The organism is Kribbella sindirgiensis, assembly GCF_004331435.1.
GTDB classification, from domain to species: domain Bacteria; phylum Actinomycetota; class Actinomycetes; order Propionibacteriales; family Kribbellaceae; genus Kribbella; species Kribbella sindirgiensis.
In genome coordinates this window covers 55688-168269 of record NZ_SJKA01000003.1, presented here as the reverse complement: position 1 = coordinate 168269, position 112582 = coordinate 55688, and the positions used below count along the sequence as shown (strand labels likewise).

Sequence of the window (112582 nt, the reverse complement as noted above, 5' to 3'; positions counted from 1 at the left end):
GATCTCCGGCGAGATCCCGCGGCTACGGGACGGCCGGCCGATCAGCAGGCTCTTCTCGGTCAGCGGGATCACGGTCGGCAGCCCCGGTGACGGACACGGGTCGTCGCTCTGCTGTACGGCGTACCAGTCCGGGTCGACCCAGCGCTCGACGACCCACTCGGCCAACGCGGCCGGTGCCGACGGGGTCGGTGGTGGCGTCGCGGGAGCGGGACCGGAGGACAGGTCGAGTGACGAGGCCGGCCGCGGCATGGTGCCGGTGGTGAAGTCGTAGCCGCAGCTCTCGCAGAACAGCGCGTCGGGGGCGGCAGGCTCCGAGCAGTTCGGGCACGTTTGCACCGACGGTGCAGCGGGCGCCGCAGGGTCTGACGTGCCTGCGGAGGAGCCGGCAGAGCCGGCGCCCGGCCCAGGACCCGGCGTAGCGCCGGCCGCGGGAGCAGCTGCGCCGGCGGCAGCGCCGGCGTCTGCGGGGATCGGGAGGCCGCAGACGTCGCAGTAGTCGGTGGAGGTGGAGGGGTGTCCGCTGGGACAGTTCACGGTCATTTCCGCACCCGGGTGGTCTTGGTGGAGGCCGTGTCGAGGGCCATCTCGTCGGCTTTCTCGACCGTCCGCTTCAGCCGCACCGTACCCGTATCCTGGTCGTCGATCTCGACAACCTTCCGCAGCCGCGTGGTCGCCTCTTCGTTGCCGGTCTGCGCGGCGAGCTGCACCGCGCGGCCGAGCTTCGTGGTCGCGGTCGCCGTGTCGCCGACCGCCTTGGCGGCCAGACCGTCCTGGATCGCCTGCGCCAGCTCGGTCTGCCCGGTGTAGTGCGCGACCTCCGGGTTGATCCGGGTGGTGAGCGCCTCGTCCGCGGACCACAGCGCCTTTACCAGGCCCTGCGCGACCGTGTCGGCGCCGATCACCAGCTGCACCCGCGCAGCGAGCTGCTCCTGCCCGACCGCCTTCGCGGCCAGCCGGATCGCCACGTGGTAGTCGCGGGACTCGTCGCCCCAGGAGCCGGTCGGGTACGACCCCGTCAACGGGTTGATCGCCGTACGCCGCGACGTCAGGTCCTCGACCGTCGGCGCGACCTGCCGGACGAACAGCACCTCGGCGCCCTGCGGTGCCCAGACGCGCAGATCGGCCTGCGCGACACCACGGCTCATCGCGTTCTGGATGATCTTGGCGAACTCCTCGGCCAGCTGGTTCGGTGCCGGGATGATGTCGACGGTGCCGAGCAGCGCCTGCGCGATCCGCCGTACCTCGTCGACCTGCCAGGCCACGCCGACGCCACGGGCATCGCACTGGAACTGGCCGGTGACCGCCTCGATCGTCTGTGTCAGCACCTCGGGAGTCTCGTGCTGGTTCTCGCCGTCGGTCAGCAGGAGCGCGTGCTTCTGCGTCAGCGACGGCACGGTGGCGAAGACCCGCGACGCGAGCCGCAGCCAGGTGCCCATCGCGGTCCCGCCGTCGGCGTAGAACCGGGACACGGCGTCCTTGGCGGCCTGCCGGGTGTACGGGTCCATCTTGACCATCACCGGCTCCGCGGACGGCGGGAACGCCAGCTGCGCGCGGTCGTTGCCGGAGATCACCGCGAACCAGACACCGTCGAGGATCTGGTCGAGTGCGGTCTGCGCGGCGTACGCCGCCGCCTGGACACCGTCGCGACCCATCGAGCCGGAGGTGTCGACGATGATGATCTCGCCCGCGTCGCCGCTGCCGGACTGTCCTGCGGCGCCGGCACCGGTGCAGTTCACCGTGACGATGGCGTGCACGTCGGTCCCGCCGTCCGGCAGGAACTCGTTCTGGTAAACGGAGGCGGTGAAGTCGGCCATCTCGGGTCCCTCTCCCTTAAATGCGTGCGAGCGCGACGGTGATGTTGTCCTGACCGCCCTGGGCGTTGGCCCAGTCAACCAGGGCGGACGCGGTGGCCAGCGGTTCGCCGCCCTTGTCCGCAGCTGTCTGACGTACGAGGTCGGCCAGCGGTGCCGCCTCGGAGCAGTAGTTCCAGAGGCCGTCCGAGCAGACCAGCAGCCAGCCCGGACCGCTCACCTGCTGCGTGGTGGTCCGTGGCGTGTGGTCCGGCGCGTCCTTACCCAGCCAGCGGGTGATCGCGTGTGCGTGCGGACCGGACTCGGCCTCCTCGCGTGAGACCCCGGTGGCGATCAGCTCGGCGGCCCACGAGTCGTCGACGGTCAGTGCGACCGGCTCGCCTGCGTCCGGGAACCAGTACGCGCGGCTGTCGCCGACACTGCCCGCCACCAGCAGACCGTCCTCCAGGACGGCCGCGACGAACGTGCAGGACGCCGGGTTCGGGCTGTCCGGACTGGTGTTGTCGAGTACGGCGTCACTCGCCGCGTCGGCCGCCGCCTTGAGCCGGGCCGCGGTCGCGCTCGCCCGTGACGAGTCGGTGCCGAGGCCCTGCGCGCGACCGGCCTCGAGTACCTCACGCGCTGCCCGGGCGGCTGCCAGCGAGGCGACGTCGGAGTCGAGTGACGAGCTGACGCCGTCGCACACCACCAGCAGCGCCCGGCTGCCCGGCTCGGCGTCGGCGGCGATGGCCATCGCGTCCTCGTTCCGGCTGTGCCGGATGCCGCGGTCGCACACCCCGGCCACCCACGGAGCGGGCTGCTCCTCGAAGTGGTCGCGCGGCTTGGCAGCCTTGGTGCCGCAGGTCTCGCAGTACCCGTCCGCGCCGACGGTGCCGCCGCACGACCTGCACGGGCCGGCAGGAGCAGCCTCCGGACCGGGCACTGCGCCGATCTCCACGGTCGGCTCGGTGTCGGTGTCCAGCGCCGGTGAGGTCGGGGCGGTCCCCGGCTTCAGCTCGGCGCCGCAGGCCTCGCAGAACAGGTCCGCCTGGGACACCGCCCCGCCGCAGCTGGGGCAGACCGTGTCGGTCGTACTCGTCATCGCAACGTCCATCCTCGAACCTCGTTGGCCTGGTCGACCAGGGCGATCCGTTCCGGCCGGGTCTGCGCCTGGTCGGCCAGCAGCCGGTAGGTGGCCTCGAGCCCGTCCCGCAGGGAGGTCTCGGTGGCTGCCCGTCCGTCGATCCGCAGAGCTTCCTGCGGACCGGACTGCTGGACCTCGGCGAGCGCGGTCCGGAACACGTTCGCGGCCAGGTTGGCCCGGTCGACCGGGTCGATGGTCAGCGTCGCGATGCTGTCCATCGCCTGGGCGAGCGCGGGAAGGCCACGCCCCGATCCTGCCAGCACACCGGCTCGCTGGCGACGAGCCCGCACGTACGCGCCGCTGGTCGGCGGTACGAGTTCGAGTGCGTTGAGTGCGCCGTCCAGGTCGTTGCGCGAGGTCCTGATGTTGGTCAGGCCGAACGCCGACGGGGCGATGTAGTTGGCGTCGGTGCGCGCGCAGGTGAGGTAGAGGCCCTCGGCAACGTCGAACTCGCCGCTGTGCTCGCAGGAGATCGCCAGCGCGAGCTTGGGCGCCAGCTCACCCGGCACCTGGCCGTAGACGGCGTTGAACGCGGACTGCGCGGCCTTGGAGTCGCCACGCGCCAGGGCGACCAGTCCGGCCATCCAGACGGCTCGCCACTCCCACGGGTCCGCGTTGAGCAGGTCAGCGACAGCGGTGTCGACCATGTCGTAGCGCTCCGGTCCGACCTCAAGTGCAGCCTCAGCGACCTCGAGCAGGGTCTGCGGCGACTGCTCCGGCGCGTTGACCAGCAGGTCCAGACGCTCGGCCGGGTCCGGCACACTGACCGTCTTGAGCCAGCCGGCCATCTTGTCGCTGTCGTCCGGCGCCAGCGACGGCAGCTGCTGCCACGGCAGGGCCGCCTCGCCCAGACCGGCGGACCTGTCGCCCGGCGTACCGAACAGGAGCGACGACGCCGAGTGCTGGGCCGCCTTGACGCCCTGCTTGTCCGCCACGACCTCCCGCAGTACGCCGAGGAGCTGCACGCGGAACTCGTCCGCGGACTGGAACCGGTCCGCGGGGTCCTTAGCGCACGCCTTGGCCAGCAGACGGTACACCGAGTCGTACTTCTGGAAGAGCGGTACGTCGGCCACCGGCGGCAGCGCGTCGACGTACCGGCTCTGGTAGCCGCGGAACTCCATCGCCAGCACGCACAGCGTCCGGCCGAGGGTGTAGATGTCGGAGGCGATCGACGGGCCGACCTCGGCCACCTCGGGCGCCTGGAAGCCGACTGTGCCGTAGATCGCCGAGTCCAGGTCGTCGATCCGCCGGACACCGCCGAGGTCGATCAGCTTGACCGCGTCACCGACCTGGATGATGTTGTCCGGCTTGAAGTCGCAGTACACCAGCCCGAGGTCGTGCAGGTACGAGAACGCCGGCAGGATCTCCAGCAGGTACGCGATCGCCTGGTCGATCGGCAGCGCGTCGTACTGGCCGTTGTTGGCGGCCATCCGCTGCTTGAGCAGGGTCTTCAGCGAGGTGCCGCCGACGTACTCCATGACGATGTAGCCGGCGCCGTCGTGGGTGACGAAGTTGTAGATCTCGACGATCAGCGGGTGCTCGACCCGGGCCAGGAACTGCTGCTCGGCGATCGCGGCCGCGACCGCGTCCGGGTCCTCGGAGTTCAGCAGGCCCTTCAGGACCACCCAGCGGTTGGACACGTTCTGGTCCTGGGCCAGGTAGATCCAGCCGAAGCCGCCGTGCGCCAGGCAGCCGCGGACCAGGTACTGCCCGCCGACCAGGTCACCGTCCTGCAGCTTCGGCGAGAACGAGAACCGGTTGCGGCAGTTCGGGCAGAACCCCTCGGTCCGGCCCGGCTGACCGTTGCGGGCGCGCCCGACCGCGTGGCCGCAGTTCGGGCAGTTCCGGCGCTCCTCCGGGACCATCGGGTTGGCCAGGATCGCCTTGCTCGCGTCGATCGCCGGGATCGTCGGCACATGGGTCAGCCCGGCACCGAGCCGCGCGCCGCGCAGCCGGGTCGACGACGTACCGAGCTTGCGGGTCAGCTTCGAGCCGGCCTGTTGCGCCCGCGCCGAGCCGAGCGGCGTGGAGGCCAGCCGGTTGGAGGCGCGGGAGACGGTCGACACCGTACTGAGCGCGTCCGGCTCGCCACTGGCCGCCGTACCGCCGTCCGGGGCGGGCGAGCCGCACACGTCGCAGTACCCGTCGACATACGTCCCGGTGCAGCCCGGCTGGGTGCACTTGCCGGTGGCCGGGGCCGCGGTGGATGGTTGGGCGCTCGGCGCGGCGGGGGAGCCGCAGACGTCGCAGTACCCGTCCACGATGGAGCCGGTACAGCCCGGCTGGGTGCAGGCGGTGTTGGTCGTCATTTCGTCCCTTCCAGGTAGGCCTGGTAGGCCGCTACCAGTGCGCCGAGACGAGCCAGTTCCACCGGCTCGGTCTCGATCACCGCTCGGCCGCGCCGGTACAGCTCGGCGAGATCTTCGTTGCCCGGGGCAACACTTGCCGCCTTCACCTGATAGGCGTCCAGCAGCTGGGCCAGCTCGTCACGTCGTTGCAGAGCAGCGCCGTACGCCGCCTGCGCCTGACCGAGCGCCCGCCGTACGGCGTCCAGCCGGGTCAGGTACTTCGCCAGCTCGGCCGGGGTGTTCGGCACCGCCCCGAGCGCAGTCACATCCGGTACGGCGAGATGCGGCGCCGGACTGACCGTCGCGACCGCCTTGTCCGCCAACGCGCGCACAGCCGTGCCTTGTGCTTCGAGCTCGCTGCGTACTGTGCGGGCCCGGGCGACGTCGGCAGCGCGCTCCTTGCGGGTAGCGGCGCCGACGATCAGGTCCCGTTCGACCTTCGCGGCATCCTGGTCGAGCGGGCCGATCAGGCCGCCGATGTCGGCGCCACGCTTGTTGCGGTCGGTCAGGTCGACGAGCCGGCGATCGAGGTCGTGGTGCTTGGCGAGCGCGTCGTTGCGGACGTTCGCCGGTTCCTGCTTCACCAGGTCGCTGATCCGCTCCACCTGCGCACGCAGTTGCCGCAGGCGGGCGGCGAGATCGGCGTCACCGGGCTGAAGCGCGAGCTTCGCCCGCAGGCTGGACGCCAGCGCATCCGACAACTTGCAGGCCTCGGGCAACGAAACGGCCAGCGAACCGCCGGCACCGCCGGCGTCCAGGCCGCCCCAGATCAGCGTGGAGATCCGCTCGGTCTCCTGCTGCCCGACCCGGCCCGAGTCCCAGGTGACCAGGATCAACTCGTACCGGTCCGAGACCGCCTTCCAGACCGTCATGCTGAGCACGATGTCGGCACTCAACGCGTCCCCGTCGGGCGAGTGCAGGGCGGCCTGATCCAGCTCGTCCAGCTCCGCCTTCCGCCGATCCCGCCACTCCCCGAGCGCACCAAGATAAGAGAGCAGCTCCGTAGCAGGAACACTGCTCCCCATCCGCCCCGGCGGCGCAGGAGCCGAAACAATCGGCGTACGAACGGTCATCCGTGCACCGGAACGCGGCCATAGACCGCCACCGGCGGCACCGGCGCCTTACCGAGCGCGAGGGCGAACCACTTGTCGTACGACGTCTTCCACCGACCGTCGTCCTTCATCTGCTGCAGGACCACGTTCACGAACTTGACGAACTCCGGGTGCGTCAGCGAGATGCCCAGACCGTACGGCTCGTCGCTGAACCTTTCCGGAAGGACCTTGGCGTACGGATCCTGGGCGACGTCGCCGGCCAGTACCGTGTCGTCACCGCTGATACCCTGCGCCTTGCCCTGCTGGAACATCACCAGACAGCCCGTGTCGGTGTCGGCCGTGACCGCCTTGACCTTCGGGTTCTTCTCCTTGAGGTTCGTCAAGCTGGTGGAGCCTGCCGGTGCGCAGACCGTCTGACCGGACAGGTCCGCCGTGCTCTTGGCCGGGTTGTCGCTCTGGACGAGCGTCTTCTGGCCGGAGCGGTAGTACTCGGCGGAGAACGCGATGTCGTTCCAGCGGTCGCAGTTGATGGTCATGTTGCGCGCGACGATGTCGACTGGGTTCTTCGTGTCGCGCAGCGACGGGATCCGGGCAGGGCTGGAGATCACCCGCAGCTCGACCCGGTTCGGGTTCGTGTCGGCGTCGGGGAAGATGCCTTTGGCAACGGCCTGGATCATGTCGATGTCGAAACCCTGGATCTTTCCGGTGATCGGGTCGCGATAGCCCAGGTTGAAGCTGTCCGCGGACACGCCTGCGATCAGCCGGCCGCGTTCCTTGATCTTCGCCATCCACGAGCCAGCCGGCATCGCGCCGCCCGGTGCAGGGGTCTCGGCGTCCGGTGCGTACGACGCCAGAGCACTCTGGCCGTCCGCGCACGGCCTGGGCGCCGCGGGAGTCGTCGACGTGGTCGGCGGCGTTTCCTTCGCCGGGATCTGGGTGGCGGCGTAGTTGCCGTTGCCGCAGGCGGTGAGGAGGAGGGCGGTGGCGGCGGCCAGTGGGATCAGTTTCTTCATCGGTACTCCTCCAGACGCTGCGACATGCCCCAGGCGACCAGTAGCGCGGCCAGGATGCCGATCGGTATGCCGAGCCAGCCGATCGGCGGGAGGCCGTCGCGCGCATCCTTCAGTTCGCTCTGCACGGCGGTACTCGTCCGCGTCAGCTGCTGGTTGGACGAGGCGTCGAAGGCGCTGAACGTCGCGACCGAGTTGTCGGCCGTGTTCTTGCCGACGGCCATCGCGACGGCGCCGTCCCAGTTGCCCTCCGTGCCGTCGGCCGTCCGCACCTTGGTGTGCACGTTCTTGTACGCGGTCCACAGCCGCTGCAGGTTGCCGCCGCTGCCCCCGACCTTGCCCAGCTGCTCGTCCACCTGGGCGGCCGCCGCCGTGTACGCCTTGTCGAACGCGTCGCCGGAGCCCCGCGCGATCAAGGTCAGGCTCTCGTTCGAGCGTGCGTCGTACGCCGCGATCCGGGCCCGGGACAGCGCCAGGGTGCGGTCGTACTCGGCACTGCGCGTGTCCTTCGCGGAGCTCGACGCGCCGGCCAGTGCGACCCCGCCGATGACGGTGGTCAGCAGGACGATGGCGGCGCCGGCGGCGATCGGGACGTTGAGGTAGCGGTGCGTACGGCGGGCCAGCCAGCGGAGCGTGATCGCGAAGATCACCAGGCTCAGCAGGCCGCCGGCGAGGACCCAGATGGTGCCCTTGCCGATGCCGTCGAACTCGGTGTCGACCCGCTTCTCGTTCGCCTCGACCAGTGCTTTCACCAGCGGCAGCGAGTCGTCCTGCAGCACCGAGTTCGCGTCCTTCAGGTACTGCGAACCGATCGGGAGGCCCTGGCGGTTGTTGGCGCGGGCCTGCTCGATGAGGCCGCCGTACGTGATCAGCGTCTTGTTCAGCGCGCCCAGTACGTCGCGGTCCGCGGGCTGCGCGGTCGCGGCCTCGGCGATCAGCCCGGCGGCCGCGGCGAGCGAGTTGACGAAGTGCGCGCGCTGGTCGGGCGGTTCGAGACCGCCGACCAGGAACGCGTTGGTGGCATCGGCGTTCGCGCTCACCAGGTTGGTGTGGATCGCCTGGATGCGGACCAGTTGGGCGGTGTTCGCCTGGGCGCGGTCGAGGGCGCCTTCGGACTGGCTGAAGCCTTGCGCGGCGGCGAGCCCGAACACCACGCTCATCGCGGCGGCCAGGATCAGGAACGCGCGCATCCGGCCCGGCGTACCTTCGAACCACTGCGCGACGGCGCCGCGCGGATTGGCGGTCCTGGCGTTCGGCGCCGGCTGCGACGCGCCCGGCGGCGGGGCCGCCGGCACGGTCGCGGGCGGCGCACTCTGCGTCTGGGTCACGCCTGTTCTCCTTGCTCGATCTCCGTTGCGTCCGAAGAAGTGGCGAGAGGTGCCACCGCTTCTTCGGACGTAACGGGGGCTTCGGTCAGATCTTCGGCGAGGATCTGACGCAGTTGGTCCGTCGTGGGTGCCGGTACGTCGCGGAGCCGCCACGCGTGCCGGCCGATCGCGGCCTCCAGCACGTTGCGCGCGAACCGGCCGTTGCCGAACGAGCTGTCCCGCGCGGTCGTCGCAAGCACCTCGCGGAACTTGTCCACCGCCTCCGGGACCAGCTCGTAGTCCGCGGCCTCGGCGAGCCCGGTGAGGATGTCGGTGAGTTCGTCGTCGCTGTAGTTCTCGAACTCGATCGTGGTCCGGAACCGGCTGGCCAGCCCGGGGTTCGCGGCGATGAACGCCTCCATCGGCTCGGGGTATCCGGCAACGATCACGACCAGGTCGTCGCGCCGGTCCTCCATCTCCTTGACCAGCGTGTCGACGGCTTCCCGCCCGTACTGGTCGGCGCCCAGGTCGCCCGCGGTCAGGCTGTACGCCTCGTCGATGAACAGCACGCCGCCCGCCGCGGAAGCGACCACCTCGGCGGTCTTCGTCGCGGTCTGCCCGAGGTATCCGGCGACGAGCTCGGAGCGGTCGACCTCGACCAGCTGCCCCTTCGACAGCAGGCCGAGCGCCTTGTAGATCCCGCTCACCAGCCGCGCGACGGTCGTCTTCCCGGTGCCCGGATTCCCCACGAACACCAGGTGCCGCGTGATCGTTGGGCTCTTCAGACCGGCCTCGGTCCGCAGCTTCTCGACCCGCAGTACGGCGACCTGCCGGTGCACCTCCCGCTTGACCCGAGCCAGCCCTGTCAGCTCATCCAGCTCAGCCAGCAGCTCCTCAACCGTCTTCGCAGGCTCTTCCTCTACCGCTGCTTCTTCTTGTGGTGCTTCCTGCGTCTTCGGCTGCGGGGTCGAAGCAACCTGGAGCGGACGGGCACCTGCAGCTTGGAGCTGGGCTGCGGCTGCCACCGACGCGTTGCCTACTACCCGCATGGTGGGTTCGCCCAGCGTGCAAGCCGCGGACGCGACCTCCGCGAGCGCCTCGGCGTACGCCGCCTTCTCCGCGGAACCGTTGGCGATCAGCTCGGTGAGGACAGCCGTCGGAGCGCCCCGCCAGCGACGGCCACGGACCGCGGCGTCGAAGAAGGCCTGTGTCGTCGCGCCCTCGAACGCCTTGCCCCAGTCGGCGGGTGCACCGGGTGCCGACTCGGCCAGTGCCGCCGCCAGGGCGAGCGCCTCCGACCGGGCTCGGTCGTCCGCGACACCGGCGCGGCCGGCGACCACGAGCAGCTCGGACAACGCCTGCTGCAGAGACTTGCCCCCCGCGCCGCTCATGACCCTCCTCGTCCAGGTGGTGGTGCCAGTGGTCCCGCCGGTCCCAGGTCGGGCGGCGGGGTCGACCCGGTCGGGCCGAGTGCCAAGCCTCCGCCGGTGGAGCCGGTGCCGAACTTCTCCTGCAGGAACCTGCCGTGGGCGATCAGCGCCGCCGCGTCGGCGCGGTTCACCGCGTCGAAGACTTTGTCCATCGTCGCGGCCAAAAGGTCCAACTGGTCGATCAGGATCATCAGCGACGTCTTGCCGCGGTCCACCGGACGCGTGTCGGCCCACTGCCGCGGCAGCCGCAGGTACCCGCCGATCGCCTCCGGCAGGTAGTCGGTCGCCGTCGCCATCACGGAGTACGCCTGCAGGCTGCCGCCCAGGTTCCCGAGCCGCGGGATGGTCTCCCGAACGACGCGGACCACCCGGGCGACCCGCGACGCGACGACGGCCGGTACGGCGCCGCCGGCGACCAGCTGCTCGACGCGAACCAGCGCCGCCAGCAGGTCGTCGTTCGTCGGCGGCCTGGGGACCGGGGCAGGCTCGGGCTCCTCCTTGCGACCGGTCAGCCGCGCGAAGAAGTCACCTAGCGCCAATGCCGTCCCCTAGCCTTCCGTGGTTCCCTGCGGTTCAGCGACCGAGGTTGAGGTCGAGGCTGCCGTGGACGACCTGCTGGTTCTGGTTCGCGACCCGCTCCAGGTACGAGCGGGACTTGGTCACCTCGTTCTCCAGCGTGCCGATCGTGGCGGCCATGTTGTCCAGCGCTTCGCCCTTGAACGTGTCGATCGCGTCCATGGTCGCGTAGATGTTCGCGAACGCGGCCTGCAGCTGCGGCAGCCCGATCGTCGCGGACGCGGCCTGCTGCTGGATCGCCACCGAGTTGTCCTTGAGCATCTGCGAGGTGCGCTCGATCATGCCGCTGGTGGTGGTGTTCAGCGCGGTGATCTGGTCCAGGACGAGCTTCTGGTTGCCGAGCGCCTGCGCGACGATGACCGCCGTCCGCAGCGCCGACACCGTGGTCGTCGACGCCCGGTCGACGCCCTTGATCAGCTCGATGTTGTTCTTGATCACGATGTCGATGGCCAGGTAGTTCTGGATCGACACGGCCAGCTGGGTGAGCAGGTCCTGGTGCTTCTGCCGGACGTAGAACAGCACGTCCTCGCGGAACGCCTTCGCCTTGTCCGGGTTGGTCGTCTCCAGCTCCGCGATCGCCGCGGACAGCCGCGCGTCGAGGCGCTCGGCGACGTACACGTACTGGTTCAGCCGCGTCATCGCGTCCCAGAGCTGCTGCTTCTCCAGGTTCAGCGCGGCGTTGTCCTTGCCGAGCTCGTCCTGGCCGTTGCGGAGGCTGTGCAGGATGCCTTCGAGGTGGCTCTGCGCGGTCTGGTACTTGCGGAAGTAGTCCTCGAGCTTGTCCCCGAACGGGATCATCCCGAGGAGCTTCTTCACCCCGGTGGCTTCCTTCGGGTCCAGGTCCTCGACCGTTCTGCGCAGCTCGAGCAGCGTCTTGCCGACAGTCGAGCCCTCCGACAGGCCGCCTTCCTGGAGCGCGCGCACCGGCGACTGGAGCAGCCGGTTCGAGCTCTCGGCCGCGGCGCGGATGTCGAGGTCGCCCATGCTCCGCACGTCACTCGCCTTCGACGCGAACTCCGGCGAGCGCGGCTCGGCCGCCATCAGCGCGGTCAGGAACGTGTCCACCTTGGTGTCCAGGCCTGGCAACGCGGCCGGGTCGACGGCCGGCGCCATACTCGGCGCAGCGGTCTCGGCCACCGGCTGTGACGGCGCCGGCGCGGTCAGTATCAGCCCCGGTGCCGTGGCCGTCGGCGGCTGCAACGGCGCCGCGGCGGCGGCCTGAGCAGCGGTGTTGTCGGCTTCAGTCATCGTGTTCCCCTCCGAGAGGTGCCCCTGGATACCTCCGTGACGCGCACACAATCTACGCGGTTCCAGGTCTTCCTGGTGACCCCGTTGCCTACTCGTTGTTAGCTGCGGCGATAACTAACAAAGGTGAAGCCGTCGTGGGGGTCGCGGGCGGTCTCGCTCCAGTGTGCCGGGTCGATTTCCGGAAACGTGACGTCGCCGTCGGGGGACTGGTCGACCTCGGTGAGTTCGAGGGTGTCGGCGTACGGGAGGGCCTGGCGGTAGATCTCGCCGCCGCCGGCGACGTACAGCGTGCCGTCGTACTTCAGGGCCTCTTCGAGGGAGTGCGTGACGTCGACGCCGTCCGCCGACCAGTCGGGTTGCCGGGTGACGACGACGGTACGGCGTCCCGGGAGCGGCCGGCCGATCGAGTCGTACGTCTTGCGGCCCATCACGAGGGTGTGGCCGAGGGTGAGCTGCTTGAACCGTTGCAGGTCCTCGCGGATCCGCCAGGGCAGGTCGTTGTCCCGCCCGATCACACCGTTCCGTCCGACCGCGGCGATGAGGATGACCGTCATACGGCGATGGGGGCCTTGATCCCCGGGTGCGGGTCGTAGCCGACCAGCTCGACGTCGGCGATCTCGTAGCCGTCGATCGAGTCGCGCTTGGTCAGGTTGAGCGTCGGCAGCGGACGCGGCTCGCGGGTGAGTTGCAGGCGGGCCTGGTCCAGGTGGTTCAGGTACAGGTGCGCGTCGCCGAGCGTGTGCACGAAGTCACCGACCTCGAGCCCGGTCTGCTGCGCGACCATGTGGGTGAGCAGCGCGTACGACGCGATGTTGAACGGCACGCCCAGGAAGATGTCGGCCGACCGCTGGTACAGCTGGCAGGACAGGCGGCCGTCCGCGACATAGAACTGGAACATGGTGTGACACGGCGGCAACGCCATGTCGTCCACGTCGGCCACGTTCCACGCGTTCACGATGTGCCGGCGGGAGTCCGGGTTGTTCTTGATCGACGCGATCAGGTTGGCGATCTGGTCCACGTGCCGCCCGTCGGGCGTCGGCCAGGACCGCCACTGGTACCCGTACACCGGACCGAGCTCACCGTCGGCGTCGGCCCACTCGTCCCAGATCGAGATGTTGTTCTCGTGCAGCCACTTGACGTTCGTCGAGCCGCTGAGGAACCAGATCAGCTCCCCGATCACCGACCGCAGATGCAGCTTCTTCGTCGTCACCGCGGGGAAGCCCTGGGTGAGGTCGTACCGCGACTGGTACCCGAACACGCTCAGCGTGCCCGTCCCGGTCCGGTCCCCCTTCTCGGTCCCGTTGTCCAGCACGTGCCTCAACAGATCCAGGTACTGCTGCATGCCCTCACGCTACAACCTGCCGTACGGAGTCGACGTGGCAGACTCGCGGCGTGGAACAGGTGTTGACGCTGGTGGTCCGGGTCGAGAAGAACGCGCGGCCGAGTCAGACGGACGCGTTGGAGACCGCGGCGCGGGCGGTGCTCGCGATCCTGGCCGACGAGCGATCGTACGGCGAGGGCGAGTGGGCCGAGGCGATGACCGCCTGGCAGGACAACCACATCCGCAAGATCACCAAGCGAGCCCGCGGCATCGAGTGGCGCCGCGCCGAGGCCCTACCGGGCATCACAGTGCACGGAACCGGAGCTGAGGTTCGGGTGTTTCCGCCGACGGGCGTGGACGACGTACCGCCGGACCTGTTCAAGCTCCAGGTCTCAGGCACCGACTTCGAGGACACCGCAGACCTCCCGCCCCTCGAACCCGGCGTACCGGTCCTCTGGCTCAACCCCGCCCTGCACATGTCCAGCGGCAAGGCCATGGCCCAGTGCGGCCACGCGGCCCAGCTCGCGTGGTGGGAGCTGTCGGAGCAAGCGCGGAAGGAGTGGCAGCAGACGGACTTCGCGCTCGCGGTCCGTACGGCCACCCCCGCGCGCTGGCAGACGCTCCTCACCAGCAACCTCCCGGTGGTCCAGGACGCCGGCTTCACCGAGATCGCCCCGGGCTCCCGCACCGTGATCGCGGATCACCCTTTGCTGACGCGGTAATGCAGGTGGGTGACGCGGTCGCCTTCGACGACGCGGGGGTTGTCCAGGAGGAGTTCGGGGCCCACGTAGTCGCCGAAGAAGCGGCGGCCGGCGCCGAGGAGGGCCGGGGCCAGGTTGTAGGCGATCTCGTCGACCAGGCCGGCGGCGAGTGCTTGGCCGGTGAGGTTGCCGCCGGTGATGCTGACGTCGGCGTCGCCCGCGTACTCCTTGGCCTGGGCGACCGCTTGCTCGATGCCGTTGACGAAGGTGAACGGGGCGTCGGGGAAGGGCCAGTCGATCGGCGGTTCGTGGGTGACGACGAAGACGTGCTCGCCGACCGCGGGGACGCCGTTCCACCCGTTCGTGATGTCGAACAGCCGCCGGCCGATGATGCACGACCGCACGTTCGGCCAGGTGGAACCGATGTACTCCGCGCTCGCCGGGCTGACGTGGAACGGCCGGCCCGGGTCCGTCCCGTAGATCTCGACCGGACCGTTGTTGTACCAGTCGAACAGCGGCCCGACCCCGTCCTCGGTGTCGGCGACGAAACCGTCCAGTGACACGACGGCAGTTGCGATGACGTTGCCCATGACTACTTCACCACCTTGTAGGTCAGATGCTGTGCCGCGGGAGTCGACACGGCGTCGATGAGTTCGAGTGCGTACCCCGGCGCGGCCTCGGCCGGGAACAGCCGGGTCCCGCCTCCGAGTACGACGGGAGCTACGTGCAACCGCAGTACGTCGGCCAGCCCTTCGGCGAGCACCGCCTGGCAGATCTGTCCACCGCCCATCACGTAGACATCCTTGCTACCGGCAACTTCTACGGCCTGGGTGATCGCTTCGGCCGGACTGCCGACGAAGCGGAACCGGTCGCCCAGGCGTGTCTTGGTGGGCGGTGTGTGGGTGACCACGAAGACCGGTGGGTTGACCTCGCCGGTCGGCTTCGCGCCGTACCCCATCTCGTCGCTCCACCCGTCCGGGGCGTCGATCACGTCGAAGAGGTTCCGGCCCTGGACGACCGCACCGCTCGCTGCGAACGCGGCGTCGAGGACGGCGCGGTCCGCGTCGGTGCCGTGGAACACCCAGTCGTGGATGGTGTCGCCGCCGTCACCGAGCCCGTTGCCGATCCCGGCGTTGGGCCCGGTGACGTAGCCGTCCAGCGACACCGAGATGTCGACGACGACCTGGCTCATGATCAGCTCTCCTTGGCGAGCAGTTCGGCCAGGCGGTCCATCGAGTCGTTGATGCCGCTCTCCATCCCGTACTCGATCGACTGGTCGCGGGCCTCGACGGACGGGAACACGGACTGCTGGTGCAGCCGGACGCCCTTCTCGGTCGGCTCCAGCGTCATCTTCTCGATGCAGACCTGGCCCGGCGCGCCTTCCCACTCGAAGGTCTGGATGATCAGCCGGTCCTGCTCCACGGTGTGGAAGACACCGCGGAACGCGTACTCACCGGAGTCGTCGCGGTGCACGTACCGGTACTTGCCGCCGGTGCGTACGTCGTACTCCTCGATGGTCGCGTCGAGCTCGCGCGGGCCGAGCCACTCGGCCACCAGGTCGCGGTCGGACATGACCCGGAACAGCTGGGTCGGCGAGGCGGCGAACTCCCGCGTCACCTCGACGAACGGGGTGCCGGCCGGGGTGTTGATGGTGGTACCGCTCATGATTCCTGCTCCTTCAGTAGTGCTTCCATCCGGCGGAAGCGGCGTTCGGTTTCGAGCCGGTACTCGTCGATCCAGCTCGTCAGTGCCTCGAGGGCGGCCGGCACCAGGTGGCAGGGACGGCGCTGGCCGTCCCGGGTCCGGGTGATCAGCCCGGCGGCCTCGAGCACTTGGATGTGCCGCGACACCGCCTGCTTGGTGATCGGGAACGGGTCGGCCAGTTCGTTCACGGTGGCCGGGCCGCGGGACAGCCGCGCGATCATCGCTCGCCGGACCGGGTCGGCCAGTGCCGCGAACGACCGGTCGAGCTGACCATCGTCAACCATCATCTTTATCAACCGTTCCCTTGATCAACTGATGTGTTGAATATAGACAGAGGTGACGCCGGCCGTCAACCTGTCGGTTTTAGCAACTTGGGTTGACAAACCGGGGTTGTCAACCTAGGTTGCTTACATGACCGATCTGGTGGACCCCGAGGACCCCGCGGCGGGGCTGGCCGCGGTGGTGGCGCTGCGCCGGCTGGCCGACCGGCTGGAAGACAGCCAGGTGGAGCGGGCGATGCGGGCCGGCTGGAGCTGGTCCGAGGTCGCCGAGGTGCTGGGGGTCACCCGGCAGGCCGTGCACAAGAAACACGCCCGGCGGCTGGTGGCCGCCGGAGTTGCCCTGAGGAGGCGCTGATGCCGGACCACAAGGATGTACGCGCGATCCTGGTACGCGCGGCCCGCGCCGAGGCTCGCCGGGACGGCTCCCGGACGATCGAGGCCGAGCACGTGCTGCTCGCCGTCGCCGCGCTCGAGGACTCGGCGGCCGCGCGGCTGCTGGCCGACGCCGGGCTGACCGAGGATGCGATCCGAGCCGCACTGGACCGCGAATGGGAGCAGAGCCTGGCCGTGGCCGGGATCGCCGTCCGGATGGGATTGTTGCCGGAGGCAACGCCGGACGGGGACCGTGACCCGCAGATCGGCGAGTCGACGAAGCTGCTGTTGCGCCGCGGAATGGATGCTTCGCCCAAGGGCGCGCGCTTCGGCTCGATGCGCATCCTGTTCGGTCTGCTCGACTCCGAGCGTGGCCGAGTGGCCCGTGCGCTACAGACCGCCGGCGTCGACCGCATCGCTCTCCGCGCCAAGGCCGCGGAAGCCCTCGCCGCAGGCACCCGCTAGATCGTCTCGAAGGCGGCCATCATGGCCATGTCCTCGTGTTCGAGGTTGTGGCAGTGGATCAGGTACTTGCCCTTGTGGGCGGTGAACTTGACCAGGACCTCGACGACCTCGGCGGGGCGGATGTCGACGGTGTCCTTCCAGCCGTGGTCGTACGCCGACAGCTTGCTGCTCCCGCCCCGGGTCAGGACCTGGAACGGCGCGAGGTGGACGTGCACCGGGTGATGGACGTCGGTGACGAACGACCAGACCTCGTACTGATCCAGCTTCACCTGCGCCTGCATCACCGCGGGATCGAACGCCTTCCCGTTGATCGTCCAGCCGCGGTGGCCCCCGGCGTCACCGCGCCGGAACTGCCACTCCCGCCGTACGACACCGCTCGGCCGGGGAGTCACGGCGTACGACGAGAGCGTCGCCGGGATGCTCGTGTCGTCGACTGCCTTGCGGGCGATCTTGAAGCGCAGTACGCCGGCGTTCTTGTCGAGCTTGTTGACGATCGTGACCTCGTCGCCGGGCTGGTACTGCGAGAAGTCCACGACCACGTCGAACCGCTCGGCCGGCGCGATCACCAGCGTCCTGTGCTCGACCGGCTTGTCGAGGAGTCCACCGTCACTGCCGATCTGCACGAACGTCGCCGGACCCTTGTCGAAGGCGAGCTCGTACCGGCGAGCGTTGCTGGCGTTGAGAATGCGGAAGCGGTACCGGACCGCGTCCACCTCGTGCACCGGCCACGGTGCGCCGTTCACCAGCGTGACGTCGGCGACGACACCCTCCATGTACGCCGACTCGACGCCGGGACCGTCCTTCGCGGCGGGGTACAGGAACGCCCCGTCCGCGTCGAACGCACGGTCCGCGATCACCAGCGGGATCTCCCGATCGCCCTTCGGTAGCGGGAGGTTCTCCTCCTCGTCGTCCCGGATGATGTGCAGGCCGAACAGTCCGCGATACACCTGTGGTGCGGTGTAGTCCATCGTGTGGTCGTGGTACCAGAGGGTCGCGGCGCGCTGCCTGTTCGGGTACGTGTACGTGCGCTTGCCCATGGTCATGTCGCCGCCGGACATGTGGTGGCCGGCGTGCTGTCCGTTCGTGGGCATGATGAGGTCGAGCGGCCAGCCGTCACTCGGGGCGGGCGTGTGGCCGCCGTGCAGGTGGACCACGGTCGACACGTCGAGCTCGTTCACCTGCTCGACCACGGTGGTACGTCCGCTGCGTACGTCGAACGTGGGGCCCGGGAGCAGGCCGTCGTACCCCATGACCTCCGTCTTGAGACCGGGGAGGATCTCCAGGCTCGCCTTGCGCTGGACGACCTGGTAGTAGTCGGCCTTCGCGTCGGAGCGGGTCGGCTTCTTGACCGGTGGGATCGGCAGCGGCACCTGGAACGGTGTGGGCAGTTTCGCCTTGCTGCGCAGGAGTTCTCCGGCCTGTGCGGGCTTGGCCTCTGCGCCACAACCGGCCAAGGTCGCGACGGCGCCGGCGGCCAGGAACCCGCGGCGGGACAGCCTCATCATTTCGCCTCCCGGCGGTTCAGGCGTGCGGTGCGGCGGAACGACCAGACCGCCATCCAGCAGACGGTGCCGACGATCGCGGTCCCGAGCGGGACGTGTACGGCGAAGTTCTGCAGGTAACCGAACGTGAGCTGCACGAACTCCGCGACGACGAGGATCGGGGAGACCAGCGCCGGCCAGATCCGGCCGCGACCGACGAGGGTGTAGCAGGCGGCCGCGACGGTCTGGAGGAACGCGATCATCCAGATGGTGCCGCCGACCGTGCTGTGCACGTCGGTCATCGCGTCGACGTTGCCGGACAGGAAGTAGCCCGCCGCGATCGGCTGTGCGATCACGAACGCGGCGTGCAGAACCAGCGTGATCCGCAGGACGTGCAGGCTGACGCGCGGCCGGCGTACCTTGGCCGCCGGTTGCGGTTCGAGGGTGATCATGCCGCGACCACCTGGCGCTTGTTGACCCAGAACGCGAAGACGACCGTGGCAGTGACAAGCGCGATGCCCAGCGGGACGTGGACCGCCAACTGGCGGCTGTACCCCATGGCGATCTGGACGACCTCACCGGCGAGGATCAGCAGACTCGCCGCGGGCGCGGTCCAGCGGCCGCCGGTCCACCACCAGATCGTTGCCAGTAGCAACTGGGCGAGTCCGAGGAAGGCCAGGGCCAGCCCGATCGGTTCGTGCATCCGCACGCCACCGGGGGAGCCGTCGAGGTACACCCCGGCGGCCACCGGCTGCAGGCAGATCGCCAGCGCATGGACCCCGGCCGTCAGCCGGAGCACGTTCAGGACCTTCATGTAGACAGACAATAGTAGTCTGGCTACATGTAGAGCAATCAGGTATTACCCGGAGGGGTCAGGTGAGGTGCCCCAGGGGTGCGACGGAGATGCCAGCGCGTTCGCAGACCCACTGCGGGTCAGGGCCGAGCTCCGGCTCGATGCGGAGCTCGTGGTCGTGCAGGTCGTCGCAGGCGGTGCAGCGCGGCCAGCGGACCCCGGAGTCGACCAGGCGGTCCTGCACGTCCTGCGCGACCAGGCCGGCGATGTGTTCGGCGCCGTCCGGCCACTGGTCCAGCCACCACTGACGACCGGCGACGGCGTCCTCCAGCAAGGACACCATCACCGCGTCGTCGAAGCCCCGCGCGGCGAGGTCGTGCAACACCATCGCCCGCGCGCTCAACAACACCCCTGGCTCGTTCATCGCCCTTCAGAGTGCCAGACCCCTCCGACAAATCCACGCGGCGACCACCTCCCGGCCTCGGCACATTTGCCTGGTGGGCCAGGCGGGTCGGGGGTTCCTGACCCAATCTCCGGGTCAGGAACCCCCGATTTCGCTGGTCTGCCAGGCAAATTGGGTGGTCAGCCAGGCAAATGGAGCGGGGTTAGTTGGCGGGGGTGGGGCAGGTGGGGGCGGGGTCGATGCGGTTGGCGAGGCGGAGCTCGTGGGCGGCGACGGTGCGCAGTACGGCGCTCAACCGCGAGCGGATCGCCCGGTTGCGGGGCTCGTCGTACGGCTGCTGGGGAGCGTTGGGGAGCGCCGACTGAGCGAGGGCGCTGGCGTTCTCGACGGCGGTGTTGCCGGCAATGAAGTGCGTCATGATTCTGCTCCCTCCTGAGAGCGTGATTGATCGGCCCGGGAACCGGGTGGTTCCAGGGAGGTTGTGTGGAGTTGTCAGTGCTTCGGCGCCGGTCCGCTGCTCGAGCGGACGATCAGCTGCGTCGGCATCAGGAGCTGGCGTTCGGTCGTGGCCGGGTCGAGCAGGATGCGGCCGACCGCACGTCCCTTGTCCTTGATCGGCTGCCGGACCGTCGTCAGCCCGGCCGTCGATGCGGCGGGAATGTCGTCGAATCCGGCCAGCGTCAGATCGCGACCCGGGGTCAGTCCCCGGACCTTCATCGCCTCCAGCGCACCGAGCGCCAGGATGTCGCTCAGTCCGACGATCGCCGTCGGCCGGTCCTGCGAGTCGAGCACGAACTCGGCGCCCTTCAGTCCGGACGCAATCGCGTTGTGGCCGCCGGAGACGATCCGCAGCCGGGCGTCCGGCATCGCCTTCTGCAGGCCCTGGATCCGCAGCTCGCAGTCGGTGTACCCGACCTCGTCGAGCGTCAGCTCCACCGGCCGCCCGCCGGCTGCCTGCGCGTTGTCGACCAGTACGACGACCTCGCGGTGACCGAGCCGGGCCAGGTGCTCGCCCAGCTGTGCGGCCGCCTCGACCTCGTCGATCGCCACCCAGGAAAGGTCCGGGTGATCGCCCCGATCGGTCGACACCGCGGGGATCCCGCGGTTGGCGAGGATCTCGAGCGCCGGATGACCGCCCGGTACGCAGAAGATCGCCGCCGCGTCGATCGCGGCCTGCTGGACGGCGTTGCTACCGCCGGCGATGTCCGTGGAACTGAGCGGCATCAGCAGCAGGCTGGTGGCGAACTCCTCGGCGACCTCCGCGAGGCCGGCCAGGAAGCCGACCGCGTACGGGTCCGAGAAGGCGTAGGCCAGTTTGTCCGTGAAGAGCACCCCGACCGCGCCGGCCTTCCCGCTGCGCAGGGCGCGCGCGGAGGCGTCCGGTCCGGCGTACCCGAGCTCCTGGGCGGTGGCCAGGATCCGCTCGCGCAGTGCGGTGGAGAGCTGATCGGGCTTGTTGTAGGCGTTCGAGACGGTCGACGGCGACACGCCCACGGCCTTCGCCACGGTCTTCAGCGTCACGCCCGGCATCTCGATCACCTCTTCTGTATCGTTCTTCTAAATCGTTCTAGAAAAACGATACAGAAGACACTGCGGGAGTGCAACCGCAAGATGGGAGATGATGGCGCGCATGGGTTCGTTGCTGGAGATCATCGCGCTGCACCCGGCGGACGCTGAGGCGGCACAGGAGGGTGGGGCGGACCGGCTGGAGCTGTGCGCCTCGATGGAGGCGGACGGGTTGTGCCCGTCGGTGTCGACCGTCAGCGCGATCCGGCGGGTCACCGACCTGCCGTTACGGGTGATGCTGCGCCTGGAGAACTCGTTCACCGCGACCGGCGCCGACCTGAACCGGCTGACCGCGATGGCACAGTCGTTCCTGTCCGCGGGTGCGGACGGCTTCGTCCTCGGGTTCCTGACCCCGGACAACCAGGTGGACGTCGAGTCGGTGTCCGCGCTGGTCAGCACGTTCGCCGGTACGCCGTGGACGTTCCACCGCGCGATCGACGCCGTACTCGACCAGCAACCGGCCTGGCGTGCCCTGCGCACCCTGCCCGGGCTGGACTGCGTACTGACGGCCGGATCGTCCATCGGGGTCAGCCACGGTCTCGACGACCTGTGCAAGCTCGCCAAGGAGGACCCGGCGGTCGCCGGCGTGATGATGGCAGGCGGCGGTCTCCAGCCCGAACACGTGCCGTGGCTGTACCAGAGCGGCGTACGGCGTTTCCACGTCGGTACGTCGGTCCGCCAGGACGGCTCGTGGACGAAGGCGTACGTGAACTCCCGTTTCGTCCGCTCCTGGCGCAACCTGCTCGACGCCCAGGACGCCCGCGAATGATCCTGATCGATCCGCCGGCCTGGCCGGCCTGGAACCGTGTCTGGTCGCACCTGGTCAGCGACGAGTCCTACGAGGAACTGCACGCCTTCGCGAAGGCAGCCGGCATCCCGGCCCGCGGCTTCGACCGCGACCACTACGACGTACCCAGCGACCGCTACGACGACCTGATCGCCGCCGGTGCCGTACCGGTCTCCAGCCGTGAGCTGGTGGAACGGCTGATCGCCGCAGGGCTCAGACACAGGAAACGGCCCTCAGCAGGCTGAGGGCCGTTCCTTGCTGGTCGAGACTAGTCGAGCAGTTCGGTCACTGTGCCGGCGGCGACGGTGTGGCCGCCTTCGCGGACCGCGAAGCCGAGGCCGACGTCCATCGCGATCGGCTTCTCCAGCTCCACTCCGAGCTCGATCGTGTCGCCGGGCATCACCAGGGCGATCTCACCCAGGTCGATCCCGCCGGACACGTCCGTGGTCCGGAAGTAGAACTGCGGCCGGTAGTCCGCGGCGAACGGCGTGTGCCGGCCGCCCTCGGCCGTGGACAGCGCGTGCAGGTTCGCCCGGAACTTCCGGTGCGGCCGCACGCTGCCCGGCAACGCCACCACCTGGCCGCGACGGACCTCGTCGCGCTTCACGCCACGCAGCAGCACCGCCGCGTTGTCACCCGCGTCCGCGGACTCCAGCGACTTGCCGAACGTCTCCATCCCGATCGCCGTGCTGGTGACCGTCGGGCCGAGACCTACGACCTCGACCGCGTCGCCGAGCTTCAGCGAACCGCGCTCGACCGCACCGGTGACCACGGTGCCGCGGCCGCTGATGGTGAGCACGTTCTCGATCGGCATCAGGAACGGCTCGCCCAGCTCACGGTCCGGTACCGGCACGTAGTTGTCGACCGCGTCCAGCAGCTCGCCGATCGCGGCGGTCCACTGCGGGTCGCCTTCCAGCGCCTTCAGTCCGGACACGCGAACGACCGGTACGTCGTCGCCGGGGAAGCCGTACTCCGTGAGGAGCTCACGGACCTCCAGCTCGACCAGGTCGAGCAGCTCCGGGTCGTCGACGGTGTCCGCCTTGTTCAGCGCGACCACCAAGTACGGCACGCCTACCCGGCGCGCGAGCAACACGTGCTCCCGCGTCTGCGGCATGGCGCCGTCCTGTGCGGACACGACCAGGATCGCGGCGTCCACCTGGGCGGCGCCGGTGATCATGTTCTTCACGTAGTCGGCGTGCCCGGGCATGTCGACGTGCGCGTAGTGCCGGGTCGCGGTCTCGTACTCGACGTGCGAGATGTTGATCGTGATCCCGCGCTGCATCTCCTCCGGCGCACGGTCGATACCGTCGAAGGCGACGAAGCGGTTCACACTCGGGTCGCGCTCCGCGAGCACCTTGGTGATCGCGGCGGTCAGCGTCGTCTTGCCGTGGTCGACGTGACCCATCGTCCCGATGTTGAGGTGCGGCTTGGTCCGCACGAACTGGCTCTTGGCCATCAGAATTCCTTTGTCTGTCAGAAGATTCGGTGTGCGCCAGGACCCTCCGGCAAGCCCTCACAGCGCTGTCACCGCGTGGAGGGGGCCGGTACGAGCCACCCTCCTCCGCGGGTCCTGCGCAGCAGGAGGAGGGTCAGCTTCGAGTGCCGGTGCAGGCTGCTGAATCGACTGACAGTGCCCACGTGGGAGCGCCCGTCAGGCCGGTGCCTGACAGGTCGAACTCGAAAACCACGCGGAACATGCGGATCACGGTAGGTGTCAACACCATCCGCGGCAAACCAATTCCCTAGTTCAGCGCGAACAACCGGGTGCCGTCGGAGAAGATCGGGCGGGCGGCGGCCACGGTGACGGCCGGCTTGTTGCAGGTGACTTCCTCGGATTTGGCGACCGACTGCGTGTTCGGGCTGGGCAGGATCGGGCGCGGCTGGATGCCGGTGGTGCCGATCATCACTGGGGAACAGCTGCCGTTCGGTTGCGGCATCAGTGTGACCACCCGTCCGTCCGGCAGCAGCCCGAACCCGTTCCGCGGGTACTCCGGTTGCTGCAGCCGCGGCGGCACCTGCAGCAGGTGATGCCACTGCGGTGTCCCGTCAGCAGGGTTCGACGAAGACACGTCGTACGTCTGGGGCTGTCCGGGGTCGTTGCCGGTTCGGCAGGTGATCAGGACCAGTGACGCATGCGTGGCGGCGAGCTGTGCGTCGCAGGACGAGGAGCCGAGCCGTGGTCGTGGGGTGCCCGGCACGGGGGTTGTCCACATCACGTGGCCTTCGCCGATGTCCACGGACCACTGGTAGAGCGTGCCGCCCGCGGCAGCCGTCCAGATCAGCCCGGAGACCTCACGGGTGTCGGGTACGGCGACCAGTTCGCCGACCCACGTCGACGGGTCCAGCTCCGCGCTCAGGTCGATCCGCGTACCCAGGTCGACCTCCCACCGCTGGGCCCCGGTCTTGATGTCCAGACCGCGTACGACGGCGCCGTTGCCTGCGCAGGCGTCCACGACGACGGCCTGGTCGCCGACCAGCTCGCCCTGGGTCACGGTGCAGCGCACCTGCGCGCGCCAGTGGGTCGGGCTGCTCACGCCGTGTGCGACGACGTACTTGCCTTCGGCCACGAGCAGCTGGTTCGAGTCGACGGCCAGGGCGGTCCCGTCGGTGTCGACCTCGGTCAGCACCTCCCCGCTCACCGCGTTGAGTACGGCGTACGTCGGCAGCTTGATGCCCGCGGGTGCGCGGTACTCGGAGCGGGGGAGGTGCGCGACGATCGTCCGCCCGTCCGTGGACACCACCAGGCCCTTGGTGCCACTGGTGGCGGCGTCCTGTACGTCGGCCCGGGCATAGCGCCAGCGGATCTGCCCCGTGGCCGCGTCGGACATGACCACGCCGTCCGACCGCAGTTCCGCGACTCCACCGGCCGTACCGGTGATGGCGCCGGTCGCCGGCACCTCACGGCTCCAGGCCAGCGTTCCGTCGAGCTGGACCGGCAGCTGGGTCGGCTGGGCTGTGGTGGTTGTGCTGACCGTGTTGGCGGTCTCCAGCCGGGCCTGTACGAAAGGCTCACCAGCCGACACCACGATCCACGCGAGCAATGCCCCACACACAGCCGTCGCGCCGATGCCGAGCCAGCGCGGAGGAGCCTGGGCGTACGGCGGTGCAAGCCGTAGCCGTCGTGCCAGCGCCAGCAACGCACCAGCCAGGACCAGTGCCACAGAAGCGAGCAGCAGGTACGGCCAGCGCTCTGACATGGCCGAGCCGGGCTGGGCGACCGGCCAGCGCCACCAGCACACGCCGATCGCGATGAGGCCGACCGCCGCGAAGACGATCGCCGGGACGGTCACGAGACGCTGCCGGGTTCGCCGGAACCACGCACAGGCCAGTGCGGCCGCCGCGGCGGTACCGGCGATCGGTGCCCAGACCGGGAAGCCGCCGATGTCGGACGGCTCGGCCGGCCATTTGGCGGCTGCTCCGAGGCCGCGGCCCAGCAGGACCGAGCAGGCCACGACAGCACCGAGAGCGGCACCGAAGTAGATGACCGGGACCAGCCCGCCGATCGGCCGGGCCGCCTTAGGGCCCAGCGACCCGACCTCCCGGGTCAGGTTCTCCCTCGCCGGTCGCTCCCACTCCTCATGGCCGCGAGGGGTCGCGTACAACCGCGTCTCGCTCAGGCTCTGCAGGAACGACATCCGCCCGCGGGCGAAATCCCGGTCGGCGACGTGCGCGTACTCCTGCCGGATCCCGGCGGCGTACTCGTCGTACCGCTCGGCCGGCAGGCTCAGGATCCGCAGGTCGGCGTCACAGAGCACCGCGCCGTTGCGGTCGTCCGCCGCGCAGTCGTGCTTCGCGGTCAGCCGGACCAGGCGGCCGATTTCCTCGACCCGCTCGGCCTCGACGCCGTACGCCGCCAGTTCGAGCTCGGCCAGCTGGGCCGAGACCTCCTCGTTCTCGCCGGGGTCGGCCTGCGGGTCGTAGATCGCGTCGTGGAACCAGGCCGCGAGCCGGACCGTGTCCGCGTCGTCGGCGTACTCGGCCAGTTCGTCGATGGTCTGCAGGACCTCGGTCAGGTGCTGCTGATCGTGATAGTGGCGATGTTGCTCTGCGTAACGAGCCAGCAGGTCGTCGCCCAACGGCTGCGCGTGCGGCAGCAGGCGATTCCACTGGTCGCGCAGGTCCATGGCTAAGGAGTTTGGCACCGGTAGGGATCCTCGGCCGACCGATCCGGGGTTCCCGGATCGGTCCGTGGCCAAAGCGATATCGGCTCGTCACCTGACCGCTCCGACAGATGCGCTCCGCAACGAATTGCAGCCGTGGAATTGCGGCCTATGTCACACTCCGGCGTGGGCGGGAGGGCCCTCACCAGAGGTCGGCTACGCGGAGTCACTAGCGCAGGGCGACGACCGTGTTCGGGCCGGAGGTCAGGACCAGGTTGCCGACGGCGCGCGGATCGCGGCTGCAGGAGATGCCGGTGGGGAGCTTGACCTGCCGGAATCCGGCGCGGCTGATCACGTTCGCGACGCAGCCTCCCGCGCCGCGGCCCAGCGAGACGACCCGGCCGTCGGCGGTCACGGTGACCTTGGTCCGCGGACTCACCGGCGCCAGCGTCTGCCAAGCGGTCAGGCCGGTGTTCGCGTCGATCGCGGTGACGACGGTCCGCCGGTTCTCCTGGGTACTCGGCCCGGGGCAGTCGACGACGATCAGGTACTTCCCGGCCGCGTTCAGCAGCGTGCGGCAGGCCCAGGCCTTCGGTACGTCCCAGCGCCAGCGGACGTCGCCGGTGCGCGGCTCGATCGCGGTCAGCGCGGCAGGTACGTCGCCGTCGCCGCCGGGCTCGGCCACGACCACCAGACCGGCCACGACGACCGGACGGCGGTAGGTGTCCGCCGAGGTCCTGGTCCAGAGCTTCTTGCCCGTCTGGACGTCCAGTGCGGTCATCTCGTCCGGACGGTCGTCGCAGGTGTGGCCGACGAAGGCGAGCACGGTCTCGGCGGTGGCGATGGCGCCGAGCTCGGTGCAGTCGCCGGAGTCGTACGTCCAGCGCTCGTGACCGTCCGGATCGACACCGTGCAGCTTGCCGGAGCGTTCGCCGGTCAGGAGAGGCTGGGTCTGCAGGATGAAACGGTCACGCGTACGGCCGGGCCATGCGGCCTTGCGGCGGCCCGTGTTCGCGTCGAGCAACAGGTAGCCGACATCGGCGAACTGCGCGAGTACGTAGTCACCGTTGCCGGTGGCCGCGATCACGGGCTTCTCGTCGGAGTCGGAGCGGCTGTAGCGCCAGCGCAGTGCACCGGTCGCTGCGTCGAGCATTTCGACCACACCGCTCGGGCGAGGGACCGCCACGCCGTACCGGGTGCCGATCGCTTCTTCGGCGCCAGTGCCTGCGACGGAATCGCTCACCCACGCGACGCTGCCGTTGAGGACCGACGGGCTGGCCTTGCCTGCGTCCCGTGGTGTGCCCTCGACGCGCTCGTTGGAGCTGAGTACGTAGCTGCGGGACAGCGGCTGGACGATCAGCAGCAGGATGAGGGCGACCGCTCCCGGTACGACGACCCAGGCGAGTTGCTGACCGAGGTTGCGTGCAGGGAGGAAGCGGGCTGTCCGCGTGCGGAGGAGTGAGGCAACGAGGCCTGCTGCGCCGGCAACGAGTAGTAGGACCAGTGCGGAGATCAGCAACGGGACACGGAGGCCCACGCCGACAGCTACGTTCGTCCTCGGCGCTTGGGCCCAGGCGATGAGCAGTCCGGTCACAGCAATCGCCAGTACGGCGCCTGCGATCAGGCGGGCGCGCTGACTGGCGCTACGAGCGCACCGGAAGAGGACTGGTGCGCTGAAGAAGGAGAGGACAGCCAGAGCGACGGTCGGCCAGCCGGCCTCGTCCTGTGCTGCTGGGGTCTGCCAGGACGCACCGGACGCGGCGATCGCGACTACCGCGGCCGCGATGGCGGTGAAGGTCGCCGTGGCAGTCAGCGCGGCTTGTTGCCAACCGCGCCACGGGGCTGGGAGTTCGCTGTCCAGGCCGGCGAGCTCTGCCTCGAGGTTGACCCGGGCGACCGGGCTGAGGCGTTGCCGCGCCAGCTGCGTGCGGTAGAGGTGTCCGTCGAGCAGTTCGCGGACTTCGTCGTACCGGCTCTCGAGCGCGACCTTGCGATCGCCGGCGTCGCGACGTACCTCGGCTGTGTGGACGACGTACCGGCTGGGGTCGGAGGCGAGGATGGCGTTGACCGCGTCCAGCAGTACGTCGCCGTTCGCGTCGCGGCGGGGTGGGGCGTAGGCATCCGGTGGTGGCATCGCCAGGTCAGCGGTCAGGCGGATCAGCCGGGCGACCTCGGCGATGCGGATCGGCGGTACGCCGTACTGCGGGAGGAGGCGCTCGGCGAGCTGGGCCGAGGCCTCGGCGTCCTCGGGTGGGGTGCCGCCGGGCTCGTGGACGGCGCGGTGGAACCACGCGGCGAGCCGGACGCTGGTCGGGTCCGTGGAGAGCTGGATCAACGAGTCCAGCGCGGTCAGGACGACGCCGAGGTAGTGGTCGCGGTACGCGCGCCGGGTGCGGTCGACGTACCGCGCCACCAAGTCGTCCGCGAGCGAGGCAGACCCCGGCACCAGGTCGTCCCACCGCGCCCGGAGCTCCACCGCTTCAGTCTGCCAGCCGCACTTCTCCAACCACCCACTGCAACCTTGCGGTTAGGTCCTGTCTGGCAATCCATCGCCTACTGCGGGGCACTCGGCACGGCACCTCGCCGCACGGGTGCAAAGGCCACGATGCTCCGCATCGAGACCTTCGCCCCCGCACGCCGATGCACCGCACCGAGCACCTCCTCGCTACGGCGCTGGATTACCAGACAGGACCTGGTTACTGCTTCGCCGACAAGATGCCCGTCAGTAGGCCCGGGTAGAGGGCCTCGAGGTCCTCGCGGCGGAGGATGCTGATCCGGCGGGTGCCGTCGGTGTGCGTGGACAGGACACCCGCTTCGCGCAGGGTCTTGAGGTGGTGGGCGCGCGTGGACGCCGTCACCGGCAGCTCGATCTCGCCACAGCAGACACCGGCCGGGTTGTCGGCGAGCGCGCGGACGATGGTCAGCCGGACCGGCTCGCCCAGCGCCTGGAGAACCGCCTCGACGCGGATCTCGTCCCGCTCCGGCTGCGGGAGGACTTTGGTGGCCATGAGTCCATAGTACGACGCCTATCGAAGTTCGATGATGATCGTAGTACGATGATCGTCGAACTACTGAACCCCCTGTCTTCGAAGGGCCTGAGATGTCCGCACGGATCTACCTGCTTGGTGCCGGTGCGTTCGCGGTCGGCACCAGCGCGTACGTCGTGTCCGGTGTACTGCCCGACGTCAGCTCCGAGCTGCACGTCTCGCTGACCGCAGCCGGCCAACTCGCCACCGCGTTCTCGCTGTCGTACGCGATCGGTGCGCCGATCCTGTCCACGCTGACCGGCCGTTGGGAGCGCCGTACCCTCCTGATCGCCGCACTGGTGCTGGCCGCGCTCGGCAACCTGATCGCCGCGCTGGCCGTCAACTACCCCATCCTGATCGCCGGCCGGGTCGTGGCCGCGTTCGGCGCCGCCGTCTACACACCGGCCGCCACACTGTTCGCCACCAGCCTGATGCCACCTGAGGAACGCGGAAGAGCAGTGGCCATCGTGTTCGGCGGCCTCACGTTCGCGCTGGTGCTCGGCGTACCCGCGGGCACGCTGCTGGGTCCGACACTCGGCTACAAGGGCGTATTCGCACTCATCACCGCTGTCGCCGTACTGGTCGCCATCGTCGAGCGCGCTGCACTACCGAAGGTCGACGCACCTCCTGTGGTCAGCCTGCGCGAGCGCTTCGCCGGTGTGGCAGACCGGCGCGTGCAGATCATCCTGGCGATTACTGTCCTGGCCGTGCTGGCCGCGTTCAGCGTGTACATCTACATCGTCCCGCTGCTCAAGCACACCGCCGGCCTGACCGGCAGCGTCACCGGGCTCCTCCTGCTCCTGTACGGCGTGGGCGCGGTCATCGGCAACTTCCTCGGCGGCCGGATCACCGACCGCTTCGGCAGCCTGCGCACCCTGGTCGTCCTGATGACCGGCATCACCGCCGTTCTCGCCACGCTCGACCTGACGCTGACGACCGAGGTCGGCGCCGGAGCCGCTCTGGTGGTGTGGGGCATGTTGACCTGGGCCTTCAACCCACCGATCCAGAACCTGCTCCTGGAGCTCGGCGGCGGACTGCTCATCTCGCTCAACGCGTCCGCGATCTACCTGGGTGCCGGACTGTCCGCAGTGGTCGGCGGACTGGTCATCCAGACGCTCGGCGTCGGGTACCTCCCGGTGCTGGCCTCCGCGCTGTCGCTGGTCGTACTGGGCCTCGTTTACGTGCTCTGGCGAGACCCCTCCCTGCAGCGAGTGGAGGAGCTCGAGCGGGACGAGGACATCTACGTCACTGCAACCGCTGACTGAGGAGGACCGGCAGTAGGGCAGTCTTCTGCCCATGCGTCTGCTCGCCGGTGTGCTGTTACTCGCCACCACCCTGACCGGGTCCAACGACCCTGGCGCGGTGGTCGAGGGGTGGAAGACGTCGCCTGTGTACGTCGACCCGACGCAGCGGTCACTGGTACCGGACAAGGACGCCACTGAGCTGGCTGAACGAGTGAGCGGGCACGACCCGGCGATTCGCATCGCGGTCGTGCCCGCCACCGCGTTGGGCCCCGGCGACAAGAGCACAGCGGCCCACACGTACGTCGACCAAGTGGTGGACCGGCAGAAAGCTGACGGCGTCTACCTCGTCGTCTTCGGCGGAGCCATCGCCTGGGGGAGCGCGGTCGGGGTCGATGCCCCGATCGCGGACATCCTCACGAGCGAACTGGACAAGCACAGCCGCTCCGACCCGGTCGGCATGCTCAACGGGGTGCTGGACCAACTCGACGTACCCAATGCATCCAAAGGTGCGCCCGGTTGGCTGTGGCCGTTGCTGATCGTGCTGGTGGTCGTGGTTCTGGCGGCCGGTCTGCTCTTGTGGAGGAGACGGTCGCGCAAGGACGAAGGCCCCGCGCTCTACCGTCCGTCGTACGAGGTGTTGCCGGACGAGGTCGACACGCTGGACGAGCGGCGGGCCGTTGCGCGGGAGGACGTCACGCGGTTCGGCGAGGAACTGGATGCCGCGGACGTGCGTCTGGACGGCATGGACACGGCAGCGGATGTGCAGGCGGCGATGGACGCGTACGCCGACGCCGGCCGCGTGGTCGACGGGGAACCGGACGACGACAAGCTGCGCGCGGTGCGATCCACGGTCGAGTACGGGCGCTGGCGGCTGGCCTGTGCGCAGGCGCTCGTCGCCGGAACGGCCGCGCCGCCGAGACGTGCCACCTGCTTCTTCGACCCCGGCCACGGCGTCTCCGTGACGGACTGGATGTACTCGCCACCTGGCGGGCGGCCCCGGGAGGTCCCGGTCTGCGACGCCTGCCGTGAGCGGCTCTCGGGAGGAGCACGATGAAACGTCTGCTCGGCGCGCTCGCCGTCGTCACCCTGTGGGTCCTGCCCGCGCCACTGGCGCATGCGGCCGGCGACCCCGACGCGTACATGAACACCGTGGCCGGCCACCTCGGCGACCCTGGTGTCTGGGTCGACCCAGGCGTCACGGAGCTCAGCCCCAGCGAGACCGCTCAGCTCGATGCGGCCGCGAAGAGCGCCGGCGCCCCGATCCGGATCGCCGTGATCCCGGTGGAGAAGATCAGCAAGTCCGAGAGCAGGTACTACTCGCGGCCCGCCTGGGAAGGCGAAGAGATCGCGGACCAGCTGTACGACCGCGTCGGCGTCGAGGGCGTGTACGCCGTACTGGTCGACGCCTCGTCGTCGTCCAACGGCCGCGGGCTGCACGCGGTCCAGCGTGCCGACCACGGGCCGACGTACTTCGTGGGCGACGCGGTGGACCAGGCGGTCGACTGCTGTGCGCCGAACTACGAGTCGATGCTCGAGCGGTTCATCCAGCGCGCCCAGGTCGTGAACAAGCCGTTCTACGTCGACGCCGCGCCGTACGCCGGTGGCGTGGCCGGGATCATCGGGCTCTGGGTCACCGTGACCGGGCTGGGTGCCCGGCGTGCGCGGCGGCAGGACGAGAAGGCGCACCTGAAGGTCGCGCAGCCGCTGCTCAACGAGGAGATCATCGCGCTCTCCCAGCAGGTCTCCGCGCTGCCGACGGTGTCCGACCCGCAGCAGTCGAAGCTGTCCAAGGACGTCCTCGACACCGTCGAGAAGGCACGGCACCGGCTCGATCAGGCCAAGGGCGACAAGGACATCGAGGCAGTGACGACGCTGCTCGGTTCGGCCCGCTACGGCCTGCGCTGTCTGGACGCGGTGCGTGCGGGCGAGCCGGTCCCCGAACCCACGGCGCCCTGCTTCTTCGACCCGCGGCACGGTCCGAGCGTCGCCGAGGTGCAGTGGAAGCCCGAGGAGGGCACTGCGCGCAACGTGGACGTCTGCGCGGCCTGCAAGCAGCGTGACGAGGCCGGCGAGCAGCCCCAGATCCGGATGGTGAAGGGCTGGCAGAGCGAGCGGCCGTACTGGGAGCACGCGGAGGACCTCGCGGCGTACGTCGACGGGTACTGGTCGCAGGGCGACGGCCGCGTGTGGTGGTTCCCGGACTCCGACTTCAGGCGCCGCGGCGAGGAGATGCGGTCGCGTTGGCGGTCCCGTCGACCGGGTGCGCGCTTCGGCCGGTTCAGCTCGAACGTCGGCAGCTCTGTCGGTGACTGGGCTGCCGCGTCGAGCCGCGGTTCGGACGACGACGGCGGGAGCAGCTGGTACAGCGGCAGTTCGCGGCGTTCGAGTTGGTCGTCGCGGACGCGCTCCAGCGGTGGCGGGTCGTCCCGGCGCTCGTCACGCCGGTCCGGCGGGTCACGGGGCTTCTAGGACCTCAGGCAGGTCCTCACTGTGCAGAACGACCAGTGAGGTGACGGCACGCGTCAGACAGACGTAGAGGCGTCGGAGTCCGGTCCGCTCATCGGCTTCACCAGAAACGATGCCGGCCGGCTCCACCAGCACTACGTGGTCGAACTCGAGACCTTTGGCGAGCGACGCCGGTACGACGTCCAGGTGCGCGTCCACGTCGTCTTCGTCGCCCAGGACCGAGAAAGCGATGCCCTGCAAGGCTTTCCGGGTTGCGGGGACCAGTGCGTCCGGGACGATCAGGCCGATCGATCCGAGGCGTTCCGATACCTCACGGACCGCTGTCACCGCCGCGGCCAGGCTGTCCGGTACGCGAGTGATGGTCAGCTCACCGCGCGCTCGTCGTACCGCTGTCGGCGGCTTGAGGTGCGGCGCGATCGTCGGAAGCAGGCGGGCGGCATACTCGATCACCTGACCGGGGACGCGGAAGCTGGCGGTCAGCTCCTCGGTGTGGGCGCTCGTCTTGCCCAGGTGCTTCAGTGCCTCGTCCCACGACGGTGTGGCCCACGGTGTCGTGCCCTGCGCGATGTCGCCGAGCACCGTCATCGAGCCGGTCGAGCACCGTCGGCCGACCGCACGCAGCTGCATCGCGGAGAGATCCTGTGCCTCGTCCAGCACCACGTGACCGAGTGACGGCGTACGGTCGACCAGATCGGCGATCTCGTCGATCAGAGTGGCGTCGGCAACGGACCATTTGGCCGCACCGGGTGACCGCGGCACCTTGTCCCAGATCAGCAGGGCCTGCTCCTCTGCGGTGAGGATGCCGTCCGCGTACTCCGCGAGAAGGCCAGGGTCGGTGAAGAGGCGGAAGAGCAGCTTCGCCGGGTCCACAGCCGGCCAGAGCGCGTCGGCGTACTGCTTCACCGGGCGGCTGCGCGCGACCGAGTCCTGCACGCGGTCGTCGGGAGAGTCGCCGGCTGCCTCCATGCGCAGCAGTACGGCGTGGGCCAGCCGCTGCGGGAGCATCGCGCGGCCGGCGCCGTACCGGATGCCACGGCTGCGCAGCTCGGTGACGAGCTCCTCGGCCTGGTACGCCGCCACTCGCCAGCGATGCGCTCCGCGTGGCACGACCAGCGACTCTTCCGGCAGCTTGACGTGCGACCAGACGGCCCGGTGCAGTACGTCGGCCATACGGGCGTCGCCCTTGAGTACGTCGACCGGCGCCGGGCCCGGACCGGCCACCTTCACGCGGGCGACCAGCTCCTCGACGGTGGTCTGCTTCGCCTCGATCTCGCCCAGTGCGGGCAGGACGTCCCCGATGTACCGCAGGAAGCTCGCGTTCGGGCCTACGACGAGCACACCGGCCCGGCTGAGCTGATCCCGGTACGCATAGAGCAGGTACGCCGCCCTGTGCAGCCCGACCGCGGTCTTTCCGGTACCGGGCGCGCCTTGCACGCAGATGGTGTCGTCGACGCCGGCCCGGACGATCACGTCCTGCTCCGGCTGGATGGTGGCCACGATGTCGCGCATCGGGCCGGAACGGGGGCGCTCGATCTCTGCGTCCAGGATGTCGCTGTGCTGCTCGTCCTGGCCGCTCGCGGTCAGGTCCTCGTCCTCGAACGCGGTCATCTCGCCGTGCGTGAAGCCGAACCGCCGACGGACCCCGACACCCATCGGCTCGGTCTTGCTGGCCCGGTAGAACGGCACCGAGATGTCCGCCCGCCAGTCCACCACCAGCGGCTCGCCCAGCGCGTCGTTCACATGCCGGCGGCCGATGTGGAACGTCTCGTCGGTCGGCTCGAGGTAGTCCAGCCGCCCGAAGAACAGCGGTACGTCCGGGTCGTCCTCCAGCTCCTTCATCCGCCGGAAGATGGCGGCCTGCAGGTACTCCTGGTTGACCCGGTCCGCGCTGTGGATCTCCAGCGCGCCGGTCTTCTCCCGCATCAGCGCCAGCGCCGCCCGGGAGGTCTTCAGGTAGTCCTTCTCGGCCTGGAGAGTGTCGGACGTGTCTGAGGGCATGCTGAAACCTCCGGCGAGCAGTGGGGGAGCCCAGCCACGTTACTTGAGCACTCTGCGCGGTGGTACTGAATTACGGGTCCGCGGCCTGTCGGCGTGCAGACCGGGCCGGAGCAGCAGAGGCAGGCTGACGGCCAGCAGGACCAGAGCGACGATGCCGTCCAGCCAGTAGTGATTGGCGGTCACCACGACGACGCCGAACGTGACGATCGGGTGCAGCAGCCACAGCCACCGCCAGCGCGACCGGGTGATCAGGATCATCGACAGCGCGACCAGGGCCGCCCACCCGACGTGCAGGCTCGGCATCGCGGCGAACTGGTTCACAGCGCCGCCGGTGTGGTCCGGGCCGTACACGGACTGGCCGAAGAGCAGCCCGGTGTCCACGAAGCCCGGCATCATCCGCGGCGGTGCCAGCGGGAACGCGATGTGACCGATCAGCGCCAGCCCGGTGAGCGACACCATCGTCCACCGGACATGTGAGTACGCCTTCGGCCGCCAGATGCTCAGCCAGAGCAGTACGGCGGCCGTCAGCGGAGCGTGCACGCTGGCGTAGTACAGGTTGGCGCCCTTGATCAGGTGCGGGAACTCGAGGGCCCAGTGCTGGACCGCTGCCTCGTTCGGCAGGTGCAGCCAGTTCTGCAGCGACAGCACCTCGTGTGCGTGATCGAACGCCGACCCGGTGTGTCTCGCCGCTATCTGGCGGCCGGCGCTGTAGACGAGGAACAGCGTCGCCAGCAGGATCGCTTCCCGTACCACTCGCCAGAAGACCTGTGCCCGGCCTTCCCCCACCCGTTCCGCAGCCGCTATCCCCATACCGTTCGACGGTACTCGCCGGACCCACAGGGTTTGCCCAGGCGCGACCCTGAAGTTGCCCTGGGCAACCCCGGATCAGCCCTTCACGGCGCCGGTGAGCACACCCTTCGCGAAGTGCCGCTGCAGGAACGGGTAGATGATCAGGATCGGCACGATCGAGACCACCAGGATCGCCATCTGGATCGATGCCTGCGGCGGCAGCAACTCGGTGCCGAGCTCCGCGCTGCCGAGCTGGGTGTCGTTGATGACGTACGTCCGCAGTACCAGCTGCAACGGCCAGAGCTTCGAGTCGTTCAGGTACAGCAGCGCGGAGAAGAACGCGTTCCAGTACGCCACCGCGTAGAACAGGCCGATCACCGACAGCACCGCCTTCGACAGCGGCAGCACGATGTTGGTGAACGTCTTCAACTCACCCGCGCCGTCGATCCGCGCGCTCTCGGTGAGCTCGTTGGGCAGGTTCATGAAGAAGGCCCGCAGTACGACGACATTGAACGCGCTGATCATCGTCGGCACGATCAAGGCCCAGATGCTGTCCAGCAGCCCGACGCCCTTGACCGTCAGGTACAGCGGGATGATGCCGGGGGAGAACAACATGCTGAACAGCACGACCAGCAGGATCGGCCGCCCGGCGACGAAACTCGGCCGCGACAGCGCGTACGCCAGCAGACACGACACGGTCAGGCTGAGCAGCGTGCCGACGATCGTCACGAAGATGCTGACGAACAAGGCCCGCGTCACCACGCCGCCGGCGAACAACGACTCGTACGCCGCGAAGCTGATCGACTTCGGCAGCAGCACCAGCCCGCCGGACTCGTTGATCTGCTTGTTCGGCGCCACGCTGGTCGAGATCACGCCGACGAACGGGACGATCACGACCGCGCAGAAGACCAGCAGCACCAGTCCCTTGAAGATCCGCATCGGCCACCCGGGCATCGGCACGCCCTGCACAATTTTCGGGGGCACGGCCTTCGTACTCATCGCTGGTACACCCCTTGCTCGCCGAAGATGTGCGCCACCTTGTTCGCCGTCAGCACGAGGATCACGCCGACGATGCCCTTCACCAGGCCGACCGCCGCCGCAACACCCCAGGCGCCACCCAGTACGCCGTTGTTGTAGACGTACGTGTCCAGTACTTCGCTGACGTCTCGGCCGACCGCCTGCTGCTGCAGGATGATCTGCTCGAACCCGACGGTCAGCGAGTCACCGAGCCGCAGGATGAACAGCAGGATGATGATCCCGCGCAGGCCCGGCAGCGTCACGTGCCACAGCTGTTTCATCCGCGAAGCGCCGTCCACACTCGCCGCCTCGTACAGCTGCGAGTCGATCTGGGACAGCGCCGCGAGGAACAGGATCGTCGCCCAGCCGGTGTCCTTCCAGATGATCTGCGACGTCAGCAGCACGTGGAACAGTTCGGAGTTCCCGATGATGTCGATCGTCGACAGGTCGTGCGACCGCAGGTAGTTGTTCAGCAGACCGCTGCCACCGAGCATCTGCTGGAACAGCGCGACCACGATCACCCACGACATGAAGTGCGGCAGGTACAGGATGCTCTGCGCGATCCGCTTGATCCGCTCGGAGAACAGCGAGTTCAGCAGCAGCGCTAGCAGGATCGGTGCCGGGAACACGAAGATCGACTGCAGGCTCGTGAGGATCAGCGTGTTCTTCAACGCCCGCAGGAACGCCGGGTCGCCGTTGAAGATCACACTGAAGTTCTCCCAGCCCGACCAGTCGCTCGCGCTGATCCCGAGGAACGGCTGGTAGTCCTTGAACGCGATCACGTTGCCCAGCAGCGGGACGTAGTGGAACGCGATGATCAGCGCGATCCCGGGCAGCGCGAACAGCAGCAGCACGCGGTCCCGCAGCAGCCGCCGGCCGAGGCTCAGCTGCTGCTGCGGGCGCGTCTTGGATCGTTGCAGCATCTACTTCCCTGCCGTGTCGGCGTGCGCCTGCTCGAGCTCGGTGCGGATCTTGTCGCCGCCCGCGGCCTTCCAGGACTCCACGCCCGCCTTCCAGTCCGAGACCGGCTTCTTGCCCTGCACGATCTGGCTCTCCAGGTCGTTCATCGTCTTGACCAGCTGAGCCCACTTCTTCGACCCGGTGTCGGAGTACAGGCCGTACGACGCGTCGTACACCAGCCGCTTCGCGAACTTCTCCTGGATCGCGTGCTGCTTCTTCGGCACGTCCGGCTTGCCGGCCCAGTACAGCGCCAGCGTCGAGTCGCTGATGTACTGCAGGCCGATGCCGGTCTCCACGGTGCCCACCTTGGTCGGCACCGGGTCGGTGCCCTTCAACGTGTAGTGCCGGCCCGCGACGCCGTACTTGCGGAACAGGTACTCCTCGGTGCCGAACGGCGCCGCCATCCAGTTCGCGATCTTCAGCAACGTCTCGGCGGAGTGCGTGCTGCTCTTGCTGAACGCCGTCACGTTGTTCAGCGCCCCGCCCATCCAGGGCGTGCCCTCACCGCTGTCGAAACCCGGTACGTCGAGCATGTTCACGGCGAACGCGTCGCCCGCGGTGTTGTCGTTGTAGTACTGGTTCCAGGCCACGAAACTGTCGTAGTCGAACGCGGCGCTGCCGCCGTTGAACCACTGCTTGCGGGCGCTGGCCTTGTCGTTGAACGCGTCCGGGTTCACCACGCCGGCGGCGACCATCTTGCGGCCCGCCTCGAGGGCCTGCTCCTGCGCCTCGTGCTCGTACATCGAGGTGAACTTGCCGCCGTCCTGCTTCCAGACGTTCGGCATCCCCAGCATCATCCGGATCGTCGACAACGGCACCCGGGTCCAGGCCCACGTGTTCTCCTTGGCCGCCGTCATCTCCTTGGCCAGGTCGAAGAACTCCTGGAAGGATTTCGGCGCCGGGTCCTTGATGCCCTTGGCGGCGAGCAGGTCCTCGCGGTACAGAACACCCGACGTCCGGGACATGCCGCGCGGCACCGGGACGCCGTAGATGGCGCCGTTGAAGACGCAGCCCTTCCAGAACTCGGTCGGGATGTTCGCCAGGAACGGGTACTTGCTGATCGCGTCGCCGGACAGGTGCTCGGTCAGGTCCATGCACTTGGACTTCACCAGGCCCGGGATCTGCGGCGTGTCCGGCGGGATGTTCAGGATGTCCGGCAGGTCGCCGCCCGCGATCCGGGTCGCGAACTTGTCCTTGTACTCGTCGTTCGACGCCATGCTGATCTGCAGTTCGGAGCCGAGCCGCTGGTTGAGCTGCTGCCAGAACTGGTTCTTGTCCATGGCCGGCGGGATCGCGCCCGGGATGTTCGTCATGAACGTGATCGGCTTGCCGTCACCAGGAGCCTCGGCAATCGCCTTCACCGGGTTCGCCGGGTACTTCAGGAAGCCGTCCAGGACCACGTCGGTCCCGGGCAGGTCCGGCGTGATCTCGCCGTACTTCGTGTACGTCGGCAGCTTGACGGCCGCGTTCGCGACCGCGGTGTTCTTCTTGTCGGACGCGCACCCCGCCAGCAGCGGCGTACCCGTGACCGCGACAGCGGCGGCGGCCAGACCACCGCCGAGGAATGTTCTTCTGCTGACCGGCATGAGGCCTCACTTCCATCGGAGGGCCACACCATGACATAGTACGTCCTATGTCTTCAAGAGTCGGCGCACTTTCGGTGCCAGTCTTCGATCCGGCGGGCAGCGGGTACCACACCTTCCGCATCCCGTCCGTGCTCGCTCGCGGCCCGCTGGTGCTCGCCTTCTGCGAGGGCCGGCTGCACGGGGCCGGCGATGCAGGCGAGATCGAGGTCGTACTGCGTCGTTCGCTCGACAATGGCCGGACCTGGCTACCACCGCAGGTGGTGTCGGCGGCGCCGGGCAAAACCTGTGGAAACCCGGTTCCGTTGGTCGACCCAACGTCGGGGGACATCGTGCTGGTGACGGTGCACAACGGCGCCGACGCGGTCGAGATGTCGCTTGCCCGGGGCACCGATCCCGTCGACGGACGGCGGGTGTTCGTGCAGCGGTCCGCCGACGACGGCGCGACCTGGAGCCCGGCCCGTGAGATCACGGCGGAGGTGAAGCGGGGGGACTGGGGCTGGTACGCGACCGGCCCGTGCCACGGCATCACGCTGCGCTCCGGGCGGCTCCTCGTACCGGCGAATCATTCTTTTGTGCCCTCCTCTTCTGTCGAGGATTTGGTGCGGCTGAACGGCGGGCACTGCATCTACAGCGACGACGGCGGTGTCACGTGGTCTGTCGGTTTCGTGGACCGCAACGACGGCGCGGAGATCAACGCGAACGAGACCGCCGTCGCCGAACTCCCGGACGGCCGGCTCTACTTCAACGCCCGCAACCACCAGGGCACCGGCCCGGCCCGCGTGCACGCCTGGTCGTCCGACGGCGGTCAGACCCTCGATGCGCCGTACGCCGGGATTCCCGAGATCACCGCACCCGGTATCCAGGGCAGCGTGCTCTGTCTGCCGGACGGGCGGTTGCTGCTGTCCACACCGGTGAACCCCACGTCCCGCCGGGAACTGACCGTCTTCGTGTCCGCGGACTCGGGCGTGTCGTGGGAGCCGGCCCTGGTCGTGCACGAGGGCATGGCCGGGTACTCCGATCTGGTGCTGCTCGCCGACGGCTCCGTCGGCATCTTCTACGAGGCCGGTGAGACGTCCTCGTTCGCGACCTTGCGCTTCACGACATTCGCCCTCTAAAGGTTGGAGACGTTTTGACCGCCCAGTTGACCGGCGTCGTACCGCCGCTCGTCACCCCGCTCACCCCGACGTACGACGTCGACACCCCATCGCTGGCCCGGCTCGTCCAGCACCAGCTGTCCGGGGGTGTGAACGGGGTGTTCGTGCTCGGCACCTCCGGCGAGGGCACGTTCCTGACCGACGAGCAGCGACAGGTCGTGCTGGAGACGACCGTCGCGGAGGTGGCCGGACAGGTGCCGGTACTGGCCGGCGTCATCGACACATCGACCAATCGGGTCGCTGCGCACGTTTCGGCCGCGTTGAAGGCCGGTGTGCACGGTCTGGTCGCCACCGCGCCGTTCTACGCCGCCACTCACCCCGCCGAGATCGAGCGCCACTTCGCACGGCTGAAGGCCCTTGCCGGCGACACCCCGCTGTATGCGTACGACATCCCGCCTCGCGCAGGTACCAAGCTGCCTGCTTCTCTCATGACAGCTCTGGGCGAGCAGGGCGTTATCGCGGGGGTCAAGGACTCGTCCGGCCAGGAGACGTCGCTACGGGAGCTGGTGCTGTCCCGCCGCGAGAAGGGCCTGAAGGACTTCGCGATCATGACCGGGTCCGAGGTGACGGTCGACTCCGCGCTGGCCTTCGGCGTCGACGGCGTCGTACCTGGTCTGGGGAACGTCGACCCGGCCGGGTACGCGCGGTTGTTCAAGGCCGCTGTGGGCGGTGACGCCGCGGCGGCGCGCGAGGAGCAGGACCGGTTGTTCCGGCTGTTCGACATCATCAACGTGGCGGACCGGTCCCGGATGGGCGCGAGCTCGGCCGCACTGGGTGCCTTCAAGGCGGGCCTCTACCTGTTGGGCGTGATCGACTGCCCGGTCACGGCGTACCCCTCGATCCCGTTGAACGACACGGAGATCGCCGCGATCCGACCGCTCCTGGATCGCGCCGGATTACACTGAGCGGTCCTAGACGAGGGAGGCCGGCAGTGACAACGGGTGGGCTCAGCCGGGCACGTGGTGCGGCAGGGAATCAGTCTTTTATCCGGGACGCGATGAAGTCGTACATCCTGGAACGCGGTCTGAAGGCGGGTGACCCGCTGCCGAACGAGCAGGACCTGATGGCGCAGCTGGGCGTCGGCCGGCACCCGCTGCGCGAGGCGATGAAGGCGCTGCAGGCGGTCGGCATCATCGAGATCCGGCACGGGTACGGCACGTACGTCGGCGAGGTTTCACTGCAGTCTCTGGAGGACGGGCTCGCCTTCCGCATGTCCCAGTCGATGGCCGGCGACCTCCGCGACGTCCAGAACGTCCTGGAGGTCCGCCAGGCCATCGAGGTCGGCCTGGCCGACGACGTGGTCGCCCACTTCAAGGAGCACGGGTACGACGCCCTGGAACCCATCGTCGAACGCATGGAAGCCAAGGCCGCCGAAGGCAACTACTTCCCCGACGAGGACTGGGCCTTCCACCAAGCCCTCTACGAGCCCCTGGGCAACGCCCTCGTCATCGACCTGCTGTCAGTCTTCTGGCGAACCTTCGCCCAGGTGGACGCCCGACTCCCCGGCGCCCGCTACACCCCCACCGACGCCGCCACCTGGCACCGAGACCTCCTGAACGCCCTACAGTCCGCCAACCCCGACACCTACGCCCACTCCATGAAACGCCACTTCAACGGCATCCACACCCGCCTGGGCGAATAACTCAGCAGCTCGACAGTACGTATACGTCCACTGCAGGCCGGTGGCTGGGCAGCTGAGCGTGAAGGGGAGTGCTGCGGAGCGACACCTCCTGTCGAGCTGCCGCCTGTGGATGAACAAAAGCATGGGATGGGCAGGTTCAGGCACCATGCGGGGATGGAATCGGTCACTCAAGTCCTGGTGCGCCGGGGCGGCTGGGCGACCGCCTCTGAGCTGGCCCGAGTGGTTACGCGACATGCTGTTGCAAAGGCTCTTGCGCGCGGTGCCATACAGCGGATCACGCAGGGAACCTACGCGCTGCCCGGCCTCCCGGCCGACATGGTCGCTGTGCTGGCCTACGGCGGTGTTCTGTCGCATACAAGCGCGGCGGCTGCATCCGGCCTTCCCCTGCTGGTCACGCCCGAGAAGCCTCACCTGATCCTGCCGCCGCACCGCCGTCCGCGACCCGGTCCGCCCGCGGTTCTGCATTGGGCGAACGTCAGTTCGCCCGAGCGGCGGGACCGAATCACCTCCCTGCCCCGCACTGTCGTCGACTGCTGTCGCATGCTTCCGTTCGCCGAGGCGCTGGCAGTCGCCGATGCTGCACTCGCGACCACTCGTCTGCATTCCGAGGAGCTGCTTGCCGAGGTGTCTGCGATGCGGGGTCCCGGCTGCCCGAACGCTCGCCTGGTCGCCGCCGCGGCCACCCCGCTCGCCGGGAGTTTCCTGGAGTCGATCCTCCGGGCGCTCCTGATCGGCGCGGGCGTCGACGGCTTCGAACCGCAGGTACTGGTGTCGCACGACGGTTTCCACGCCCGAGTCGATCTTGGACATCGCCCTGCCAAGTTGGCGTTGGAGGCCGAGGGCTTCGAGTTCCACGGTTCGCGACGGGACTTCGCGGCCGACTGCTACCGGTACGACGAGCTGAACGCGGCCGGCTGGCTGGTGCTCCGATTCACCTATGAGCAGATCATCGGCGACCCAGCCTGGGTTGTCGCCACCGTCCGCGCAACCCTCGACCAGCGGGTCGGCGCGTGAAGTCCGGCAGCTCGACAGTACGTATACGGCCACTGCGGCGAAACGCTCGGTCGGCTGAGCGTGGTGGGCGGCCGACCGAGCGAATACCTCCTGTCGAGCTGCCGATCAGGCGAAGAGGTTTTCGGCGTCGACGATGGTGTAGGCGTAGCCCTGTTCGGCGAGGAAGCGCTGGCGGTGGGCGGCGAACTCGGCGTCGATGGTGTCTCGGGCGACGATGGAGTAGAAGCGGGCGGTTCGGCCGTCGCCTTTGGGGCGGAGGACCCGGCCCAGGCGCTGGGCTTCTTCCTGGCGGGAGCCGAAGGTGCCGGACACCTGGATCGCGACCGATGCCTCGGGGAGGTCGATGGAGAAGTTGGCGACCTTGGAGACCACCAGCCGCTTGATCTCACCGGTGCGGAAGGCCTGGAACAGCCGCTGCCGTTCTTTCACGGTCGTTTCGCCCTTGATCACCGGGCACTCCAGGCGTTCGCCGAGCTCGTCCAGCTGGTCGATGTACTGGCCGATGACGAGCAGCGGCTCGTCGGCGTGGTGCTCGGCGATCCGCCGGACCAGCTTCGACTTCGCCGGGGTGGAGGCGGCCAGGCGGTAGCGGTCCTCGGGCTCGGCGGTCGCGTACACGAACCGCTCGGTCTGCTCGAGATCCACGCGGACCTCGATGCAGTCCGCCGGCGCGATCCAGCCCTGCGACTCGATGTCCTTCCACGGTGCGTCGTACCGCTTGGGGCCGATCAGCGAGAACACGTCGCCTTCGCGGCCGTCCTCGCGGACCAGCGTCGCGGTCAGTCCGAGCCTGCGACGGGTCTGCAGGTCCGCGGTCATCCGGAAGATCGGCGCGGGCAGCAGGTGCACCTCGTCGTACACGATCAGGCCCCAGTCGCGCGCGTCGAACAGCTCCAGGTGCGTGTAGACGCCCTTCCGGCGCGTCGTCATCACCTGGTACGTCGCGATCGTCACCGGACGGATCTCCTTGCGCGCACCGGAGTACTCGCCGATCTCCTCCTCGGTGAGGCTGGTGCGCTTGAGCAGCTCGTCCTTCCACTGCCGCGCGGACACGGTGTTGGTGACGAGGATGAGCGTGGTCGCGGACGCCTGCGCCATCGCGGCCGCGCCGACGATCGTCTTGCCGGCGCCACAGGGGAGTACGACGACACCGGAGCCGCCGTGCCAGAACGAATCGGTCGCCTGCTCCTGGTACGGGCGCAGCTCCCAGCCGTCCGTCACCAGGTCGATCTGGTGTGCCTCGCCGTCGACGTACCCGGCCAGGTCCTCGGCCGGCCAGCCGAGCTTCAGCAGGGTCTGCTTGAGATGCCCGCGCTCCGACGGGTGCACCAGGACGGTGTCGTCGTCGAGCCGGGCGCCCAGCATGGGCTTCACCTTGTTGCTGCGCAGCACCTCTTCCAGCACCGGCCGGTCGGTCGTCACCAGCACCAGACCGTGCTGCGGGTGCTTCTCCAGCCGCAGCCGCCCGTACCGGTCCAGCGTCTCCGCGATGTCGACCAGCAACGAGTGGGGGACCGGGTACCGGCTGTAGCGCAGCAGTACGTCGATCACCTGCTCGGCGTCATGCCCCGCGGCCCGTGCGTTCCACAGGCCCAGCGGTGTCAGCCGGTACGTGTGCACATGCTCAGGCGCCCGCTCCAACTCAGCGAACGGCGCAATGGCCTTCCGGCACTCACCAGCGTCCGCATGCGCCGTCTCCAGCAACAAGGTCTTGTCCGACTGCACGATCAAAGGACCGTCCGACACCCGCAACTCCTATCCTCGCCCCGACCCTCCATTGTGCCTCGTCCCCCAAACGGGGCTAAGACCTGGCAGCTCGGCGCTCTTCCTTCATCTGCCGGCGTAACCCCGGGTTGCCCCCGGCGGCGAACACGACCTCGGCGCGGATCTGCTCCGCGTAGCCCGACAGGTCGTCGTCGGCAGAACCCGGCCAGCGCTCCCACGGACCGCCGTTGCCGAGGAAGCGCTGGGCGTGGGCGGTACCCAGCTGCTGATCGAGGTACAGGAGAGTGGCCAGCGCCTGGCCCTGGCGCTGGGTCTTGTAGCCCTCCGGCTCGACGGGCAAGGTGAGGGCGTGGTCGAGGTAGCCGGCGAGGATCAGCGCGTCGGCCTCGGTGCCCAGGCAGGCCAGCGGCGTGCAGAAGCTGTAGGTCCAGCCGTAGCCGCATGGCCGGCCGGCAAGCATGTCTTGTTCGATCCGCGGACGGAGGTCCGCGCGCTTCGCGGAGGAGATCAACCAGATCGCGGCCATGAAGGTGCGCCAGCCGCCGGCGTCCAGCATCAGGTTCAGGTCTTTCGCGGGTGCCAGCCGACCGCCCCACCGGAGGCGGAACTGGTACCACGCCTGCCGCGGTCGCGGCCAGATCCAGGCCCGGACGATCAAGGGCATGTAGCCGCCGTTCGGGGACCAGCGGAACATCGCCCAGAAGGCCCGGTTGTCGTCGTCTGTCATTCGACCGGGCGGGCGGTGGAGATTCGGTGGAGGGCGTAGGTGCGGGGGGTTTCGGTGGTGTCGTCGTACGCCGTCAGCCAGCCGTCGGCTACCCGGACGGGTTCTACGACGCGTTCGGAGGAATGGCCGTTGTGGTCGACGTAGGCGATCCAGGTGCGGGTGTGGGCCTCGGCGGCGTTGGTGAGGACGGCGATGGTTTCGGCGGGGGCGGCGGGTTCGATCAGGCCGTCGTCGCCGGGGCGTTCGGCGGCGATCCGGTCGCCGGCGCGGACCTTCTCGATGACCGCCTTCACCTGGTCGTCGGTCAGGTCGAACGCGCTCTCGTTGAAGTCCCGGCTGGTCCGTCGCCGCGGCGCCTCGCCCCGCCGCGGCGTACCGGTCACATGCAGCGCACCGTCGAAGGTCTCCGCCAGCGGAGCCAGCCCGGCGTCCCGCAACCGGCTGAGCACCATGTCCGGTGGTGACGGCGACACCACCACGGTCGGTGCCAATCGACGGAACCGCACGCCAGGCAGGTTCGAGTTGAGCAGCTGGGTCAGGACGTTCTCGTCATCACACCGCAGGTACGTCGACGCGGTTCCCAGCCGCAGTACGCCATGCCGTCGGGCAACGTCGTCGACCAGGTACGCCAACGGCTGAGGCACTGGTGTCCGTGAATGCTCTGCCAACCACGCGTGCAACTGCTCCGCGGTCCGCCCGAGGTCGAACGCACGCCGGACCGAGCTCTCGCTGAACCGGTAGACGCCCGCGCCACCGTCCGACTCGACGTCCGCCATCGCCGACAGCTCGTCCTGCACGGTCCGCACCAAAGGCCCAGGAGCCACTGCAGTGAGGTCAGCCTGCAGCAGCACCTCAGACACCGGCTCTGGCATCAACGGACTGATCGCCTCGGCCAGCTCGTCGGCAGTTGGCTCAGGTCCCAGCAACGGCTTGGCGTGTGCCGCCAGCGCACCTAGCCCGGTCAGCCCAAGCAGTGCGGCCTCTGACACGCTCCACTCGACCAGGTCGTCCCGGAACTGCCCACCGCGCCGTGGACGATGCCAAGCCACCCACATCACCACTGTCTCCGGTGCCGGCGCAGTACCCGCTCCAGCCTCGGCCAGGGCCTGCAACGCCAGCACCCGGATCTCCGGCGCCAGCAACCGCTCCAGGTCCGGTGCCAACGCGTTGATCAGCCGCTCTCGTGCAGCCGCAGTACTGCCCGTGCTGTCGCGCCGCCCGATCAGTCCGATCGCTCTGAGGCCGGAGAACCACGCCATCACGAGCTGAGCCCACCGATGCGCGAGGTCCAGCTCCAGCCAGTCGTCGTACGCACTGGTCGGCAGCCACAGCTCAGTGGTCCCTACTTCCACCGGAGCGACGAGCCCTGCTGCGTATGCCATCTCGAGCACCGCAGCAGCGGTCTGCTCTTCCGCACCGATCTTTCCGGCCAGGCTGCGCACCTCACGGACGCCAACGCCACCAGTGCGCAGTACCGGCGGCGGCTCGGTCCCCAGCTGCTCCAAAGCTCGGTCAACCAGCCGCACCAAGTCGAGAGCAGCACCAGCCGCAGCTCGGTCAGCGATAGCGGCCGACACCTTCTTACCGGCCAGCGGCGGAGGTACCGGACGTGTCGACGCCAGCACCCGCCCGCCCCGCAGGTGCAGGCCGATCTGCCGCGGCAGCACGACCGTGTTCGCGTCCTTGGGTACGACGAGACCGCGCGCCAGCAACCGCTCCACCGGCGTCCGCGCCGACGCGATCGTCACGGGTCTGTCGGCCTTCTCCACGGAGCCGGTCGGCGGACCCCAGGTGAGCTTGTCGAGTACGGCGCGCGCGTCCGGGCCGGCGTCGTCGATCAGCTTGTCCAGATCGCCGAAGTGCCGTGTCGTAGTAGGACCGAGCCCCGCGGGCGTCGGGCCGAGCAGTTCGTGCACCGCGCGGATCGGCCGCAGGTCGTCCTCGGTACCCCAGACCAGAGCGAGGTCCAGCAGCTCGGCCACCCGCGGCCGGACCACCTCCTCCGGCTGGTCCACACCCTGCGCCAACGACTCCAGACCCACGGGCTCCGGCAGCGCGGACAGCGCCTCCAGCAGGTCCACACCGAACTCGTCCAACCGGTTGATCGCCCGCGCGGCCGACGCGTTGCTGGTGACACGCGCAGCCAGCTGCCCGGTGTCCGCAGGAATCGGCTGCGCCAGGTCAGGACGCCGCCGCAGCAGCTCACCGAGCGCGGCGTCACCCCAGCCCCGCAACGCCTCAGCGAGGGTACGGGGGCGGGTCGGCTCGGTCGTGCTCATCCCTACAACGGTACGGGATCTGCCCCAAGGTCGGTCAGGATCTTCGCGACGGTCTCGTCCAGTGCACTGCCGGGGCCGATCACGGTCTGCTCGATCCCGTCGAGTACGTCGTGCTCCCGGTACCAGTCCTGCATCACGTCCGGGCCGAACTCACGCCGGTTGTCCCGGGTCCCGTGCCGTACGACGGTCTCCGCGAACGGGATGTCGAAGTAGTAGTGCAGCGTCGTCCCGCGGTGGTCGGACGTGAGCTGCCGCAGCATGTCGCCGTACCGGCCGGCGTCCAGGATCCCCTCGAGGATCACGTCGTACCCGTGGTCGAGCGCGTAGCGGACGTTCAGGTCGATCAGCCCGATGTTGACGCCACCCGGGACGTCGCGCTCGCGGAGCAGGATCCGCCGGAGATGGTCCTGCTCGACCCACGCCGTACCGCGGCCGAGACGTTCACGCAGAGTCCGGGCGGTGGTCGACTTGCCGGAGCCCGAGTTCCCGCGCAGTACGACCAGACGGGTACTGGGGCTCCCGGTCACTCAGCTGCTCCGGCGTGTCCGATCCGGTGGAAGCCGACGCCCTCGTAGACCGCTGCGACCGCGTCCGACTCGGCGGACAGCAGCACCAGGTCCACGCCGTTGTCCAGCGCGTGATCGACCAAAGCCGAGGTCACTGCGGCAGCAAGACCGCGGCGACGCATGGAAGGCAGTGTGCCGACGCCGACGATCTCCGTGGTGGAGTCGACCGGCTGGTGAGTACCGCTGGCCACCATCCCTTCGTCGGTGAACGCACCGGCCGTTACCGACACACCTCGCAGAGCTCTGCTCTGCAGTGCCAGGACCATGTCGGTCGACATCTCGGCAGCCGCGGAGTCCCTCTCGGCCGGTCCGGCCTTGCCGACGCCCGTGCCCGGTTCACTGAACGCGAGTCCGGCGACCGCACGCGCCTGCCGGACCAGCTCCTCGTCAGCGGAGAGGATCTCGCAGCGAGCATCAGCCACGGCTGGGCGGAAGTCAGCGCGCTCCAGCACCAGCAACGGGTGCTCAACAACAGTGAGGCCGGCTGCGGCCGCAGCATCGCCTAACGAGGGACAGGTCTCCACGACCCACTCGAAGCTCAGTGGGATCCCCAGCTCGGCACACCGCGCGCGCACCAGCTCAACGTCGGCCGGCTCGATCTTCACGTCGGCACCGGGCACCGGTCGCGCGTAGTACGGCCAGACCGTCGTACTGCGGAACAGGGCGAACGGCCCGACCTGTTCGGCGACCGAACCGGACAGCGGGACCCTGTGGAGGTAGTCATCAACTCTGGTGATCATCGCGAAGCAGTGAACCACCCGGATAGCCCACGCGCCACCACATATGTCGAAGCGGCCGGAACGGCTCCGACGTCACCACGTCAGCAACGACGACGGAGGAGCAGCAGATGGAGAAAGTGACGTCCGCGGACGGTACGACGATCGCCTACGACCGCCTGGGCAGCGGGCACCCACTGATCCTGGTCGGGGGAGCACTGTGCGATCGGCACGCGCTCCGGCCGCTGGCCGACGAGCTGGCGAACCACTTCGACGTCGTGACGTACGACCGCCGCGGCCGCGGTGACTCCGGTGACAGCACGCCGTACGACGTTCAGCGCGAGGTGGACGACATCGCCGCGCTACTGACAGCTGTCGGCGGTACGGCGGCCCTCTACGGCCACTCGTCCGGTGCGGGACTGGCGGCGATCGCAGCGAGCCGGCTGCCGTTCACCAAGGTCGTGCTGCACGAGCCGCCGTACGGACCGGACGACGTGGACCCGTCGGACGACGGTGAGCAGGTGCTCGAACTCATCCGCGACGGCCAGAACCGGGAGGCGGTCGAGCTGTTCCTGCTGATGACCGGCATGCCCAAACCGGAGGCGTTGCAGGTGGCAGCCGCTCCGGGCGTGGCCGAGCTGGCGCCGACGCTCGCCTACGACTTCGCCGTCATGGGCCACGAAGGCACCACCCCGGTCGCCACGCTCCGGGCGATCACGCCGCCGACCCTCGTGATCGCCGGCACCGCGACCGCGCCGTTCATGCTCGACGCCGCGCACCGCATCGTCGCGATCCTCCCGAACGCGACCCTCACGGAGCTACCCGACCAGAGTCACGTCGTACCGCCGGAAATACTCGCTCCGGTGATAGGGCGTGTCTGATGGTTCCCCGCCACGCCCTAGGGGATGATCTCGATCGACACCTTGTCGGGGTAGAACGCGAGGTGGTTGCGGATGTCGGCGACCGCGTCGTACGGCTGCTCGTACGTCCAGACCGCGTTCTCCAGGTCCGGGAGGATCGAGTAGTACGACGCGTCGCCCTTGTACGGGCAGTAGGTCTGGTGCTCGGTGCGCTCGAGCAGCGTGAGGTCGACGTCGCCCCGCGGGATGTACTGCACCGCGGGGTAGCTCGCCTCCTGCAGCGACAGCGCGTCCCGGGTGTCCGCGATGACCTGGTCGCCGACCTTCACGACCACACGGTCCGGGTTCTTCTCCACGGTGATCGGATGGTCCGGTCCGGGAATCTTCACAGTCTTCTCCGCCATAACCGCTGACAACCCCGCACAGGCCCGGCCCATTCCCGCGCCGGCTACTCGGCGGTGAGCTCGACCACCAGGCACGGGCCGCCGTCGAAGGCGCCGCCGTCGATGCCCAGGGCGAGACCGTCGGCGTACAGATGCGGGCCGGTCAGGAACTGCGGGTCGATGCCGAGCTGGTCGGCGACGATGCTGTGGCCGTGCACGATCCGGCGGCCGCCGAGGTGCTGGAGCAGGATCCGGGCCACTTCCGGGCCGCTCGGGCCGCGGAACGCGTACCGCGACGTCGTCCGGCGCCAGATCTCCCACCACACCTCGATGTCGTCGGTGTGCAGCTCGGCGCCGGCCGCCGCGTTGATCTGGTCGATCGTGTCGCCCCACTCGACGTACTCGGCGGTGTCGGAGTGCATCAGCAGCTGGTCGGCGTCCAGGGCGAGCAGCGGCTGGTCGAGCAGCCACGCCACGTCGTCGTCGGTGAGCAGCTCCTGGTCGCGGTCCTGACCGCCGTTCAGGGCCCAGGAACGCTCGAAGCTGCGCAGCGTGATGCCGTCGTGCGGGACGAACGTGTCGGCGAACTTGTACATCCCGAGCGCCAGGATCTCGTGGTTGCCGAGCAGCATCCGGATCGCGCCGACGGGCGCCTGGCCGATCAGGCCGCGAACGTACCGCAGGACGCCGATACCGTCCGGGCCGCGGTCGAAGAAGTCGCCGAGGAACCACAGCCGGGTGTCCTCGCTGCCGGCCCAGTTGCCGTCGGCATCGGTGAGGCCGGCGGCGTGCAGTGCGGCAGTCAGTTTCTCCAGGTGGCCGTGGACGTCGCTCACGGCGAACACCCGCGTCACGTCATCCCCGAACGGTCAGCACGATCAGTACGACGTTGAGGGCCGTGACGGCGGTGGCTACCAGGCATGCCGCGAGAGTAGTCGCCTTCCGGTTGACCAGGTCACCCATGACGCGACGTGTTGCGGTCAATCTCACCAACGGCCACAGCGCGCACGGGATGCCGAAGCTGAGCACGACCTGTGAAACCACCAGTGCGCGGCTCGGGTCGATGCCGATCGCAAGGATCAGCAGTGCGGGGATCAGGGTGATCAGGCGCCGGACCGGGAGCGGGACGTGGCGTTTCCAGAAGCCGTCCAGGATGACCGAACCGGCGTACGTCCCGACCGAGGAGGACGCGAAACCGCTGGCCAGCAGCGCGAGCGCGAACAGCAGGGCCGGCAGCTGGCCGAGCCGGTCACCGATCGCGACGTGGGCGGCGTCGAGGGAGTCGGCTCCGGTGCCCTTGAGTGCGGCTGCGGCCAGCACGACCATGGCCAGGTTGACCGCTCCGGCCAGCGCCATCGCCACGGCCACGTCGACCCGGGTGGCGCGCAGTACGCGGGACTTGCCGCTGTCGGAGCGGATGGTCTTCCAGTGCCGGTCGGTGACCAGTGCGCCGTGCAGCCAGATCGCGTGCGGCATGACGGTCGCGCCGAGCATCCCGGCCGCGAGGACGAGTGAGTCGGTGCCGTCCAGCCGCGGGACCAGTCCGCCGACCACACCGCTCGCGGACGGCTCCGACTTGATCGTCGACACGACGAAGCCGACCAGGACGACGGCGAGCAGGCCTATGATCGCGGCCTCGAAGGGCCGCTGGCCGCGCTTCGACTGGTAGATGAGCAGCGCGAACGAGACGATGCCGGTGATCACGCCGCCGAGCAGCAGCGGGATGCCGAACAGCAGGTTGAGCGCGATCGCGCCGCCGACGACCTCGGCCAGGTCGGTCGCGATCGCGACCACCTCGGCCTGCGCCCACAGCCCGGTCGAGGTCGACCGGCGGAAGTGGTCACGGCACAGCTGCGGCAGGGTCCGTCCGGTGGCGATGCTGGCCTTGGCCGCCAGATACTGCACCAGGACGGCCATCAGGTTGGCGCCGACGACCACCCAGCACAGCAGATAGCCGTACGTCGCACCGGCGGCGATGTTGGTGGCGAAGTTGCCCGGGTCGACGTATGCGACAGCAGCGACGAACGCCGGTCCGAGCAGTAACAGCCCGGACCGACTCAGTTGCCGCCGTAGCGGAGCCGGTGCGTACATGAGAGCAGTCTGTACGACGCCGCCGACAACGCAACCCCTGTGCTCGTTTTGAGACGCGCGTTACGCCCAGGCGAAGTGCACCTGGAGGGACACCACGACGTTCTGGTCGTCGGGCACGATGTTGATGGCCGAGTCGTAGGCCTTGGACGTGGACAGCCGGGCCTCCGGCCCGAGCGGCGTGTGGGCGTTGTTCTCGGAGATCGCGGTCACCGAGCCGAGTGAGAACCCGGCCAGGCCGGCCAGGTGCGCGGCCTTCGTCTTGGCCTGCTGGAACGCCAGCTCCCGGGCCTGGACCAGCAGCTCGGTCTTGTCCTCGATGTCGAACTGCAGCCCGTGCAGCGCGAGACTGTTGCCGACAGCATCCACGGCCGCGTTCAGCAGCGCGCCGAACCCGGTCAGGTCCTTCGTCTCCACCAGGACCGTGTGCGACGCCCGGTACGCCGGGTCCGTGCCGGGCTCCCGGTACTCCTGGAACACGTTCACCGAACTGGTGCCCAGCTGCGACTCCTGGACCCCCTGTGCCCGCAGCGCCGCGATGACCGCGTCCGTCCGCTCGCCGACCGTCGCCACAGCAGCCGCGACGTCCGGTGCGACCTGCTCGACGCCGAACGTGACGCGCAGGATGTCCGGCGTACCGCTGACCTGTCCTGACCCGACAACACTCACCCCTGTGTCCATAACGGCCAGTTTGGCATCACCTGCAAGTCACCTGGGCATCTCACACTGCAGCATCGACTTTCGAGCTGAGGAGACCGTCAATGCGCAGACGACTGCTGACCGTTGCCGCCCTGGCCGGCGTGTTGTTCACCGGCCTGACCACCGCCCAGGCCACCGGTCGGGACTCTGACGTCACGCGTGCGTTCCAGGCCACCAGCCGCAGTACGGCGTGGACGCTGGCGCAGCGGGTGCCGTTGAAGTTCCCGACGTACCACCCGCAGGGTTTCGCGATCGTCGGGGACCAGATCTTTCTGAGCAGTGTTGAGGTGCTGGAGGCGCCGGTGAAGTACCCGGTGCCGGTGGACGGGTACGACCGGACCCCTGGCAAGGGAATCGGGCACCTGTTCGTGCTGGACCGGCAGGGAAACCTGAAGAAGGACATCCGGCTCGGCGAGGGTACGGCGTACCACCCGGGCGGCCTGGACTTCGACGGGAAGGACCTGTGGGTACCGGCCGCGGAGTACCGGCCGAACTCGCGGGCGATCGTCTACACGGTCGACCCGAAGACCTACCGGGTCACTGAGCGTTTCCGGGTGAAGGACCACGTCGGGGGAGTAGTACGCGACCGGACGACCGGCCAGGTCCACGGGGTGAGCTGGGGCTCCCGCACGCTCTACGACTGGACACCGACCGGTAAGCAGCTCGAAAAGGTCGCCAACGAGTCCCACATCCTCGACTACCAGGACTGCGACTACGCCGCCCGCGGCAAGCAACTGTGCGGCGGAGTCACCACACTGCCCGGCCCCAACAACACGTCGTACGACCTGGGCGGCCTAGCCCTCCTGGACCTCCGCACGAACCGCATCCTCCACGAGATCCCCTTCCCCTACTTCTCTCCCACCACCAACCACAACGCCACCCGCAACCCAGTAGCCCTCGAAACCACCCCCACCAAACTCCGCCTCTACACAGCCCCCGACGACGGCGAAAACCCCGGAGGCACCGAGATCCAGATCTACGAGGCCCCGCTCAAATAAGTGTCATGCTCTCCGCCGTATCCAGTAGACGGGCCGCCCAGTCGATGCTCTTCGTCGCATCGGCCGCCGACACCGAGCTGGCCTGGTACTGCGACCTCGACTTGAGCTTCAGCAGCCGGGACAGCGTCGCGCTGCTGTCCCGGCCGGCCGCTCCCGCCCTCTTCAATTCCACGACTGCTTCCGTGTGGTTGTCGGACTTGCGAGTGTGGCCGGTCAGCGCAAGGCAGATCGCGTCCTTCGAGTTGATGCCTGAGGTGACGGCATTCGAGGCTGCGGCGTTGTAGAGCTGAAGATCGTTGGTCAGCTGGGCCGCTTCGAGGAACTCCCGAGCCTTTGTCAGGTGTGCACGGGCGTCGTCGATTGCGGGCACTAGCCGGCCTTCCGGTAGAGGATCTGTCGGGGTGTGCTGCCGGCGATAGGTACGGCGTCCCGGCGCAGCTCGGTCACCAAGCGCTCGCCGTGGTTGATCAGGTCCTGCACCTCCTGGGCGCTGTACTCGACGACCTCGCAGGAGTTTCCGGACCAGAGGCTTGCGTGTGCGGACAGGGTGTCGACCTGCTCGAGCCAGCCAGGGTCTGAATCGTCAACGTCGTCCGGCCTGACGATCAGCAGGTCGAGATCGCTGTCGGTTCCACCCTGACCGCGCGCGGTCGAGCCGAAGAGCCAGATCGCCTTCGCCGGCACGGCCCAGGATTTGGCTTCTGCCTTGATGCGATCGAGCAACAACTGCCGCAGCCGGGCGAGTTGGTCGATCGCCGGATACGCCACGTGCTGCCGGTTGAGGGTGTAGAGCCGCGCCCGGCCGGCGGGCTCGGCGATCACCACGCCGTTGCTCACCAGATCGTCGAGAACTCTCTGTACGCCGCTGGGACTTGCATGTGACCGCAGCAATCCGGCGAGAGCTCGTCCGGTCATCGGCCGCTCGGTCCGCGCGAGTACGCCGAGGACACGGCCGTGCAACCCAGGAACGACGCTCGACATCGGCTCGGGGAATTGCATCGTTGCCACCTCCGATTGCCCACTATATCAGGCATATGCCCACTTTTTAGGGCATAGTCAGCTAGCGCGGGGGATGATTCGGGCGGGGATGTTGTGGTGGTGGCAGAGGGACAGTAGGGCGGTGCCGTCGATGAGTTGGAGGGGTTTGCCGTTGGCGAACTGGTAGCTGGTGGGGCCGAAGCCGGAGGTGGTGATGAGGATGCCTTTGGTGGCGCCGGCGTCGAGGACGGTGCCGAAGAGGTCGCGGACGGCGGAGGGTGGGACAGTGCGGGTCCAGAGCTTCGCCTGGACGACGAACTTGCCGCCAGTGATCGGGCGGGGGTCGTAGGCGACGCAGTCGATCCCACCGTCGGTGCCGCGGCGGAACAACCTGGTCTCCAGGCCCATCCGTGTGAGCAGGTTGTGCACCAGGTGCTCGAAGGACTCGGGGCTGAGCTCCAGCAGGTTGGGGCGGGCGTCGATCTCGCTGATCACGTCCACCGCCTCGACGGTGCGCGGGTCGGTCAGGTCGAACTCCAGCACCGGCTCCACCGGCTGCAGCTCCTCCGGGTGCCGTGACACCTCCGCAGCGAAGTAGTGCCGTACACAGGCCACAGGGTCGAGCTGGTCCAGCACCAGAGCCTGGTACTGCTCCCGTGTCGCCCGCAACGTGATGAGGCACGGCCGCACGGTCTGCCCCGTCGTGAGGTCCACCGACTCGACCACCCCGTTGAACACGACCGTCTCGACCACGCCGTACCTGTCACTCCCGAAGACCAGGTGCAGCGCCCGCAACGCCAGCTGCGCCACCAGCTGTTGATACAGCCGTCGCAGCTCCACCTGGTCCCGCGGAACGGCCAGCACTGCATCCAGCGAGCGGTCGTAGCGGTACGACGCTTCAGCCGGTACGACGCTGACGTCCGGGAGATCCCACTCCACCGCGAGCAGCGTCGACTCCGGGACGTACCCGACCCGGCGCCGGCGGGGAAAGTCCAGTGGCTCGGGTACCCGGTCCAGCGCCTTGGTGAAGTACCGCGTCACGGCTGCTCGGTCGTGGTTCTCCACCGCGTGCTCGTACGCGTCGACGCGCGCGTGCTGTTCCGCGGTCGCCTCGTCGAGCCGGCGCTGGTGCTCGACCTGTTCACGCAGAGCGCGTGCCACCCGCTCCCGGCGGTTCTCCTCAAAAGCACGGTGTCGTTCGATCGCCTCCGCGAACCGGTCCTCCGCATCGGCGAGTCGACGCGCGAACCGCCGCTCGGCACCCCACCAGCGAAACGGCGGGTGGGGCACGAACGCATCCCAGACGGGTCCGGGATGCGCCTCGAGATCGGCCGGCGACACGGTCGGCGGCGCCCGTCGCGGTGCCCGTTTCAGGCTCTGCAGATCGGTGCCGTGGACATCGACGGCCAGCGCGTCGGCCAGGATGCCGTTCAGAGCCTGGACGCGTTCCTGCACCGCAGCGGTACGTTGCGCCGCCTCGGCAGTCCGCCCCGGCGGTCGGTCGCTGCGGGCGTGACCTTCCATCGATCGGCCCATCGCCTCACACCTCTCTCCGCCAATGTAACGGTCCAACCACGCTCCGCGACCGAAAGTGACAGAGAGTTGGTAAGGACATTGCTTGCCGTCCATCCCCTGTTTCCAGCCGCGCGTGCTCTTGCAGAGGCATCTGGGCGGCGTGAACATGGCAACCATGAGCCTGCCGTCGTACGCGTCCGGGGTGTCCGAGGTTCCGTTGCTGGGCGAGACGATCGGCGCGAACCTGAGACGCACGATCGGCACGTACGGCGACCGGGAAGCCCTCGTGGAGGTCCAGACCGGAAGGCGCTGGAGGTACGACGAGTTCGGCGCCGAGGTCGAACTGGTCGCGCGCGGCCTGATGGCACGCGGGATCGCGAAGGGCGATCGGGTCGGCGTCTGGGCCCCGAACCAGGCCGAATGGACGATCACGCAGTACGCCACCGCGCTGATGGGCGCGATCCTGGTGAACATCAACCCGGCGTACCGCACCCACGAACTGTCGTACGCGCTGAACCAGTCCGGCGTCCGGCTGCTCGTCTCCGCGACCGAGTTCAAGACGAGCAACTACCGCGCGATGGTCGACGAAATAAAGCCCAGCTGCCCCGCGCTCGAGGAGACGATCTACCTTGGCACCGGCGACTGGGACGCGCTCCGCGACGACGCGGCGCGGATCGCCGTCGACGAGTTGCACGCCCGCGAGGCGGAGCTGTCCTTCGACGACCCGATCAACATCCAGTACACCAGCGGTACGACGGGATTCCCGAAGGGCGCGACCCTCAGCCACCACAACATCCTGAACAACGGCTTCTTCGTCACCGAGACGATCGCGTTCACCGCCGACGACCGGCTGTGTATCCCCGTGCCGTTCTACCACTGCTTCGGCATGGTGATGGGCAACCTCGGCTGCACCACGCACGGCGCGTGCATGGTGATCCCGGGGCCGGCGTTCGACCCGGCCGCGACGCTCAAAGCCGTGCAGGACGAACGGTGCACCGGGCTGTACGGCGTACCGACGATGTTCATCGCCGAACTCGGGCTACCGGACTTCGCTGACTACGACCTGACGTCATTGCGGACCGGGGTGATGGCCGGATCGCCGTGCCCGATCGAGGTGATGAAGCGTTGCGTCGCCGACATGCACATGGCCGAGGTCGCGATCTGCTACGGCATGACCGAGACGTCGCCGGTGTCCACGCAGACGCGGCGCGACGACGACCTGGATCGCCGTACGTCGACGGTCGGGCGGGTGATGCCGCACGTCGAGGTGAAGCTCGTCGACCCTGCGACCGGGCTGGTCGTCGAGCGGGGTGAGCCCGGCGAGCTGTGCACCCGCGGGTACTCCGTGATGCTCGGGTACTGGGACGAGCCGGAGAAGACCGCGGAGGCGATCGACGAGGCGCGCTGGATGCACACCGGTGACCTCGCGACGATGCGGGCGGACGGGTACGTGAACATCGTCGGCCGGATCAAGGACATGGTCATCCGCGGCGGCGAGAACGTGTACCCGCGGGAGATCGAGGAGTTCCTCTACACGCACCCGTCGATCGCCGACGTCCAGGTCATTGGCGTGCCCGACGAGAAGTACGGCGAGGAACTCTGCGCCTGGATCAAACTCAAGCCCGGCGCCGACCCGCTCGACGCGGCAGGCGTTCGCGAATTCGCCACCGGGCGGCTGGCGCACTTCAAGATCCCGAAGTACGTCCTGCTCGTCGACGACTTCCCGATGACCGTCACCGGCAAGATCCGCAAGGTCGAAATGCGCGAGAAGTCCGTCGAACTCCTCGGACTGAGCTGACCAGACTTCCGGCTCCGAAGGCCGCACCGAGCCAGCAGACCGCGGTCCAGCCGGCGCGCTCGTACAGCGCCGTGGAGGCGATCGCGCCCACACCGCTGCCCAGCGAGTAGAACACCATGTAACCCCCGATCAACCGGCTGCCCGCGTCCGGGCGGTAGATCCGGCTCTGGTTGGTGACGTGAATCGCCTGTACGGCGAGATCGAGCAGCACCGCCCCGATCGCCAGCCCTACCAGGGAATGCGCCGTGGCCGCCCAACTCGTTGCCAACAGCACCGAACCGGCGATGGTGACGACCTGCCCGTGCCCGCGATCGGCCAGCCGCCCGGCCGGTCCGGCGGCGAGTGCGCCGGCGGCACCGATGAGACCGAAGGCGCCGATCTCGGTGTGCGACAGGCCGTGTTCGGTGAGCGGGAGAGCGATCGAGGTCCACAGCGTGCTGAACGACGCGAAGACGAAGAAGGCTCGTACGGCGCTTTCGCGGAACGGAGGTTCCCGCCAGAGGTCGACGGTGGACCGCAGTAACGCGCCGTACGTCAGGCCAATGCCGGGTTGCCGGGCCGACCGGGTGAAGAACGTGGTGATTGCGAGGCAGACAATGCAGGCGATCAGGTAGACGGCCCGCCAGCCGAGGAGGTCGGTGAGGATGCCCGAGGTGGTCCGCGCCAGCAGGATGCCGATGACGATCCCGCTCGTGATGGTGCCTACTGTGCGCCCGCGATGGGCGGGATCGCTGAGCGCGGCGCCGTACGCGACCAGGGACTGGGTGACCACGGCGAGCGCACCGACCGCGGCCAGACCAACCAGCAGCATCGCGGCGTTCTGGGCGACACCGGTGACGAGCAGCGCCAGCGGCAGCAGCGCGAACTGGGTCTGGATCAGCCGGCGACGGTCGAGGAGATCGCCGAGCGGGACGAGCAGGAACAGCCCGAGCGCGTAGCCGAGCTGCGTAACGGTCACGAACCCGCCGACCGTGCTCGGCCCGACCCCGAGGTCGGTGCCGATGGTCACGAGCAGCGGCTGCGCGGCGTAGACGGTCGAGACCGCGACACCGGCCGCGATCGCGAGGGCGATCCGTTGGCGGACATTTGGTTGCATGTTGCTACCGTAAGAGGATTTGGTAGCATGTTGCAACCAGGAGGTGCGGGATGGTCAAGCGGACCAGGTTCGACGGTGAGAGCTGCCCGGTGGCGCGGTCGGTGGACGTGGTCGGTGATTGGTGGTCGCTGCTGATCGTGCGGGACGCGTTCGACGGCAGCCGCCGGTTCGGCGACTTCCAGCGCAGCCTCGGCGTTGCGAAGAACATCCTCAGCGCGCGGCTCCGAGGGTTGATCGACAACGGCATCCTCGAGCACACCGACGCCGACTATGTCCTGACCGCGAAGGGCGAGGCACTCTTTCCGGTGATCGTCGCGCTGCGCCAATGGGGCGAGGCCTTCGCCTTCGAGCCCCGCGAGCCGCATTCCGAACTACTCGATCGCCGCGACGGCAAACCCCTGCGGCCGCTGGAGATCCACGCCGCCGACGGCCGGTCGATCACCCCCGCCGAGACCGAGGTGCGCAAGCTCGACCGGTAATGCGTGGTTACACACGCGAAACCCGGGGCGGCGATTCGGAAACCTGAGTTTGTTCCGGAGGCAATTGCACGGCAATCGGGCGGTCCTTCACTGGATGTCATCCAGTAGGACCGAAGCCCGGGAGCCGACATGCAACTCACCGACGGTGCGCATCTTCCCGTCGTCGTGGTCGGCGGCGGGCAGGCCGGGCTGGCGACGAGCCGGCATCTGGTCGCGCAGGGCCTGGATCACCTTGTTCTGGAGGCGGATCGGGTCGCCGGCGAGTGGCGCAACCGGCGGTGGGACTCGTTCTGCCTGGTGACTCCGAACTGGCAGTGCCGGCTGCCGGCGTTCCCGTACGACGGCCCGGACCCGGACGGCTTCATGGTCCGCGACGAGATCGTCGCGTACCTCGAGGCCTACAGTCGTTCGTACGACGTACCGCTCGTCGAGGGCGTCCGGGCGACGCGGCTCGAAGCCGGGTACCGGATCGCCACGTCCGCGGGGACGGTCACCGCTGACCAGGTGGTGGTAGCGACCGGTCCGTACCAGCGGCCCCGGATCCCGCGGCTCGCCGAGCGGATCGACGTACCGCAACTGCACTCCTCGCAGTACAAGAATCCTGGCCAGTTGCCGCCCGGCGAGGTCGTCGTGGTCGGGACCGGTCAGTCCGGCTGCCAGATCGCCGAGGACCTGCACCTCGCCGGACGCACCGTGCACCTCGTCACCGGCAGCGCTCCGCGGGTCGCCCGGTTCTACCGCGGGCTCGATGTGGTGGCCTGGCTGGACCGGATGGGCTACTACCGCAAGGGAATCGACGAGTTCGACGACGCCGAGGCGGTGCGGTTCCGGGTGAACCACTACGTCACCGGCCGGGACGGCGGTCGCGACATCGACCTGCGGAAGTTCGCCCTGGAAGGGATGCGGCTGTACGGCCGGCTGGTCGACGCGGACCAGGCCACCCTGCGTTTCGCCGCCGACCTGAAGGAGAACCTGGACCACGCCGACGCGGTGTCCGAAGGTATCAAGGACACGATCGACGCGTACATCGCGGCGCAGCGAATCGAAGCGCCCGAAGAGCCGCGCTACCACCCGGTCTGGGAGCCGGCCGACCCGTCTGAAACCCTTTCACTACAAGGGATCGGCGCGATCATCTGGAGTACCGGGTTCCGCCGGGACGACAGCTGGATCCACGTGCCGGTGTTCGACGGCCGCGGGTACCCGACCCATCGGCGCGGAGTGACGAGCGTGCCGGGCCTGTACTTCATCGGCCTGCCCTGGCAGCACACGTGGGGATCCGGACGTTTCGGTGGCGTGGCCGACGACGCGCAGTACGTCGTCGAACGCATCGTTGAGCAACGAGCCGGAGTGCACTGGATCGCCGGCAAACATCGGACGGTGGCCTGAGATGCCCGTCCACGACGCCCACCGCCACCTCGGCGTACTGCCCGCCTATCCGTTCTACGGCGGGCCTCCGGTCAACCCCGACGTCACCGCCCGCGCGACGATCGACGAGCTGATCGCCGATCTGGATGCCGAGGGCACCGAACGCGCCCTGGTGATCCCGAACTACGGCGTCCCCGATGTCGCGGTGTCGTTCGGCTTCAACGAGCTCGTGGTCGAGGCGGCGGCCCGCGACGACCGGATCCGCGCCGGCCTCTGGGTCTCACCGCGACCGCAGGACGCCGAGCTCACCGCGAAGGCGCTGACGCTGGCGACCGAACCCGGCGTACGGGCGCTCAAGCTCAGCTTCCTGCTCGGCGGCCACCCGACCGACGACGCCGTCCGCCCGCAACTCGACGAGATCTTCGACACCGCCAGGGCTCACGGGCTCGTTGTCCATGTCCACACCTCACCCGGCGCCGCGTCCGACATCGACCATGTCGGCCACCTGGTCGAGACGTACGCCGACGACGTGCCGCTGCACCTGGTCCACTTCGGCGGCGGGATGAGCGGCCACATCAAGCTGATCGGCTCCCGGTTCTTCGACTGGATCGAGGCCGGGAAACGGATCTACACCGACCTGTCCTGGGCGATCGGCTTCGCCCCGGGCTGGCTGGCCGCCGAGATCGAACGCCGCGGGACCGGGCACGACCGGGTGCTGTTCGCCAGCGACCAGCCCTGGGGCGACCACGCGGGCGAGTACGCCAGGATGCGCGCCGCCATGGGCGACGGCGAACTCGGCGAGCACGTTTTCCACCGCACCTTCTCCCACCTGTACGACTGACCCAAGGAGTAACGAGATGCCCGAAACCGCCGAACTGACCGAGCTCGAGACCAAGAGCCTGGAGGAGATCCCGCATCCCTCGCTGCCGCAGGGCTCCAGCATCTACGGCGGCACCAAGGTGTTCCCGGACTATCAGGCCGAGGACGGCGAGACCTACTTCACCCTCGTGCACGGCATCGCGCACGAGTCGTCGGTGAGCTTCGTCGCGATCCTGCAGGCGACCCGTGCACAACGGAAGGGCTTCGAGTCCGCGATCTACTTCTACGGGCCGGGATCGCTGAACTGCCTGGCCACCCGCGGCTTCCCGACCACCGGCAACTCGGCCTTCCCCGGCGAGCACAACATCAACGAGTCGCTGAAGACCTTCATCGCCGAGGGCGGCAAGGTGTACTGCTGCCGATTCGGCCTGTCCCTGCACGGCGCCCGCGAGGAGGACCTGATCGAGGGCGTCATCCCGACCCACCCGCTGGACGTGCAGGACGCGTTGATCCACTACGCCCGCAAGGGCGCCATCATCAACTCGACGTACATGTTCTGAGGAGTCGTCATGAGCCTGGCCACCAGAGCTGAGATGGCTGTGTACGGCGTTCAGGTGGATGCGCCCGTCCGTCGCAGCAAGGGGGCCGGGCCCAGCGACGACGGGCACCTGGTCGTCGACGGCGCCAACGCGACCCTCCCGATCGTTGCCGACAGCCCTTATCAGGTTCGGGACGGTGCGGTGTTCCGCAACGGCCTGAACCTGGGCCTGTCGGTCGAACCGGTTCGCCGGCCGCGGTTCTACGACCTGACCACGGCCGATGGCGTGCCGTACCAGCAGATCGCGTTGCTGCACGGCAAGGACGTGCTCGCGACGACGGTGGTGCAGACCTGCATCCGGTACGACGAATCGACGCGCTGCCGGTTCTGCTCGATCGAGGAGTCGCTCCGGGCCGGTGCGACGATCGCCGCGAAGACGCCTGCTCAGCTGGCCGAGGTCGCCGAGGCGGCGGTCCGGCTGGACGGCGTCACCCAGATGGTGATGACGACGGGCACCACGACCGGCCGCGACCGGGGCGCCCGCAACCTGGTGCGGTCGGTTCGAGCCGTACTCGCGGCAGTACCTGGTCTGCCCATCCAGGTGCAGATCGAGCCACCCGGCGACCTCTCCGTCCTCACCGAGCTCCGCGACGCCGGTGCGACCTCGATCGGTATCCACGTGGAGTCGCTCGACGACGCCGTACGACGCAAGTGGATGCCGGGAAAGTCGACGGTGAGTCTGGCCGAGTACGAGGCGGCGTGGGACGAGGCGGTGCGCGTGTTCGGTCGCAACCGGGTGTCGACGTACCTGCTGATCGGTCTCGGCGAGGATCCGGACGAGCTGGTGGCCGGGGCCGGGCGGCTGATCGAGCGTGGGGTGTACCCGTTCGTCGTACCGCTGCGACCGATGCTCGGAACGCTCGCGCGGGCCGACGGGGTGGTGGCGCCGGAGCCGGCGCTGGTTCGGGACATCACTGCTCGCGTGGCCGCGTTGCTCGCCGACGCGGAGATGCGTGGTGCGGACCAGGGCGCCGGGTGTGCCGCGTGCGGTGCGTGCAGTCTGTTGTCGGCGGCCGGCGCATGAGTACGACGGTGGCGCAGACCGCCGGCGTGATGCGGGCGGCGGATGTACGGGCGTTGCTCGGCGATCCGCCTCCGGCCTTCCTGATCGAGGAGGCGGACAGGGCGGCCAAGCAGGCGTACTACGCGCTGAGGTGCCGCGCCTTCGTGGAGGAACAGGGTTTGTTCGATCGGACCGACCTCGACGAACGCGACGAGGACCCTCGCACGATCGTCCTGGTAGCGCGCGACACCCGCGGCGAGGTGATCGGCGGCGTCCGCCTGGGTCCCGCCACCGCCACCGCCGACATCGGTTGGTGGCAGGGCGGCCGCCTGGTCACAGCCCTTGCGTCCGAACAACTGGCGAGATGTCCCGCCACTTCTTCGGACGCAAGTGAGGTTGTGAGGCGGCCGGTGGGAGTGGGGGCGGCGTTGGTGCGGGCGGCGTGCGCGCGGGCGGAGGCGGCGGGTGCGTTGCGGTTCGACGCGACCGTGCAGCTCGGCACACAGCGGTTCTTCGAGCGGCTCGGGTGGGAGACGGTACGGCCGGTGCTCGTGGCGGGTGTGCCACATGTTCTGATGCGCCGGCCGATCGACCGGATCGCGCGGTTGGCGGCGGCGACCAAGAGTTCGTTGGGCCCTTTGTTACAAGGGATCGGGCCGGCGGGGTTCGTCGGCGACGACGGTGCGCCGGTTCCGGGAAGCGATCTGGTGGCGGCGTGTGACGCGATTCTGCCGGCGATGGTCGAGCGCGATCCGGAGTGGGCCGGCTGGTGCTCCGTGCTGGTCAACGTGAACGACCTGGCCGCCATGGGCGCCGAACCGGTCGGTCTGCTCGACGCACTCGGCGCCCGCGACGCAGCGCAGGCGACCAGGGTGCTGGCCGGGCTGAAGCGGGCAGCGCAGGCGTACGGCGTACCCATCCTCGGCGGGCACACGCAGCTTGGGGTTCCGTCGGCGTTGAGTGTGACCGCGCTCGGCCGGACCGCACATCTGGTCGCCGGTGGCGGCGGGCGGGCGGGCCAGCGGCTGAGGCTGACGGCAGATGTCGGCGGTGGTTGGCGGCCCGGGTACGCGGGACGGCAGTGGGACTCGACCAGCCATCGGCGACCTGACGAACTGCGCGCAATGGTGGCCGCGGTCGGCGCGGCCCGTCCGGCGGCGGCGAAGGACGTGTCGATGGCCGGTGTTGCCGGGACGCTGGGCATGTTGGCCGAGGCGAGTGGCTGCGGTGCGGTGCTCGACGTAGCCGACGTACCGAAGCCTGAGACGGCCTCGATGGGCGACTGGCTCACCTGCTTCCCCGGCTTCGCGATGCTGACCGCCGGACCGCAGGAGCTCGACGCCGGGCCCGCCGTCAGCGCGGTGTGCGGCGAACTGACCACCGGGCAAGGCGTCGCACTGCGTTGGCCGGACGGAGACGTCACCCAGGCGTTGAGCGCCGGGGTGACCGGGATGGGAGCAGCGTGATGCTCAGGATGGCGGCAGTGGCCGCGAACTTCGACCGCGATCTCGAAGCCGACTTCGCCCGCGTCGCGGCCCTGATCGAACAGGCCCGCGAGGCCGGCGTCCAACTGCTCGCCCTGCCCGAAGGCGCGCTCGGAGGCTACCTGCTGAGCCTCGACGGTACGGCGGAACCGCCGCCCGCGTTCACCGTCGACGGACCCGAGATCGCTCGCCTCGCGCGCTTGGCCGGCGATCTGGTCGTCACCGCCGGGTACGCCGAAGCGGACGGCGGACTGATCTACAACAGCGCGGTCTGCGTCACGGGTGACGGCGTACTCGGGCATCACCGCAAGGTCCATCAACCGCTCCGGGAGGACGAGCACTACGCGGCCGGGGACCGGTTCGAGGCCTTCGACACACCGGTCGGGCGGCTCGGCCTGATGATTTGCTACGACAAGGCGTTCCCGGAGGCGGCCCGGACCCTGGCGCTGGACGGGGCCCAGATCATTGTCTGCCTCTCCGCCTGGCCGGGCGCGCGGACGAACCCGGACCCGGACCTCGCGAAGGACCGGTGGAAGCGGCGGTTCGACCTGTTCGACCGAGCCAGAGCCCTGGAGAACCAGGTGGTCTGGCTGTCGGCCAACCAGTCCGGGATGTTCGGCTCGCTGCGGTTCGTCGCGAGCGCGAAGGTGGTCGACCCGGGCGGCGAGATCCTGGCCGACACCGGGGTGACCGAAGGAATGGCGATCGCCGAGCTGGACGTCGAGCAGGCGCTCGAGCTGGCCCGGCGGTCGATGGGCCATCTGCGGGACCGGCGCCCGGAGACGTACGGATCGCCTGAGCTTGCGACGGTCTGACCGTGCTCAGGATCGGTGCGGTGGCGGCAGGATTCACCCGGGACCTGGAGTTCGACCTGTCCCGGGTGGAGGCGCTGATCCGGCACGGCCACCGCGAGCAGACCCGGCTGCTGGTGCTGCCGGACGCGGCGCTCGGCGGCTACCTGACCGACCTGAGCAGTCCGTCCCAGGAGGACCTGCCGCCGGCGCTGGCACTCGACGATCCGCTGATCGCCAAGGTGATCGCGATGGCCGGCGAGATGGTGGTGTGCTTCGGCTTCTGCGAGGCGGACGGGCCGGACCGCTACAACACCGCGCTGTGCGTCACCGGTGACGGCATCCTCGGCAAGCACCGCAAGGTGCATCAGCCACCGGGCGAACGCGCGATCTATGCCGCCGGCGACGGGTTCGCCGCCTTCGACACCCCGGTCGGCCGGATCGGCATGATGATCGACTACGACAAGACGTTCCCGGAGGCGGCCCGGACGCTGGCCGTCGACGGCGCGGACCTGATCGCGTGCCTGTGCGCGTGGCCGACCAGCATCACCAACCGGGCGCCGCGGATGAACGAGGACCGGCAGTCGCGGCTGTTCGACCTGTACGACCGGTCCCGCGCGGCCGAGAACCAGGTCGTGCTGGTCTCCTCGAACCTGACCGGGTCGATCGGCGGCCTGCGGTTCCTCGGTCAGTCCAAGGTGGTCGGTCCGGGCGGCGACATCGTCGCGCGCACCTGGTCGAAGGCCGGGATCGCGATCGCGGACGTCGACGTACGCGCCGAGATCGAGACGGCCCGCCGCGTCCTGCACCACCTCGACGAACGCCGGCCGGAGGTCTACTGATGCGGATCGCGCTGCTCAGCTACTCGACCAAACCGCGCGGCGGCGTCGTGCACACGCTCTACCTGGCCGAGGCGCTGGCCGCGACCGGCGCCGATGTGACCGTGTGGTCGCTGGCGCGTGGTGGCGACGAAGGGTTCTTCCGGCCGGTCGATCCGCGGGTGAAGGTCTCGCTGGTCCCGTTCCCGGACCGGCCCGGTGAGGAGGTCGGCGCGCGGATCCGGCGGTCGATCGCCGTACTGCGGGATGCCTTCGACGGATCGCCGTACGACGTGGTGCACGCGCAGGACTGCATCAGCGCGAACGCGGCCGGCCGGTGCATCCGCACCGTGCATCATCTCGACCAGTTCACCACCCCGGAGCTGGCCGCCTGTCACGAGCGGGCGATCGTCGAACCGTACGCCCACATCTGCGTGTCCACGGCCGTCGCCGCCGAGCTCCGCACCGGATGGGGGCTCGAGGCAACCGTCATCCCGAACGGAGTGGACGCACCCCGCTTCGCAGCCGCGGCGAGTGATCGGCAGGCCGCGACGGCGGCCCGCGAGCGGTGGCGCTCGCGGCTCGGCCGGTACGTCGTCACGGTCGGCGGGATCGAGCCGCGGAAGGGTTCGCTCGACCTGCTCGAGGCGTACGCCCTGCTCGGCGACCCGGACCTGCAGTTGGTGATCGCCGGTGGCGAGACGCTCTTCGACTACCGCGACTACCGGTCGCGCTGGGAGAAGCGCGCCGCTGAGCTGGGTGTCGCGCCGGTCGTGCTCGGCCCGGTCGACGACGCCGACCTGCCGTCACTGGTCGCGGCCGCCGAGGTGTTCGCGTTCCCCTCCGTCAAAGAGGGGTTCGGCCTGGCGCCGATGGAGGCACTGGCGGCCGGCGTACCGCTCGTCGTCTCCGATCTCCCGGTCTTCCGGGAGATCTTCCGCGACGCCGCGTCGTACGCGACCGGTCCAGAAGACCTGGCCCGCCACCTCCGAGCAGTACCCCGAACCGACCGCGCCGCCCGTGGCCGTGCCCTTGCCGCAACCTACTCCTGGCCGGCCGCAGCAGCCGCCCATCTGGAGTTCTACTCGTCGCGCAGCTGACCGGCGAAGGCCTTCAGGGCCGGAGTGTCCTCACCACGCCGCCAGACCAGGCCCAGCGCGGACTCGGGCAGGCCGCTGATCGGGACGCTGACGATGCCGCGCCACTGACGGTTGTGCTCGGCTGTGGAGCGGCAGACGAGCATCCCGCCGCGGCCGGCCGCGATCAGTGACAGGCCTTCCTGCAGCGTGCGTACCTCGGGACCACGGTGGATCAAGGCGCCCGTGGGAGTCTGGGTCGGCGCCTGCGCCTGGCGCCAGTACCTGGGGGCAGGTCCGTCGATCGCGATCAGCGTCTCGTCGGCCAGCTCTTCCGCGTCGATGGACGCCCGCGCGGCGAGCCGATGGCTTGTGCAGACGGTCAACGTCTGCTGCTGGCGGGAGAAGACGGGGCCCAGCACGAGGTCGTCTTCGGCGACGGGCAGCATGACGACGGCCGCGTCGACCTCACCGCGCCGCAGGGCGCCGAACGGATCGTTGAGTGGGAGCTCGCAGACACCGATCAGGCAGTTCGGGTTGCGGGTCTGGAACTCCGACACCGCACTCAGGACGGTCTGGTTCGCTGCCCCCTGGAAGCCGATCCGAAGCTTGCCCTTCACACTCGCCGCGTACTCGCGGGCGCTCTCGACGACTCGCTCCAGTGCCGCGTACGCCGGCCGCAGCGACGTCAGGAACTCCTTGCCCAACGGGGTCAAGGCCACCCGACGGCTCGTCCGCTCGAACAGCGGTCCGCCGATCCGCCGCTCCAGCGACTGCAGCAGTTGACTGACCCGGCTCTGCGAGAGGTACAGGCGTTCCGCCGTACGGCCGAAGTGCAGTTCGTCGGCGAGGACGAGGAAGCACTCCAGTTCACGGATCTCGACAGCCATGACTCCACGATGATCGATTAGCTCAGCTAATACAAGGATGACCAGATCGCCGTTGTTCCGCACCACCTCGCGGCGGCTCACTGGTGACATGACAACGATCTGCGTCGACCAGCCGGCCACCGACGCGCGGGCCTGGGCCGCCTCCGCGACGATGGCCGCCACCGTCTTCACGGTGGTGACCGCCGAGATGCTCCCGGTCGGCCTGCTCACCCCGATGAGCGACACGCTCCACATCACCGAAGGCACCGCCGGTCTGAGCCTCACCGTCACCGGCATCGTGTCCGCGGTCGCTGCTCCCGTTCTTCCGTTGCTGCTCGGCAAACTGGACCGGAGAACAGTCCTCAGCGGTCTGATGGTCCTCCTCGCCTTCGCTGCGTTCGTCGCCGCAGCAGCCCCGGCCTACTGGATCTTCATGGTCGCGCGCGTTCTGATGGGCGTCTCGATCGGCGGCGTCTGGCTCTTCACGGTCAGCCTCGCCCGTCGCGTCGTACCCGAACACGCCGCCGGGCCGGCCACCTCACTCATCTTCAGCGGCATCGGAATCGCCTCGGTTCTGGGGATTCCGGCCGGTGCGTACGTCGGTGAACTCGTCGGCTGGCGCTGGGCCTTCGCCGGCGTCGGCCTGATCGCGCTCGGGTTGACTGTTGCTCTAGGCATCTTCTTGCCCAGCCTGCCGCCGGAACGCGCGGTCCGGCTGGCGGATGTGCGGGAGGTGCTGCAGCTCAAGCAGGTTCGCGTCGGCCTGGTTCTCGTCGGGCTGATCGTGACAGGCCACTTCGCGGCGTACACCTACGTCCGTCCGCTCCTCGAGCCGCACACCGGCCCGGCGCTGATCGGCACCCTGCTCCTCGCGTACGGCGTGGCCGGTGTCATCGGCAACTTCCTCACCGGCGCCCTCCGCCCGACCCGCGCGCTGACGTTCATCGCCTCCGGTATCGCCCTCACGTCATTGGCCATGCCGACAATAGGTACCACCCTCGCCGGATCCCTTGTCCTGCTGGTGATCTGGGGTCTCGCGTACGGCGGAACGAGTGTCAGCACGCAAGCGTGGGGACACGCGGCGGCGCCCAGTGCCCCCGAATCATCGTCCGCCGTCCTGGTGGGGGTGTACAACGGATCGATCGCACTGGGCGCCTTCACCGGCGGCCAGGTCGCCGACCGTCTCGGTACGACGACGGTCACCTGGCTTCCCGCAGTACTGGCGACTGCGGCGCTCGTCGTCCTGCTAGCGAACCGCAGCCAGCGCGGCTGAGTCCTCGTCGCCGAAGTCGTCCTCGAGCTTCTCGGGGGAGTAGTCGAGATCGATCCCGGCCACGTCGGCGCCGACGGCCGACTCGATCGCGCCGAGCCGGCGCGTCGCGCGATCGCCGGCGTACGTCATCAAGGCGGTCGGGTTGATCTCCGGCGGCAGCTCTTGCGAGTTGTCGAGCGCCCACTGGATCTGCGTCAGCGCGTGCGGGAGGAGCTCCTCCATCGTGTCGGTGACGACCTTCCAGTTCGAGGCGTCCGCGGCGACATGCCGGCGGCAGGTGAACGTGCCCCAGGCCATGTGCCGCCGCTCGTCGTCGCCGATCCGGCGGATCAGCTCCTGCATCCCGGGCAGTACGCCGCGCGCCGTGCAGAGCAGGTTCCAGGCGTGGTACCCGGTGAGCGCCAGAGTCCCTTCCACCACGTGGTTGTAGGTCACCGACGCGCGGACCTGGTTGGCCGGTGACGGATCGCCGGCGAGCGACTTGAGCGCGACGGGCAGCGCCTCGTAGAAGATCGCGCGGTACCCCGGGTTGTTCTCGACGTACCGGTGCAGGTCCTCGGTGACGCCGACGGCGTCCAGCCACAGCCGGAAGACCGCGGTGTGCTTGGCCTCCTCGAAGCAGAACTGGGTCAGGTACATCTCGTCGCCGAACCGCCCCTCGGCGGCCATCGCCTGCAGGAACGGCTGCAGGTCCTCGGTCACCGCCTCCTCGCCCGCGATGAACTGCGAGCAGAGCAGCAACGCGTTGTCCTTGTCGTTGTCGCTCAGCTCCTGCCAGTCCTTGGCGTCCTGGCTGAAATCGATGTCGCGCGGATTCCAGAACTTGCGGTTGCCCTTGTCGAAGAGCCGCAACGGGAGCGCGTCCCAGTTGAGTCCGCCGGCCTTGAGCGAGCTGAAACCCTGCCTGTGCAGTTCGTTCATACGTGCAACCTCCGAGATTCAGCAAGGAAGGGGGAGAGGACGCGAGCCAGCTGCGCCGCCACCACGGCCGGGGGAGGGCCCGGCGTGACGATGTGGCTGATGACGACGCGCAAGGCGACGTCGACGCAGCTGGTCGCGTCCTCTGCGGGAACCTCCGGCCAGTGCTCCCTGACATGGGCATCCAGCCGAAGGTGTGCCAGTTCCAGCACCTGCTGCCCCCGTGTCGTCAGCAGCTGGCTGGCCTGGTCCGATCCCGGCTGGCCCAGCGCAGCCTTCACCAGCGGGTTCTCCCCGGCCAGCGTGAGCGCCCGCTCGACCGCGGCCCGCAGGCCGTCGATCGGGTCGGTCTGCTCGGCGAGCGCGCCGTTCACATCCAGCAGGAACCGCTCGGTCTCGCGTGCCGCGACGGCCTCCAGTACGCCCCACTTGTCGCCGAACTCGTTGTAGACGGTCTGCCGGGACACCCCGGTCCGACGAGCCACCTCGGCCATCCGAAGCCCGTCGTACCCACCTGTTTCGATGGCGTCCTGCGCAGCGTCCAGCAACTCGTCCCGCAGCCGGCGCTTGGTTCGATCGGCAAACGAGTCCATGGGGACGAGGGTTTACAGAACTGCTCCGGATGTCAAGTGCTCGGACATCGTGTCTTCAGCTGTCAAGTGCGGAGAAGTGCGATGCCTCGCCGTCCCTGTTTCGGGATGCGAGATCGGTCGGCGGGCGGGTCACGTAGGGTTGGGGACGTGTCAACCGCCGCTCTTGAACCCGCTCCCGATACCGCCGACGTTCCGGAACTGGTGGTCGGATTCGACCTGGACATGACGCTGATCGACTCCCGGCCCGGGATCCAGGCCGTCTGGGATCTGCTGGCCGCGGAGACCGGCGTACCGATCGACACCGACCTGGTCGTGAGCCGGCTCGGCCCGCCGCTGACCTGGGAGATGGCGAACTGGTTCCCGCCCGAGCAGGTCGACGCGATGGTCGCGCGGTACCGCGAGCACTACCCGTCGCACGCGATCACGGGCAGCCTGCCGCTGCCGGGAGTGGCCGAGTCGCTGGCCGCGATCCGGGCGTTGCGCGGGCGGACGATGGTCGTCTCGGCGAAGTACACCCCGTCGGTCCGGCTGCACCTGGAGCACCTCGGCCTGGACGTCGACGAGCCGGTCGGCGACCTGCACGGCGCCGAGAAGGGTACGGCGCTGCGCGAGCACCAGGCCACGATCTACGTCGGCGACCACACGGCCGACATCGACGGAGCGCACGCGGCCGGTGCGGTCGCGGTGTCGGTCGCGACCGGCCCGTTCACCGCGGACGAGTTGCGCGCGTACGGCGCCGACGTCGTCCTGAACGACCTGACCGAGTTCCCGGCCTGGCTCGACGAGTACGTGCTCGGGCAGCGGCTGGAAGCGCTGATGCGGCGGCTGTCGACGTACGACAAGATGGTGGTCGCGTTCAGCGGTGGCGCCGACTCGGCGTTCCTGCTCGCGGCGGCCGCGCGGGCGATCGGCCCGGCCAACGTCGTCGCGGCAACGGCGATCTCGCCGTCGCTTCCGGCGGCCGAGCTCGAGCCGGCGGCGCGGTTCGCCGACACCATCGGCGTACGGCATGTCACGCCGCACACGCACGAGATGGAGCGCGAGGGGTACCAGGCGAACTCCGGTGCCCGGTGCTACTTCTGCAAGGCCGAGCTGGTCGAGACGCTGCAGCCGATCGCGGACGAGTTCGGGATCACCGCGATCGCGACCGGGACGAACGCCGACGACGCGATCGCCGGGTTCCGGCCGGGGATCCGGGCCGCCTTCGAGCGCGGCGCGCTGACGCCGCTGAAGGACGCCCGGCTGACCAAGGCGCAGATCCGTACGGCGTCGCGCAGCTGGGGACTCGAGACGTCGGACAAGCCGGCCGCGGCGTGCCTGTCCAGCCGGATCGCGTACGGCATCCGGATCACGCCGAACCTGCTCGCGCGTGTCGATCGCGCCGAGCAGGCGGTCCGTTCGCGACTGACGGCGTACGGCGTCCAGAACGTGCGGGTCCGGGACCTCGGGGACAGCGCCTCGATCGAGATCGACGCGGCGCTGCTGGACCAGGTGGATCAGGACTCGCTGGTGAATGCGGTCATGGCCGAAGGGTTCCCGGCCGCGCGCGTGGACCCGCGCGGGTTCCGGTCCGGATCGATGAACGAACGGTTGCCGGAGCCCGAAAAGTACCGGAACTTGTAAGGGGTGCGGGAAGTCTGCCGGTTCAGGTAGTTTCCCGGAGGCGCCGCCGCGCCGGTTCACGTACGCTGGGTTTTCAACCGGGTCCCGCGGGACCCGGTTGCTTCCGAATGCTTGACGACCGCTGTGCTTGATTGTGAAGAAGAGGTCTCCCGTGCCCGTTGGCAAGGTGAAGTGGTATGACTCCGAGAAGGGGTTCGGATTCCTCAGCAAGGAGGAGGGTGGGGACGTCTACGTCCGCGCCGAGGCCTTGCCGTCGGGTGTCACCAACCTGAAGCCGGGCCAGAAGGTCGAGTTCGGTGTCGTCGAGGGACGCAAGGGCGAGCAGGCCCTCCAGGTCCGGCTGATCGACCCGCCGCCGTCGGTGGCGAAGGCGATGCGGCCGAAGCCCGAGGACATGCAGGTCGTGATCGAGGACCTGATCAAACTCCTCGACCGCCTCGGCGAGGGCTACCGCCGCGGCCGCCAGCCCGACAACAAGTCCGCCCGCCAGGTAGCAACGGTCCTCCGAGGCGTAGCCGACAAACTCGACATCTGACCCACCCCCCGTCCCCATTTGCCTGGCTGACCCACCAATTTGCCTGGCTGACCCACCAAGTGCGGGGTTCTGGACCCTGGTCAAGGGTCACGAACCCCCGACTTGGTGGGTGGACCAGGCAAATGCGGCGAGGGGGAGTCAGGTGGTTCGGGTGTGGGTGATGCGGGTGGCGATGCCGTCGAGGACGGTGGTGAGGCCGAAGCCGAATTCGGCGGCGTCGAAGTCGCCGGCGTAGCCCTCGTCGAGGGGCTGTTCGAGGGTGGCGGCGATCCCGGGGAAGCGGTCCGGGGTCGCGAGCATCGTCAGGCGCTCGGTGTAGAGCCGGTCGGCCTCGCGGACCTCGTCCGGTTCGGTGCGCATGTTGGCGGTGAGTTGCGCCGTACCGCGGACGTAGATGTTCACCAGCAGCATCGCGGACAGCCGGTCCTGCGGCGTGAGCGGCGTACCGTCGAACGCGTCCAGCCCGGACTCCATCCAGGCCAGCTGGTTCGGTGACAGCGGCGGCTCCTGGATCGGGATCTGCAGGATCCACGGGTGCCGGCGCAGCCCGTCGCGGAACGCCTCGGCCCAGGCGGTGATCCGGCCGCGCCAGTCGAGTTCCGGGTCCAGGACCGGCGGCTCGGCGAAGGCGTGCTCGAGCATCACGACGTACAGGTCGTCCTTGGCGTCGACGTACCGGTAGAGCGACATCGTGGTGAAGCCGAGCTCGGCCGCCACCTTGCTCATCGAGACCGCGCCCAGCCCGCCCGCGTCGGCCAGCTTGATCGCGGCCCGCGCGATGTCGCTGATGTGGAACGCCGGCTTCGGCCCCGGGCGGCTCCGCCCCTCGATCCCCCAGAGCTGCTGCAACACCCTCGGTAGCTCTTCCATGTGATCCATCCTATCTGTTTACAGCATAGACAGTCATGTGTATGGTCTGTGTATGGCGCACACAGTGTGCGGCGTAGACAGATAACTCCGGAGGGGTGTCATGGGTTCGACAGAACGGGCGGGACGCAAGGAGTGGATCGCGCTCGGCGTGCTCGCGCTGCCGCTGCTGCTGGTCTCGATGGACGTGTCGGTGCTGTACTTCGCGGTTCCGTTCATCAGCGCGGACCTCGGCGTGAACGCGACCGAGCAGCTGTGGATCTTCGACATCTACGGCTTCGTCCTGGCCGGCCTGCTGATCACCATGGGCTCGCTCGGCGACCGGATCGGCCGCCGCCGGCTGCTGCTGTTCGGCGCGATCGGGTTCGGGGTCGCGTCGGTCGCGGCGGCGTACGCACAGAACCCGGAGCAGCTGATCGCGGCCCGCGCGCTGCTCGGGATCGGCGGCGCGACCCTGATGCCGTCGACCCTGGCGCTGATCCGGAACATGTTCCACGACCCGAAGCAGCGGTCGAAGGCGATCGCGTTCTGGAGCGCGGTGATGATGGGCGGGATCACCCTCGGTCCGGTGCTCGGCGGGTTCCTGCTGGAGCACTTCTGGTGGGGTTCGGTGTTCCTGATCAACACCCCCGCGATGGTTCTGCTGGTCGTCCTCGCGCCGGTGCTGCTGCCGGAGTTCAAGGCCGCGGTGCGCGGACGGTTCGACCTGCTGGGTTCGGTGCTGTCGCTGGCCGCCGTACTGCCGGTGATCTGGGGGATCAAGGAGCTGGCGGCGCACGGTATGGCGGCGCTCCCGGTGGTGGCGATCGTGGCCGGGCTGGTGTTCGGGGTGCTGTTCGTCCAGCGGCAGCGGACCGCCGCGCACCCGATGGTCGACCTGTCGATGTTCCGGAACCGCGCGTTCAGCGGGTCGCTGGCGGCGAACACCATCGGGACCCTGGCGCTGGTGGGCAACGCGGTCTTCCTGACCCAGTACCTGCAGTTGGTGCATGGGCTTTCGCCCTTGAAGGCTGCGTTGTGGTCGCTTGCCCCGTCGGTGCTGGTCGGTGGCGCGGCTCCGTTGGCCACTGCACTCGCTGGGAAGCTGGACCGGGCGTACGTGATCGGCGGAGCCTTCGTCCTCGCGGCGTCGGGGTACGGCGTACTCACCCAGGTGCACGTCGACTCGTCGCTGGCGGTGCCGCTCGCCGGTGCCGGTCTGCTGGCCGCCGGTCTGGTGATGGTGATGACTCTGGTGACCGAGGCCGTTGTCGGTTCGGTGGCGCCGGAACGCGCCGGCTCGGCGTCCGCGGTGATGGAGACCTGCGCGGAGTTGGGCGGCGCTCTCGGGATCGCGGTGCTGGGATCGATCGGTACTGCGGTCTACCGCGCCGACGTCCCGTCGAATCTGCCGGCCGGCATCGCAGCTCCTGTCCGCGAAGGCCTGCCGGCGGCGACTGCCGCAGCCGCCCACCTGCCCGCGCAGTTGGCCGACACCGTCCTGGCCACCGCTCGCCACGCCTTCACCCACAGCATGAACGTCGTCGCCCTGGTCGGCGCGATCCTCCTGCTCACCACCGCGGTAGCCGCCACCCTCACCCTCCGCGGCGCCACCCACACCACCGCCCCGGCCGAAGCCCCCACCCCCGAGGAGGCCGACCTAGCCCCCACAGCCTGAACCCGTTCCCTCCACAAGAGGTCAGCCGCAAAGCCCCCATCTCAGGGGTCTACCTCCGAGATGGTGGGTTTGCGGCCGGTATGCGGTGGGCCAACCCGCCATCTCGTGGGTCAACCCATGAGATGACGGACCGCGTTAGCGGGGTGGGTGGCGTGGGGGGTCGCCGGGGCGGCGTTTGAAGGGGTGGTTCCGGTTGCGTTCGACGGTTGGTTCTTCGGACCAGGGGGTCGGGTTCTCGCCGGTGTCCTCGTCGTCGGTCTGGCCGCTCCACCAGCGGCCCATCGGCTGCTCGGGTGGCGGTTTCTGATCCGCGGAGCGCCATTCGACCGTGGGCTCGTCGTGCGAGCTCGAACGGCGCCGGCGGTTCGCGCGCTGCTCGGCGACGCTGAGGATCGTCCGGGTGGTGCTCTCCGGGTGCTCGTCGCCCGCCGGGTGCCGGTGCTCCGCCGGGTGCCCGTGGTCGGGGCGGGGTCCGCCGAGGCCGCCCGGGCGCAACGTCTCCGGGGTCGGGCGGTGGCTCGGGCGCATCCGCAGTACGAGGAAGACAACGATCAGCAGCACGCCCGCGAGGAACCCGAACCCGAGGCGCGGGATCAGCGGCAGCACGATCCCGCAGCCACCGCCGAGCACCCACGCGAGCTGCAGCACCGTCTCCGATCGCGCGAACACCGACGTCCGCACGGACTCCGGCACGTCGCGCTGGATCATCGCGTCCAGCGACAGCTTGCCGAGCGAGCTGCACAGTCCCGCGACGAGGCCGAGCGCGATCAGGATCGGCAGGCCGTACAGCACCGCGACAGCGATCGCGACGGTCGCGTCGGCGAGCAGCACCGCGAGTACGACCGCCTCCGGTTTTCGTGCCCTGAGCAACGATCCGAGAAGGGTGCCGAGACTGTTCCCGATACCGGCCGCGGCGATCACCGCACCGGCCGCGACAGCGCCCTTGACCCCGCTGATCGGCTGGTCGCGGAGCAGGAACGCCAAGTACATGGTCAGGAATCCGGACACGAACCGCAGTCCCAGGTTGCACCGGATCCCGCGCGCCACCGCGGCGGTGATCGCGCGCCGGCGCGCGTCCCGTCCCGCCGTACCCGTCACTTCTTCGTCGGCGGGGGAGTCGACCGCGGACGGCAGCCGGATCGCGAGCACCAGGCCGACGATGTACACGAGCGCGGCCCAGCGCAGCGACCACTGCGGCCCGATCGCGGCGAACGCCCCGGCGATCCCGGCGCCGACGGTCGCGCCCGCGACGCCCGCGAGCGAGATCCGGGAGTTGGCCGTGACGAGCGTGATCTGTTTGGGCAGCAGCCGCGGTACGGCGGAGGCGCGCGTCACGCCGTACGCCTTGGACGCGACCAGGCAGCCGAGGGCTGCCGGGTACAGCCAGGCGGAGCCCTGGCCGGAGATCGACGACGCCAGGCTCCAGACCAGGAACGCGCGGGCGCCGAGGGTCGCGCCGATCGCCCAGCGGCGACCGTGCCGGAACCGGTCGAGGAGCGGGCCGATCAGCGGCGCCATCAAGGCGAACGGCGCCATCGTCAGCAGTAGGAACAGCGCCACCCGGTCGCGGGCCTGGTCGCTCGGCACGGTGAAGAACACCGTGCCGGCCAGCGAGACCGCGAACGCCGTGTCGCCCGCCGCGTTCACCGCACCGAGCTCGATCAGGCGCGACAGGCCGGATTCGCCGGCGCCTTGGGCGCTGGTCAGGCCGCGGATCCGGCGCCCGGTCGCCCGCCCGACCTTGCCACTGACCTCAGCGGCCTTCTTGGACGCCGACGCCACGCCCTCGGCGCCGACCTTCGAGGCGTGCCCGACCTTCTTGCCGGCAGTCCCCATCCGCGCCCGGGCGTCACTCAGCCGCTCGCGTTTGCCGCCGGAGGCGTTCGGGTCGGGGGGATGCATGAAACCATCCTGCCTCTTCCCGGGGACAGACCACAGGCACCGCGCGTACGGGCGCCTGATCGCGGGCGGGTCGACGGCGGTTCGGCGTACGGCGAGGGGCGTGCGAGAATGGGCGATTGTGACTCCCGTCAAAAGCCCCGAACCGGTACGCGCGAAGCCCGACGCCGTCTGCGTCGCGGCGGTCGAACCGGCGCGCGAGGCCGCGATCGCCGAGGCCGGCGCCGCGCAGGTCGGGGAGCACCTCGGTCATCTGGTCGAGGGTGAGCGCCTCGTCACCCACTACTTCGCCTCCACCCACCCCGGGTACCGCGGCTGGCGCTGGGCCGTCACGCTGACCCGTGCGTCGCGGGCCAAGACCGTCACGGTCAACGAGGTCGTGATGCTGCCCGGCGACGAGGCCGTCGTCGCGCCCGAGTGGGTCCCGTGGTCGGAACGCGTCCAGCCCGGCGACCTCCGCCCCGGCGACCTGTTCCCGACGCACGCCGACGACCCGCGTCTCGAACCCGGGTTCACCGACACCGCCGACGCGCCGGAGGACGTGCTCTCGGTGGTCGAGGAGCTCGGCCTCGGGCGCGAGCGCGTGCTCTCGCCGTTCGGGCGTGAAGAGGCGGCGGAACGCTGGTACGGCGGGGAGTTCGGGCCGGCGTCCGCGATCGCCCAGGCCGTTCCGTACAAGTGCTACTCGTGCGGCTACTGGATCCGCCTCGCCGACAGCCTCGGCCAGGCGTTCGGCGTCTGCGCCAATGAGATGGCCCCCGGCGAGGCCCGCGTGGTTGCCTACGACTACGGCTGCGGCGCCCACTCCGACGCCACCATCGACCTGGCCGAGCCCCCCACCCCCGACCACGCCTTCGACACAACGGGCTACGACACCCTCAACCTAACCCCCACTGAGGACTGAGCCGCAGCTGGGCGTTGCACACCCCGCGGGCCCGTTGAACAGGTTGTTACCTGTGCAGCGGCACCGGAGGGTGTTCGCCGGGGCCGGTGAGGGTCAGTCTTCGGTGGCGGAGCGGTGGCCTGCTTGGATGGCGGTCCAGCGGCGTTTGCAGTACCAGAGGCCGATCAGGCCGAGGCCGAAGCCGGCGACGGGAACCCAGAGCCACCAGTCGAGGCCGTCGGCCTCGAGGCGGTTGCGGAAGACGAGCAGGACGACGAACGCGACCGCCCAGATGGCGATGCCGGTGATCACGCTGGGGATGCCGGACAGGTCGAGCGGCTTGACCTCGGCGTGCACCAGTTCGCCGCGCGCGAGTTGGCTGGTCGGGTCGGTGCGCTTCTTGTCCGTGCGCTCCTTGGCCGGCTCCTGCTCCTCAGTCACATCACTACATTAGCTTCGTTTCCCATTAGTGCTCGCAACTGCCCGGTAGGAACTGGCACGATGCGATCATGAGCTCGCCCCAGGCCGCGATGGCCCGCTCCGGTTCCGGCCCTCTGGACTCGTTCTTCAAGATCAGCCAGCGCGGCTCCACCCTCGGCCGGGAGGTCCGCGGCGGGCTGGTCACGTTCTTCACGATGGCCTACATCGTCGTCCTGAACCCGCTGATCATCGGCACCGTCAAGGACGGCACCGGCCAGTTCGTCGGCGGCGGCACCGACCCGGCGGCGTCGATCGCGAAGATCGCGGTCGCGACCGCGCTGGTGGCCGGCGTGGTGACGATCCTGATGGGCCTGGTCGCGAACTTCCCGCTCGCGCTCGCCACCGGCCTCGGCCTGAACGCGTTCGTCGCGTTCTCGATCGCGACCAAGATGACCTGGGCGGACGCGATGGGCCTGGTGGTCCTCGAGGGCCTGGTCATTCTGATCCTGGTGCTCACCGGCTTCCGGAAAGCGGTATTCGAGGCCGTACCGCTGCAGCTGAAGGTCGCGATCAGCGTCGGCATCGGCCTGTTCATCGCGTTCATCGGCGTGGTCGACGCGGGCTTCGTACGCCGTCCCGCGGCGCTCAGTGGCCCGCCGGTCGAACTCGGTGTCGGCGGCAACCTCCGCGGCTGGCCGGTACTGGTGTTCGTGGTCGGCCTGATCCTGATGGTGGCGCTGTACGCCCGGAAGGTGAAGGGCGCGATCCTGATCGGCATCCTGGCCGCGACCGTGGTGGCGATCCTGATCGAGTCGATCGCGAACATCGGCGCCCGCACCGACAAGAACCCGGGCGGCTGGGGCCTGAGCGTGCCGAAGCTGCCGGACCAGTGGTTCACGACACCGAACCTGGACACGATCGGCGAGTTCAACCTGTTTGGGTCGTTCGAGAAGGTCGGGGTGGTGTCGGCGCTGCTGCTGATCTTCACGCTGATGCTCGCCGACTTCTTCGACACGATGGGCACGATGACCGCGATCGGCGCGGAGGCGGGCCTGAACGACAAGAACGGCATCCCGCCGAACTCGCAGCGGATCCTGATCGTGGACAGTGTCGCGGCGGCCGCCGGTGGCGCTGCGTCCGTCTCGAGCAATACGTCGTACATCGAGTCGGCCTCCGGGGTCGGCGAGGGCGCGCGGACCGGGCTGGCGAGTGTGGTGACCGGGATCTGCTTCCTGATCTCGATGGTGGTCGCGCCGCTGGTGACGCTGATCCCGTACGAGGCCGCGACGCCGGCGCTGATCCTGGTCGGGTTCCTGATGATGACGCAGGTGAAGGGGATCGACTTCGACGATCTCGAGGTCGCGTTCCCGGCGTTCCTGACGATCGTGCTGATGCCGTTCACGTACTCGATCTCGGCCGGTATCGGCGCCGGTTTCGTCTCGTACGCGATCCTCAAGACCGTCCGCGGCAAGGCCCGCCAGGTGCACCCGCTGATGTGGGTCGTCGCCGCCCTGTTCGTCGTCTACTTCGCGATCGGCCCGCTGACCGACTGGCTCACCTGAGTCATCTGACGCCGAAGGCACGCAGAAACGTCTGTACGGCGTTCTGCGTGACCTCGGCCAGTTCGTTGAACGGGATCTTGCGGGTGCCGAGGCGGGACCGCGCGTCGAACGGCGCGGTCAGGAGCGCGCCGAACTGTTCCGCCGCGACCGCGGGGTCGGACAGTCGCAGGTGCCCGGCCAGCGCGAGCCGGGCCAGCCGGTCGGCGAGGGCGTCGTTGACCTTGTCGGTCGCGCGTTCCCGCACGATGTCCTGCAGTTCGGGCATGCTCCCGAGCTCGGCCTGCAGCAGCCGGCGGACCGCCCACGACTTCTCGTCGCAGTAGCACTTGGCGAGCTTGAGGCCGACCTCGGTCAGCGCCTCGACCGGGTCACGTTCCGGGCGCAACGTCTCGATCGCCGCGAGGTTGCGGGCGAGGGCGTCGTCCGCGAGCGCGGCGACGGCTGCCCGGAACAGCGACTGCTTGTCGCCGAAGTGGTTGTAGATCGTGTGCTTCGCGACCCCGGCGGTGGCCGCGACCGTGTCGACGCTCGCCGCCCGGTAGCCGTCCCGCGCGAAGACCGTGAAGGCCGCCTCCAGGATCGCCTGGCGTTTGTCGATGCGTCCGCGCGTGCCTGTCACCCGGACAGGGTAGCTGGATAGACTCAGTCGTCCTATAAACTGCACTCACCAGTGCATTCTTTTAGGAGGTCTCATGTTTGTGAACGTACTGCGGTTCCGGTTCAAGGCAGGTGTCAGTGCCGACGAGCAGGCGGAGGTGCTGGCCGCGATGCGGCGTACGGCGGCGATGGACTCGACCGCGTTCGGGGTCGTCGGGGCGGATCTGGGCGATCCGGCCGACGGGTTCACGCACGCGTATCTGGCCGCGATCCCGGACCTCGAGTCGTTCAAGCGCTACACCTGGGATCCGGTGCACCTGGCCGGCGACGACGTCATCCTGGACAGGCTCGAGAAGATGAGCGCGGTCCGCTTCAGTGACGACGACCCCGAGGTCGGCCGGGCGATGTACGCCGAGGTCGCGCGGAAGAGCGCCGAGTACCCGGAATGGTCGCGCCGCGTCGACGAGTTGTTCGCCTAAGTGGTACGCCGAAGTTCGAGGTACTCGGCCCTGGCGGTGAAGAGTTCGCGGAGTTCGTTGCTGACGTGGTCGAGGAATTCGGTGCGGTACGTCGAGTCCGTGAGCAGCGCGATCGAGTAGTAGAGCCCGGTGAAGTTCGCGATGCCGACGGCGACCTTGATCAGGGAGGCGCTGAGGACGAGCGGATGGTTCAGCAGTTCGACGTGGTACGACCACGAGCCGGCGTCGACGCCCCACTGCCGGTAGATGTGTTCGCTGATCGCGAGCATGCCGAAGGCAACGAAGAACAGGCCGACGCCGGCGCTCACCACGAGGACCTGCATCCACTGCCGGATCACCAGGCTCACGCTGACGTTGAAGCGCTGGCTCCGGCTCAGCGGCGGGCCCGAGCCGGCGGTGCGCTCGATCGCGTCCACCTCCAGCGGCAGCCGGATCAGCAGGAACACGGTGCTCAGCAGCGTGAACGCGATCACGGAGAAGACGATGAAGGCCGCGGGCATCCACGCGAACACCTGCCACATGTCCGCGGTCATGAACAGCACCAGCGAGAAGACCAGCAAAAGCGGCAACGCCCGGACGAAGCTGGCGACCGAGTTGGCCAGCTCGCGCGCCAACTGGCGCACTCCCCAGACCACGGTGGCGATGAAGCCGTAGCCGACCACGACGTACACCAGTCCGACCAGCAGCAAGTTGCCGAAGGCCACACCGAAGAACTGCTTGACCTGGCCTTGCGTGACGACGGGGAGCAACGCCGGTAGCAGGACGAACACCGCCAGCTCCGGGGTCCCGAAGCGGGTCGGCAGCGAACCGAACGGCCGTCCGCGCAACCCGTTGAGCAGGCCGAACCCGGCGATCAGTGCGAGCAGACCGCCGATCGCGGCCAGCAGATTCTGCCACCAGTCCCATTCGAGTGAGGTGGCGCCGAGCATCTCGGCCAGGAACACCAGCACCAGCAGTGGCGCCGCCCGCGTGAAGATGTCGTGCGTCGGCGAGAAGTCCTCGATGAACAGCGGCAGTCCCGCCCGCCGGAACCTCTGCTCGTACCGCTCCAGCTCGGCCGTCGTCCCCATGACCGCGAACTCTATCGGCCGTCCGCGCCGGGGGAATACCAGCTGGCGGTCCAACGTTTTTAGTTAGCAAAGGTAATGAGTTAAGGTAAAGACATGCCCGAAGTCGTAGCGCAGCAGGTGAAGAGTGACGTCGGGCTGGCGAGTGCCCTGCGGTCGTCGACCCTGCGGCTGTCCCGGCAGATCCGCCGGCAGCGCGAGCCCGGTCACGACCTCACCGCGAACCAGCTCAGCGTGCTCGGCGCGCTGGCCAAGCACGAGGCGATGACGATCGGCGAGCTGGCCGCCCACGAGCAGGTGAAGCCGCCGTCGATGACGCGGATCGTGACGAACATGGAGGAGGCGGGTCTGCTGGTCCGCCGCCCGCATCCGACCGACAAGCGCCAGATCATGGTCGAGCTCACCGCCAAGGCCGACGAGCTGATCCTGGCGAACCGCCGCCGCCGCGATGAGTGGCTGCAGACCAAACTGAAGCAATTGACCCCCGAGGAGCGCGACATCCTGCGCAAGGCAGCACCTGTTCTCGAACGACTGGCGGCTCGATGAGCCCCACCTTCCGCGCGTTCAAGGTCCGGAACTTCCGGCTGTACGCCTCGGGCGCGATCGTCTCGAACGTCGGCACCTGGATGCAGCGGGTCGCCCAGGACTGGCTGGTCCTGGAGCTGACCCATTCCGGTACGGCGCTCGGGATCGTCACCGGCCTGCAGTTCCTGCCCGCGCTCCTGCTCGGCCCGTACGCCGGTCTGATCGCGGACCGCTTCCCGAAGCGGACCGTGCTGACGGTCACCCAGATCGCGATGGCCACTGTCGCGCTGACCCTCGGCGGACTGACGATCGCCGGTGTCGTGCAGACGTGGCACGTGTATCTGCTGGCCCTCCTGTTCGGTGTCGGTACGGCGTTCGACGCCCCGACCCGGCAGGCGTTCGTGGTCGAGATGGTCGGCCGTGACGAGCTGTCGAACGCGGTCGGCCTGAACTCCGCGTCCTTCAACGCCGCCCGGCTGCTCGGCCCGGCGCTGGCCGGTCTGCTGATCAACTGGATCGGCACCGGTCCGGTGATCCTGATCAACGGGTTCACCTACTCCGCCGTGATCCTGTCGTTGCGGCTGATGCGGGTCTCCGAGCTGCACACGCCGAAACCCGCGGCCCGGGACAAGGGCATGATCCGGGACGGGATGCGTTACCTGTGGCGCCGGCCGGATCTGATGATGGTGCTGGTGGCGGTGTTCTTCGCGGGCACCTTCGGACTGAACTTCCAGCTGACGTCGGCGCTAATGGCGACAAGCGTGTTCCACAAGGGCGCGGGGGAGTACGGCATCCTCGGTTCGGTGCTCGCGATCGGCTCGCTGTCCGGCGCGTTGCTCGCGGCCCGGCGGGTCCGGATCCGCGCGCGGCTGGTGATCGGTGCGGCGGTGGCGTTCGGTCTGCTCGAGATCGTGAGCGCGCTGATGCCGACGTACCTGACCTTCGCGCTGGTGCTGCCTCTGGTCGGGCTGACCTCGCTGACCATGCTGACCTCGGCGAACGCAACGATGCAGTTGAGCATCGAGCCGACGATGCGCGGCCGGGTGATGGCGCTGTACATGACGGTCCTGATGGGCGGTACGCCGATCGGGTCGCCGTTCATCGGCTGGATCGGCCAGGTGATGGGCGCCCGCTGGTCGCTGATCGCCGGCGGTGGGCTGACTGTGCTCGGCACGGTCGGCTCGGTGCTGTACTTCTCCCGCCGGCGCGGTCTCGCGATCCGTCCGCGGTTGCTCCCGCGCCCCCACCTCGAGGTCCTGCCCCAGACCGAACTACTCGGCGAGAAGGCAGTCGTCGACACACCCGACGTCCCGAAGAAGGACGTCGGTCACCAGGTCGCCTAGGGCGTGTCTCCCAATCCCACGCCTACTGCGGGGCACTCGGCACGGCATCTCGCCGCACGGGTGCAAAGGCCACGATGCTCCGCATCGAGACCTTCGCCCCCGCACGCCGAGCTACCGCACCGAGCACCTCCTCGCGACGGCGGGGGATTGGGAGACACGCCCTAGGGGCGGATGCGCGTCAGTAGGCGGGCGGCGAAGAACAGGGCGTCGGCTTCTGCTGCGCGCCGGGTGAGCATTGCCGCGGGGTCGTGCTGGGGTTTCGGGCGTACGCCGGATGTCGCGGCCGTGGTGATCCGGAGGTGTCCCCGCGCGCCGAGACCGGCCGCCGGTGTCCATTCCACGTCGGCGATGTCCGCGAGCGGCACCGACCACGGGTCGCCGAGCGCCTTCTTCTTACGGCCCGCGGACCGGTGGTACTCGAACGTGAGCTGCCCGTTCGCCACCGTGAGCGTCGCGTCCCGCCCTTCGATCCGATCGGGCGCGGGCGGCGGCGCGACCAGCCACGCGGTGGAGGCCGTCGCCGGTACGTCGCGACGGACGAGGGCCTGGCCGATGTCACGGGCGATCTCCTCGGCGAGTGCACGGTCGACCCCCGGGAACTCGTAGAGCTCGACGGGCTGCGTCACGGACTGCAGCGGGTCGGCGCCGTCGCGGAGGACGAACTGCAGTCCTGCGTCGGTGACCTCGACGGCGCGCAGCGCCTCGATGGGCACGGTCCGCTCACCGAGACGAGTCCGTAAAGGCGTCCCGCCGTACCGGATCCGGAGAGTACCGATACCGTCCCAGACGACCGTGCCGTACGTGCTCGTCAGCTCACCACCTGCCACCTACCCCATCCTTCCTTAGTGGGCGGGTCTTGGCCGTAAGGGTCAGAATGGGGCGTGACCCATTACGACCTCGTGATCATCGGGACCGGCTCCGGTAACACCATCGTCAATCGGCGGTTCGCGGACCAGAAGGTGGCGATCGTCGAGCGCGGCACGTTCGGCGGCACCTGCCTGAACGTGGGGTGCATCCCGACCAAGATGTTCGTGCATGCCGCCGACGTGGCCGCGACGCCGTCGGTGAGTGCGCGGTACGGCGTCGACGAGCAGCTGCTCGGCGTCCGCTGGCGCGATGTCCGGGACCGGATCTTCGGCCGGATCGACCCGATCGCGGCCGGCGGCTCGGAGTACCGGCACCACAACCCGGACAACGCGAACGTCACCGTGTACGACGGGACCGGGCGGTTCACCGGGTTCAAGGAGCTGACGGTCGACGGCAAGGACGGGTCGACGAGCGTGTTCAGCGCGGACCGGTTCGTGATCGCGACCGGCAGCCGGCCGATCGTCCCGCCGATCCCGGGTCTCGAGGAGACCGGGTACCACACGTCGAACACGATCATGCGGCTCGAGGAACTACCGCGCCGGATCGCGATCATCGGCGGCGGGTTCGTCGCGGCCGAGTTCGCGCACGTGTTCGCGTCGTTCGGGGTCGAGGTGACGGTCATCGCCCGTTCGAACGGGCTGCTCCGGCTCGAGGACCGTGAGATCGGCGCGCGGTACACGGAGATCGCGCGGGAGAAGTACGACGTACGGCTCAACCACGAGACCGTGCGGGTCGCGCGCCGTGACGACGGCTCGATCCTGCTCGGGATGCTGCACCCGGGCGGTGCCGACGAGCTGATCGTCGACGAGCTCCTGGTCGCGGTCGGCCGGGAACCGAACTCGGACCTGCTGAACCTGGACGCCACCGGGGTGGACGTGGACCGCGAGGGTCGCGTGCTCGTCGACGCGTACCAGCAGACCAGTGCCGACGGCATCTACGCGCTCGGCGACGTGACGAACCCGCATCAGCTCAAGCACGTCGCGAACCACGAGGCCCGGGTGGTGAAGCACAACCTGCTCAACCCCGACGACCGGATCGAGGCCGACCACCGCTTCGTCCCGCACGCGGTGTTCAGCGCACCGCAGATCGCGTCCGTCGGCCTCACCGAGGAGCAGGCGCAGGAACGCGGAATCCCTTATGTGAAGGCGGTTCAGACGTACGCCGATATCGCGTACGGCTGGGCGATGGAGGACACCACCGGTTTCGCGAAGGTGCTCGCCGACCCGGAGAGCGGGCAGATCATCGGCTGCCACGTGATCGGCCCGCAGGCGCCGACCGTGATCCAGCCGGTGATCCAGGCGATGAGCTTCGGGCTGGACGCGTACACGATGGCCCGCGGCCAGTACTGGATCCACCCCGCGATGCCCGAGCTGATCGAGAACGCGCTGCTGAAGCTCGATCTACACCCGGAACGCTGAGATCACATCGGCGACCGTGTCGAGGGTGGTGAGGTCGGGGAGGCTGATCATCACCTCGGCCACCCCCGCCTCGGACAGCTCGCGGAACCGCCCGATCTGATCGTCGACGGTGCCTGCGTTCACGGAGGCGGCGTACTTCGCCGGGTTGACGTTCCGCGGGCGCAACCGCTGCACGAGCTCGTCGACCTGCCGGGAGTCCTTGCCTACAAGGGTTGTCGACAGGTGCGTCAGCTCGACCGGCCTGTCTCCCAGGTGGCCGGCTGCCTTCCGTACCGCGGCTGCGTCCCCGAAGACGTTCACCGCGTCGGCGTACCGTGCGGCCAGTCGCAGCGTCCGCGGGCCACTCCCACCGACGAGCACGGGCAGGTGGTCCTGCAGCGGTCGCGGATAACACGTGGTGTCGGGTACGTCGAGGATCTTGCCGTGGAACGGTTTGTTGCCTGGTCCCCATAAAATCGGCAGCATCTGCAAGGCGTCCTCGAGCAGCGCATAGCGTTCGCTCACCGGAGGAAACGGCCAGCCGTACGCCTTGTGCTCCGCCTCGAACCACGCGAGCCCGACCCCGCACACCGCTCGCCCACCACTCAACACATCCAGCGTCGCCGCGATCTTCCCGAGGTGGGCGACGTTGCGGTAGGTGATGCCGGAGACGAGCGTGCCGAGCCGGACCCGGGTCGTGCACGCGGCCAGGTACCCGAGCGTCGTCCAGCTCTCCAGGAAGTCCTCCCACGCCCGCCCCACCTGCGGGATCTGCCGGAAGTGATCCATCACGTAGATCGCGTCGAACCCCGCCGCCTCGGCCCGCTCCGCGACCTCACGAATCCACGCGGCCAGGCCTTCCCGACCGCCTGGGTACCTGCTCAACTGCAGCCCGAAACGCAACCCCACCGGAGCATCCGACTGCCGAGCCTGCGCCGCGGTCGACTCCACGAACGCATCCGGAACCACCCGCACCACAGTCGGCTCGAGTACGTCGTCGTACCCCTCCGTCGGCAGCTCCTTCTTCACCGACGTCCACGACCGCAGCTGGCTGGTCAGAGCGTCCGCGGGGATGCGTTTCGCCGTACGCTCCCGATTCCGCCGCCGGCATTCCTCGGCAGGCGTGTCGAACGCCACCGCGACACAGGCCATGCCCGCCTCGCGAGCGAGCTCGAGCCACCGCAGCCGCTTCTCTTTGTCCAGTCCCAGCGTGTCGATGACGGTGGTCAGCCGGCGCCCGATGCGCTGCCGCACCACCACGTCCAGCAGCGCGAAAGCGTCCGTACTGGCCGTGATGTCGTCCTCGCCCGCCCCGACCAGCGCCCGGAGCCGATCACTCGACACCACCAGCTCGACCCCGAAATGCTCCGCCGCCCACGTCGACTTCCCGGACGCCCCCGGCCCCACAAGGATCACCACACACGGCGACGGCAGCTTCAACTCGGCCACAAAAGCAGTTTCCACCACAGATACGATTTTCGGATGCGATTGTTCGTGGCCGTAGTGCCACCTCTCGAGGTAGTGGAGGATCTGAGCGAGTTCGTGGAGCCGCGCCGGGACCATCCGGACGACGACATCCGGTGGGCGGCGGACGAGCACTGGCATCTCACGCTGGCGTTTCTCGGCGAGGTGCCGGACTGGAAGACCGAGGAGCTCGAGGAGCGGCTGGAGCTCGCCGCCCAGCGCCAGAAACCGTTCGAGCTCCAGCTGACCGGAGCAGGCGCGTTCCCCGGCGTGCCGGACGCGCGAGTGCTGTACGCCGGAGTTCGCGACGACACCGAGTCGCTCAAGCACCTGGCGATGACCACCCGGGCGGCAGCGAGTCGCGCCGGAGTGACGGTGGAAGGAAGGAAATTCACCCCGCACCTGACCTTGGCGCGGTTGCGGCGACCGGTCGACGTCACCAAGTGGGTCAGGGTTTTCGACACCTACGAGAGCCCTGCCTGGACGGCGGGCAGCCTGCAGTTGATCGAGTCCCGGCTGGGTGAAGGACCGGGCCACAGTGCGGCGTACATCACGGTAGGCGAATGGGATTTCTTAGGTTAACCTCAGGAAGGTTAGCCGTACCTAATGCTATGAGAGAGTCCCGCCATGCTCGCGAACTACCTGATCGGACTCCGTGAAGGACTCGAGGCCTCGCTGGTCGTCAGCATCCTCGCCACCTTCCTGGTCAAGTCGGGGCATCGCGATCGACTCAAACTGGTCTGGATCGGTGTCGCCGCGGCGCTTGCCGTGGCGGTCGCCGCCTGGGGTCTGCTCCAGTTCGTCACCGCGCTGACCGCGAAGTCGTTCACCACACAGGAGACCGTCGGCGGGGTGATGTCGATCCTCGCGGTCGGTTTCGTCACCTGGATGATCTTCTGGATGCGCAAGGCCTCCCGCAGTATCGCCAAGGAACTGCGCGAGCGGATGGGCCAGGCCCTCGAGATCGGGTCCCGCGCCGTCGTCATCCTGGCGTTCCTCGCGGTCTTCCGGGAGAGCATCGAGACGGCGTTCATCGTGTACGCGTCGGCCGCCACCGCGACCACCGCCGTACCGTTCGTCGGCGTCCTGCTCGGGCTCGCGACCGCCGTACTGCTCGGCTTCGCGATCTACAAGGGCGCCGTGAAGATCAACCTGGCCGTGTTCTTCAAGTGGACCGGCGCGGTGCTGATCCTGGTCGCGGCCGGTATCTTCGCGTACGGCTTCCACGACCTGCAGGAAGCGAACATCCTGCCCGGTCTGAACACGCTGGCCTTCGACATCTCCCACGTGATCCCGCCCGACAGCTGGTACGGCGTACTGCTGAAGGGCATCTTCAACTTCAACCCGGCCCCGACCGTGGTGGAGGCGATCGCGTGGGTCGTCTACCTCGTCCCGGTGATGGTGCTCTATTTCCTTCCGGTGAAGAGTTCCACACCGCCCGCCGTCACGACGACGACCGCCACCAAAGCGGCCTGAAATCCCCAGGAGAACCATGCGCAGGACTCTGGCCCGTCGGGCCTCCATCGTCGGGGTCGTCATCGGCCTCGCCGCGCTCACCGCGTGTGCGGACGACGAACCGGCCGCGAAGGACGACGGCACCGGCCCGGTGTCGGTCAAGGCGTCCGACTCGGGCTGTGAGCTGAGCCGTCGCGACGTGAAGTCCGGCACCAGCACGTTCTCGGTGACGAACGGCGGCAGCAAGGTCACCGAGTTCTACGTGTACGCCGACGGCGACCGGGTGATGGGCGAGGTCGAGAACATCGGCCCGGGCCTGAAGCGGGACCTGATCGTCGAGCTGCCGACCGGCAAGTACCAGGCGGTCTGCAAGCCCGGCATGGTCGGCGACGGGATCCGGGGCGACCTCACCGTGACCGGCGACGCGCCCGCGCAGATCGACACGGACACCGCGCTGAAGCAGGCGACCGAGAGCTACCAGCGGTACGTGAACTCGCAGGCGGTCGCGTTGGAGCAGAAGACCACCGAGTTCGTGACCGCGGTGAAGGCCGGCGACGTCGCGAAGGCGAAGGAGCTGTTCCCGGTGTCGCGGACCTACTGGGAGCGGATCGAGCCGGTCGCGGAGTCGTTCGGTGATCTGGACCCGAAGATCGACGCCCGCGTCAACGACGTCGAGCCGGGCACCGAGTGGACCGGGTACCACCGGATCGAGCAGGCGCTCTGGGTCTCCAACTCGACCAAGGGCATGGAGAAGTACGCCGACCTGCTGCTGACCGATGTGAAGACGGTCGTCGCGAAGGCGAAGGTCGTGAAGCTGACGCCGCTGCAGCTGGCGAACGGCGCGAAGGAACTGCTCGACGAGGTCGCGACCGGCAAGGTCACCGGCGAGGAGGACCGCTACTCGCACACCGACCTGTGGGACTTCGAGGCGAACGTCGAGGGCTCGCAGGCCGCCATCCAGGCGCTCCGCCCGGCCCTGCAGAAGCGCGACGCGGCCCTTGTCACCCAGCTGGACACTCAGTTCAAGGCTGTCTTCGCGGCCCTGGACAAGTACCGCGACGGCGACGGCTTCAAGCCGTACACCGCAACCGAGGCCGAGAAGAAGGCGCTCGGCGCGGTGGTCGACGGGCTGGCCGAGCCGGTCAGCAAGGTCGCCGGGGTGCTGGCGAAGAAATGAGCGAACGTAAGGGACTTTCGCGGCGCGGGTTGTTCGGGGCGGCGGGTGCTGCTGTTGCTACCGGGGTTGCTGGGTATGCGGCGCATTCGGCGTTGTCCACCGAGCCGTCGCAGGCCGCGGACAACAACGGGCCTGTTGAGTTTCACGGGCCGCACCAGGCCGGGATCACCACGCCGGTGCAGGACCGGCTGCACTTCGCCGCGTTCGACGTGACGACGACGAAGCGGGACGAACTGATCGCGCTCCTGAAGGAGTGGACCGCCGCCGCCGCGCTGCTCACGGCGGGGCGGGACATCGGTCAGTACGGCGCCGTGAACGGACCGGGCGAGGCGCCCCCGGAGGACACCGGTGAAGCGGTCGGCCTGCCCCCGGCGCGGCTGACGATCACCGTCGGCTTCGGTCCGTCGTTGTTCGACAAGCGGTTCGGGCTCGCGGCGAAGCGTCCTCAGGCGCTCGTCGACCTGCCGCACTTCATCGGCGACGACCTCGACCCGGCGCGGTCCGGCGGGGACATCGCCGTACAGGCCTGTTCCGACGACCCGCAGGTCGCCGTACATGCCATCCGGAACCTGGCGCGGATCGGGTTCGGGCGGGTCGCCGTACGGTACTCGCAGCTCGGATTCGGCCGGACGTCGTCGACGTCGCGGGCGCAGGCGACGCCGCGGAACCTGTTCGGGTTCAAGGACGGGACCAACAACCTCAAGCTCGAGGAAGCCGACAAACTCGAGCAGCAGCTCTGGGTGCAGCCCGAGGACGGCCCCGAGTGGATGGTCGGCGGCGCGTACCTGGTGTCGCGGCGGATCCGGATGAACATCGAGATCTGGGACCGTACGTCGCTCGGCGAGCAGGAGACGATCATCGGCCGCGGGAAGGGCACCGGCGCCCCGCTGGGCAAGGCGGACGAGTTCGACGCGATCGACTTCACCGCGAAGAACTCCGACGGCGACCCGAAGATGCCGATGGACTCGCACGTGCGGCTCGCGCACCCGCAGTTCAACAACGGCGCCGAACTGCTCCGCCGGGGCTACAACTTCGTCGACGGTTCGGACGGCCTCGGCCGCCTGGACGCGGGCCTGTTCTTCCTGGCCTACCAACGCGACCCGCGCAAGCAGTTCATCCCCGTCCAGAACCAACTGGCCAAGAGCGACACGCTGAACGAGTACATCCACCACGTCGGCTCCGGCATCTTCGCCTGCCCCGCCGGCGTGACCCCCGGCTCATACTGGGGCGAAAAACTCTTCAGCTGAACCGGGCGGTCCCTATATTGTGGCCGTGAGCAACCAGCAGGGCGGGTACCCGGGGCAGCAGCCTCCGCAGCAGCCGCCGTACGGTCAGCAGCAGTACGGCCCGCAGTACGGCCAGCAGTACGTCGGTTACCCGCCGCCTCCACCTCCGCCGCGGAAGGTGGGTCCGATCGTGGTGGCGATCGTCGGTGCGTTGATGCTCATCGGCGCCGGTGTCTTCGTGGTCACCCGGTTCACCGGCGGCTCGGACGATGCCGCTGACGGTACGACCCAGCCGGTCGCGCCGTCGACGAAGCCCACGCTCCGTCCGGCGAGCGAGGCCCCGACCCAGCAACCGACCACCGGCGGCAGCCCGACCACCGGCGAGAGCCCGGCCAAGCCGACCGCACAGCCGGCCACCCAGCCGCCTGCGCAGCCGACCAAATTGCCGGCCGGATGCAACGGCTGCCTCCCGGGTGCCACAGTCAGCTCGCTCGTCACGGCGTTCAAGTCCAAGGGCTACGTCTGCAAGCTGGACCGCCGATGGGAATGCAACAAGGGCACCGTCGACGTGTACATCAGCCCCGACTACTCGAAGAAGAAGTACCCCGAGTCCATCGACGTGAGCGGCAGCGGCAGCGCCAAGGTCCAGAACTGCCCGCAGTGCGTCAAGGCCGCGGTCGCGTCGCTGAAGCAAGGCCTGCCGGGAGCGCTGGCGATCTTCGTCCCGGACGCGTCGATCCGGCAGCAGATCGTCACGTTCGCGTTGCAGGGAGCCGGCATCCCCGCCTCCGGACCGAGCTCGGCCCGAGACGCCAAGGTCGGTGCGTACCGGCTGTCCACCCAGGGCTACAGCGGCGCGACCGTTGGCAAGAACGGCAAGTACGCCACCTTCTACTCGACCTCGGTATCCATCAGCGGCATCTCCGAGTACTGACCGCTACTTGACGGCTCCCGCGGTGACGCCGGCTACGAAGTGGCGTTGGGCCAGGAGGAAGCCGATGACGACGGGGATGCTGACCACCAGGGCGGCGGCCATGATCTGGTTCCAGTAGATGTTGGTTTGGGTCGAGTACTGGCGAAGGCCGACGGACAACGTGCGGTTGGCCTCCGTCGTCATCACCGACGCGAACAGGACCTCGCCCCACGCGGTCATGAACGAGTAGATCGCGACCGCGATCACACCGGGCCGTGCCGCGGGCAGTACGACCCGCCAGAGCGCGCCCATCGGACCGCAACCGTCCACCAGCGCGGCCTCGTCCAGCTCGCGCGGGATGCTGTCGAAGTACCCGGCCAGCATCCAGATCGAGAACGGCAGGCTGAACGTCAGATAGGTGATGATCAGCCCGAGCCGCGTCCCGACCAGCTGCAGCCCGAACTGGTTGTTGATGTTCACGAAGATCAGGAACAACGGCAGCAGGAACAGCACACCCGGGAACATCTGCGTCGACAGCACCGTGGTGGTGAAGACCGTCCGCCCGCGGAACCTGAACCGCGACACCGCGAACGCGGCCAGGATCGCGATCGCCACCGAGAACACCGTCGCCGCCACCGACACGACCGTCGAGTTCACGAAGTACCGGGCCAGCGGCACCGTCTTCCACATGTCCACGAACGGCGCCAGCGTCAGGTTCGACGGCCACCAGGAGAACGCGCCCTGCACGTCCTTGAGCGGTTTCAGCGACGACGTCACCATCACGTACAGCGGGACCAGGACGAACAGTCCGAGCACTGTGAGGGTGACACCGCGGTAGATCTTGAACCCTCTGGTCTCACGCACGACGCGACCTCCTTCCGGTGACGAGCAGATACGCGCCGGTGACGATCATCAGGAAGATCAGCAGCAGCACGGACATCGCCGCCCCGGTGCCGAAGTTCCAGGTCAGGAACGACGCGTTGTAGATGTGGAACGTGATCAGGTCGCCGGCCGGCGGTTGCGCCGTACCGAACAGCACGTACGGCGTGTTGAAGTCGCTGAACGTCCACAGGAACAGCACCAGTACGAGGACCAGGTTCACCGGGCGCAGCGACGGGAGCGTGATGTTGCGCCACTGCCGGATGTTGCCGGCGCCGTCCACCGACGCGGCCTCGTACAGGTCCCGCGGGATGCTCTGCATACCGGCCATCAAGGTCAGGAACGCGAACGTCCACAGCTTCCAGCCGGCCACCGTGATCAGCGAGATCAGCGCGTTGCCGCCGATCAGCCAGAACGTCTTCCCGTCGGTCAGGTGCAGCTGGTCCAGGACGTGGTTCACCGCGCCGGTGTCGCGCTGGAGCATGAAGTTCCAGGTCAGGATTCCGGCGTACGCCGGGAGCGCGTACGGCACCAGGAACAGGGTGCGGACGATGCCCCGGCCGCGGAACTCCGGCTGCAGGGCGACCGCGGCGGCCATCCCGAGCACCCACGAGAACGCGACCGTGACGAGCGAGAAGACGACCGTGACGCCGAAGGACTTCAGCAGCCCCTGCCCGACGGCGTTGTTGAAGTCGAGCGCGACCTTGTAGTTGCCGAGCCCGACCCCGGGTGCGGAGGACCAGTTCGCGATGAAGAACTTGGTGAGCTTGACGAAACTCATCCAGATCCCGACCAGCATCGGAATGATGTGGATGAACAACTCGAGCAACACCGCCGGGGCCAGCAGCGCATAAGGCAACCACCGATTGAGCCCGGGCCGCTGCTCCAGGCCGCGCTTGGACTTGGGCTTCGCCGGCCGCGAGGCGGCCGGCGAAGCTTGCTCTGTTGCGAGAGACATCAGCTACTTGCCGCCACCTGGTCCTCGGCGGTCTTCAGGGCTGCCTTTACGTCGTCGGCGGTCACCGTGCCGCCGGTCGCGATCTTGGCGAACATCGCGTTCATCGCCTTGCCGACGGTGCTCTCGAACTGGTCCTCGGCCGGCACCAGCGGCAGCGGCTTGGACTTGGTGTTGTAGACGTCCTGGAACGTCGCCGCCTCGGCAGCGTCAGTGGTGAACACCGGCTTCGCGTCCTTCAGCACCGGCAGCGAGGAGAACGGCTTGCCCAGCGTCGTCTGGGTCTGCGCGTCGGTCATGTACTTCACGAACTTCAGCGCAGCGTCCTTGTGCTTGGTGTTCTTGAAGATCGACAGGTTGATCCCCGCCACGTGGCTGGCCACCTGCTCGCCACCGGCCGGAGCCGGGAACGGTACGACGCCGTACTCGCCGGCCTTCATGCCGTTGGCAACGATCGAGGAGTCGGCGTTGTTCTGGTTGATGACCATCGCGACCTTCTTGGTGGCGAAGTCGTTCACCGACTTGGTGCCGTTGTCGTACTGCGCGTTCGACGGGTTCGCGACCTTGTCCTTCTGCATCAGGTCGAGGTACCGCAGTACGCCCTGCACGTTGCCGTCACCGGTGAAGGTCGGCTTGCCGTCGCCGTTGAACCAGTCGGCCTTGTTCTGCGCGGCGTTGATGAACGCGAAGTGCACGTTCTCGGTGTAGCTGCCGGCCGCCAGCGCCATACCCCACTGGTTCTTCGCCGGGTTGGTCAGCTTCTTGGCCGCGGCGACCATCTCTTCCCAGGTCTTCGGCGGCTGCAGCCCGGCCGCGGCGAACATCGCCTTGTTGTAGTACAGGCCGTAGGCCAGACCGTAGAGCGGGACCGAGGTCGGGTCGGTGCCTTCCTTGCCGCCGGTCGCCAGAGCCGTCGGCACGAACTTGTCCTTGCCCCCGATCGCGGTCATCGCGTCGCCGTCGAACGGCAGGAACGCGTCGGTGGCCTGCAGCGAGGCCGCCCAGGTGTTGCCGATGTTGACCACGTCCGGCGCCTGACCCGAGGTGATCGCGGTCTGGATCCGGGTCTGCAGGTCGTTCCAGCCGATCACCTCGAGGTTCACCTTGATCCCGGTCTCCTGGGTGAACTTCTGCAGGACCGGGGTCAGGACCTCCTTGTCGTTGTCGAGGCTGGTGCCCTGGTTGCTGGCCCAGTAGGTCAGCGTCTGGTCACCGGTGCTGCCGCCGGAGGAATCGTCCTTGTCGCCGCCACCACAGGCGGCGAGGCTGATTCCCATGGCGGTCGCCGCAACCGCGGCTACAAGCGAACGCAGTCTCACGTCGGACTCCCTCGTCCCGTCTCGAGCCTCCGCAGACCTGCGGAGGCGGATCGGCCCCATACTGGCCTAACCGGTTAAGTTCCGTAACCCTAACCGGTTCAGTTGGCGGGTCTTCGTTACGACCTCGTGACCCCACCAACCTCCACCGCCGCCCCGGCAAACGCAATCCACCACGCTCCGAGACCACCCGATTTCACACAGTCTTCAAACTGCACCCGCCGTACCCCGAAACCGCTCCGAAGCCCCGCCGAAGCCCCATTTGCCTGGTTGACCTATCAGATGGGGGGTTCTGCACCCTGAATCAGGGTGGGTAACCCCGCATCTGGCTGGTGGGCCAGGCAAATTCGTGGGTCAGCCAGGGAAATTGGGGCGACGACTCAGGAGTGGGCGGGGCCGGAGGATTCGCGGTGGCGGAGTTCGCCGGCGGGGGCCTCTTCGTGGAGGGGGTGGTTGCCGGTGACGATGCGGAGCAGGAGGTCGGCGGCGGCGCGGCCGCGTTCCATGGTCTTCTGGTCGACCGCGGTGATCCCGGGCCGCGCGAGTTCGCACAGCGGCGAGTCGTCCCAGGCGACGATCGAGACCTCGCCGGGTACCGCCGTACCGAGATCCATCGCGACCCGCAGCGCGGCGACCGCCATCAGGTCGTTCCCGAGCACGATCGCGGTCGGCGGATGGGTTCCGGTCAGGAGTTGACGCGTGAGTTCGGCGCCGTCGTCGTACCGGTAGCTGCCCTCGATGTGCCGCACCGTGATCCCGTGCCGCGCCGCGTGCTCCTGCAACGTCTGGACGCGGAGCCGTTCGTGGATGAACGTGAACGGTCCGCTGATGTGCGCGATGTTCGTGTGCCCGAGCTCGGCCAGGTGCCCGAGCAGTAGCGAGACGGTCTCGTCCGGTGAGCTGATCAGCCGCCCGACGGTGTCGTCGGGCTCGTTCGAGCTCACCACGACGCAGGGCACCCCGAGTTCCCTGAGCAGCGGGATCCGCTGGTCGTTCTCGAGTTCGTCGAACAGGATGAACCCGTCGACCCGCCCCTGCCGCGACCAGCGCCGCAGTACGTCGAGGTCCTCGCCGTGCTCGCCCGTGAGCCGGAGCAGCAGCGACGAGTCGACCTCGTTCAGGTACTGCTCGATGCCGACCAGGGTGCGCATGTAGAACGCTTCGGTCGAGATCAGCGTGGGGTCCCGGGCGATCACGATCCCGATCGTCCGGGTGCGGCTCGCGGACAGTGCGACCGCGGCGGAGTTCGGGTGGAAGCCCAGCTCCTCGGCCAGGTCGAGCACCCGCTGGCGCGTCTCGTCGCTGACCCCGGCGCGGCCGTTCAGCGCGTACGAGACGGAGGCCTTCGAGATGTGCAGCCGGCGCGCGAGGTCGCTGATCGTCACGCGGTGGCTTCGGCGGGTGCTACCCGTTGTACCGTCGCCGCCCTCGGTGCCGCTGTCGCTGCCGTCGTCGCCGTCCGTAACGGGTCCGCTCGTGGTCATCGCCCGGCCGCCCCTCGCACAGACGGAAAAGTGTTCATGTCAGACGGGAGGTTAGCAGCGGCCTCCCGGGGCTGGCCTGTGTCCCAAGAATTGGATAGCGTTTTCCCATGCTGCCGAACGAGCCGTTGCGACTGGATTTCCTGCCGTGGGAGTACGCCCGGAAGGCCTCCGAGGCCGAGCGTGACCGGCAGGCCGAACGGCAGGCGCGGCTCGGCGGGTCGGTCGAGCTCGCACCCGACGTGTACGTCGCGGAGTCGGCCGCCGTGTACTGCGACGAGCTCCGGATGGGGGACCGTTCGTACATCGCCGCGCACGCCTACGTCACCGGCCGGATCGCGCTCGGCGCCGACTCGACGATCAACCCGTTCGCCGCGGTGCGCGGCGTGGTGACGATCGGCGACGGTGTCCGGATCGGCGCGCACACGTCGCTGCTCGCCTTCAACCACGGCACCGCGCCCGGCGAGCCGATCTTCAAGCAGCCGCACACCGCCGTCGGCATCACGATCGGCGACGACGTCTGGATCGGCTCCAACGTGACGATCCTGGACGGCGTGACGGTCGGGCCGCACACCATCATCGGCGCCGGCGCGGTCGTCACCAAGGACATCCCGGCCGACTCGGTCGCGGCCGGCAACCCCGCCCGTATCCTCCGCTCGCGGACAGGAGCATCCATGTCAGGTGATCTACCGACCAAGCTGGCGGACTTCGCCGCGAAGGCTCGCAGCCAGGTGGACGACGTACTCGCGCGCTGCTGGGACGGCTCCCGCTTCGTCGACCGTCCCGGGATCGATCGCGATCCGGAGATCCGCCCCTGGTGCGACGCGATCGAGATCGCGGACCTGCTGGTACGCCGGACGCCGGCCGGCCACACCCGTGACGATCTCGTACGGCGGCTCCGCGCGCGCCAGGACGCGGCCACCGGACTGGTATCACCCGGAGACCTCTCCGACGACGGTCTCGGCAAGTCGTCGGACGCCGAACTCTCAGTCCTGCAAGGGCCCGCGAGCTATCACGTCCTGTGTGTCGGCTACGCCCTCCAGGTCCTCGACAGCGGCTTCGAGCACCCGATCAGCACGGACTTCACCCTCGACGAACTCGACAACTTGCCCTGGGCAAGGAGAGCCTGGTCGGCCGGCTCCGGCATCGACGGCCTCGGTACGGCGCTCGCCTTCAACCGGAAACCCGGTGATCTCGAACTCTTGATGGGCTGGCTCCACACCCGCGTCGATCCTGAAACCGGCGCCTGGGGTTCACCGCATCCCGACGACGGACTGCTGCAGGTCGTGAACGGTTTCTACCGTCTCACCCGCGGTACCTATGCGCAGTTCGGTCTTCCCTTGCCGTACCCGGAGCAGGCCGTCGCCACTGTCCTTGCCCACAGCAACGACAGGCGGATGTTCACCGGCGACAACTACAACGCGTGCAACATTCTCGACGTCATCCACCCGCTCTGGCTGGCCCGGAAGCAGACGACGTACGGCGAACAGGACGGCCGCCGTTGGGCCGAGGCACAGCTGCGCGCCATCCTGCCCCGGTGGGTCGACGGCGCCGGCTTCGCCTTCGCTCCGGACGGCGCCGACGACCGCGCGATCCCAGGGCTGCAAGGCACCGAGATGTGGCTGGCCATCATCTGGCTGCTGTCCGACTACCTGGGCGTGTCCGACGCACTCGGCTACCGTCCCCGCGGCGTACACCGACCGGAACCGCTGGTCACAGGGGTCCACCAGCCTCAACCAGTGGACCCCCGGACTTCCCTCATCCGCTGACGGTCGCCGAGCCCAGGACGACGTACGGCTGGTTGGACAGGTCGGCGGCCAGGCCGGGGTAGAAGGCTTGCCCGCCGTCGCGGTGCCGGATGCTGAAGAAGTACATCAGCGGGTACGTCGAGGCTGTGTAGTCGCCGTCGATCGTGCCTGACAAGCTCTGCCCGGACAGTTCCATCCGGACCTGCCGCCAGGACTCGGACTGATCCACGTGCCGATAGTGCAGAGTCGCGCCGACCACGTCCGGAGCGACCACCTCCAGTGAGAGGGTCGCCGGTTTGCCCCGCTCGAAGCTCCCCGGCACCGTGTGTTCCACGCCAGGCGTGGCCGGCCGAGCCGGTGCCGCAGGGAGTGCGGCTCCTGCCTGGCCGGCACCTTCCACTTCGCGCAGTTCCTCGGTGAGGGCCGCCAGGTCGGCGTCCATGTCCGCGATTCGATCCGCCCAGTGACCGTGCTCGGACGTCTCGATCCCGAATCGCAGATCCTGCTGATAGACGCCGTCGACGATCGCCGGGATCTCGGCGTACGAGGCATGTGCTGCCCGGCAGGTGCGCAGCGCCGACTCCAGCGAATCAACCGCCCCGGTCGCCCGGTACGTCGAGTAGTCGACCGCGGCCCGGAACTTGCCGGCGAAGAACCTGCCCAACCTGACCAGGACCTCGAGATCGATCAGCACCCTGCGAACCTGGGGGTCCGCCAGGTCGGCGACCTGCTGGGCGCGGCCGAGTGCCTGCTGTCCGTCTGCGACCAGTTGCTCGATCCACGAGGCCACCTCCAGCGGCGTGTACTTGGCCGAGAGTTCGCCTCCGGCCAGCGCCGCGACGTACTCGTCGATGCCGTAGAAGGTGGTCGGGTCGAACGGGCTGACCCCACCCCAGTTCGCCGGGGCGTCGGTGTCGCCGGCGTAGTGCTGCGAGTGCACCCGCGACGAGATCGGGAGGTTGAGGTACACCTCCGGCCAGTAGCCGTTGTTCGATCCGCCGACGCCGTGGACCACCGTCACCAGCGGGAGGATCCGGCTGAGCGGGCTCAGCGCGTCCTCCACGTCCCCCGCAGCCTCGCCGTACGTCGACCGGAGATGGCGACGCCACGTCTCGGGCTCGGCCTCGGGGTTGTAGAGCAGCCGGCCCCACAACAGGTAGCCGTAGCGGTACTTGGTCCACTCCCGGTTCCCGGGCAGTCGGAGGTCCTCGCGGACGTACGGGTCGCGCCCAACCGGTTCGCCGCTACCCTTGCGCCCTTTGAAGTACAGAGGTTCACACAGGTCGACACCGCGAGAGCCACCGAACGTCGACAGCCGTCCGTACCCTGCCGCGATCGCGGGATCACCCCACGCGAGGAGCTTCTGGGTACCCGGCCAGACCCGGAACATCAGGTCCACGGTCCGGTCCTCGCGGAGGAAGTCGCCGTACCCGTAGCGGGTGAACCGGCGGGAGAACTCCGTGATGCCCTTCATCTCGTGGCCGGCCGGGATCGGCTTGGCCGCTTCCCGTGCCCGGATCGACGCCTGGTGGTACGGCAGCCCGACGTGCTCGGCCCAGTACTTCGCGGACAGCACCGGGGACAGGTTCGGAAGATCGACGGCGTCGAGCAAGGCCTGGTCGACGCCCTTGGCGTGCATGTCGATCTCGAGTGGCCGGCCGACCGAGTTCGCGCCTTCGAACACCGCCCGCCAGAAGACCTCATGCCCCTCGTCGTGGATGCCGCCCTCGTAGTGCACCCGGAACGTGAGCCCGTCGATGTCGGGGCACTCGGTGAGCAGCCGGGCGATGGCGGCCTGGCAGTACGCCGCGTGGTTGTCGGGGCCGATGCCCGTGATCGGGTACCGGTGTACCGAATCCCGGCCGTAGTCGTACGCGTGGTTCCACAGCCCGAGCTGGAACTTCAGTCCGCGGCGCTTGCTCTCGGCGGCGATGAAGCGCAGCATCTCCAGGTTGCGCTTCTGCTCGTCCGCGCCGACCCCCTCGGCCCGCACGTCGTAACCGTCCACGTCGAACAGGAACGGATAGGCGAAGCACAGGTAGTTGTCGGTGGCGCCGTGCCGATCGGCGCCGTAGTTGTACTGCATACCGAGCGCGAGGTGGAACCGGTTGAAGCGGGAGGCCGCCAGCCAGGTCAGGTACTCGGTCCAGAACTGCTGGTCGTGGAACCACGACAGGTCCTCGTCCACGCTGGAGAACGACCGCACCAGGCCTCGTACCGGGACAGCCGGTTGCTCGGCGAAGGGCGACGTACCGGCGAGATCCGCGCCCGCACCGGCCCGGTCGGCGAGCTCGAGCAGTCCGTGCCGGAGACCGGTCTCGTCGTTGCTGACAACAACGATCTCGTCGCCGTCGCGGAGGACGGCGTACGCCTCGGGTACGGCGGCGAGGTCCGCGGCGGGGACCTCGTCCAGGGTGGCGAGCCGGATCGCCGAAGAGCCTGCTGCGGCTCGAGCAAGTTGCTCGGCCGCCCAGGTGGCGACGCGGCCGGTGGTGACGGGGTTCTGCTCGTTGCGTGTGATCACGAGGTCAGGCATAGGTGTCCAATCACTTGCCGTCGAGGGTCTTGCGGGCGTCGGCCATGAACTTCTGGACGCCCTGCTTGATCGAGATCTTCTTGAACGCGATGTCCTGGCTGGTCTTGAGCAACAGATCGGCGACAGCAGTCGAGGCGGCCGGGCCGGCCTGCGACGGCGGGGAGGAGTTCTTCAGTGCCAGGTCGGTGTAGGCCAGCACCTGCTTCTCACTGGCGGACAGGTCACTCCCCTTCAGCAGCACATCCCGGCCGGCCGCGGAGGCGGGCGGTCCGCTGATCAGTCGCAACGTCTTCGCGGCCTCCGCTCCGTTCGCGAACCAGTTCATGAACGCGGCGGCGTCGTCCGCGCGTTTGCTCCGGGCGTTCAGCGACAGGAAGCTGCTCGGTTGCGGGAACGTCCCGCACTTGCCGTCCTTCGTGTTCCGCGGCGGCAGGGTGATCTCGATGGTGTGGTCGGTGAGGTCCTGGAAACCGCCCTTGAGATTGGGCGTCTGGATGTGCGCGAGCGCCGCCTGCTTCTTGACCAGCGGCCCGGCCGGCCAATCGCCGTACTTCGACTGTGCCGCGATGTCGGCGGGAATGGTGCCGCCGGTGGCTCGCAGCGCGGCCCAGTACTCGAACCACTCGGTCAGCAAGGAGTCGGGGAAGGCAAGCGTGCCGTTCTTGTACAGGTCTTCGCCCTTGCCGCGCAGGAAGATCTGCAACGACGCCGTGTCCCCGCTGGGGTCCTCCGCGCCGTAGATCTTCTTGCCGGACTTCTGCCGGATCTCGTTCGCCAGAGTCGCGAACTCGGACCAGGTCCACGTTTGGTGCGGGTGCTCCAGGCCGAGCTGGTCGAGTACGGTCACGTCGTACCCCATGCTGTAGGTGCTCATCGCGACCGGGATGCCGAACTGCTCGCCCTTCAGCTGGCCCTGGATCAGCAGGTTGTGGTCGATCGGCTTGGTGTCGATGGTGTCCGGGACGTACTTCTGCAGGGACTGCAGCGCTCCCGCCGCGCCGTACTGGCCGATCCGCGGGACGTCGATGTTGATCACGTCGGGCGCGTTGCCGCCGGCCATCTGGGTGGCGAGCTTGTCCCAGTACTCCGCGGTCGCAGTGCCCTCGAACACGATCTTCACGTCCGGATGGCTCGAGGTGTACAGGTCCGCGAGCTTGCCGCGCAGGCCGAGCTTGGTCGGGTCGCCGTAGCTGCTGAACCGGACCGACTCCTTCGCTTCCTTGGCCGCGGGGTCGAGGTTGCAGGCCGACAGCAGCGGTGCGAGCGCGCCGGCTGCGAGGCCGGCCTGCAGGAAGTGCCGTCGGCTGAGCGGTGTGGTCATGACTGATTCCTTTCGGGCTAGCCCTTCAGGCCGGTCGTGGCGATGCCCTCGACGATGCGGCGCTGGGCGAGGAGGAAGACGATGAAGGTCGGCACCAGCGACAGCACCGACATGGCCAGCAGTTGCCCGTACGACGAGTCGCCGGTCGCGTCGACGAACCGGCGCAGGGCGACCGGCACGGTCTCGCTGCTGGGGTAGGACAGGTAGATCAGCTGGGCGAAGAAGTCGTTGTACGTCCAGATGAAGGTGAAGATCATGGTGGTGATCAGCACCGGGCCGGTCAGCGGCAGGACGATCCGGCTGAAGATGCGCACCTTTCCGCAGCCGTCGATCATCGCGGCCTCGTCCAGCGTGCGCGGGATGGTGCGGATGAACTGGACCATCAAGAAGATGAAGAACGCGTCGGTGGCCAGGAACTTCGGCACCACCAGCGGGAGATAGGTGTTCACCCAGCCGAGGTTGAAGAACAGCACGTACTGCGGGATCAGGAGGGCGTGCGCCGGCAACATGATCGAGCCGAGCATGATGCCGAAGAACACCTTCTTGCCGCGGAACTCCAGCCGCGCGAACGCGTACGCCGTCAGCGTGCAGGCGATCACGTTGCCGGCCACCGCGAGAACCGCGATCAGCAGCGAGTTGACGTAGAACCGGGTGAACGTGGGGTCCGTCGCGGTCCAGCCGGCGACGTAGTTGCGCGGGTCCAGCGAACCGGGGAACGGATTGAGCTGGGAGAAGATGTCCTTCTCGTCCTTGAACGATCCACCGACCATCCACAGCAGCGGGTAGACCATCACCAGGGTGCCGGCGATCAGGGCCAGGTGGGTCAGCCACCGGCGTTTCGTGGGAGCTTGCTGGAGGGTCGTCATCAGCGGTCCTCGTAGTAGACCCAACGGCGGGCGAGCCCGAAGTTGATCAGCGTGAACGTGGCGATGATCAGCAGCAGCACCCATGCCATGGCGGAGGCGTAGCCCATGTTCAGATTCGTGAATCCCTGCTGGTACAGGTAGAGCGTGTAGAACAAGGTGGAGTCCGAGGGCCCGCCGCTGCCGCCGCTCACGACGTACGCCGGCGTGAACGCCTGGAACGCCTGGATGATCTGCAGCACCACGTTGAAGAAGATGATCGGTGTCAGCAGCGGCACCGTGACCGACCAGAACCTCCGCCAAGCGCTCGCGCCGTCCACCGACGCCGCGTCGTACAGCTCCTGCGGAATCTGTTTGAGCCCGGCCAGGAAGATCACCATCGGCGACCCGAACTGCCAGATGTTCAGCAGCACCAGCGTGTAGAGGGCCGTGTCAGGGTTGGAGATCCAGCTGCGGCCGGCGACGCCGAAGAAGGCGAGGAAGCCGTTCAGGACGCCGTCGTCGTCGAACAGCTGGCCCCAGATCACTGCGATCGCGACGCTGCCGCCGAGCAACGAGGGGATGTAGTAGATCGAGCGGTACCACGCCATCCCCCGCAGCGGCCGGTTCAGCATGACGGCGACTGCCAGTGCGAATCCCAGTTGGAGGGGGACCGTCAGGGCGACGTAGATGAAGGTCACCTTCAACGACTGCAGGTAGCGCGGGTCGTCGGTGAACAGCTTCAGGTAGTTGCCGAAGCCGTTCCAGGCGGGTGGCTGCAGCAGGTTGAACTTGGTGAACGACAGGTACAGGGACCCGAGCAGCGGGCCGGTCGTGAGCAGCAGCAGCCCGGCGAACCACGGAGCCAGGAACAGATAGGCGACGCGGTCACCTCGCCTGCGGGGTCTCGTGCTGCCGTCACGGACGTCAGGTGCCGGTTCGTGGCCTGCCGGCGCGGCGATCGTGGTGCCCAGGCTCATGATGGCCTCCTCTGAGGGCCTTCTTCACCGATGTAGAAATTCGCTGGAAAATCGGCCGAAGCCTTCGGGTGGCTGGAAGGACTTCGGCCGGTCTTGGGCGGTCGGCGACGCGCGGGAGGTGCCGGGCTCTCCGATCGGGATCAGCCCGACTACCGCTTGGTGGAAGTGATGTTCCACTTGGCGAGAGAGTAGGTCGCCGCTGGGTGATCCGCAAGACCGAGGTGTATTCGTATTCACTCAGTCTGCATTCGTATTCACAATCCGGACAGATCGCCACCGGCGGGCACCTGGCCGCAGTTCGGACTAGCTGGGCCCGCCGTCGCTGAACCAGCCGTCCGCGCCAACCTGTTCACCGAGTCGGCCGGCGTAGTGGTCGAAGAAGATCCGCCCGGACAGCTCCCGCCGGCTGGACACTCCCACCTTGTCGAACACTGCCTTCAGGTGGTCCTGCACGGTGTACGGCGAGAGTTGCAGCCGCTGCGCGATCTGGTTCGTGCTGGCGCCACTCAGCACCTGCTGCACGACGGACCGTTCCCGTTCGGTCAGTCCGTACGCCGCGACGATCAGCGGGATCACCGCCGCCGGACCGGCCGGTTCGATCGTCACTGCGATGTCCGGCGTGAGCCCGTGCGGTCCGCGTACCGGCGCCGCGTGAACGGCCAGCCACTGACCGGACCGGCTACGCAGCCGCATCCGCGGAACCTGTGTGGCCAGCCCAGGTACGCCGCGTGCCGCCGACACCACGATCGCGACCGCTATCGGCAGTCGCGACCACACCGCACCGCCGAGGTCGGCGATCCGGTCCTCGGCCGCTGCGGTCGCGGATGTGATCTGGTCGGCCGCGTTGACGATCACCACCGCCGCACCGCTGTCCTGCTGTTGGATGCTGGTCGTGATCAGCCCGCGCCGCATCCCACGCGTCAGCAGTGGTTCCAGCCGGTGCATGAACTCCGCCTCGGCCGGTGAGAACCCGCTGCGCCCCAGCTCCCGGTAGATCGTGTAGAAGCCCCACATCCGCCGTTCGGAGCGCAGCGTGCCGCGCATCTCGTGCCGGAGATTGACCGTCGCCATCATGTCCCGGTGCCGAGCGCTGAGCTCGGGACGTCCGCCGGTGGCCTCGTCCAGGATGCTGACGCCGACCTGCCTCTGGGCGAGGTCGGAGAACCGGTTGATGTCCGGCGCACCGTACTCGTGCTGGACGAACGCGACCTCGTCCGCGCCGTTCAGGTCGGTCTTCACCCGCCCGGTGAGCAGACTGGTCGCCGGGTCGGCCGGCCCGAGGCAGACGCCGTCGTTCGGGATCGCCCGCTCCAGCAGTTCGATCACGGTCAGCCCGAAGTCCTCCCAGGACAGACCGGCCGCAGCCGCCGCCTCGAGCCCGGCGCGCGCAGAGTCCGCGTGGTAGGTCTTCATCTCACCAGTGTGGGCGGCGACAGGGTTGGCGGGCACCCCAGATTGCTGGGATACCGATGTCTGCCCGATCAGGTCATCGTGGTCGCTATGACGACACAGAGCTGCACCGCGGTGACCGCGGGCGCGTACCGCGGGATGTGATGGCGTGCTCGAGGAGCTGCGTCGGGTGCTGACTGGACGGCTCGTGACACCGGAGGACGCGGACTGGGAGCAGGTGCGGCGGGGGTGGAACCTGTCCGTGGACCAGCGACCGCTCGCCGTCGTGGAGGCAGCCGGACCGAGCGACATCGAGCAAACGGTGACGTACGCCGGTGCCTGCGGGCTGAAGGTGGCTGCGCAAGCTGGGGGTCACGGTGCGACGCCTGCACTGGACGGGACGATCGTGGTGCGCACCGACGCGCTCGACGATATCTGGGTCGACTCACAAGCCCGTGTGGCACGGGTAGGCGCCGGAGTGCGCTGGGGGAGCGTGCAGACCGCACTGGACGGCACTGGGCTGACCGGACTGCCCGGCTCGACAGGGAACATCTCGGTGGTCGGCTTCTGCACCAGTGGCGGGTTCTCCTGGTTCACCCGGCCGTACGGGAGCGGTGCGGCGAGTCTGCGGGCGGCGGAGCTCGTCGACGGGGCCGGGGCCCGCCGATGGATCGACGACGCCACCGACCCCGATCTGATGTGGGCGTTGCGCGGTGGCGGCGGGAACTTCGGTGTGGTCACGTCAGTCGAGGTGGATCTGCACCTGGCGCCCGCCATCGCCAGTGCGCGGCTGATGTTCCCGATAGGGCAGGCTGCGGCGGTGCTGACGGCGTACGCGAAGGCAACTCAGGAGGCGGCGAAGCAGGTGACGCTGTGGGCTTATCTGATCCACTACCCGCACTCACCCGACCTGCCGGACGACGTACGGGGGAAGTCGTACTGCGTGGTCGACGCGATGACGCCGTACCGGCCGGAAGCGTTGGAGGGAGTGCTTTCGACCATCCGGGCCGCAGGTAATGCAGTCACCGACACCACCCAGTCACTGCAGCCCAGCGGCGTCGGCGAGATGAACTCGGTGCCCGCGCCGCCCCAGGCGCTGTCGCTGATCACCAGTACCTTCGACGAGCTCACACCGGACCTGATCGACACACTGCTCGAGTACGGCGGCAAGCCGTCGCTGATCTTCCAGGTGCAGATCCGGCATCTGAGGGCGGGTGCGGACGCTCGTCGTCCCGGCGTGGCAGCAGCCGACCCGCAGGCGCGGTACATGGTGCTGGCGGTGTCGATCGTGCCGGTGCCGGAGCTGCAGCAGCCCGTCGAGAGCGCACTGTGCGCGCTGCAGGAGGCACTGTCGCCGTGGCGAGCCGGTCGGATGCCACCGACCGGTCTGTCTGCGTGGAACACGCTGCGGGACTGCTATGACGAGCCGGACCTGGCCCGGCTGCGGGAGATCAAGCAGCGGGTCGACCCCGGTGGCACGGTGATCGGGAACTTCCCCCTACCCTGACCTCGTGGACCCCCGCACGCGCCGACTGGTGACCTCGCTCGTACTGGCCGCACTGGTCGCCATCGTCGTCGTGGCGGCCTTCCTCCGCTGACGCTAACGTGTGGGCGCATGAGCACCCCAGGTGAGCGTTCGTCGTACCTGATGCGGGCCGGGCTGGTCCGCAACGTGCGGTCGGGGGAGCACCTGACCACGTTCGTGGTGTCCGGGGTCGCGACGGTGCTGATCACCCGGCTGATCCTCAGCCTGAGCGGGTACCCGCAGATCGGCGGCAAGGGCCTGCACATCGCCCACGTGCTGCCCGGCGGGCTGCTGATGCTGATCGCGATCTCGCTGCTGCTCGGGTACGTCGGGCCCGTGGTGCGGCCGGCCGCGGCGACGATCGGCGGGATCGGGTTCGGGCTGTTCATCGACGAGGTGGGGAAGTTCGTCACCTCGGACAACAACTACTTCTACAAGCCCACGGCAGCGATCGTGTACATCGTCTTCGTGCTGATCGTCCTCGGGTCCCGGTTCCTCGCCACGCGCCGGCCGATCGATGCGCGGGAGGAGCTGGCGAACGTCATCGACCACACGGTCGAAGGGGTCGCGGGCGGTCTGTCCCGGCGGCGCCGTGCCGAGGCGGCGGAGCTGCTGCGCGCCGTACCGCGGCAGATCGAGGGGCGGCGGGAGACCGCCGAGCTACTCGCTGCATGTCCGCGTGACGAGGTTGAGCTGGCCGCCCCGGTGGACGCGGCCTGGCGGGCGCTGCAGCGTGGGTTCGAGCGGCTTGCCACCCATCCGAAGGCACCGACGATTGCCGTGGCCGCGCTGGCGGTTCAGTTCGCCGCCGCGCTCGTCATCGCCGCTGTGCTGGGGGACGGACTCAACCACCTTCCGGTGCTCGGCGTGACGGCGGGGAGTTTGTTGTCGGCAACGTTCACGGTGCGCGGCGCCCTGGCGTTGCGGAAGCGCAATCGGGCCAGGGCGGTCCGGCTGTTCGAGCTGGCGGTGCTGGTGTCGTTGCTGCTGACACAGGTCTTCCAGTTCGCCGCTACGCAGTTCGCGGCCGCCGGTGGGATGCTGCTGGACCTGGTGATGCTCGGGCTGCTGCGAGCAGAGCGAGAGCGGATGCGGCGCGAGCTGGACAACGCCACGAAAACTAAGGCACTCCGACTGCCACCCGATCTGGATCTGCCGCCGTTTCCGGAGGATCCGTCGGACCCGGTGTAGCTCGCCACTGCTCGTGACGGCCGATCAGAACCGGCGACATGGTGGCGATCAGATAGATCGCGCCACCTGCGAGCAGTGCGGGCGCCAGACCGATAGCGGCGACGGCCCCACCGGCCACAAGACCGCCGAGAGGTACGCCGGTCCAGCAGACGGCGTTGGACAGGGAGTTGACCCGTCCGCGCAGGTGGCTGGGGATCCGTTCGAGCTGGATCGCGCCGAGCACGGGGTTGATGAAGCCGGCTCCGATGCCGCCGACGGCGTACACCGTCATCAGGGTCCAGATCGGCGCGTCGGTGGCCATCGCCACGAAGCGCGGCGCTCCCGCAATCAGGAACGCGACCGTGAAGACGAGCTTGCGGGGGATGCGGTCACCGATGGCCGACGCCAGCAAGGCGAACAGCGTCGCGGTCACTCCGAACGACGTGAGGATCAGACTGGTGTGGCCGGGGCCGTAGCCGTGCTCCTTGATCCAGACAGGCAGCAGTACCGTACTGGTCGCGGCGTCCAGCAGGTTGGTCACCGCGATCATGACCACCAGCGGCAGCAGCAGCTTGTCGGTCCGCAGGAAGGTCCAGCCCTCGAGCAGTCGGCGGCCGTATCCCTGCTCCTGCTTTGATGCCGGTGTCGCGTACCTGGGAATCCAGCGGGCGATCAGTACGGCGCAGATGCCGAACGACACTGCGTCGATCCAGAGGGCGTTGACTGCTCCGACCAGGGTGATGAGGCCGCCGGCGAGCGCGAACGCGAAGAAGCCCGCCAGGCGTTCCGTCGTACTCTCCAGGCCTGTCACCCGCTCCAGGGGAACCTTGGCCACGCGGGCGATGTCCGGGATCAGGGTCGACTTGGCGGCATCGCCTGGTCCGCGGAGCGCGCCGGCGATCGCGACCAGCACCAGCAGGGTCGGGAAGTGCAGAAGACCCAGCTCGTGCAGGAGGGGGATCAGTGCCACCACCGCAGTACTGGCGGTGTCGGCCACGATGCTGATCCGGCGCGCCCCGACCTTGTCGATCAGTGGGCCGCCGACGGCCTTCACTACGACCAGAGGCGCCATCTCGGCCAGTGCCACGAGGCCTGTCTTCACGGGCGATCCCGTGGTGATCAGGACGAACCATGGGATCGCGATCGCGCTGACCCGAGTCCCGCAGATCGACACCACGTTCGCCACCAGGAACGCCGCCAGCGGCGCCCGATTGCCCTTGTCGCTCATAGTCCGCCCACCCCCTGTGCCGCTAGCGCGTCTCGCGTGGGAACGCCTGGATCTGGACGGTGACCTGCTCGGCGCCTTCCGGGAGCGGGGCGGTCAGGTCCGGCGTCTTGTACCTCTCCAGGACCGCCATGACCTCGCGCATCATCGCGTCCAGCTGGTCGGCCCGGAGGTGGAAGAAGTAGTCCGAGAGCACGCTGGCGTCGCGCCAGTCCTCGGGCATCGTCTGCATCGCGTCGATGAAGCCGAAGATGTTCTCGGCGTACGTCTGGCCGACGCCGTGCAGGAATCCCAGAGCGAGCTCGGGCTCCTGGTCCAGCAGCTCGGCCGCGTTGAACTCGGTGCCCTGGTGTGCCGACTTCCACCAGCGATCGCGGGCGTTACCGCGGCTGTCGTCCTCGATCACCAGGCCGGCGTCCGCGAGTTGGCGGAGGTGGTAGCTGGTCGCGCCGGTGTTCACCCCGAGCCGTCCGGCCAGGGTCGTGGCGGTCTGCGGGCCGTAGACGCGGAGGAGGCCCAGGATCCGGTTCCGCATCGGGTGGGCCAGGGCGCGCACGAGGTGACGGTCCAGCTGGACCGTCCGTGCGGGCTCGGCGCTGTGGCTCTCGGCGCTGTGGTTCTCGTCGCTCATGAGTCTGAGCGTAGGACTGCAAAGACTCTTTGCAAAGTGATTTTGCAAAGAAGTTCTGCGGTTTGGTTGTCCACAGGTTGCGAATCGGTGCGCCGGCGGCGCCGGGATCGCGGCATCTTCTCTGTCGACCACGCATCCACCGAGGAAATGGAGAGAACCAGCGATGATGCGCGTGATGCTCGAGGACGCCGACTACTGCGACGTGCCGGCCGACCTGATGACGTTCGACGACGGCGCCGTGGTGTTCTGGCGCGAGGGCGAGGAGGTCGGCCGCCACCGGCAGGCCCGGATCCGGTCGCTCGAGCCGATGAACCCGCGCTCGATGACCCACAAGATCAAACGTGCCCGGAAGACCCACCCGAACGCGTTCCGCCAGTGGAGTCCCGAGGACGAGCAGACCCTGATCGAGATGTACCACAACAGCGCGACCCTGGAGGAACTGATCGAAGCCCTCGGTCGCCAGGAAGGTGGCATCATCACCCGCCTCAGAGGGCTGGGGTTGCTCGCCGACGACCAGCAACTGCCCTGAGCCGGCCGGGGTGACTGCGGTGAGTTCACGGGGTGCGACGGTGGGTGGGCGAGACCCTTTTGTGATCGACCCGATGGGTCGGGGACAATGGCGCGATGCAGCCAGAGGTGCGGTCGGACGAGTCGGCGCTGCCGGAGGAGTCCGGCGCGCGGGCGGTGATCCGTGCTGCCCTGCTCGACCAGAGCGGTTTGGTGCGCGGCCTGGCCTCGGGCAGGCGGCGTGGGCTGGAGCCGCCGGCGTACCTCCGGGCGGAGCTGCGGTACGTCGATCTGAAGGGGCAGCGGCACCTGCAGATCACCGAGTTCGACGAGCGCCAGGCGCACACGCGGAACGTCGCGGGCGCGGACCTGGAGAAGGCGGTCGACGAGCTCCTCGACCTGCCGTACGGGTCGTGGCACGTCGAGACGACGAGCGAGACGCTGCGGCTGCGGTACACCAAGAAGGGCAAGGAGCTGCTGCACCGGCAGGAGGACAGCCGGGAGCAGGAGACCGGTCACGACCGGGTGAAGCGGCGGGTGCTCGATCCGGCGGCGCCGTTCCTGATCGAGCTCGGGATCAGCGACCACCAGGGACGGGTGAAGCCGTCCCGGCAGGCGAAGTACAAGCAGATCGAGGAGTTCTGCAAGCTGCTCGCGCCGGCACTCGACGACGCGGTGTCCGCCGGGCGGATCGCGGCCGGCCGCCCGCTGCAGGTGGTCGATCTCGGCTGCGGGAACGCGTATCTCACGCTGGCGGCGTACCACCTGCTCACCGCGGCCGGACATGACGTCCGGATGACCGGTATCGACCACAACCCGGCGGCGCGGAAGC

109 protein-coding genes (2 of these 109 cut by a window edge) are annotated in these 112582 nt (G+C 68.7%); 44 read left to right on the top strand and 65 right to left on the bottom strand.

Annotated features, from left to right (window positions below; translation table 11 throughout):
• The 12 genes from E0H50_RS09240 to E0H50_RS09185 all read right to left on the bottom strand — a co-directional run.
• A protein-coding gene (locus E0H50_RS09240; RefSeq protein ID WP_131286215.1) for an FHA domain-containing protein crosses the window boundary here: on the bottom strand, positions 1-540 show its 5' portion. Its footprint begins 252 nt before the window's first position; 540 of the gene's 792 nt are visible here — the first part of the coding sequence; it begins with the start codon at positions 538-540; its stop codon lies beyond the left edge, outside the window.
• Positions 537-1814: a vWA domain-containing protein gene (locus E0H50_RS09235; protein ID WP_131286214.1), complete on the bottom strand. Its 1278-nt coding sequence runs from the start codon at positions 1812-1814 to the stop codon at positions 537-539. The genes E0H50_RS09240 and E0H50_RS09235 overlap by 4 nt, the downstream gene beginning before the upstream one ends.
• Positions 1815-1830: 16 nt before the next feature.
• Positions 1831-2904: a PP2C family protein-serine/threonine phosphatase gene (locus tag E0H50_RS09230; RefSeq protein ID WP_131286213.1), complete on the bottom strand. Its 1074-nt coding sequence runs from the start codon at positions 2902-2904 to the stop codon at positions 1831-1833.
• Entirely contained in the window at positions 2889-5243 is a 2355-nt protein-coding gene (locus E0H50_RS09225; RefSeq protein ID WP_131286212.1) for a serine/threonine-protein kinase, read from the bottom strand. The genes E0H50_RS09230 and E0H50_RS09225 overlap by 16 nt, the downstream gene beginning before the upstream one ends.
• A complete protein-coding gene (locus E0H50_RS09220) occupies positions 5240-6355 on the bottom strand; it encodes a hypothetical protein (protein WP_131286211.1) in 1116 nt (371 codons plus the stop codon). The genes E0H50_RS09225 and E0H50_RS09220 overlap by 4 nt, the downstream gene beginning before the upstream one ends.
• Positions 6352-7347, bottom strand: a complete 996-nt coding sequence (locus E0H50_RS09215; protein WP_131286210.1) for a glutamate ABC transporter substrate-binding protein — start codon at positions 7345-7347, stop codon at positions 6352-6354. The genes E0H50_RS09220 and E0H50_RS09215 overlap by 4 nt, the downstream gene beginning before the upstream one ends.
• On the bottom strand, positions 7344-8672 hold the full coding sequence (locus E0H50_RS09210; protein WP_131286209.1) for a hypothetical protein: 1329 nt from the start codon (positions 8670-8672) through the stop codon (positions 7344-7346). Before E0H50_RS09210 ends, E0H50_RS09215 begins: the two co-directional genes overlap by 4 nt.
• Entirely contained in the window at positions 8669-10042 is a 1374-nt protein-coding gene (locus tag E0H50_RS09205) for an AAA family ATPase (protein WP_131286208.1), read from the bottom strand. Before E0H50_RS09205 ends, E0H50_RS09210 begins: the two co-directional genes overlap by 4 nt.
• Positions 10039-10620, bottom strand: a complete 582-nt coding sequence (locus E0H50_RS09200) for a hypothetical protein (RefSeq protein ID WP_131286207.1) — start codon at positions 10618-10620, stop codon at positions 10039-10041. Before E0H50_RS09200 ends, E0H50_RS09205 begins: the two co-directional genes overlap by 4 nt.
• A gap of 34 nt (positions 10621-10654) precedes the next feature.
• Positions 10655-11905 (bottom strand): toxic anion resistance protein, encoded by a 1251-nt coding sequence (locus tag E0H50_RS09195; protein ID WP_131286206.1) that lies wholly within the window; start codon positions 11903-11905, stop codon positions 10655-10657.
• 98 nt (positions 11906-12003) lie between these two features.
• A complete protein-coding gene (locus tag E0H50_RS09190) occupies positions 12004-12459 on the bottom strand; it encodes a dihydrofolate reductase (RefSeq protein WP_131286205.1) in 456 nt (151 codons plus the stop codon).
• A complete protein-coding gene (locus E0H50_RS09185) occupies positions 12456-13247 on the bottom strand; it encodes a thymidylate synthase (protein WP_131286204.1) in 792 nt (263 codons plus the stop codon). Before E0H50_RS09185 ends, E0H50_RS09190 begins: the two co-directional genes overlap by 4 nt.
• 50 nt (positions 13248-13297) lie before the next feature.
• Here E0H50_RS09185 and E0H50_RS09180 point away from each other — a divergent pair, with 50 nt between their 5' ends.
• Entirely contained in the window at positions 13298-13948 is a 651-nt protein-coding gene (locus E0H50_RS09180) for a peptidyl-tRNA hydrolase (protein ID WP_131286203.1), read from the top strand.
• Here E0H50_RS09180 and E0H50_RS09175 read toward each other — a convergent pair.
• From E0H50_RS09175 to E0H50_RS09160, 4 genes are read right to left on the bottom strand one after another with little or no spacing between them, the layout of a single operon-like run.
• Positions 13927-14517 (bottom strand): dihydrofolate reductase family protein, encoded by a 591-nt coding sequence (locus E0H50_RS09175; protein WP_131286202.1) that lies wholly within the window; start codon positions 14515-14517, stop codon positions 13927-13929. The two genes, E0H50_RS09180 and E0H50_RS09175, sit on opposite strands and share 22 nt — an antisense overlap.
• A gap of 2 nt (positions 14518-14519) precedes the next feature.
• Positions 14520-15119, bottom strand: coding sequence for a dihydrofolate reductase family protein (locus E0H50_RS09170; RefSeq protein WP_131286201.1), 600 nt, complete (start codon positions 15117-15119; stop codon positions 14520-14522).
• A 2-nt stretch (positions 15120-15121) separates the two neighbouring features.
• A complete protein-coding gene (locus E0H50_RS09165) occupies positions 15122-15592 on the bottom strand; it encodes an SRPBCC domain-containing protein (protein WP_131286200.1) in 471 nt (156 codons plus the stop codon).
• Positions 15589-15918, bottom strand: a complete 330-nt coding sequence (locus E0H50_RS09160) for an ArsR/SmtB family transcription factor (RefSeq protein WP_131286199.1) — start codon at positions 15916-15918, stop codon at positions 15589-15591. The genes E0H50_RS09165 and E0H50_RS09160 overlap by 4 nt, the downstream gene beginning before the upstream one ends.
• Before the next feature lie 124 nt (positions 15919-16042).
• On the opposite strand from E0H50_RS09160, the gene E0H50_RS09155 reads away from it, so the two are divergent.
• Positions 16043-16267 (top strand): hypothetical protein, encoded by a 225-nt coding sequence (locus E0H50_RS09155; RefSeq protein ID WP_131286198.1) that lies wholly within the window; start codon positions 16043-16045, stop codon positions 16265-16267.
• Complete coding sequence (locus tag E0H50_RS09150) at positions 16267-16749, top strand: Clp protease N-terminal domain-containing protein (protein WP_131286197.1); 483 nt, start codon at positions 16267-16269, stop codon at positions 16747-16749. Before E0H50_RS09155 ends, E0H50_RS09150 begins: the two co-directional genes overlap by 1 nt.
• Here the strand turns inward: E0H50_RS09150 and E0H50_RS09145 are convergent.
• From E0H50_RS09145 to E0H50_RS09120, 6 genes are all read right to left on the bottom strand, one after another.
• The gene (locus tag E0H50_RS09145; RefSeq protein WP_238150861.1) at positions 16746-18254 is read right to left on the bottom strand and encodes a multicopper oxidase family protein; all 1509 of its coding nucleotides are present in this window, start codon (positions 18252-18254) and stop codon (positions 16746-16748) included. The two genes, E0H50_RS09150 and E0H50_RS09145, sit on opposite strands and share 4 nt — an antisense overlap.
• The gene (locus tag E0H50_RS09140; protein ID WP_238150860.1) at positions 18251-18682 is read right to left on the bottom strand and encodes a hypothetical protein; all 432 of its coding nucleotides are present in this window, start codon (positions 18680-18682) and stop codon (positions 18251-18253) included. The genes E0H50_RS09145 and E0H50_RS09140 overlap by 4 nt, the downstream gene beginning before the upstream one ends.
• Positions 18679-19044: a hypothetical protein gene (locus E0H50_RS09135; RefSeq protein WP_131286196.1), complete on the bottom strand. Its 366-nt coding sequence runs from the start codon at positions 19042-19044 to the stop codon at positions 18679-18681. Before E0H50_RS09135 ends, E0H50_RS09140 begins: the two co-directional genes overlap by 4 nt.
• 58 nt (positions 19045-19102) lie before the next feature.
• Positions 19103-19447: a hypothetical protein gene (locus E0H50_RS09130; RefSeq protein ID WP_130384500.1), complete on the bottom strand. Its 345-nt coding sequence runs from the start codon at positions 19445-19447 to the stop codon at positions 19103-19105.
• 181 nt (positions 19448-19628) lie between these two features.
• The gene (locus E0H50_RS09125; protein ID WP_131286195.1) at positions 19629-19844 is read right to left on the bottom strand and encodes a hypothetical protein; all 216 of its coding nucleotides are present in this window, start codon (positions 19842-19844) and stop codon (positions 19629-19631) included.
• Between the two features lie 74 nt (positions 19845-19918).
• Entirely contained in the window at positions 19919-20956 is a 1038-nt protein-coding gene (locus E0H50_RS09120) for a LacI family DNA-binding transcriptional regulator (protein WP_131286194.1), read from the bottom strand.
• 100 nt (positions 20957-21056) lie between these two features.
• Here E0H50_RS09120 and E0H50_RS09115 point away from each other — a divergent pair, with 100 nt between their 5' ends.
• On the top strand, positions 21057-21761 hold the full coding sequence (locus E0H50_RS09115; RefSeq protein WP_131286193.1) for a copper homeostasis protein CutC: 705 nt from the start codon (positions 21057-21059) through the stop codon (positions 21759-21761).
• Entirely contained in the window at positions 21758-22024 is a 267-nt protein-coding gene (locus E0H50_RS09110; RefSeq protein ID WP_131286192.1) for a DUF4031 domain-containing protein, read from the top strand. Before E0H50_RS09115 ends, E0H50_RS09110 begins: the two co-directional genes overlap by 4 nt.
• Before the next feature lie 23 nt (positions 22025-22047).
• Here the strand turns inward: E0H50_RS09110 and tuf are convergent, their stop codons facing one another.
• The 4 genes from tuf to E0H50_RS09090 all read right to left on the bottom strand — a co-directional run bounded on the left by tuf (position 22048) and on the right by E0H50_RS09090 (position 28887).
• Positions 22048-23235, bottom strand: coding sequence for an elongation factor Tu (gene tuf, locus E0H50_RS09105; protein ID WP_131286191.1), 1188 nt, complete (start codon positions 23233-23235; stop codon positions 22048-22050).
• Positions 23236-23521: 286 nt separating this feature from the next.
• Positions 23522-25903, bottom strand: a complete 2382-nt coding sequence (locus E0H50_RS09100) for an outer membrane protein assembly factor BamB family protein (protein WP_131286190.1) — start codon at positions 25901-25903, stop codon at positions 23522-23524.
• 205 nt (positions 25904-26108) lie between these two features.
• Complete coding sequence (locus E0H50_RS09095; RefSeq protein ID WP_238150859.1) at positions 26109-28355, bottom strand: outer membrane protein assembly factor BamB family protein; 2247 nt, start codon at positions 28353-28355, stop codon at positions 26109-26111.
• Between the two features lie 220 nt (positions 28356-28575).
• Positions 28576-28887, bottom strand: coding sequence for an ArsR/SmtB family transcription factor (locus tag E0H50_RS09090; protein ID WP_131286188.1), 312 nt, complete (start codon positions 28885-28887; stop codon positions 28576-28578).
• 92 nt (positions 28888-28979) lie between these two features.
• On the opposite strand from E0H50_RS09090, the gene E0H50_RS09085 reads away from it, so the two are divergent.
• From E0H50_RS09085 to E0H50_RS42810, 3 genes are read left to right on the top strand one after another with little or no spacing between them, the layout of a single operon-like run.
• Positions 28980-30170 carry an MFS transporter gene (locus tag E0H50_RS09085; protein ID WP_131286187.1) on the top strand — a complete coding sequence of 397 codons (1191 nt, stop codon included), beginning with the start codon at positions 28980-28982 and terminating at the stop codon, positions 30168-30170.
• A 31-nt stretch (positions 30171-30201) separates the two neighbouring features.
• A complete protein-coding gene (locus tag E0H50_RS09080; protein ID WP_131286186.1) occupies positions 30202-31203 on the top strand; it encodes a hypothetical protein in 1002 nt (333 codons plus the stop codon).
• Positions 31200-32618 carry a hypothetical protein gene (locus E0H50_RS42810; RefSeq protein ID WP_165547045.1) on the top strand — a complete coding sequence of 473 codons (1419 nt, stop codon included), beginning with the start codon at positions 31200-31202 and terminating at the stop codon, positions 32616-32618. Before E0H50_RS09080 ends, E0H50_RS42810 begins: the two co-directional genes overlap by 4 nt.
• Here E0H50_RS42810 and E0H50_RS09070 read toward each other — a convergent pair.
• From E0H50_RS09070 to E0H50_RS09050, 5 genes are all read right to left on the bottom strand, one after another.
• Complete coding sequence (locus E0H50_RS09070; protein WP_131286184.1) at positions 32604-34613, bottom strand: HelD family protein; 2010 nt, start codon at positions 34611-34613, stop codon at positions 32604-32606. The two genes, E0H50_RS42810 and E0H50_RS09070, sit on opposite strands and share 15 nt — an antisense overlap.
• A gap of 39 nt (positions 34614-34652) precedes the next feature.
• A complete protein-coding gene (locus tag E0H50_RS09065; protein ID WP_131286183.1) occupies positions 34653-35423 on the bottom strand; it encodes a phosphatase PAP2 family protein in 771 nt (256 codons plus the stop codon).
• A gap of 75 nt (positions 35424-35498) precedes the next feature.
• Positions 35499-36401, bottom strand: coding sequence for a carbohydrate ABC transporter permease (locus E0H50_RS09060; RefSeq protein WP_238150858.1), 903 nt, complete (start codon positions 36399-36401; stop codon positions 35499-35501).
• Positions 36398-37342 (bottom strand): ABC transporter permease, encoded by a 945-nt coding sequence (locus E0H50_RS09055; RefSeq protein ID WP_131286182.1) that lies wholly within the window; start codon positions 37340-37342, stop codon positions 36398-36400. Before E0H50_RS09055 ends, E0H50_RS09060 begins: the two co-directional genes overlap by 4 nt.
• Positions 37343-38965, bottom strand: a complete 1623-nt coding sequence (locus E0H50_RS09050; RefSeq protein ID WP_131286181.1) for an extracellular solute-binding protein — start codon at positions 38963-38965, stop codon at positions 37343-37345.
• 47 nt (positions 38966-39012) lie between these two features.
• Between E0H50_RS09050 and E0H50_RS09045 the strand changes: the two genes are divergently transcribed.
• The 4 genes from E0H50_RS09045 to E0H50_RS43735 all read left to right on the top strand — a co-directional run bounded on the left by E0H50_RS09045 (position 39013) and on the right by E0H50_RS43735 (position 42775).
• Positions 39013-40080 (top strand): sialidase family protein, encoded by a 1068-nt coding sequence (locus tag E0H50_RS09045; RefSeq protein ID WP_131286180.1) that lies wholly within the window; start codon positions 39013-39015, stop codon positions 40078-40080.
• A gap of 14 nt (positions 40081-40094) precedes the next feature.
• Positions 40095-41024, top strand: a complete 930-nt coding sequence (locus E0H50_RS09040) for a dihydrodipicolinate synthase family protein (protein WP_202868075.1) — start codon at positions 40095-40097, stop codon at positions 41022-41024.
• 26 nt (positions 41025-41050) lie between these two features.
• A complete protein-coding gene (locus tag E0H50_RS09035; protein ID WP_131286179.1) occupies positions 41051-41761 on the top strand; it encodes a FadR/GntR family transcriptional regulator in 711 nt (236 codons plus the stop codon).
• A gap of 540 nt (positions 41762-42301) precedes the next feature.
• Positions 42302-42775 carry an endonuclease domain-containing protein gene (locus E0H50_RS43735; protein WP_238150857.1) on the top strand — a complete coding sequence of 158 codons (474 nt, stop codon included), beginning with the start codon at positions 42302-42304 and terminating at the stop codon, positions 42773-42775.
• A 105-nt stretch (positions 42776-42880) separates the two neighbouring features.
• On the opposite strand, the gene E0H50_RS09025 is transcribed toward E0H50_RS43735, so the two are convergent.
• Genes E0H50_RS09025 through E0H50_RS09005 form a run of 5 tightly spaced genes read right to left on the bottom strand, consistent with a single transcriptional unit; the run spans position 42881 to position 48812 of the window.
• Positions 42881-44521: a DNA repair helicase XPB gene (locus E0H50_RS09025; RefSeq protein WP_131286177.1), complete on the bottom strand. Its 1641-nt coding sequence runs from the start codon at positions 44519-44521 to the stop codon at positions 42881-42883.
• Positions 44522-44576: 55 nt separating this feature from the next.
• Positions 44577-45227, bottom strand: a complete 651-nt coding sequence (locus tag E0H50_RS09020; protein WP_131286176.1) for a DUF6000 family protein — start codon at positions 45225-45227, stop codon at positions 44577-44579.
• Complete coding sequence (locus tag E0H50_RS09015) at positions 45224-47506, bottom strand: helicase-associated domain-containing protein (RefSeq protein ID WP_131286175.1); 2283 nt, start codon at positions 47504-47506, stop codon at positions 45224-45226. The genes E0H50_RS09020 and E0H50_RS09015 overlap by 4 nt, the downstream gene beginning before the upstream one ends.
• Before the next feature lie 2 nt (positions 47507-47508).
• On the bottom strand, positions 47509-48033 hold the full coding sequence (locus tag E0H50_RS09010; RefSeq protein WP_131286174.1) for a kinase: 525 nt from the start codon (positions 48031-48033) through the stop codon (positions 47509-47511).
• The gene (locus tag E0H50_RS09005; RefSeq protein ID WP_131286173.1) at positions 48030-48812 is read right to left on the bottom strand and encodes a GNAT family N-acetyltransferase; all 783 of its coding nucleotides are present in this window, start codon (positions 48810-48812) and stop codon (positions 48030-48032) included. Before E0H50_RS09005 ends, E0H50_RS09010 begins: the two co-directional genes overlap by 4 nt.
• Before the next feature lie 107 nt (positions 48813-48919).
• Here E0H50_RS09005 and E0H50_RS09000 point away from each other — a divergent pair, with 107 nt between their 5' ends.
• Positions 48920-49669: an alpha/beta fold hydrolase gene (locus tag E0H50_RS09000; RefSeq protein ID WP_131286172.1), complete on the top strand. Its 750-nt coding sequence runs from the start codon at positions 48920-48922 to the stop codon at positions 49667-49669.
• A gap of 17 nt (positions 49670-49686) precedes the next feature.
• Here the strand turns inward: E0H50_RS09000 and E0H50_RS08995 are convergent, their stop codons facing one another.
• Genes E0H50_RS08995 through E0H50_RS08980 form a run of 4 tightly spaced genes read right to left on the bottom strand, consistent with a single transcriptional unit; the run spans position 49687 to position 52788 of the window.
• The gene (locus E0H50_RS08995) at positions 49687-50052 is read right to left on the bottom strand and encodes a DUF427 domain-containing protein (RefSeq protein ID WP_131286171.1); all 366 of its coding nucleotides are present in this window, start codon (positions 50050-50052) and stop codon (positions 49687-49689) included.
• A 44-nt stretch (positions 50053-50096) separates the two neighbouring features.
• Entirely contained in the window at positions 50097-50867 is a 771-nt protein-coding gene (locus E0H50_RS08990) for a metallophosphoesterase (protein ID WP_238150856.1), read from the bottom strand.
• A 19-nt stretch (positions 50868-50886) separates the two neighbouring features.
• Entirely contained in the window at positions 50887-52122 is a 1236-nt protein-coding gene (locus E0H50_RS08985; protein ID WP_131286169.1) for an Nramp family divalent metal transporter, read from the bottom strand.
• A 60-nt stretch (positions 52123-52182) separates the two neighbouring features.
• Complete coding sequence (locus E0H50_RS08980) at positions 52183-52788, bottom strand: SIMPL domain-containing protein (RefSeq protein WP_238150855.1); 606 nt, start codon at positions 52786-52788, stop codon at positions 52183-52185.
• Positions 52789-52880: 92 nt separating this feature from the next.
• Between E0H50_RS08980 and E0H50_RS08975 the strand changes: the two genes are divergently transcribed.
• A complete protein-coding gene (locus E0H50_RS08975; RefSeq protein ID WP_131286167.1) occupies positions 52881-53816 on the top strand; it encodes a DUF6454 family protein in 936 nt (311 codons plus the stop codon).
• On the opposite strand, the gene E0H50_RS08970 is transcribed toward E0H50_RS08975, so the two are convergent.
• The 3 genes from E0H50_RS08970 to E0H50_RS08960 are packed head-to-tail and all read right to left on the bottom strand — an operon-like array spanning position 53809 to position 56330.
• Positions 53809-54186, bottom strand: coding sequence for a HEPN domain-containing protein (locus E0H50_RS08970; RefSeq protein WP_131286166.1), 378 nt, complete (start codon positions 54184-54186; stop codon positions 53809-53811). The genes E0H50_RS08975 and E0H50_RS08970 overlap by 8 nt on opposite strands.
• Positions 54186-54815 (bottom strand): nucleotidyltransferase domain-containing protein, encoded by a 630-nt coding sequence (locus E0H50_RS08965; RefSeq protein ID WP_131286165.1) that lies wholly within the window; start codon positions 54813-54815, stop codon positions 54186-54188. The genes E0H50_RS08970 and E0H50_RS08965 overlap by 1 nt, the downstream gene beginning before the upstream one ends.
• 57 nt (positions 54816-54872) lie before the next feature.
• Positions 54873-56330 carry a restriction endonuclease gene (locus E0H50_RS08960; RefSeq protein WP_131286164.1) on the bottom strand — a complete coding sequence of 486 codons (1458 nt, stop codon included), beginning with the start codon at positions 56328-56330 and terminating at the stop codon, positions 54873-54875.
• Positions 56331-56484: 154 nt separating this feature from the next.
• Here E0H50_RS08960 and E0H50_RS08955 point away from each other — a divergent pair, with 154 nt between their 5' ends.
• Entirely contained in the window at positions 56485-58107 is a 1623-nt protein-coding gene (locus E0H50_RS08955; RefSeq protein ID WP_238150854.1) for an AMP-binding protein, read from the top strand.
• Here E0H50_RS08955 and E0H50_RS08950 read toward each other — a convergent pair.
• The gene (locus E0H50_RS08950) at positions 58043-59203 is read right to left on the bottom strand and encodes an MFS transporter (RefSeq protein WP_131286162.1); all 1161 of its coding nucleotides are present in this window, start codon (positions 59201-59203) and stop codon (positions 58043-58045) included. The genes E0H50_RS08955 and E0H50_RS08950 overlap by 65 nt on opposite strands.
• Before the next feature lie 50 nt (positions 59204-59253).
• On the opposite strand from E0H50_RS08950, the gene E0H50_RS08945 reads away from it, so the two are divergent.
• The 9 genes from E0H50_RS08945 to E0H50_RS08905 all read left to right on the top strand — a co-directional run bounded on the left by E0H50_RS08945 (position 59254) and on the right by E0H50_RS08905 (position 67660).
• Positions 59254-59682: a winged helix-turn-helix transcriptional regulator gene (locus tag E0H50_RS08945; RefSeq protein ID WP_131286161.1), complete on the top strand. Its 429-nt coding sequence runs from the start codon at positions 59254-59256 to the stop codon at positions 59680-59682.
• 129 nt (positions 59683-59811) lie between these two features.
• The gene (locus E0H50_RS08940; RefSeq protein WP_131286160.1) at positions 59812-61068 is read left to right on the top strand and encodes an MSMEG_0569 family flavin-dependent oxidoreductase; all 1257 of its coding nucleotides are present in this window, start codon (positions 59812-59814) and stop codon (positions 61066-61068) included.
• Between the two features lies 1 nt (position 61069).
• Complete coding sequence (locus E0H50_RS08935; protein ID WP_131286159.1) at positions 61070-61888, top strand: amidohydrolase family protein; 819 nt, start codon at positions 61070-61072, stop codon at positions 61886-61888.
• Positions 61889-61904: 16 nt separating this feature from the next.
• Positions 61905-62426 (top strand): MSMEG_0572/Sll0783 family nitrogen starvation response protein, encoded by a 522-nt coding sequence (locus E0H50_RS08930; protein WP_131286158.1) that lies wholly within the window; start codon positions 61905-61907, stop codon positions 62424-62426.
• A gap of 9 nt (positions 62427-62435) precedes the next feature.
• On the top strand, positions 62436-63488 hold the full coding sequence (locus E0H50_RS08925) for an MSMEG_0568 family radical SAM protein (RefSeq protein ID WP_131286157.1): 1053 nt from the start codon (positions 62436-62438) through the stop codon (positions 63486-63488).
• Entirely contained in the window at positions 63485-64933 is a 1449-nt protein-coding gene (locus E0H50_RS08920) for an MSMEG_0567/sll0787 family protein (RefSeq protein WP_238150853.1), read from the top strand. The genes E0H50_RS08925 and E0H50_RS08920 overlap by 4 nt, the downstream gene beginning before the upstream one ends.
• Positions 64933-65766, top strand: coding sequence for a carbon-nitrogen hydrolase family protein (locus tag E0H50_RS08915; RefSeq protein WP_202868073.1), 834 nt, complete (start codon positions 64933-64935; stop codon positions 65764-65766). Before E0H50_RS08920 ends, E0H50_RS08915 begins: the two co-directional genes overlap by 1 nt.
• 2 nt (positions 65767-65768) lie before the next feature.
• On the top strand, positions 65769-66584 hold the full coding sequence (locus E0H50_RS08910) for a carbon-nitrogen hydrolase family protein (RefSeq protein WP_238150852.1): 816 nt from the start codon (positions 65769-65771) through the stop codon (positions 66582-66584).
• Positions 66584-67660: an MSMEG_0565 family glycosyltransferase gene (locus E0H50_RS08905; RefSeq protein WP_131286155.1), complete on the top strand. Its 1077-nt coding sequence runs from the start codon at positions 66584-66586 to the stop codon at positions 67658-67660. Before E0H50_RS08910 ends, E0H50_RS08905 begins: the two co-directional genes overlap by 1 nt.
• Here the strand turns inward: E0H50_RS08905 and E0H50_RS08900 are convergent.
• Positions 67642-68526, bottom strand: a complete 885-nt coding sequence (locus E0H50_RS08900) for a LysR family transcriptional regulator (protein ID WP_202868072.1) — start codon at positions 68524-68526, stop codon at positions 67642-67644. The two genes, E0H50_RS08905 and E0H50_RS08900, sit on opposite strands and share 19 nt — an antisense overlap.
• An 88-nt stretch (positions 68527-68614) precedes the next feature.
• Between E0H50_RS08900 and E0H50_RS08895 the strand changes: the two genes are divergently transcribed.
• Positions 68615-69778, top strand: coding sequence for an MFS transporter (locus tag E0H50_RS08895; RefSeq protein WP_131286154.1), 1164 nt, complete (start codon positions 68615-68617; stop codon positions 69776-69778).
• Here E0H50_RS08895 and E0H50_RS08890 read toward each other — a convergent pair.
• Together E0H50_RS08890 and E0H50_RS08885 are read right to left on the bottom strand one after the other, a co-directional pair.
• Entirely contained in the window at positions 69752-70699 is a 948-nt protein-coding gene (locus E0H50_RS08890; protein WP_131286153.1) for a R2-like ligand-binding oxidase, read from the bottom strand. The two genes, E0H50_RS08895 and E0H50_RS08890, sit on opposite strands and share 27 nt — an antisense overlap.
• A complete protein-coding gene (locus E0H50_RS08885) occupies positions 70696-71289 on the bottom strand; it encodes a TetR/AcrR family transcriptional regulator (protein ID WP_131286152.1) in 594 nt (197 codons plus the stop codon). The genes E0H50_RS08890 and E0H50_RS08885 overlap by 4 nt, the downstream gene beginning before the upstream one ends.
• A gap of 147 nt (positions 71290-71436) precedes the next feature.
• Between E0H50_RS08885 and larE the strand changes: the two genes are divergently transcribed.
• Complete coding sequence (gene larE, locus E0H50_RS08880) at positions 71437-72912, top strand: ATP-dependent sacrificial sulfur transferase LarE (RefSeq protein WP_202868071.1); 1476 nt, start codon at positions 71437-71439, stop codon at positions 72910-72912.
• 151 nt (positions 72913-73063) lie between these two features.
• Entirely contained in the window at positions 73064-73447 is a 384-nt protein-coding gene (locus tag E0H50_RS08875; protein ID WP_131286150.1) for a cold-shock protein, read from the top strand.
• A 138-nt stretch (positions 73448-73585) separates the two neighbouring features.
• On the opposite strand, the gene E0H50_RS08870 is transcribed toward E0H50_RS08875, so the two are convergent.
• Positions 73586-74317, bottom strand: a complete 732-nt coding sequence (locus E0H50_RS08870; protein ID WP_165547044.1) for a TetR/AcrR family transcriptional regulator — start codon at positions 74315-74317, stop codon at positions 73586-73588.
• 100 nt (positions 74318-74417) lie between these two features.
• On the opposite strand from E0H50_RS08870, the gene E0H50_RS08865 reads away from it, so the two are divergent.
• On the top strand, positions 74418-75971 hold the full coding sequence (locus tag E0H50_RS08865; protein ID WP_131286148.1) for an MFS transporter: 1554 nt from the start codon (positions 74418-74420) through the stop codon (positions 75969-75971).
• Positions 75972-76106: 135 nt separating this feature from the next.
• On the opposite strand, the gene E0H50_RS08860 is transcribed toward E0H50_RS08865, so the two are convergent.
• Positions 76107-77873, bottom strand: coding sequence for an MFS transporter (locus tag E0H50_RS08860; RefSeq protein WP_131286147.1), 1767 nt, complete (start codon positions 77871-77873; stop codon positions 76107-76109).
• A 118-nt stretch (positions 77874-77991) separates the two neighbouring features.
• Between E0H50_RS08860 and E0H50_RS08855 the strand changes: the two genes are divergently transcribed.
• On the top strand, positions 77992-78774 hold the full coding sequence (locus tag E0H50_RS08855) for a DUF3027 domain-containing protein (RefSeq protein ID WP_131286146.1): 783 nt from the start codon (positions 77992-77994) through the stop codon (positions 78772-78774).
• Between the two features lie 93 nt (positions 78775-78867).
• Here the strand turns inward: E0H50_RS08855 and E0H50_RS08850 are convergent, their stop codons facing one another.
• Positions 78868-79194 (bottom strand): DUF2530 domain-containing protein, encoded by a 327-nt coding sequence (locus E0H50_RS08850; RefSeq protein WP_131286145.1) that lies wholly within the window; start codon positions 79192-79194, stop codon positions 78868-78870.
• Positions 79195-79262: 68 nt separating this feature from the next.
• Between E0H50_RS08850 and E0H50_RS08845 the strand changes: the two genes are divergently transcribed.
• On the top strand, positions 79263-80735 hold the full coding sequence (locus tag E0H50_RS08845) for an NCS2 family permease (RefSeq protein ID WP_131286144.1): 1473 nt from the start codon (positions 79263-79265) through the stop codon (positions 80733-80735).
• A 1-nt stretch (position 80736) separates the two neighbouring features.
• On the opposite strand, the gene E0H50_RS08840 is transcribed toward E0H50_RS08845, so the two are convergent.
• Complete coding sequence (locus E0H50_RS08840) at positions 80737-81354, bottom strand: TetR/AcrR family transcriptional regulator (RefSeq protein WP_202868070.1); 618 nt, start codon at positions 81352-81354, stop codon at positions 80737-80739.
• Between the two features lie 73 nt (positions 81355-81427).
• On the opposite strand from E0H50_RS08840, the gene E0H50_RS08835 reads away from it, so the two are divergent.
• Positions 81428-81811 (top strand): Dabb family protein, encoded by a 384-nt coding sequence (locus E0H50_RS08835; RefSeq protein ID WP_131286143.1) that lies wholly within the window; start codon positions 81428-81430, stop codon positions 81809-81811.
• On the opposite strand, the gene E0H50_RS08830 is transcribed toward E0H50_RS08835, so the two are convergent.
• Complete coding sequence (locus E0H50_RS08830) at positions 81808-82881, bottom strand: hypothetical protein (RefSeq protein WP_131286142.1); 1074 nt, start codon at positions 82879-82881, stop codon at positions 81808-81810. The genes E0H50_RS08835 and E0H50_RS08830 overlap by 4 nt on opposite strands.
• 93 nt (positions 82882-82974) lie before the next feature.
• Between E0H50_RS08830 and E0H50_RS08825 the strand changes: the two genes are divergently transcribed.
• Together E0H50_RS08825 and E0H50_RS08820 are read left to right on the top strand one after the other, a co-directional pair.
• Complete coding sequence (locus tag E0H50_RS08825) at positions 82975-83424, top strand: MarR family winged helix-turn-helix transcriptional regulator (RefSeq protein WP_131286141.1); 450 nt, start codon at positions 82975-82977, stop codon at positions 83422-83424.
• Entirely contained in the window at positions 83421-84746 is a 1326-nt protein-coding gene (locus E0H50_RS08820; RefSeq protein ID WP_131286140.1) for an MFS transporter, read from the top strand. Before E0H50_RS08825 ends, E0H50_RS08820 begins: the two co-directional genes overlap by 4 nt.
• A 161-nt stretch (positions 84747-84907) precedes the next feature.
• On the opposite strand, the gene E0H50_RS08810 is transcribed toward E0H50_RS08820, so the two are convergent.
• A complete protein-coding gene (locus E0H50_RS08810; protein WP_131286139.1) occupies positions 84908-85573 on the bottom strand; it encodes a DUF4429 domain-containing protein in 666 nt (221 codons plus the stop codon).
• Between the two features lie 54 nt (positions 85574-85627).
• Between E0H50_RS08810 and E0H50_RS08805 the strand changes: the two genes are divergently transcribed.
• Positions 85628-87031: a mycothione reductase gene (locus tag E0H50_RS08805; protein ID WP_131286138.1), complete on the top strand. Its 1404-nt coding sequence runs from the start codon at positions 85628-85630 to the stop codon at positions 87029-87031.
• On the opposite strand, the gene E0H50_RS08800 is transcribed toward E0H50_RS08805, so the two are convergent.
• Positions 87014-88459 carry an LLM class flavin-dependent oxidoreductase gene (locus E0H50_RS08800; RefSeq protein ID WP_238150851.1) on the bottom strand — a complete coding sequence of 482 codons (1446 nt, stop codon included), beginning with the start codon at positions 88457-88459 and terminating at the stop codon, positions 87014-87016. The genes E0H50_RS08805 and E0H50_RS08800 overlap by 18 nt on opposite strands.
• Before the next feature lie 33 nt (positions 88460-88492).
• On the opposite strand from E0H50_RS08800, the gene thpR reads away from it, so the two are divergent.
• Genes thpR through E0H50_RS08775 form a run of 5 tightly spaced genes read left to right on the top strand, consistent with a single transcriptional unit; the run spans position 88493 to position 93266 of the window.
• Positions 88493-89056: an RNA 2',3'-cyclic phosphodiesterase gene (thpR, locus tag E0H50_RS08795; protein ID WP_131286136.1), complete on the top strand. Its 564-nt coding sequence runs from the start codon at positions 88493-88495 to the stop codon at positions 89054-89056.
• Positions 89057-89101: 45 nt separating this feature from the next.
• Positions 89102-89950, top strand: a complete 849-nt coding sequence (efeU, locus tag E0H50_RS08790; RefSeq protein WP_131286135.1) for an iron uptake transporter permease EfeU — start codon at positions 89102-89104, stop codon at positions 89948-89950.
• Positions 89951-89966: 16 nt separating this feature from the next.
• Positions 89967-91106: an iron uptake system protein EfeO gene (gene efeO, locus E0H50_RS08785; protein WP_131286134.1), complete on the top strand. Its 1140-nt coding sequence runs from the start codon at positions 89967-89969 to the stop codon at positions 91104-91106.
• The gene (gene efeB / locus E0H50_RS08780; RefSeq protein ID WP_131286133.1) at positions 91103-92353 is read left to right on the top strand and encodes an iron uptake transporter deferrochelatase/peroxidase subunit; all 1251 of its coding nucleotides are present in this window, start codon (positions 91103-91105) and stop codon (positions 92351-92353) included. Before efeO ends, efeB begins: the two co-directional genes overlap by 4 nt.
• A 25-nt stretch (positions 92354-92378) precedes the next feature.
• Positions 92379-93266 carry a hypothetical protein gene (locus E0H50_RS08775; protein WP_131286132.1) on the top strand — a complete coding sequence of 296 codons (888 nt, stop codon included), beginning with the start codon at positions 92379-92381 and terminating at the stop codon, positions 93264-93266.
• A 3-nt stretch (positions 93267-93269) separates the two neighbouring features.
• Here the strand turns inward: E0H50_RS08775 and E0H50_RS08770 are convergent, their stop codons facing one another.
• From E0H50_RS08770 to E0H50_RS08755, 4 genes are all read right to left on the bottom strand, one after another.
• Entirely contained in the window at positions 93270-94109 is an 840-nt protein-coding gene (locus tag E0H50_RS08770) for a carbohydrate ABC transporter permease (protein ID WP_131286131.1), read from the bottom strand.
• Positions 94102-95082, bottom strand: a complete 981-nt coding sequence (locus E0H50_RS08765; protein WP_131286130.1) for a carbohydrate ABC transporter permease — start codon at positions 95080-95082, stop codon at positions 94102-94104. The genes E0H50_RS08770 and E0H50_RS08765 overlap by 8 nt, the downstream gene beginning before the upstream one ends.
• Positions 95082-96398: an ABC transporter substrate-binding protein gene (locus tag E0H50_RS08760; RefSeq protein WP_131286129.1), complete on the bottom strand. Its 1317-nt coding sequence runs from the start codon at positions 96396-96398 to the stop codon at positions 95082-95084. The genes E0H50_RS08765 and E0H50_RS08760 overlap by 1 nt, the downstream gene beginning before the upstream one ends.
• A 377-nt stretch (positions 96399-96775) precedes the next feature.
• Positions 96776-97879, bottom strand: a complete 1104-nt coding sequence (locus tag E0H50_RS08755) for a LacI family DNA-binding transcriptional regulator (RefSeq protein ID WP_131286128.1) — start codon at positions 97877-97879, stop codon at positions 96776-96778.
• Positions 97880-97986: 107 nt separating this feature from the next.
• Between E0H50_RS08755 and E0H50_RS08750 the strand changes: the two genes are divergently transcribed.
• Positions 97987-99645 (top strand): acyltransferase, encoded by a 1659-nt coding sequence (locus E0H50_RS08750; protein ID WP_131286127.1) that lies wholly within the window; start codon positions 97987-97989, stop codon positions 99643-99645.
• Here E0H50_RS08750 and E0H50_RS08745 read toward each other — a convergent pair.
• The 5 genes from E0H50_RS08745 to E0H50_RS08725 all read right to left on the bottom strand — a co-directional run bounded on the left by E0H50_RS08745 (position 99635) and on the right by E0H50_RS08725 (position 106716).
• Positions 99635-102148 carry a hypothetical protein gene (locus tag E0H50_RS08745; RefSeq protein WP_131286126.1) on the bottom strand — a complete coding sequence of 838 codons (2514 nt, stop codon included), beginning with the start codon at positions 102146-102148 and terminating at the stop codon, positions 99635-99637. The genes E0H50_RS08750 and E0H50_RS08745 overlap by 11 nt on opposite strands.
• A gap of 22 nt (positions 102149-102170) precedes the next feature.
• Complete coding sequence (locus E0H50_RS08740; protein ID WP_131286125.1) at positions 102171-103481, bottom strand: ABC transporter substrate-binding protein; 1311 nt, start codon at positions 103479-103481, stop codon at positions 102171-102173.
• Between the two features lie 17 nt (positions 103482-103498).
• Complete coding sequence (locus E0H50_RS08735; protein ID WP_131286124.1) at positions 103499-104347, bottom strand: carbohydrate ABC transporter permease; 849 nt, start codon at positions 104345-104347, stop codon at positions 103499-103501.
• Positions 104347-105303, bottom strand: a complete 957-nt coding sequence (locus tag E0H50_RS08730; protein WP_131286123.1) for a carbohydrate ABC transporter permease — start codon at positions 105301-105303, stop codon at positions 104347-104349. Before E0H50_RS08730 ends, E0H50_RS08735 begins: the two co-directional genes overlap by 1 nt.
• Before the next feature lie 303 nt (positions 105304-105606).
• Complete coding sequence (locus tag E0H50_RS08725) at positions 105607-106716, bottom strand: helix-turn-helix transcriptional regulator (protein ID WP_131286122.1); 1110 nt, start codon at positions 106714-106716, stop codon at positions 105607-105609.
• Between the two features lie 145 nt (positions 106717-106861).
• Between E0H50_RS08725 and E0H50_RS08720 the strand changes: the two genes are divergently transcribed.
• The gene (locus E0H50_RS08720; protein ID WP_131286121.1) at positions 106862-108199 is read left to right on the top strand and encodes an FAD-binding oxidoreductase; all 1338 of its coding nucleotides are present in this window, start codon (positions 106862-106864) and stop codon (positions 108197-108199) included.
• A 108-nt stretch (positions 108200-108307) separates the two neighbouring features.
• The gene (locus E0H50_RS08715; RefSeq protein WP_238150850.1) at positions 108308-109408 is read left to right on the top strand and encodes a hypothetical protein; all 1101 of its coding nucleotides are present in this window, start codon (positions 108308-108310) and stop codon (positions 109406-109408) included.
• Here E0H50_RS08715 and E0H50_RS08710 read toward each other — a convergent pair.
• Both E0H50_RS08710 and E0H50_RS08705 read right to left on the bottom strand, forming a co-directional pair.
• The gene (locus E0H50_RS08710; RefSeq protein ID WP_131286120.1) at positions 109338-110615 is read right to left on the bottom strand and encodes an MFS transporter; all 1278 of its coding nucleotides are present in this window, start codon (positions 110613-110615) and stop codon (positions 109338-109340) included. The two genes, E0H50_RS08715 and E0H50_RS08710, sit on opposite strands and share 71 nt — an antisense overlap.
• A 22-nt stretch (positions 110616-110637) precedes the next feature.
• Positions 110638-111243, bottom strand: coding sequence for a winged helix-turn-helix domain-containing protein (locus tag E0H50_RS08705; RefSeq protein ID WP_131286119.1), 606 nt, complete (start codon positions 111241-111243; stop codon positions 110638-110640).
• A gap of 163 nt (positions 111244-111406) precedes the next feature.
• Here E0H50_RS08705 and E0H50_RS08700 point away from each other — a divergent pair, with 163 nt between their 5' ends.
• Together E0H50_RS08700 and E0H50_RS08695 are read left to right on the top strand one after the other, a co-directional pair.
• Positions 111407-111772: a hypothetical protein gene (locus E0H50_RS08700; RefSeq protein ID WP_131286118.1), complete on the top strand. Its 366-nt coding sequence runs from the start codon at positions 111407-111409 to the stop codon at positions 111770-111772.
• Between the two features lie 95 nt (positions 111773-111867).
• A protein-coding gene (locus E0H50_RS08695) for a class I SAM-dependent methyltransferase (RefSeq protein WP_131286117.1) crosses the window boundary here: on the top strand, positions 111868-112582 show its 5' portion. It continues 539 nt past the right edge of the window; 715 of the gene's 1254 nt are visible here — the first part of the coding sequence; its start codon is at positions 111868-111870; its stop codon lies beyond the right edge, outside the window.

What these genes read in the sequence shown, in the direction of transcription:
- E0H50_RS08900 (WP_202868072.1), bottom strand. Translation starts at nt 68,526, where the DNA reads ATGGCTGTCGAGATCCGTGAACTGGAGTGCTTCCTCGTCCTCGCCGAC.
- E0H50_RS08740 (WP_131286125.1), bottom strand. Translation starts at nt 103,481, where the DNA reads ATGACCACACCGCTCAGCCGACGGCACTTCCTGCAGGCCGGCCTCGCA.
- E0H50_RS08710 (WP_131286120.1), bottom strand. Translation starts at nt 110,615, where the DNA reads ATGAGCGACAAGGGCAATCGGGCGCCGCTGGCGGCGTTCCTGGTGGCG.
- E0H50_RS08735 (WP_131286124.1), bottom strand. Translation starts at nt 104,347, where the DNA reads ATGACGACCCTCCAGCAAGCTCCCACGAAACGCCGGTGGCTGACCCAC.
- E0H50_RS09015 (WP_131286175.1), bottom strand. Translation starts at nt 47,506, where the DNA reads ATGAGCACGACCGAGCCGACCCGCCCCCGTACCCTCGCTGAGGCGTTG.
- tuf (WP_131286191.1), bottom strand. Translation starts at nt 23,235, where the DNA reads ATGGCCAAGAGCCAGTTCGTGCGGACCAAGCCGCACCTCAACATCGGG.
- E0H50_RS09155 (WP_131286198.1), top strand. Translation starts at nt 16,043, where the DNA reads ATGACCGATCTGGTGGACCCCGAGGACCCCGCGGCGGGGCTGGCCGCG.
- E0H50_RS09220 (WP_131286211.1), bottom strand. Translation starts at nt 6,355, where the DNA reads ATGACCGTTCGTACGCCGATTGTTTCGGCTCCTGCGCCGCCGGGGCGG.
- E0H50_RS09235 (WP_131286214.1), bottom strand. Translation starts at nt 1,814, where the DNA reads ATGGCCGACTTCACCGCCTCCGTTTACCAGAACGAGTTCCTGCCGGAC.
- E0H50_RS08755 (WP_131286128.1), bottom strand. Translation starts at nt 97,879, where the DNA reads ATGACCACGAGCGGACCCGTTACGGACGGCGACGACGGCAGCGACAGC.
- E0H50_RS09045 (WP_131286180.1), top strand. Translation starts at nt 39,013, where the DNA reads ATGTCTTCAAGAGTCGGCGCACTTTCGGTGCCAGTCTTCGATCCGGCG.
- E0H50_RS09215 (WP_131286210.1), bottom strand. Translation starts at nt 7,347, where the DNA reads ATGAAGAAACTGATCCCACTGGCCGCCGCCACCGCCCTCCTCCTCACC.
- E0H50_RS08835 (WP_131286143.1), top strand. Translation starts at nt 81,428, where the DNA reads ATGTTTGTGAACGTACTGCGGTTCCGGTTCAAGGCAGGTGTCAGTGCC.
- efeB (WP_131286133.1), top strand. Translation starts at nt 91,103, where the DNA reads ATGAGCGAACGTAAGGGACTTTCGCGGCGCGGGTTGTTCGGGGCGGCG.
- E0H50_RS09135 (WP_131286196.1), bottom strand. Translation starts at nt 19,044, where the DNA reads ATGAAGGTCCTGAACGTGCTCCGGCTGACGGCCGGGGTCCATGCGCTG.
- E0H50_RS08750 (WP_131286127.1), top strand. Translation starts at nt 97,987, where the DNA reads ATGCTGCCGAACGAGCCGTTGCGACTGGATTTCCTGCCGTGGGAGTAC.
- E0H50_RS09100 (WP_131286190.1), bottom strand. Translation starts at nt 25,903, where the DNA reads ATGGACCTGCGCGACCAGTGGAATCGCCTGCTGCCGCACGCGCAGCCG.
- E0H50_RS08820 (WP_131286140.1), top strand. Translation starts at nt 83,421, where the DNA reads ATGAGCCCCACCTTCCGCGCGTTCAAGGTCCGGAACTTCCGGCTGTAC.
- E0H50_RS08950 (WP_131286162.1), bottom strand. Translation starts at nt 59,203, where the DNA reads ATGCAACCAAATGTCCGCCAACGGATCGCCCTCGCGATCGCGGCCGGT.
- E0H50_RS09110 (WP_131286192.1), top strand. Translation starts at nt 21,758, where the DNA reads ATGATCCTGATCGATCCGCCGGCCTGGCCGGCCTGGAACCGTGTCTGG.
- E0H50_RS09195 (WP_131286206.1), bottom strand. Translation starts at nt 11,905, where the DNA reads ATGACTGAAGCCGACAACACCGCTGCTCAGGCCGCCGCCGCGGCGCCG.
- E0H50_RS09065 (WP_131286183.1), bottom strand. Translation starts at nt 35,423, where the DNA reads ATGGGGATAGCGGCTGCGGAACGGGTGGGGGAAGGCCGGGCACAGGTC.
- E0H50_RS09140 (WP_238150860.1), bottom strand. Translation starts at nt 18,682, where the DNA reads ATGATCACCCTCGAACCGCAACCGGCGGCCAAGGTACGCCGGCCGCGC.
- E0H50_RS09145 (WP_238150861.1), bottom strand. Translation starts at nt 18,254, where the DNA reads ATGATGAGGCTGTCCCGCCGCGGGTTCCTGGCCGCCGGCGCCGTCGCG.
- E0H50_RS42810 (WP_165547045.1), top strand. Translation starts at nt 31,200, where the DNA reads ATGAAACGTCTGCTCGGCGCGCTCGCCGTCGTCACCCTGTGGGTCCTG.
- E0H50_RS08915 (WP_202868073.1), top strand. Translation starts at nt 64,933, where the DNA reads ATGCTCAGGATGGCGGCAGTGGCCGCGAACTTCGACCGCGATCTCGAA.
- E0H50_RS08700 (WP_131286118.1), top strand. Translation starts at nt 111,407, where the DNA reads ATGATGCGCGTGATGCTCGAGGACGCCGACTACTGCGACGTGCCGGCC.
- E0H50_RS09190 (WP_131286205.1), bottom strand. Translation starts at nt 12,459, where the DNA reads ATGACGGTCATCCTCATCGCCGCGGTCGGACGGAACGGTGTGATCGGG.
- E0H50_RS09205 (WP_131286208.1), bottom strand. Translation starts at nt 10,042, where the DNA reads ATGAGCGGCGCGGGGGGCAAGTCTCTGCAGCAGGCGTTGTCCGAGCTG.
- E0H50_RS09070 (WP_131286184.1), bottom strand. Translation starts at nt 34,613, where the DNA reads ATGCCCTCAGACACGTCCGACACTCTCCAGGCCGAGAAGGACTACCTG.
- E0H50_RS08955 (WP_238150854.1), top strand. Translation starts at nt 56,485, where the DNA reads ATGAGCCTGCCGTCGTACGCGTCCGGGGTGTCCGAGGTTCCGTTGCTG.
- E0H50_RS09115 (WP_131286193.1), top strand. Translation starts at nt 21,057, where the DNA reads ATGGGTTCGTTGCTGGAGATCATCGCGCTGCACCCGGCGGACGCTGAG.
- E0H50_RS09060 (WP_238150858.1), bottom strand. Translation starts at nt 36,401, where the DNA reads ATGAGTACGAAGGCCGTGCCCCCGAAAATTGTGCAGGGCGTGCCGATG.
- E0H50_RS08870 (WP_165547044.1), bottom strand. Translation starts at nt 74,317, where the DNA reads ATGGAAGAGCTACCGAGGGTGTTGCAGCAGCTCTGGGGGATCGAGGGG.
- E0H50_RS09230 (WP_131286213.1), bottom strand. Translation starts at nt 2,904, where the DNA reads ATGGACGTTGCGATGACGAGTACGACCGACACGGTCTGCCCCAGCTGC.
- E0H50_RS08945 (WP_131286161.1), top strand. Translation starts at nt 59,254, where the DNA reads ATGGTCAAGCGGACCAGGTTCGACGGTGAGAGCTGCCCGGTGGCGCGG.
- efeU (WP_131286135.1), top strand. Translation starts at nt 89,102, where the DNA reads ATGCTCGCGAACTACCTGATCGGACTCCGTGAAGGACTCGAGGCCTCG.
- E0H50_RS09080 (WP_131286186.1), top strand. Translation starts at nt 30,202, where the DNA reads ATGCGTCTGCTCGCCGGTGTGCTGTTACTCGCCACCACCCTGACCGGG.
- E0H50_RS08925 (WP_131286157.1), top strand. Translation starts at nt 62,436, where the DNA reads ATGAGCCTGGCCACCAGAGCTGAGATGGCTGTGTACGGCGTTCAGGTG.
- E0H50_RS08975 (WP_131286167.1), top strand. Translation starts at nt 52,881, where the DNA reads ATGCGCAGACGACTGCTGACCGTTGCCGCCCTGGCCGGCGTGTTGTTC.
- E0H50_RS09175 (WP_131286202.1), bottom strand. Translation starts at nt 14,517, where the DNA reads ATGGGCAACGTCATCGCAACTGCCGTCGTGTCACTGGACGGTTTCGTC.
- E0H50_RS09085 (WP_131286187.1), top strand. Translation starts at nt 28,980, where the DNA reads ATGTCCGCACGGATCTACCTGCTTGGTGCCGGTGCGTTCGCGGTCGGC.
- E0H50_RS08865 (WP_131286148.1), top strand. Translation starts at nt 74,418, where the DNA reads ATGGGTTCGACAGAACGGGCGGGACGCAAGGAGTGGATCGCGCTCGGC.
- E0H50_RS43735 (WP_238150857.1), top strand. Translation starts at nt 42,302, where the DNA reads ATGCTTCCGTTCGCCGAGGCGCTGGCAGTCGCCGATGCTGCACTCGCG.
- E0H50_RS08960 (WP_131286164.1), bottom strand. Translation starts at nt 56,330, where the DNA reads ATGGGCCGATCGATGGAAGGTCACGCCCGCAGCGACCGACCGCCGGGG.
- E0H50_RS09150 (WP_131286197.1), top strand. Translation starts at nt 16,267, where the DNA reads ATGCCGGACCACAAGGATGTACGCGCGATCCTGGTACGCGCGGCCCGC.
- E0H50_RS09225 (WP_131286212.1), bottom strand. Translation starts at nt 5,243, where the DNA reads ATGACGACCAACACCGCCTGCACCCAGCCGGGCTGTACCGGCTCCATC.
- E0H50_RS08715 (WP_238150850.1), top strand. Translation starts at nt 108,308, where the DNA reads ATGAGCACCCCAGGTGAGCGTTCGTCGTACCTGATGCGGGCCGGGCTG.
- E0H50_RS09160 (WP_131286199.1), bottom strand. Translation starts at nt 15,918, where the DNA reads ATGATGGTTGACGATGGTCAGCTCGACCGGTCGTTCGCGGCACTGGCC.
- E0H50_RS08935 (WP_131286159.1), top strand. Translation starts at nt 61,070, where the DNA reads ATGCCCGTCCACGACGCCCACCGCCACCTCGGCGTACTGCCCGCCTAT.
- E0H50_RS08845 (WP_131286144.1), top strand. Translation starts at nt 79,263, where the DNA reads ATGAGCTCGCCCCAGGCCGCGATGGCCCGCTCCGGTTCCGGCCCTCTG.
- E0H50_RS08930 (WP_131286158.1), top strand. Translation starts at nt 61,905, where the DNA reads ATGCCCGAAACCGCCGAACTGACCGAGCTCGAGACCAAGAGCCTGGAG.
- E0H50_RS09125 (WP_131286195.1), bottom strand. Translation starts at nt 19,844, where the DNA reads ATGACGCACTTCATTGCCGGCAACACCGCCGTCGAGAACGCCAGCGCC.
- E0H50_RS08730 (WP_131286123.1), bottom strand. Translation starts at nt 105,303, where the DNA reads ATGAGCCTGGGCACCACGATCGCCGCGCCGGCAGGCCACGAACCGGCA.
- E0H50_RS08830 (WP_131286142.1), bottom strand. Translation starts at nt 82,881, where the DNA reads ATGGGGACGACGGCCGAGCTGGAGCGGTACGAGCAGAGGTTCCGGCGG.
- E0H50_RS08725 (WP_131286122.1), bottom strand. Translation starts at nt 106,716, where the DNA reads ATGAAGACCTACCACGCGGACTCTGCGCGCGCCGGGCTCGAGGCGGCG.
- E0H50_RS08705 (WP_131286119.1), bottom strand. Translation starts at nt 111,243, where the DNA reads ATGAGCGACGAGAACCACAGCGCCGAGAGCCACAGCGCCGAGCCCGCA.
- E0H50_RS09000 (WP_131286172.1), top strand. Translation starts at nt 48,920, where the DNA reads ATGGAGAAAGTGACGTCCGCGGACGGTACGACGATCGCCTACGACCGC.
- E0H50_RS08895 (WP_131286154.1), top strand. Translation starts at nt 68,615, where the DNA reads ATGACAACGATCTGCGTCGACCAGCCGGCCACCGACGCGCGGGCCTGG.
- thpR (WP_131286136.1), top strand. Translation starts at nt 88,493, where the DNA reads ATGCGATTGTTCGTGGCCGTAGTGCCACCTCTCGAGGTAGTGGAGGAT.
- E0H50_RS09005 (WP_131286173.1), bottom strand. Translation starts at nt 48,812, where the DNA reads ATGATCACCAGAGTTGATGACTACCTCCACAGGGTCCCGCTGTCCGGT.
- E0H50_RS09185 (WP_131286204.1), bottom strand. Translation starts at nt 13,247, where the DNA reads ATGCAGCAGTACCTGGATCTGTTGAGGCACGTGCTGGACAACGGGACC.
- E0H50_RS09130 (WP_130384500.1), bottom strand. Translation starts at nt 19,447, where the DNA reads ATGAACGAGCCAGGGGTGTTGTTGAGCGCGCGGGCGATGGTGTTGCAC.
- E0H50_RS09120 (WP_131286194.1), bottom strand. Translation starts at nt 20,956, where the DNA reads ATGCCGGGCGTGACGCTGAAGACCGTGGCGAAGGCCGTGGGCGTGTCG.
- E0H50_RS08940 (WP_131286160.1), top strand. Translation starts at nt 59,812, where the DNA reads ATGCAACTCACCGACGGTGCGCATCTTCCCGTCGTCGTGGTCGGCGGC.
- E0H50_RS08965 (WP_131286165.1), bottom strand. Translation starts at nt 54,815, where the DNA reads ATGCAATTCCCCGAGCCGATGTCGAGCGTCGTTCCTGGGTTGCACGGC.
- E0H50_RS09020 (WP_131286176.1), bottom strand. Translation starts at nt 45,227, where the DNA reads ATGACAGACGACGACAACCGGGCCTTCTGGGCGATGTTCCGCTGGTCC.
- E0H50_RS09055 (WP_131286182.1), bottom strand. Translation starts at nt 37,342, where the DNA reads ATGCTGCAACGATCCAAGACGCGCCCGCAGCAGCAGCTGAGCCTCGGC.
- E0H50_RS09050 (WP_131286181.1), bottom strand. Translation starts at nt 38,965, where the DNA reads ATGCCGGTCAGCAGAAGAACATTCCTCGGCGGTGGTCTGGCCGCCGCC.
- E0H50_RS08905 (WP_131286155.1), top strand. Translation starts at nt 66,584, where the DNA reads ATGCGGATCGCGCTGCTCAGCTACTCGACCAAACCGCGCGGCGGCGTC.
- E0H50_RS08765 (WP_131286130.1), bottom strand. Translation starts at nt 95,082, where the DNA reads ATGTCTCTCGCAACAGAGCAAGCTTCGCCGGCCGCCTCGCGGCCGGCG.
- E0H50_RS09170 (WP_131286201.1), bottom strand. Translation starts at nt 15,119, where the DNA reads ATGAGCCAGGTCGTCGTCGACATCTCGGTGTCGCTGGACGGCTACGTC.
- E0H50_RS08885 (WP_131286152.1), bottom strand. Translation starts at nt 71,289, where the DNA reads ATGGACTCGTTTGCCGATCGAACCAAGCGCCGGCTGCGGGACGAGTTG.
- E0H50_RS08825 (WP_131286141.1), top strand. Translation starts at nt 82,975, where the DNA reads ATGCCCGAAGTCGTAGCGCAGCAGGTGAAGAGTGACGTCGGGCTGGCG.
- E0H50_RS08890 (WP_131286153.1), bottom strand. Translation starts at nt 70,699, where the DNA reads ATGAACGAACTGCACAGGCAGGGTTTCAGCTCGCTCAAGGCCGGCGGA.
- E0H50_RS08920 (WP_238150853.1), top strand. Translation starts at nt 63,485, where the DNA reads ATGAGTACGACGGTGGCGCAGACCGCCGGCGTGATGCGGGCGGCGGAT.
- E0H50_RS08995 (WP_131286171.1), bottom strand. Translation starts at nt 50,052, where the DNA reads ATGGCGGAGAAGACTGTGAAGATTCCCGGACCGGACCATCCGATCACC.
- E0H50_RS08985 (WP_131286169.1), bottom strand. Translation starts at nt 52,122, where the DNA reads ATGTACGCACCGGCTCCGCTACGGCGGCAACTGAGTCGGTCCGGGCTG.
- E0H50_RS09090 (WP_131286188.1), bottom strand. Translation starts at nt 28,887, where the DNA reads ATGGCCACCAAAGTCCTCCCGCAGCCGGAGCGGGACGAGATCCGCGTC.
- E0H50_RS08860 (WP_131286147.1), bottom strand. Translation starts at nt 77,873, where the DNA reads ATGCATCCCCCCGACCCGAACGCCTCCGGCGGCAAACGCGAGCGGCTG.
- E0H50_RS09165 (WP_131286200.1), bottom strand. Translation starts at nt 15,592, where the DNA reads ATGAGCGGTACCACCATCAACACCCCGGCCGGCACCCCGTTCGTCGAG.
- efeO (WP_131286134.1), top strand. Translation starts at nt 89,967, where the DNA reads ATGCGCAGGACTCTGGCCCGTCGGGCCTCCATCGTCGGGGTCGTCATC.